Origin of the sequence: Sphingopyxis bauzanensis (assembly GCF_002205675.1) — a bacterium.
Lineage (GTDB): Bacteria > Pseudomonadota > Alphaproteobacteria > Sphingomonadales > Sphingomonadaceae > Sphingopyxis > Sphingopyxis bauzanensis.
On the sequence record NZ_NISK01000001.1, the window covers coordinates 904487 to 999053 of the forward strand.

A 94567-nucleotide genomic window follows, 5' to 3' on the forward strand; every position below is an offset into this window, starting at 1 on the left:
GGTTGGCGGCCGAGCCGTTGCGGACGATCCGCGCCCCCTTGATGATGCGCTCGACGCGCGTCTCGAAGCGTTCGGCGATCCGCCCATGCGCTTCACCGCGGCCCCAGGTCCAATGGACATGGGCGTCGATGTCGAATTGGTGCGGGGTCATGCGATCCCGGCGCGGAGCGGGGTCAGATGCCCAGCGCCGACTTGTTCTCGACGACTTCCAGCGGCGGCGGGGCTTTGGCCACGCCTGCACCGTGGCGACGGTGCGCCAGCTTGCCGTCGACCTTGCCGCCGTTTTCGATCGTGATATTTTCATACACGACATCGCCGGTGATCCGTGCAGTGGTGTGGACGATCAGTGTCTTGGCCTCGATCGAGCCATCGACCAGGCCCGCAATCTTCGCGGTCTCGGCGACGACTGCGCCCTTGATCTCGCTTGCTTCGCCCTGGACCAGGTTGGCGCATTTCAGGTCGCCGTCGATTTTGCCGTCGACGTGCAGGTCGACGCTGGCGGCAACATTGCCGGTGACAACGACATCCGATCCCAGGATCGAAAAGGTCGTGTGCCGCGCGCCGGTCGCCATCTTAGCGGGCACCCCGGGCAGTGATGGCACCGACTCGCTGTCGGGCGTCGTTTTTGACTTCGAGAACATCGGCTTTGGCCTCCAGGAAGCGGCGCGGGTTGACCGCGACGCCGTTCAGACGGACTTCGAAATGCAGGTGGCTTCCGGTCGAACGGCCGGTCGAGCCCATTTTCGCGATTTGCTGACCGGCGGCGACCTGCGCCCCGACCTTCGACGTAAAGCCCGACAAGTGAGCATAGCGGGTCATGATGCCCTGACCATGATCGACCTCGACGACATTACCATAGCCCGATTTGGCGCCGACAAAGCTGACGCGGCCGGGGGCGGCGGCGAGGATCGGGGTGCCGATCGGACCGCGGAAATCGAGCCCCGAATGCATCGCGGCGCCGCCGGTGAAGGGATCGCTGCGATAACCGAAGCCCGACGACATCATCAGCACGTCGGCGGGGTTACCCGACGGGACGGCGACGAGGGTGCGTTCGAGCACTTCCATGCGGAACAAGGCGCCTTCGAGCGCGGCGAACGACGCGCCGAGTGCCTTTGCTTTGCCCATGCGGCCCTTGTACGGGATGAGCGGGCCACCGCGGCCGGCTGCTGCGCTGCGGACGATCGCGGCGGGGTTGAGCCCGAGCTGGGCGACCGCATCCTCGGCATTGGCAGCGCGGATATTGACTGCGGCAAGCAGGCGGCTGGCAAAGCGTTCCTGCCGCGCTTCGAGCCGCGCGAGCGCCTGAGCTTCGGGGGGCAGATTCGGATCGATGGCGCTGGTCTGCAGCGGTTCGGCTTTCGCGGCGTCAGCTGCGGCGGCAGGCTGTGCGGCCATCGCCTCGGCATCGATCCCGAAATGCGTTTCTGCGACGCCTTCGAGCAGCGCCTGCCGTTCTTCGAGGTCGGCGGCGGTTTCGGCGACGCGGTCGCGATACTGCGCGATGCGCTTTTCGGACGCCGCGGCGGCGGCCTGTTGCTGCGCGACGGCGGCGCGTTCGTCGGCGGTCAGTAGCTGGTTGATCAGCACGGCGAGCGTCGCGCCGGCCCAGGCGAGCAGCACGACCCCGGCAATCAGCGCAACGCGCTTTTGCCACACGGCGCTGATACGCAGGAAACGAACATGACCATGCGTGCGAATGAAGATTTCATGGTCCTGAAACAGCGCATTAAAGCGCTGGCGCCAATGGCGCAGGCCCGTAGATTTCGATGACAAGTGGCGACCCCATCTTGTTGTTTTAAGGAGCCCTCCGCCCCGATTGATGGGCGCCTTAACAGGCCGATTGCGGCACGGCGAATCTTTGCAGGCCGAGTCGCGCCGAGTCGAACTCAACCTGCGGTGAACGGTGTCATATGGCGGGAACGCTGCCATTTTGGCGGGAAATCCGCTGCGAATCGCCAAATAACATTGACGGCTTGCTTACCAATTTTTGCTAGGGCCAAGTCAATGAATCCCATGGTCAAAACCGATCCGTCCGGCACTTTCGGCGCGTCTGCGTCGCAGACCGTCAGCACGGTGCGCCCGCGTTCGGCGGTTAGCGCTGGGGTCGGCTTTGTCGGCCTCGGGGGCTTGCTCGGCTACTTGCTGCTGGCGCGCTACGCCCCCGAAATCGCCGCTTGCCTTGGCATCGACTGGGGAGCGCGCGGTCCGATGAGCGGTCCCAATTCGGCGATCGCCAGCGTGCTGGCGTGCGGCATCCCGATGGTGCTGTGGTCGGTGTTCGTCGACAAGGTGCATCGCAATCCGTCGACCGGGATTGACTGGGCGCAGCGCCGTCCGTGGCGCGAGACGGTTGACATCAGCCTGACCAAGCTCGCCGGACTGTGGGCAACCTGGGGGCTGATCGCGCTGATCTATGCGACCATGCGCTATTATTGGACGGGCAATTACGCCTTTTCGATGGACCTGCTCGAACGGGTGGCTCCGTGGCTGCTGTTGGTATCGGTGCCGTACATGCTGTGGCTCGACCGCCGCATGATCGAGCCGCGCGACGGCTGCTATCAATTCGGTCGCTGGCTGATCGCAAGCCCAAAGAAGGGTGGGCGCCAGCCGGTCGACGGGCGTGCGATCGGCCATCATCTGCGCGCCTGGGCGGTGAAGGGGTTTTTCACCGCCTTCATGCTGTCGATCGTGCCGGGCAATTTTTCGGCGCTGGTCACCGTGCCGATGCGCGACGTGCTCGCCAACCCCTATATGACGGGGATCTGGACGCTGAATTTCCTCTATCTGATCGACGTCCATATCGCGACGGTCGGTTATATCCTGACCCTGAAGCCGCTCGATGCGCATATTCGCACCGCGAACCCCTATGGCATGGCGTGGGTCGCGGCGCTGGTCTGTTATCCGCCCTTCATCCTGATGAGCGGCGGCCCGCTCGATTATCAGGTGAACGGCGCCGACTGGGGGCATTGGCTGGCGGGACAGGAGAGGTTGCTGATCGTCTGGGCGGTCATGTTAGCGCTGCTCACCGCGATCTACAGCTGGGCGACGATGGCGTTCGGCATCCGCTTTTCGAACCTGACCCACCGCGGCATCATCACCCATGGTCCGTACCGCTTCACCCGGCACCCCGCCTATGTGTCGAAGAATCTGAGCTGGTGGGTCGCCGCGATGCCCTTCCTCGTCACCGCGGGCGGCTGGGTCGAGGGTGCGCGGAACGTCGTGCTGCTCGCGATGGTCAGCGGGGTTTATTACTGGCGCGCCAAGACCGAGGAAAAGCACCTCCTCGCCGATCCTGCCTATGTCGCTTACTGGAATTGGGCGCAGGCGAACGCCTTTGTCCCCCGCCTGTGCGCGCGGCTGACCGGGCGCCAACGCCCGCTCATCCGGCTCGAACCTGACGAGCGCGTCGGACCGGTCGCCTGAAATCTCATCCTCCCCATGGTTTCGCCACAGGGAGGATGGAGCGGGCTCAGAATTTCACGCTGGCTTCAACCCCATAGATTCGAGGTTCGTTGACGTAGCTGGTGATGTTGTTGAAATCGATGCCGCCGGTCGGCGATTCGTCGTTGGTGATGTTGCGGACGAACCCCGCGACATCGAAGCGGTCGGTGCGATATCCCACGCGCAGACCACCCTCGATCATCTTGTCGTCCGAGAACTCGACCGACTGATAGAGGAAGAACTGGATCTTCGAGCGGTAATACCAGTCTGTGAAGGCGTAAATCGCGCCGTTACCGACGGGGAATTCATAACCCGCGGTCCCGTTCAGCGTCCACTTCGGCGACTGCGGCAGCTGGTTACCGTCGATCGAGAAGATGCCTGGGCTACCCGGACGCGCCGGATCGAGCACGGTGCATGGCGTCGCCGAACCGCAGCCCGCGACGAAGGCGTTGGCGTCGTCGATCTCCGCGACATTCCACGCGCCGCCGATCGAGAAGGTCAGGCCTTTGGCGGGTGCCGCCTGCAATTCAGCCTCTATGCCATGGCCCTTTGCGTCGACGTTGAGCAGGCTCGCCACGTTCGACGTGCCGCCGACCGCGGTGAGTTGCAAATCCTTGGTGTCGAAATAATAGCCGGTGAGGTTGAAGCGGACGCGGTCATCGAAGAACGCGGTCTTGATCCCCGCTTCATAGGACATCGTCTCTTCCTGATCGGCGGTCGAGATCGTCCGCGAAAAGGTCAGGCGGCCCTGCACCGACGGCGCACGGTAGCCGCGTGCGACACGGGCGTAGAAGGTGAGGGCGTCCGACGCTTCATAGGTTGCGCTGGCGTCCCACGTCAGCAGCTTGCCCTTGACCGTGGCAGCCTGCGGCGGAACCGGTGTGTTCGGGCTGACCACGAAGGGCGGGCGCGTTTCGACCGGACGCGACGCGACGAAAGCGCGCGTGTCGTGATTGTAACGCGCGCCGGCCTGCAGCTTGAAGCCGTTGTCGAACGCATAGTTGACCGAACCGAAGATGCCATAGGCCTCGCTGTCCTGGCGCTGCACGGCGATCGCCGACGGGGTTGCGTCGGTCGGGCCGCCGAACTCGAAGCTCGAAATGTCGAGCTTCTCGTCGAAATAGAAAGCGCCGACCTGGTAGCCGAGCCCGCCGCTGTTGTTCGACGCGATACGGATCTCCTGCGTAAACTGGTCGAGGCTGGGAACATTGTCCTGGCTTTGCGCCTGGAACGGGATGAGCCCCGGACCCGATACGGGCAGGAAGACTGCGCCGAAGCCGCCGTCGATGTCGCCGCGGCTGCGGAAATTACCATTCCAATAGGAGGTGATCGAATAGGCGGTCACCGGCCCAAAATCATATTCGAGATTCAGTCCTGCGTTATAGGTGTTAAGCTTCTGGAAGTTCAGGCCGTCCTGATAGACCTTGTCGCGCTCGAATTCGGTGCCCGCGCCGCCGAGGCCGACGAGCTTGTTGCTGCCCGGTACCTGCGTGTTGGCGCGGAAGATGATCGCCGAACCGTCGTAGATGCGGACCTGACCGGTCACGCGACCGGTAAAGGGACCGTTTTCATACTGCAGCTGCAGGCGCGCGGCGATGTCGTCATAGCCGCCCAGATCCTTGGCTTTCGTCGTCGCAATATTGTCGACCCAATTGTCGCGATGCTGGAACAGGGTCGACAGGCGAACCGAGAAGCCATTGTCATCGGCGGCGCCCGCCGCGACCTCGACCTGGGTGGTGCCATAGCGGCCATAGCTGGCGCGGGCATAGCCGCCGGTCTTGCCGGGCTTGACGGTGTCGAATTTGACGATGCCCGCCGGCGTGTTGCGGCCAAACAACGTACCCTGCGGCCCGCGCAGCACTTCGACGCGATCGAGGTCGAAGATCGGAAAACCTTTGAGGATCGGGTTTTCGAGCACAACGTCATCATAGACGAGGCTGACCGGCTGCGAGGCGTTGAGATCGAAATCGGTGTTGCCAAGGCCGCGGATGTAGAAACGCGGGAAGGTGCGGCCGAACGAGCTTTCGATGTTGAGGCTGGGGACCCGCCCCGCAAGCACGCGCACGTCGGAGCCCGACGAAGTGATTGCATCCAACGTGTTGCCCGACAAGACGCTGACCGCAACCGGCACGTCCTGCAAGCTCTCTTCGCGGCGCTGCGCGGTGACGATGATATCGCCAAGGCCACTGTCGATTTCGGCGACGGGCGTATCCTGCGCGGCGGCGGGAGCGGCCCAGCTGCCGGCGGCGAGGATCGCGAGAACGGGGGCTATAGCAGTAGCGGAAGGAAAGTGGCGCATGGGCAAGCTTCCTGGAACAGAGTGACGATGGGAGAGGCGAAAAACCAACTTCTCTTTGGCTTTCGGCGCGCGCGCGATCAATCGCGGAAGCGGACACTGCTGACTTTCGTGTCAGCAGTGTTGCGCAATTGCTGCACTTTTGGGGCGAAAATACCCCTAGAAGCTGAGCTCGTCGTAGATTTTCGACAGATCGCCGCCCCACGGTCCTTCGTAGCGGTCGAGCAGGTCGTGCGCGGGCGACTTGCCGCTTTTGGCGATGCGGCGGAGCGGTTCGAGGAAGCCGACTTCATTGTCGCCCATCGAATTGACCTCGCCGCGTGCCGCCAGGCCTGCTGCGGCAATGTCGAGCACGCGGTGTGCAAGTTCGCCCACCGTTCCGCCGCCGGGAGCCGGGGCGTCGAGGCCTTCACTGGGGACCGCGTCGCGCAGCGCCTGCTGCTCCTCAATGCTCCAGTTTTTGACAAGGTCCCAGGCGGCATCGAGCGCGCCCTGGTCGTAGAGCAGGCCGACCCACAGCGCTGGGAGCGCGCAGATGCGGTTCCACGGGCCGCCGTCGGCGCCGCGCATTTCGAGGAAGCTCTTCAAACGCACTTCGGGGAAGGCGGTCGACAGATGATCGTTCCAGTCGGAGATGCGGGGCTTCTCGCCGGGCAGCGCGGGCAGCTCGCCCTTCAGGAAATCGCGGAAGCTCTGGCCCGCGGCGTCGATATATTTGCCGTCGCGGAAAACGAAATACATCGGCACGTCGAGCATATAATCGACATAGCGTTCATAACCGAAGCCGTCCTCGAACACGAAGGGCAGCATGCCGGTGCGCGCCGGGTCGGTGTCGGTCCAGATGTGGCTGCGGTACGACATGAAGCCGTTGGGCTTGCCCTCGGTGAAGGGCGAACTGGCGAAGAGCGCGGTGGCGAGCGGTTGCAGCGCGAGCGACACGCGGAATTTCTGCACCATGTCGGCTTCGGATGAATAATCGAGGTTGGTCTGGATCGTGCAGGTGCGCAACATCATGTCGAGCCCCATGCTGCCGACGCGCGGCATATGGTCGAGCATGATTTTGTAGCGGCCCTTGGGCATGATCGGCAGTTCGGCGCGGGTCTTGTCGGGCCACATGCCAAGCCCGAGGAAACCGAGCCCGAGTTCGGCGCCAACCTCTTTAACCTGTTTCAGGTGGCGGCCGGTTTCGGCGCAGGTCTGGTGGAGATTTTCGAGCGGCGCGCCCGACAGCTCGAGCTGCCCTGCGGGTTCGAGACTGACAGTCCCGTCGCTGCCCGCGAGTGCGATCACCTTGCCGCCTTCGATCACCGGTTCCCAGCCGAAGCGGGTGAGCGCCATCAGCAGGTCGTGGATGCCGCCGGGTTCGTCATAGCTCGGCGCGCGATAGTCGGCGGTGCGATAGACAAATTTCTCATGCTCGGTGCCGATCCGCCAGCGGTCCTTGGGCTTCTCGCCCTGGATCATCGGGGTGGCCAGTTCGTCGCGATGTTCGACGATGGGATCGTTGCTGTCCGAGGCGGTGCGCGTGCTCATATGGCGCATTTAGACTGTCCAGTACAGAATGCAATCGACTGTTGAGCAGGCGTGTGATTGGGCGCTATTTGACGAGCCCGCGCAGGTTGATCGTAAAGCTCGATCGCGGAACCATCGACCCCTTGGGACGAATGCGGAGGAGGGTGACATTGGCATCGACACCCTTGGCATCGATCGTCGGCACCTAAGTCCAGCTGGCGCCGCCATTGTTCGTAAACTCCAGATCGTCGGCCGCGTTTGCCAGGCTGGTGAAGCTGTAGGTCAGTCCGCTGCTGCCCGCCGTAAAGCGTACCGGGCCGGAACCGGGGGCATAGTGCCGACGAACAGGCTGAGGTTGGTCTGCAGCGCGTCGGTGACGATGACGCTGTTGTTCGTCGGGCTGGTGCTGGCGGGCGCGGTAATGGTCAGGCTGTAATTGGCAAAGGCGCCGGGGATCAGCTTTCAGTTGATCAGCCCGTTCACGGGGGTCGCTGTAGGCGAGTGAGGTCTTGGCGATCGACAGCGGCGCGACCTGCGCCAGAACGGGCGATTGGGCAGCATCAATTGATCGTCACGTTGAAAGTGATCGCGAGAGCGGTGCCGGGCGCTAGCGTCAGAGCGGTGGCGGCCACCGTCGTGCCGGTGATCGACGCCCCGAACGGATCGTTTTCGTCGGCGCCGCTGGCATTGTCGTCTTCGACTGTTGCCGCACCAGCACAGGTCGCGCCGCTGCGCAACGAACCGGGGACAAAGGTTGTCGGCGCGGGCAGCGCGTCGGCGACGTTCACTGCAGTGGCGGTGCCGCTGCCATTGTTGGTGACAAGCAGGCAGTAGCGCATCGTTGCGCCGGGGATCGCCTTGGGGTCAGTGGTGCCGTTGGTCGGGTCACTGACGACGCTGCTCGTTTTGGCGATCATCAGATTGGCGGTCGGGCGGCAGAAGGTGATATCGTGGATCGCGGCGCCCTGCTGCCCCGGATCGGCGGGGGCCAGGCTGTGGCTGCCATAGGTGATGCTGATCGTATCGACCGGCGCCGAAAAGGTAACGACAACATTCCCATTGGCGCTGCCGTCGGCCGACGTCACGTCGCCATAAGCGCTGTTGCCGATGACATAATTGCTGATTCCGTTGGTCAACGTCGGGGTGACGGGTGCGCCGTTGAAGCTGCCGGTCACGGTCAACCGATCGGCGAACTGGCCCGCGGCATAGTCGATGTCGATGACGCGGAACTGCGCTCCCGGTACCGCCGTCGGCAATGTCATCGTCGTCGTGATAGCGCCGGACTGGCTGGTGAAATCGGCAATCTGGAAGATCGAAAATTGTGCCGGAGTTAAGCCGCCGGTGACGACATTCTGCCGCGTCGGCGACTGGCCACCATAGGTGGCGTTGTTGAGGAAGGCGCCGCCGCTTAGCCCGATATTGAAATTCATCGTGCCGATCGCAGTCAACGCGTAGCTGCCGCTGGTCGATCCCGCACCCCAACTAACGCTGTCCCAGTCGTGGACCGTGCTGCCGACCGGGCAAACGAGCGTCGGCGCCGTGCCTGCGACGCGCGTTCCCGATACGGTGAAGCTGGCGGAGTCATAATCATCCTCGCCCGCGGCGCCGTTGCCGGGGGCCGAGTCAAAGTCGAACGCCGACGAGGCGCTGACTTCGGCGATATTGGTCACCGTCGCGCCCGCGGTCGCGGTAACGGTCCCGCTGATCGTCAGGGTGCGGGTGGTGCCGGGCGGGATACTGCCGACCGTCCAGACGCCGGTGCTGCTGTTGTAACTGCCGAAACCCGAGGCGCCGGTAAAGGCGAAGCCTGCGGGCAGCGTGTCCTGCACCGTCACCCCGGTGGCAGTCAGCGCCGACCCGCTCGCGTTGGTGACGCTCAGGACATAGTTGATGCTGGTGCCGAACGCTGGCGCGGCGTTGCTCACCGATTTTGTCAGGGACAGGTCCGCCGACGGTGCGATCGGCACCGTCGTCAGCGTCAGGTCGCTGCGCGTGAAAGTACCGCTGTCGCCGTTCAGCGAATCACAGATGGTGAGCTGCCACGTTCCGACCGACCCTTGGCCGTTGAAGCTCGCGAGCGAGCCCTCGGGGTTGAAGTTGCGTTGATAGGGCGGCGCGGCGCTGGTGTTGTCATTTGCCGTATGGGCCGTGATGCTGGTCGCGGCGCTGTCGTCGAACAGGACGTTCAAATTGTCGGCCGAGGTGCCGGCATTGGTGATCAGATTGACCACCGTGCCGGTTGGCGACACCAGGGTCGCGCGAATGTCACCGCGATACGTATGGGAAAACTGGACGCCGATATTGACATCGGAGATCTGCGCGTTGGCAGCGACGGTGAAATTGCGCACCATCGGGCTGGCACAGGTGGTCGCGGCTTCGCTGATCGTGCCGGGGGTCGAATTGCTGTAGGTGGTGGTCGTCTGCGCCGCTGCCGGATTGGCGGCAAGCGTCAGCGCCAGCCAGACGAGCGCCAAAAGGGCTCGTGCAAACTGTGCGTGCTGGCCCCCACGCCAGCAATATCGGCTCTGGTCCTGCCGTTGCATCGGGTCGCTTTGCCCGTGCATAGCTAATATGCGGTTAAAATCCGTTGCTTGGTGCAAATTCTGTCCGGGAACGGAACAGCTTCGCGCCTTCAGGCACCGTCGGCCCAGTCGCCATTCAGGGCCATCCACAGGCTGATTGCGGCAATCGCCGCGGTCTCGGCGCGCAGGATGCGCGGGCCAAGCGCGATGCGCCGTACCGCTGCGTTGGCGAGCAACAGGTCGCGCTCGCGCGTCGTGAAGCCGCCTTCGGGGCCGATCAGGATCGCGGCGGGGGCTGGGGCGGCCACGGAGGAGAGCGGCACGCCCCCCGCTTCGTCGGCGAACAGCAAGGCGCGAGCGGTGGGCCAGTCGGCCAGCAGCTGCGCCAGCTTGACGGGTTCGCCGAGCACCGGCAGCGCGGTGCGCCCGCACTGCTCGCACGCCTCGATAACCTGCGCCTCCAGCCGCCCGCGCTTGACGCGCTCGACAATCGTGCGTTCGGTAATGACGGGTTGCAACCGCGCGACCCCAAGCTCGGTCGCCTTTTCGATGATCCAGTCAAGCCGCGCCTTTTTGACCGGCGCGAAGCACAACCACAGATCGGGAACCTGCTCGATCGGACGCATCTGGCGTTCGACGCGGACGGTCAGCGACCGTTTGCCCGCATCGGCGACGCTGGCGAGCCATTCGCCGCTGCGGTTGTCGAACAACAGGATGGGCGCCCCGGCCTTCAGCCGCATGACGTTGAGCAGATAATGGGCGGCAGGGCCGTCGATCACTTGCGAGGCGTCGATTGACAGCGGCAGATCGACAAACAGGCGGGGCGTGCTGGCAGGCGGCCAGGCGGGCGTTGCGGGCATAGGACGTGCGATAGCAGACGCTGATAATTTGCGCACCCGCCGCGTGCCAAAGGCCTTATTGTCCCGTTGCGGGCCAAACCGGCCGTTTTGAGCGCATATCGCACATCCGGCGATTAGCAGTTTGGTAAGCAGTTCCGCCCTAGTGCGAGGTACCAGCCACGCATCTGTAGTGGGCCGCGTGTCTGGACCATGAGGGGTTAGACCATGCGCGGGACCATTTTCAGCCGGCTGCGGCTGGGCACCAACAAGCTGTTGCGCGACAAACGCGGCAACGCAATGTTCCTGACCGCGGCCGCCGCACTGCCGGTGATCGGGCTTATCGGATCGGGCGTCGATATCGGGCGCGCCTATATGGCGCAGCTGCGCTTGCAACAGGCGTGCGATGCCGGGGTTCTGGCCGGACGCCGCGCGATGGCGGGCAGCATCTACTCGACCGCGGCACAGGCCGAAGCCGACAAGATGTTCGACTATAATTATGCTGACGGAGCCTATGGCAGCACCGAAGTGACCTTCACGTCGGTGGCGCAAGGCGCGTCGAGCGTTTCGGGTACCGCAACCGCGACCCTGCCGACGGCCTTGATGCAGATTTTCGATTTCGATGAGTTCGATCTGGCGGTTAACTGCGCGGCGAAACTCGAAATTTCGAACGCCGACGTGATGATGGTGCTCGATGTCACAGGGTCGATGGCGCAGACTAATGTGGGCGACACAATCAACCGCATCACCGCGCTCAAAGACGCGACGATGGACTTTTTCGATACGCTGACGGGCGCCGAAATGGGCGATGGCCGGCTGCGCTTTGGCGTGGTGCCGTACAGTTCGTCGGCGAATGTCGGCAGCATATTGTACGCCAAAAACCCGTCCTGGCTGTCGGACAATGTGCTGCTGCCGTCGCGCACGCCCGTGTTCAAGGTTGTTTGGGGCAATGCGACCACCGAACAGTCGGAGGAATATACCGACGGCAACACGACCTATGGCAATTATTCGAACGTCAGTACGGTCAATGGCCAAACCAGCTCAACTTGCGGCAATCTTGAGCCGCCTTCCGATACGACGCCGACGCCCAGCGGTTCGCCCAATTCGAACCAGACAGCGCAATATGTCGATGGCAATGGCAATCGTATCACGACCTACGACACCAACCAGACCTATACCTATTATAACTACCGCTACACCTGGTCGAACAACCGCTGCCGCCTGCAGCGCCGCGTCGCGACCTTCGCCCGCACCTATACGACCACGGTGACCGAAACCCCGACGCAGTCGTTCGACAATAAATATACGTACCAGGATCGCGTGTTCGACGTCAGCCAGGCCAAAGCCGGATCGGCGATCGAGACCGACACGGGCGATTCGGGCGTGACCGTATCGAACACCTGGGGCGGCTGCGTCATGGAACGCGGTACCGAGCCTTTCGGCCCCACCGATGCGGCGCCGGCCGACGCCCATGATATGGACGTCGACACCGCGCCGACAAGCGACGATGATACCAAATGGAAAGTGCTGATCCCGCAGATCGCTTTCCCGCGTGCGAGCGGCCCGGGCTCGACGCCGTCGACAACGGGATCGATCACCGTCAACAGCAGCAGCGTTTCGAGTAGCACCAGTACCAACGGGAGCTGGCAGAATTATTCGCGTTACTGGACGAACGGCTGGGGCGTGTGCCCGGTGACAGCGATGAAGCTGACGACGCAAACCGCCAGCAATCGGTCGTCGTTCAACACATATATCCAGTCGCTGCAGCCGCTGGGCGGTACCTACCATGACGCGGGAATGGTATGGGGTGTCCGGCTGCTGTCGCCTGATGGCATGTTCGCCGACGAAAATTCGACCGCTCCGAACAACCGGCCGATAAGCCGCCACATCGTTTTCATGACCGACGGCGACATGGCCCCAAACATGGGCAACCTGTCGTTTCAGGGATATGAGTGGTTGATGAAACGTGTTGGCGGGACAAGCGACAGCAATTTGACCACCCGCCACAACAACCGCTTCGCGCAATTGTGCGAAAGGGCGAAGGCAAAGAATATTACCGTCTGGGTGGTTAGCTTTGGCGTGTCCCTGAACAGCTCGCTCACCAATTGTGCGACGCCGGGCAAGGCCTATCAGGCGAACAACGCGGCGCAGCTCAACGAGAATTTTCAGGCGATCGCCCGGCAAATCTCGAAACTGCGATTGTCGCAATGACGCGCCGGTCGTTCATCCATTGCCTGCGCCGCAACGAAAGCGGCAATGCAATCGTCGAGTTTGCGCTGACCGCGCCGCTGTTTTTGCTTATCCTGATGGGGATCTTTGACTTTTCCTGGCAGATATACGGCAAGCAGGTGTTGCAGGGGGCGGTGAGTAAGGCGGCGCGTGATGCGACGTTGGAGGGCAATGCGCTCAACCAGGCTGCGCTCGACGAAAAGGTCCGCCAAAAGGTGCTCAACGTGTTCAAGGACGGCGAAGTTACCTTCGTCCGCAAGGCGTATGACAGCTATAGCGAAGTGGGGCAGCCAGAAGCCTTTACCGATTCGAATAACAATGGGCAGTATGATGCCGGCGAATGTTTCGAGGACGTCAATGGCAATGCCAGCTGGGACGCCGACCGCGGCCAGACTGGCAATGGCGGCGCCGAAGATGTCGTCCTGTACACGGCGACGCTCGAAATCGACCGCGTCCTGCCGGTATGGAAAATGATGGGTCAGTCGCAGCAGAGCTCGATGACGGCGACCACTGTGCTGCGCAATCAGCCTTATAATGCTGCGACATCGACCAAGCAGGTGATTTGCACATGATCGCGCTTCTGCAAAGAGTCCGCCGACGGATGCGCGCTGAATTCCTTCGCCTGGCATACGACAGCGGTGCTGTGGTCATGATCGAAATGGCATTCTGCATTCCGCTTCTTGTCATCGTCGGTTTTGCCGGCATTGAGCTTGCCAATCTGACGATGTCGCATACGCGCGTCAGCCAGATTGGGCTGAGTGCGGCCGACAACGCCTCGCGCATTGCCTTTGGCAGCAACCTGTCGCTGCCGCGCGTGCGCGAGATCGATATCAACGAGGTTTTTACCGGGGTCGAAGAACAGGCGCGCGGGATGAATTTTCGCGCCAACGGGCGTGTGATTCTGTCGAGCCTTGAGCGCAATGCGGATGGCGGCCAGTGGATTCATTGGCAGCGCTGCTACGGCGATCTCGACATCGATTCGGCTTATGGTCCGCAAGGCACGGGCGCGACCGGAACCGGTTTCGCCGGTATGGGTGAGACGGGACGGGAAGTGACCGCTGCTGCTGGTACGGCGGTGATGTTTGTCGAAATCACCTATGACTATCAGCCGATGGTTGGCGCCACCTGGTTCGGGACTCCGCGCATCCGTTCGACCGCCGCGTTCAACATCCGCGAAGGCCGCGACCTGTCACAGTTATACAACCCTGCACCGGCAGCGGCGGTTTCCAGCTGCGATTGATCGCCCGGTCAAACAACCGATAAGCATTTATTGGTGGCGCGGCGGCTGCTACACGCGCCGCTGCCAATGACCGCCACCCACCCTCCCGACAGCCAGCTGCGTGGCTTTGTGGCGCTCCTGCCCGCCGCGTCGCAGCCTTATGCGCTGCTCGCCCGGTTCGACCGCCCGATCGGCTGGTGGCTGCTTTACTGGCCCTGCGCTTTCGGGCTGGCGCTCGGCGGCGGTGCGATCAACAACTGGCCGTTGTTTCTGTGGCTGCTGCTCGGTGCGATCGCGATGCGCGGGGCGGGCTGCGTCTATAACGACATCGTCGACCGCGACCTTGACGCGCAGGTCGCACGCACGGCGTTGCGCCCGATCGCGAGCGGGGCGGTGTCGGTGCGCAATGCTGCGTTATGGGCGGTGCTGCTGTCGTTCGTCGGCCTGTTGGTGCTGCTCCAGCTGCCATGGTCCGCGCAGATCGTTGCTCTCGCCAGCCTGATCCTTGTCGCGGGCTATCCCTTCATGAAGCGCATCACCTGGTGGCCGCAGGCGTGGCTGGGGCTGGTGTTCAGCTGGGGCGCACTCGTCGCCTGGGTTGCGGTCGGCGGCGGCGAGGGGATGGCGCTGCCGTTGCTCTATGCCGGCTGCATCGCGTGGGTGATCGGCTACGACACCATTTATGCGCTACAGGATATCGAGGACGACATGCTGATCGGGGTCAAATCGAGCGCCCGCGCAATGGGCCGCCATGTGAAGGGCGGCGTCGCGCTTTGTTACAGCTTTGCGCTCGCCTGCTGGGGCGGCGCATTGTGGGCGGTGCGTCCCGACCCGCTGGTGCTGATTGCGCTGCTCCCTGTGGCAGTACATTTCACGGGTCAGGTGGTGACACTCGATCCCGCCAACGGCGAGGATGCGCTGTCGAAGTTCCGCAGTAATCGATTTGCGGGGCTGCTGGCTTTTGCCGCGATGCTGGTTGTGGGGATGGCGCCCTAGCTCATTCCGCCGCGAGCAATTCCTCGGCCGCGCCCAGGTCGACCGACACCAGGCGGCTGACGCCCTTTTCGATCATCGTCACCCCGAACAGCCGGTGCATGCGCGCCATCGTCACCGCATTGTGGGTAACGATCAGATAGCGGGTGTTGGTTTCGCGCGTCATGCGGTCGAGCAGGTCGCAGAAGCGCTCGATATTGGCGTCGTCGAGCGGTGCGTCGACTTCGTCGAGGACGCAGATCGGCGCTGGGTTGGTCAGGAACAGGCCGAAGATCAGCGCGACCGCGGTCAGCGCCTGCTCGCCCCCCGATAACAGGGTGAGCGTGCCGAGGCGTTTGCCCGGTGGCTGCGCCATGATTTCGAGTCCGGCCTCCAGCGGGTCGTCTGAATCGACGAGTTCGAGATGCGCCTGTCCACCGTCGAACAGCGTCGTGAACAGCCGCTGGAAGTGGCCGTTAACGGTCTCGAACGCCGCGAGCAGGCGGACGCGGCCTTCGCGGTTGAGGTTGCCGATCGACCCGCGCAGCCGGTGGACGGCCTGCGTCAATTCCTCGATCTCGGCGGCGCTTTTTTCGCGCTCTGTGTCGAGTTCGATCAGCTCGTCGGCGGCGACCAGGTTGACCGGGCCGAGCCGCTCGCGGTCGGCGATCAGCCGGTCATGCTGCGCTGATTCCTGTCCCGCATCGGACACGCTCTCGCCGTCAAACCCGGCCTTTTGCGGTAGCAATGGCGGCGGACATTCGAAGCGTTCGCCCGACAGACGGCCCATCTCGATCCGGCGCAGCTCGGCATTTTCGGACCGCGCGATCGCCCCGGCGCGGGTTTCGCGCGCCGCGGCGACGCGCTCGCGGATCGCGCTGAGTGCGGTCTCGGCCTCGCGCAACGCGGCTTCAGCGGCGCGCTCCTGTGCTTCGGCAGCGGCGACCTTGTCGCGCAGCGCCGCCTGCTGCGCTTCGGCAGCGGCGCGCTGTTCGGCGAGCTTGGCCGGGACGTCAGCGAGTTTCGCGGCTTCGGCGGCCAGCGCGTCAGCGCGCTTGTCCATCTCGGTGACGCGGCGCGCGGCTTCGCCCGCGCGCGCTTTCCAGCTCCTGATTTCGGCGGTCACGACCGCCTGCCGTTCGCTCAGGCTCGCGAGGCTACGTTCGTGCGCGGTCAGCGCTTCGCGGGCGCTGTTGGCGTCGCCTCGCGCGCGTTCGGCGGTCTGCTCCTCAGCATCGAGCGCGGCGCGCGCGATGCTGTCGTCGGGCAGCGCCGCGATCGCCGCTTCCTGCGCCGCCTGCGCATCGGCGGCTTCCTTCGCCGCGGCAGCGATCTCGCCGAGCCGCCGGTCGAACAGCGCTGCGGCGTCGCGATGCCGGTCCAACGCCGCCTGCGCCTGGTCGGCGGCACGCAGCGCGGTGCGACGCGTTTCGTCCGCCTGCGCCAGTGCTTTCCGTGCAGCGGCGGCGGCTTCGGTCAGTTCGGCGGCTTTAGCAGCGGCGGCATCGCGGCGGTCGCGCATTTCCTGCGCGCCCAGCTCTACCTGCGGGCGCTGCGCCGCCAGCGCCTCGAGGCGGTTCTGGCGTTGCAGCCGTTCGGTCGCGGTGGCGCCGTCACCGCGCGCGACAAAACCGTCCCAGCGGCGCATCACGCCGCCCATCGTGACGAGCCGCTGGCCGACTGCAAGCGGCTGGCCGCCGTCGATGTCGGCGACCGCGACTTGCGCGAGACGGCGGGCGAGTGCGGCAGGCGCTGTCACGAAACGGGCGAGCGGCTGGGTGTCGGTCGGCAGCGCGGGGTCATCGGTTAGCGTCTCGGCGCCGCCCCAACTGCGCGCTGCGCCTCCGTCGGTCCCGGCATCGAGATCGTCGCCCAAGGCGGCGGCGAGCGCGGCCTCATAGCCCGGCGCGACGCGCAGCTGGTCAAGGATGCGGTCCTCGTCGCGGCGTCCGGCGGCCAGCGCGCGTTCGAGCGTCGCGGCCTCGCCGTCGAGCGCGGCCAGCGCGGTGCGCGCTTCGGCCAGTCCGGCTTCGACCCCGGCGAGATCGGCGGCGGTCGCTTCGCGGTCGGCTTCGGCATTTTGCAGCATGGTTTCGGCGGCGGCGATCGCGGCTTCGGCGGCTTCGGCGGCCTTCACGCTGTCAGCATGGGTCGCCGCTAGCGTGCTGCCGTTGCCCAGCGCGGCGATTTCGGCATCGATGCGCGCCTTGTCGGCAGCAATCCGGCGGACCGCGGCGTCGGCGCTGTCGCGGGCCGATACCGCGATGCGGCGATCGGCGGCCTCGCTCGCCGCTTTTGCGCGCGCCTGCGCCAGCGCTACCTCGGCATCGCGGAGCCGGACCTGCGCCGCGAGGTTGGCGTCGGCGAGCGCCGCCTTGCCCGCGTCGTGCGCGGCGATGGCCTGCGCCAGCGATTTGGTCTCGGTATCGAGCGCGGTCAGCGCGCCATGCGCTTCGCGGGCCAGTTCGCCTTCGCGGCCCCGGTCATCCGCGAGGCGCGTCTGCTGCGCCGCCAGATCGTCGAGGCGTTGGTGCGCGGCGCGCTCCTCGCCCTGCAGCCGGACCTGCGTCGCGGTCACTTCGGCGAGCGCGTCGCGCTGTGCCTGCGCGTCTTGTCGGGCAGCGGCGACGCGGGTCGCGACCTCGGTCTGCGCGGCGGAGACGGTTTCCAGTTCGTGTTGGGCGGTCTTGACCGCCGCCTCGGCCGCATCACTGTCGCGACGCGCCTGATCGGCGGCGGCTGCGGCGTCGCGCCAGCGCGCATAGATCAGCCGCCCTTCGGCAATGCGGATCTCGTCGCTCAGCTTCTTGTATTTCTCCGCCGCGCGCGCCTGCCGCCGCAGCGCATTGGCGCGCACTTCCATGTCGGCGGTGATTTCGGACAGGCGCGTCAGATTGGTTTCGGTTGCGCGTAATTTCTGTTCGGCGTCCTTGCGGCGGACATGTAGTCCGGCGATCCCGGCGGCTTCCTCCAGCATCGCGCGGCGGTCGGTCGGCTTGGCGGCGATGACGTTGGCGATCTTGCCCTGGCTGACTAGCGCCGGGCTGTGCGCGCCGGTCGCGGCATCGGCAAAGATCAATGCGACGTCCTTGGCGCGCACGTCGCGGCCATTGGCGCGATAGGCTGATCCGGTACCCCGTTCGATACGGCGGATAACTTCCAGATCGTCGCCGTCGCCGCCATCGGAGAGCCCCGCGACGAGTGCGCCTTCGGTGTCGCAATGGAGCGCGACCTCGGCAAAATCGCGCGCCGGTCGCGTTGCGGTGCCGGCGAAGATGACGTCTTCCATGCCGCCGCCGCGCATCGATTTGGGGCTGGATTCGCCCATCACCCAGCGAATCGCTTCGAGCAGGTTCGACTTGCCGCAGCCGTTCGGCCCGACGACGCCGGTCAGCCCGGGCTCGATACGCAGTTCGGTGGGTTCGACGAAGGATTTGAAACCGGTGAGGCGCAGGCGTTTTATCTGCACAAGGGTACCCCGTGCAGTTTGTCGAATCGCGGATGTTGCAACGCTGCTGTCACATATCCCCCCAAGCAGCCGTCATGCCGCGCGGGCGGGGGAGTCGCAAGGGGGTCAATATTCCTCCCTGTGCCGCAGGCATGGGGAGTTGGCAGCGCCCTTCGGCTGCCTTGCAGGCGCTTAGGATAAACTGCGCCGGAGGCGCAGCGCTGACGGAGGGGCTTGTGGCGCACGCTCGCAATGCCCCTCCGCCACTTGCTTCGCAAGCGGCCCCCTCCCCATCGCTTCGCGACGGAGAGGATTTCGATTGCGTCAGCGTGCGCCCATTGTGCGCAGGCGGTCGCGGAGCGGACCCCAGGTGTTGATGCCTTCGACGACCTGGCCGTTGAGCACGAACGTCGGGGTGCCGGTGATCTGATATTTCTCGACCCCCGCGTTGGTGCCCTTTTCGATCGCCGACACATTGTCGACTTTGCTCAGGCACGCCTGGATCGTCGCGGCGGGGACGCCGCGCTGCTGGTAGAATTGATCGATGCCCCAACCCTTGGCGAGCGCGGTAAAGCGCTGTTCGGGGGGCAACTGCATCGCCGCTTCAATCCCCGGCTGCGGCTTCTGCGCCCCGGCAATGAAGGCTTCATGTTCGAGGAAAGTCGCGTCGGCGAGCGGGAAAAAGCGGTCGGGGCCAGCGCATTTCGCGATCGCGCCCGCGATCGCGTCGACCGGATGTAGCATGAACGGGGTCAACTTGTACGACACGCGGCCGGTATCGACGAAGTCGCGCTTAAGCTCTTCGTGCGAATCCTTCGTAAACTGCGCACAATGGCCGCAGGTAAAGGCGCCGAATTCTTCGAGTTTGATCGGTGCTTCGGGGTTGCCCATCACCACGCCGTCGCCGTCGAAGCTGACGACCTGCGACCAGCTTTTGCCCGCAGGGGCCGTCACCTTGGCGACGACATCCTGTTCCTTGCTGGTGTCGCTGGCACCGCCGCCGCAACCGGCCAGGGCGAGCGCGCCAAGCGAAGAGAGAAGGGCGATACGAAGCGATGCGGTCATGATGTGCTGTTCTCCGGAAACAAGATAGACAGGCTTTTACGATCCCTTGATCGCGAGGTCGAGTTTCGATTTGAGTGCCGGCCAGGCGACGGCTTCGGCGTTGCGGCCGTTGATGAAAAATGTCGGGGTGCCGCCGACGCGATCGGCGCGGCGCCCGATATTGGTCATCCCGGTGAGTTCGGCCTGCGCAACCTCGCTGTCGAGCGCGGCGTCGAGTTGCGCCTGCGTATAACCGCGTGCGCGCATCAGCGCGGCGAGCCCGGTGTCAGCGGCGATCTTGCGCGCGCGTTGGGCGGTGGTGCCTTCAAACCAGCTTGTTTTCTGCGCGTCGGCGGCCTTTGTCACCTTGGCCATCCAGGTGTCGAAAGCGGTAAAGATCGCCTGATGGTTGCGCGCGAACGCGGCGGGTCCGCCACAGCGGGCGAGCAGCGCCGCGGTCATATCGACCGGGTCGCGCACCAGATTGCGATATTCGAACAGGACAAGGCCGCGGTCGATATACTGCGTCTTCAGCGGTGCCGAGCCCAAGTTCGCGAAGTCGGCGCAGACGTGGCACGTGTAGCTGAAATATTCGACCAGCCGAACCTTGGCTGCCGGGTTGCCGACGACATGGGCGCCGATCGGGCTGGTTGTCACCTTCGATGACCAGAGCGCAGCTTTGGCTGGCGTCGCGGCGATCAGCGTCAGCGCGGCGCCCGACAGCGCGAGGATGGCGGTGCGGCGATCGAGCGAGGAATCGTCAAATGCGGCCATCTGCAGCGGGTCTTTCTTCAACTGATCCGGGGCAATTTGGGCGCGGCGGCGAGTCCCGCCGCCATGCGTTCGAGCACGGTGCGCAGTTCCGGGTCGCCGATGTCGCGCAGGCTGTCCCCCAGCTCGGCGGGTACGGGTTTGAGCATGGCTGGTGGCTGAACGGGCGCCGCCGGTGTGACGTGACCGTGGGTCATCCGCACCTGCGCGACCGCGGCATAGCCAAAGAAGCGGTTGACCGCGGCGATGATGTCGGGCGCGACATGTTGCAGCATCGGGGCGTGCGCGCCGCTGATCGTCAGGTGCAGCGTCCCGCCCGCCTTGGCGCCGACCGGAAAGCGGATCATCGCGGGCTGGGTGACGTCGGCAAGCCGGTCGCCGACAATCTCGCGCCAGCGACTGACAACCGAGCTCTGGATAAATCCGAATTTACGAAAGGCGGCGCGGCCGATTTCGGGGACAAGGTCGGAGATCGCGCGCGCCTCGCCGCCGCGCGGGCGTTCATAGACGCGCACCGGCGCCTTGGGCTTTTTCGCCCCTGCCTTCGCCGCCGCCTTTTTGGCGGGCGGGCCGTCACCGCTGTCTTTCGTCATCGCGGGTGCCATGCCATAGACGGGGGGTGAGCGTCCAGACTTCCGACATCGATGAGCATATCGTTCGCGACTTCGCGCCGCGCGTCCTGGCGTGGTACGACGCCTCGGCGCGGGTGCTGCCGTGGCGGATTGCGCCGGGCAGCGACGCTGTGCCCGATCCCTATCGCATCTGGCTGGCCGAGGTCATGTTGCAGCAGACGACGGTCGCCGCGGTCGCGGGCTATTTTGCGCGCTTTACCGAATGCTGGCCGACGGTCGCCGATCTGGCGGCGGCCGAGGATGCCGATGTCATGGCCGCGTGGGCCGGGCTGGGCTATTATGCCCGCGCCCGCAATCTGCTCGCCTGCGCGCGCGCCGTGGTCGCGGAGCATGGCGGGCGCTTTCCCGAGAGCGAGGCGGCTTTGCGCGCGCTGCCGGGGATCGGCGACTATACTGCGGCGTCTGTCGCTGCGATCGCGTTTGGCCGACCGGCGGTCGTCGTCGATGCCAATATCGAAAGAGTCATGGCGCGCCACCGCCTGATCGCGACCCCGCTGCCACTCGCCAAGCGCGAAATTCGCGCAGCGCTGATGCCGCTGGTACCGCAGGATCGACCGGGCGATTTCGCACAGGCGCTGATGGACCTTGGCGCGACGATTTGCACCCCGCGCAGCCCCGTCTGCGCAATCTGTCCGCTGATGGCCGACTGCCGCGCGCGCGGGCGACCCGATATCGAGCGGCTGCCGGTCAAACCGCCGAAGAAAGCCAAGCCGCGCCGCCACGGGCTGGCGCACTGGATCGTCCGTGAGGAGCGGGTCTGGCTTGTCCGCCGCCCCGGCAAAGGCATGCTCGGCGGGATGCGCGCGCTGCCCGGCGGTGACTGGACCGATACCCGCCCGACCGAGTCGGGCGTCGCAGAGGTCAATCATGGCTTCACCCATTTCGATCTGACGCTGAAACTCGTGCATCGCGAATCCCACGATGCCGCAGCGGAAGGCGAATGGTGGCCGATCTCAGACCTTGACGCGGCGGGGCTGCCGACGCTCTATCGCAAATTGATCGACAAGATGCTGGAGAGAGACGGATGAACATGATGGTTTCGCGCCGCGCGCTGCTCGGTGGTCTGGCGCTGGGTGGCAGTGCCGCGCTCCTGCCGCGCGCTGCGTTCGCATTCAGGGAAAGCGGGGCGCAGCTTTACCCCGCGACCCACGCATTCATCAAAGGCTTCGTCGACCGCCGCGAACTCGCCGGTACCCTCGCCGCGATCGGCAAGGGGCAGGGAACGGCCGAATTTTTCGGCGCCGGGGTGCAATCGCTGAGCGACCCCGTGCCGGTCGGTCCCGACACACTGTGGCGGCTCTATTCGATGACCAAGCCAGTGACGGGCATCGCGGCGATGCTGCTGATCGAAGACGGCAAGATGAAGCTCGACCAGCCGATCGCCGATTTCCTGCCAGGCTTTGCCCGGATGCAGGTCCAGAACACCCCAGACGGGTCGATCACCGACCTGCGTCCGGCGAACACCCAGATTACCGTGCGACACCTGCTCACCCATACCGCAGGGCTCGGCTATAATATCATCCAGAAGGGGCCGATCAAAAAGGCCTATGACGATGCCGGTATCGTCGGCGGTTCGGCGAGCCGTTTGCCGATCCCCGGCATGGCGCCGGTGACGCCCGCGCCCAGTCTGGCGGCGATGGCCGACCGCCTCGCTGCGCTGCCGCTGATCTATGAACCCGGCACCCAGTGGAGCTATTCGATCAGCCTCGACCTGCTCGGCCGGGTGATCGAGGTTGCTGCCGGGCAGCCGTTCGACGCGTTCCTGAAAGCGCGGCTGTTCGATCCGCTCGGCATGACCAGCACGAGTTTCCAGGTCGGTGCCAAAGACGTGGGACGCTTTACCACCAACTATGCACCCTATGGCGGTGCGCTGATTCCGTTCGATCCGGCGACCAGCTCGATTTATCTCGATCCGCCGCCCTATCCGTTCGGCGGCGGCGGGCTGGTGTCGAGTGCGCGTGATTATGACCGTTTCCTCGCGATGCTGCTCGGCGAGGGTGCGACCGGCGGGAAACGCGTGATGAAAGTGGAAACGGCACGGCTCGCGATGTCAAACCTGATTGATGACAGCGTGAACCGCAAAGGGACCTTTATCGACGGTCAGGGCTTTGGTGCGGGCGGGCGCGTGTCGCTGCCGAGTTCGCCGGGCGGCGCCGGCATTTTTGGCTGGGCGGGCGCCGCCGGAACGATCGGCTTTGTCCACCGCGGGCTGGGTTATCGCGCCGCGGCCTATGCGCAATATATGCCGTCGGGCGCGCTGCCGTTTCAGGAGAAGTTCGGCGAGACCTTCTTCAAGGACGTGATGGCCTGATGCCGTTGCCGCTGGGCTTTACCGGCGCGCGGCTCGACCGCGCCGACCAACTGCGCAGCGATTCCGCCCGCTTTGGCGCGGCGCGGGCCGACCCGCGCGCGCGCTGCTTGCTGCTCGACGGGATCGATTGTGTGCCGGGCGAGGGCGGTGGGTTGTGCTGGGAACCGCTCGATCCTGCCGATGACCGCGCGCTGATGCTGCTCGGCCTCGACGATGCCGGTATCCCCCATTTTGTCCGCGAAGCCGCACCCGGGGCGCGCATCGACGCACGCTCGCGCACCGTCATGCGCCTGCTGCCGCTGCTGTCGGCCGAGGAAGTGGCGTTGTACGGCGGCGCGCGCAGTCTGGTCGACTGGCACGCGCGGCATCGTTTCTGCGCCGTATGCGGTACGCCGACCGAGGTGTTCCGCGCCGGTTGGGGGCGTCGCTGCGGCAGCTGCAATGCCGAACATTTCCCGCGCGTCGATCCGGTCGTCATCATGCTTGCCGAATGCGATGGGCGGGTGCTGATCGGACGGCAGGGCGGGTTTCCGCCCGGCTTCTTCTCGGCGCTGGCGGGGTTCGTCGAGCCCGGCGAATCGCTGGAGGAGGCGGTGGCGCGCGAATTGTTCGAAGAGGCAGGCATCCGCGTTTCCGACGTAACCTATGTGGCGAGCCAGCCCTGGCCCTTCCCGTCGTCCCTGATGATCGGCTGCCGCGCCGTCGCGACCGATCCGGCGCTGACCCTCGACACCACCGAGATCGAGGCGGCGATGTGGGTCGACAAGGCCGAGGTGCGCGCCGCGCTCGCGGGCGACATGGGCGCGCCGTTTCTGGCCCCGCCGCCACTGGCGATCGCGCGTTACTTGCTCGAGGATTGGGCGGGGTAGCTCCTCCCTTTCGCGCAGCGATGGGGAGGGACCGTTCGCGAAGCGAATGGTGGCGGGGCCGCAACCTTCGCGCCAAAGCCCCTCCGTCAGCGCTGCGCCTCCGGCGCAGTTTATCACGAGCGCCGGCAAGGCAGTCGAAGGGCGCTGCCACCTCCCCATGGCTTCGCCACCGGGAGGATTATGAGATCAAATCCGCCGCCCGGTAATCCGGCCGATTTCCTTCGCTACCATCGCTTCGACCAGCGACGGCAAATTGCTGTCGAGCCAGTCTTTCAGCATCGGGCGCAGCGCGTCGAGCACGACGTCCTCCATCGTGCGGCCCGCAGCGGCAGGCGCCGCAACCGTCGCGGCGGCAACTGCGGGTGCGATCGCGGCGGTTAACGCCTCGAGTGATTGGCGCGCCGCATCGGCGCTGGCTTCGGAAACCAGTTCGTCAGCCGCGGGCGCAGCTTCGGCGCCGTCATCTTCTTCGTCGTGCAGATCGAGAATATCTTCGGCGACCGCGGGCGTGATTTCGCGCGCCGCACCGGGGGCTTCATCGCGTGCGATCACGCGCCTGATCGACGACAATATATCTTCCATCGATGGTTCCCGCGACATATCGCCCATAACCAACCCCCTAAACCACCGCGATTACCGGATGGTTAACTATGCTCTTACCGATTTGGGGCGAGTTTTGCCAAGCTTTATTGTCGCGGCAGTGCGGGCGGTCCAACCGGAACGCTGGCGGTTGCCGCCGGGACGGCGCGGGTGTCGGTCGCCTGCTGCTGCGGCGCTGGGTCGTCGGCCCAGTCGAAGATCTGGCCTTGGACGCGCTGGTAATTGACCTCAGGGTCATAAAGCGCGCCGCCCTCGATCCCCAGATCGCGCGCTTCGGCCTTGCCCATCGCGGCGAGCACCGAGAAGGCGGCGACATAGCTGTTACGCTGCGCCGACACCAGCTGGACCTGGGTGTTCAGATATTCCTGTTCGGCATTCAAAATGTCGAGGATCGAACGCGTGCCGACGCTGTTTTCGGCGCGCACGCCCTCCAGCGACAGGCCGTTGGCGCTCACGGCCTGCTGCGTCGCGGCGATGATCTGCTCGTTTGCGCGCCAGGCGGCATAGGCGCCGCGGGTCTGGGCGATGACGCTGCGTTCAACCTCGACGTAATTTTCGATCGCCTGGCTGGTACGCGACTGCGCCTGGCGCACCTGCGCCGACGGACGTCCGCCCTGAAAGATCGGGATCGTCAGCGACAGCCCGGCCGCTGCGCTTTTCGTGGTATTTTCGGACGTCGGATCGTTCACCGAATTCAGGTTGTTGTTGTACCCGCCGCTGGTCGTCGCTGAGAGTTTGGGTAGCCGGGTCGCGCGCGCGACGCCGATGTCGGCGCGGCTGGCATTAACCGCCTGATTCGCCGCTTCGATGTCGGGATTGCTGGTCAGCGCGATCGCGACGGCTTCGTCGGGGGAGGCTGGCAGGTTCGGCAACTGCGGCGGCTGCTCAAGGTCAACCGGTGCTTCGCCGACCAGCCGGACATAGGATTCCCGGCTGGCAATCAGGTTCGCTTCGGCGGTCCGAAGATCACCCTCGGCCAGCGCGAGCCGCGCCTCCGATTGCGCAACGTCGGTGCGGGTCAGGTCGCCGATTTCGAAGCGGTCGCTTGTCGCCTGCAAATTGGTGCGCAGCACCGCTACATTCTTCTGGTTCAGCTGTACGATCGCCTGATCGCGGATGACGTCCATATAGGCGCCGACGGTCTGGGCAAAAATGCTCGCCTCGGTGGCGCGCAGGTCGGCCTGACCCGCCTCCACGCGAAATTTGGCGGCCTTGACCGCATTACGCACCGCGCCGCCCTGATAGATCGGCACCGACAGCTGCCCGCCGACACTGACAAAGCGCTTGGGCGAGAAAAAACTGTTGCCGGGCAGCACCAGATTTTCCTGATAGTCGACGCCGACGCCAACATTGGGCAGGCCGCCCGATTTCTGGATCGGGACATTTTCGTCGTTGGCGCGCTGTCCGGCGCGCGCCGCGGTCAGCGTCGGATTGTTTTCATAGGCTTTTGCCAGCGCCTCCTGCAAAGTTTCGGCGTGCGCCGCCGACGACAGCGCCAAGGCGCCGACGGCGAGACCGGCGAGCCATCGGGCGCGGGGGAGAGGCCGTTTCTTATCGGTATCGAGCATCGTCATGTCAGCCTGAAACAAGGAGGGATGTGGCTTTTAGAATGTGAAGCCCGCCGGGGCGGCAAAACCGGGTAGCGGCGCGACGTCCATGTCAGCAAAGCTGCGCAGCGCGATGGTGCCGCCCGCCTTCACCCCCTGGACCAGCCGCGTCACCGCGCCGTCGGGGCGCGCTGTGACCAGGCGACCGCCGTCGGCCAGCTGTCCGACCAGCGTGTCGGGCAGTGTTTCGATCGCGCCTTCCACGATGATGCGGTCGAACGGGGCAGCGTTTGGCGCACCTGCGCTCAGTGTTCCGGCGACCCAATGGATATTCGCTTCGCTGGTCGCCGCCTGCGCGATCGCCATCAGCTCGGCCCGTTCCTCGACCGCATGGACCTCGGCGCCGAGCCGCGCCAGCACCGCGGCCGTATAGCCCGTCGCACTGCCGATCAGCAGCACCCGCTGGCCGGGGCGGATCGCGGCGGCGACGAGCATGCGGCCGGTGACCAGCGGCGCGTTGAGTGCGCGCCCGTGGCCCAGCGCAATCGCGCGGTCGGTATAGGCAACACTCGCCAGATGGGCGGGCACATGCGCTTCGCGCGGCGCCGCCGCCATCGCGCCGACCACCGCCGCGTCGATGACGTCGTTGGTGCGCAACTGGCTGTCGATCATGGCAGCGCGCATGTCCGCCGCGGTGATTTCGCTAAACTTCGTCGCCATCAGCCTTTTCCGATTCCCTGGGGCCATGAACCTGTGCGGGCAGCTCTAGCCCAACCAATGCTGTATTGCAATAGTAATACAGCCTCTGTCCGCATAGACGCGCATAGCTCGCAACACGAGTGCCGCCAACCCCGCATCATGGGGTGCGCGGGTGTGCGGGCGAATCCTTGACAAGGCAGCGAAACCCCCTCACTAGCGGCGCCGTCCAACACCCGGCCCATCCCTCTGGGATGCGGTTACTTGGCATGAGGCCCGATGGCGGAGTGGTGACGCAGCGGATTGCAAATCCGTGCACGCCGGTTCGATTCCGGCTCGGGCCTCCACCGAGTTTTACCTTTAAAATCAAAACTTAGCTCTTGGGAATTGCTCCCCGCATTCCCGCGGGTTACGGCGATACAGTCGGCCCGATTCCAACCTAAGAGACTGGATTTCCAACTAAAATTGGTCCCATATCAGGGGCTTAAAGGGCGGAGTATCTGCCGCTGCAATGCATGTGGGGATTTGATTTTATGATAATCGCTCCGGCCGGCGGCCAACGGTAACGCTCACAAGCGATGCCATCGCCCTCGCCATCGCCGTCCATGCCTTCTCGATTGCTGGGCTCGCCGCGATGGATTGGAGCGGTGCCTGCGGCCCGAGCATCGTTGCATCCCGACCAATGGTCGCCCTCCCGCGGCGCGCGCTCCCCCACGGCGCCGGTCGCCACTGCAACCTGCTTTGCAGTCGATACAGCGGCGGCTCGCTGTTCGGGGCTTGCGAATGCCCAACCTCCGACGGCGGCAGCGCTGATCAGTCCCAACCCGACAAGCACGCTACCCGACGCCGACGCCTCGATCGTCGCCGGGCCGCCGATCGTTCACGACCGAAAGTTGCGCGCCTGAAGCCCGTATTTGGCAAGCTTATCGTACAAGGTTTTGCGAGGAATATTCAGATTTCGCTGAATTTCGGCGACGCTTCCGCCAGTACGTCGCATCGCATCTTCGAGAAGCGTTCGCTCGAAGTTTGCGACCAGAGCATGAAGACTTGCTCCCTCCGCACCCTGCGTAGCGGGTTGCGCCAGGCGCGTAAGTCCGAGCACGAAATTCTGCGCAAATGTTCGCAATTCGCGCAGATTGCCGGGCCAGTCGTGGCTGACGAGATGGTGCCACTCGACCTCGGTGAGATCAGCAGCTGATCGTTCGAGACTGCGTTCGAATTCTGCCACGAACATGCGGAAGAGTTCTGGTATGTCGTCACGCCTCTCGAAGAGCCGAGGCAATGTGACGGTTATGCCGCTCAGCCGGTCTTCCAGCCCGCGATCGCGAGCCGGAACGTCATCGTCTTCCGCACGGCGTGTTGTCGTGGTCCCGATTATCCGGATATCGACATTCCGGGGGCGGTCGGCACCAAGGGCGATGAAATTCCGGTGATCCACAAGACTAATCAGACGCGGCCGGTCGCGTGCGGGAATATTTTCCACGGCTTCGATGACCAGCGTCCCGCCACTTGCCCGCTCGATTATCCCCGATCGCGACAGCGCAACTGACGGATCGCGGCCATAGACCAGGACATTGGCTTCCTCGTTGGCGAATACGCCCGGATCGAGGACGACGAACGGACGATTCCGGCGCGGGCTGAGATCATGCACCAGGCGTGCGACATGGCTCTTGCCGGTGCCCGGCGCACCGCTGACCAGCAGGTCGGCATCGGTCTGCGCCACTTCGCGCACGATCCGCTCAGTGCGGCTTGCGACGGCGGACGATCCCATCCAGCCCGCGCGTGTGCTGCCTTCGAGTTGCGAGCGCAGTCGGCGGTTCTCCAGCAACAGCTTGCGCCGGTCAGCTGCCTGGCGCACCGACCGGGCGAGCCGCTCGATCGCATAGGGTTTGGTGAAGAAGTCCGCCGCGCCTTCCTTCATGGAATTGACGGCCATCGACACGTCGCCGTGCGCGGTGGTGAAGATCACCGGGATATCGGGGTCGATTTGGCGAATCCGGGCAAAGAACTCGATCCCGTCGAGGACAGGCAGGCGAACATCGCTGACCACCACGCCATCAAAGTCGGAATTGATCTCGCGCAAGGCGGCCGTCGCGGCCGGAAACGCCGCCACGGCAAACCCCTCCAGCTGTAGTGCCTGGACCGTGCCCGCCCGCAGCCTGTCGTCATCCTCGACGAAGACGACCGATATGCTACCCTCGATCATTTTGTCCGGGGAATGATCATGGTGAAACAGGTCTGCTTGGCGTCGGGTTCGAAAACGAGGTCACCGCCCAGATCGCGCATGATGTCGCGCGAAATGACCAGGCCGAGCCCGAGACCGTCCGGCTTTGTGGTGGCAAAGGGCTGAAATAGCTGGGCGACCTCGTGGGCGCCGATGCCGGGGCCGCTATCGCACAGGCGCACGCGGATATCGTTTTCGTTGCGGATCACCTCGATAGTAACCGCGCCAGCTTCGCCGACGGCGTCCAGTGCGTTCTGGAGCAGATTGACCAGCACCTGTTCCAGACGCACGTGCTCGGCGGCAACGGCTATATCGAGATCATCCGCCGACGGCATCTGCAGCGCCACATCCATCGACACGATCCGATCGCGGAGCAGAAGGAGTGCCCCATCGACGATCTCGCCGATTCTCACCAGGCGCCGGGGGCCGGGCTGGCGGCGGCTGAATCGCCTTAGCTCCCCCGTGATCAAGCCGAGCCGATCCGCCAGGCCGACAATCTCGCGGAAATTTGCCGACGCCTCTTCGGCGCGTCCGCGCGCAATGAGCTTCTCGCCATTCTCTGCAAACACCCGCATGGCCGCAACGGGTTGCCCGATCTCGTGGCCGACTCCTGCCGAGATCTGACCCAGCGTTGCGAGGCGGTTTGCCTGGGACAGTTGATCGCGCAGGGTGCGCGTGCGCTGGGCGACCATCTCCTCCTGCAAGGCCTGACGTCGCCGCCGCACGAAGAACAAGGCGAACGCGAGCGCGATCGTGCTGGCCAGTGCCAGCGCCACGGCCAGCCTACCGCTAGCGACCGCGGCTGCTGCGCGCGGCCCCGGGTCGACCAGCAAGTGCAATATCCATCCATCGGGCGAGATCGGCTGCAAGGTGTCGAACAGCGGCGCTTCGACGGTCGCACGCTCACCCGCGCCTCGAACCCGCATGATCGCCAGCGGCTCGAGTCTGGCCAAGCCGAAGCGTTGTTCGTCCTGCACGGCGCCGCGCGCGCGGGCGACGCCTTCTCCGGTCAGCCGGAACCGCCACCCTGCGTCGGTTGCCAAAAGCACGACACCGGTCCCGTCGGTGACATAAACGCCGTCAGTTGTCTTGCGCCAGCTTGCCTCGAGCGCGTCGAACTCGATCTTGACGGCGACGACGCCTTGCGGGCTGGCCGCCGAACCTGCCCTGTGCGCGATATACAGCCCCGGCCTGCGGCTGACTGTGCCAAGCGCAAACTCGGTCGAGGTTCCTGCGTTCAGGGCTTGCCGGAAATAGCGGCGGAAGGCGTAGTTCGACCCCACAAAACTGGCAGGCTGTTTCCAGTTGCTCGCCGCAAGGGTGAGGCCGTTCTTGTCCATGACATAGATGGCCGCGGCACCCGATTGGCGGGCGAGGTTCTCCAACCGGGTATCCAGCTGCCTGGTCTGGCTGGTATCGCCCTCGAGCAGCTCGCGCACTTGCAGGTCTCCGGCCAGCGTGATCGGCAGCAGGCTGACCTTGTCGAGTTCGCTTCGGAGACCGGCGGCGAGGATCGCTGCATCGTCGCGCGCAACCTCCTTTTCCTGGGCAAGGGCGCGCGCGTACATCACGCGGTCGACGGACAGAACTAATCCGACCAGCAGGACGATGACGACCACCGCTGGCAGAATCAGGCGACGGCGATCACGAACCATAATGTCTGTCCAACCAGCCATCCAAGCATTGTGCGGTTTTCCGCATAATGTGCAACCTGAATGTGTGAAAAGCCGCACAAATCTGACCGGGAATTTGAATTAAAGCATTGAATATAAATCACAATTGAAAATAGACCTCCAACGTTTCACACGGTTCGATCGCGATTTATAGTGCCCGTAAGGCAAAGCTGCCGTGGGAGAGGATTGGCGATGGGATTGGCAGCGGCCACTGGCGATACGAGCGTGTCCGCTCGCAAATTGCCATTCTATCGGCATCTCTATGTCCAGGTGTTGAGCGCGATCGCGCTCGGGGCGCTGGTGGGACATCTTTATCCCGCTTTCGGCGCCTCGTTAAAGCCCCTCGGCGACGGCTTCATCGCGCTGGTCAAGATGATCATCGCCCCGGTGATTTTCCTGACCGTTGCGACCGGCATCGCCGGAATGAAGGACATGACGGCCGTCGGCAGTGTCGCCGGCAAGGCGTTCGTCTATTTCCTGTTCTTCTCCACCCTCGCACTCGTCATCGGGCTGGTCGTCGCCAACGTGGTGCAGCCGGGTGCGGGCCTGAACATCGATCCAGCCTCGCTCGATACTACGGCCGTTGCGGCATATGCGGAGACTGCCGAAAAACAGACCATTTCGGCCTTCCTGCTGGGCATGATTCCCACGACGCTGTTCAGCGCTTTGACCAGCGGATCGATTCTTCAGGTGCTGCTGGTCGCGATCTTGACCGGTGTCGCGATTGCCACGACGAGACCGCACAGCGACCTCGTGCTCGACGTGATGGGGTCCTTCAATCAGGTCATCTTCAAGCTCGTTCACATGCTGATGAGGTTCGCCCCGATCGGCGCATTCGGGGCGATAGCCTTCACCATCGGCGAATTCGGAATCGGGTCGCTGGCCAGCCTCGCTGCGCTGATCGCGACATTCTACCTCACCTCGCTGCTGTTCGTGCTCGTGGTGCTCGGTCTCGTGGCAAGGCTGGCAGGTTTCACCATCCTCGGCCTCATCAAATATCTGCGCGAGGAGCTGCTGCTCGTTCTCGGCACCTCCTCGTCCGAGGCCGCGCTGCCCAGCCTGATGGAGAAAATGGAGATTGCCGGCTGTCGCAAGACGGTGGTCGGACTGGTGGTGCCGACCGGTTATTCCTTCAATCTGGATGGCACCAACATCTACATGACGCTCGCCGCACTGTTCATTGCGCAGGCCGTGGGCATCGATCTGTCCTTGGGCGAGCAATTGACCCTGGTGCTGGTTGCGATGGTCAGCTCAAAGGGTGCGGCAGGCGTCACCGGGGCGGGCTTCGTCATCCTCGCTGCAACGCTGTCGGTCGTCCCCTCGGTTCCGGTGGCCGGCATGGCCCTGATCCTGGGCATCGACCGGTTCATGAGCGAGTGCCGCGCACTCACCAATTTTATCGGCAATGCGGTCGCCACGATCGTGGTCGCCAAGTGGGAGAACGCGCTCGACACCCAGCGCCTCGCCGCGGCGATGGCGGGCAGCCCGATGCCGCTTCCGGAAGCCGACATCGAACATCACGAACGCACCGGGCCCTATAGCGAAGGCGTGGCGGCGGCGATCGGAGAGACGCCATGATCGCCCGCCGCACACTGATCTCGGGCGCTGCTACCCTGCTCGCCGCATCGACCTTGCTGGGCAGCGCTGCGCTGAACGCGCAGGATTTCGAGGAAATCCCCCTGTGGCCGGGCAAGCCGCCGGGCAAGGGCGACGTCAGTGGACCGGAGCTGATCGGAAGCAAGGGAGCGGGCTTTGGCGCGGTGTCCAATGTTTCTAACCCGCGCTTGCGGGTCTATCGCCCCAACCACCCCAATGGCCGGGCGGTGCTGGTCATCGGCGGGGGCGGGTATTTTCGCATCCAGCTTTGGAAGGAAAGCACACCCGCGGCGCGATGGCTGCAGCGCAACGGCTACACCGTCTTCGAGCTCATCCACCGCCTGCCGGGCGATGGGTGGGAAGCTGCAGCCCCGTTCATGGATGCGCAGCGCGCGATGAAGATCGTTCGCCATCGTGCCGACGAGTTCGGCATCCGCCCCGACCGCATCGGTATCCTGGGATTTTCGGCCGGCGGGCATCTGGCTGGCTATACTGCGCTGAAGCCCGACCAGGCGTTCTACGCGGGGACCGACAAGTTCGAAACGGCGTCCGCGCGGCCAGACTTCGCCGTGCTGCTTTTCCCGGTGGTCACGCTGCGCAAGCCATACGACACGACCCGCACCAGGCGCGAGATCGTCGGCCGCGAGCCGAGCCTCGCCGCACAGGAACTGTGGTCGCTCGACACGCACGCGTCGAAGAATGCGCCGCCGATGATCCTGTTTTCCTCGGCCGACGACCAGACGACGCCCCCCGGCCACAACATCGCGCTGTTCGAGGCGCTCAACCGGGTGGGCGCGAGTGTCGAGATGCACATCTTTTCAGCCGGGGGCCACGGATGGGGTCTCGGCACGCCTGACCAGACCCTGAGCCAATGGCCGACGCTGTTCACCGCCTGGCTCGATACGCAAATTACCCAGCCAATTACCCAAAAGAAATGATCGGGAGGATCACCAACATGCGCATCACCGCAACCATTGTCAGACTGGCGCTTCTGGGCGGCACGAGCCTGCTCGCTACCTCCATCGCCTCGGCTCAGGATCAGGCCGCGGCCGGGTCTCAGCCGGGTGCTGCGGACGTGACCGCTTCAGCCCCCGTTGCCGAACCAGAGATCGTCGTGACCGGAACGCAAATCCAGGGCGCGCAGATCAACGACGTTTTGCCCGTGACCGTGATCGACGAACAGTCGATCGAGAACAGCGGCGCATCGTCGGGCGACGAGATGTTCCGCGCCATCCCGCAGGCGGGGACCGTCGCCTTCAACGAGCAGAACGCGACGACCCAGAACAATGTGCGCGGCGATGTCGGCTCGATCAATCTGCGCGACCTGGGCACCGGCAACACGCTCTTGCTGATCAACGGCCGCCGCATGAACCTGCACCCCGGCTTCCAGACCGAACTGCTGGTGCCGGTCGTCTCTCCCGACACCAACGAGATCGCGCCCGGGAGCGTCAGGCGGATCGAGGTCCTGCGTGATGGCGCGTCGGCCCTTTATGGCGCCGATGCCGTGGCGGGCGTGGTCAATACGGTCCTCAGGGGTGGTATGAAAGGCGGCTTCATCGAAGGCGACTACCGTATGTCCGACGGGACGAGCCTGTACAGCTATACATTGACCGGCGGCTACGGGTTCGACTTTGGCGGCGGCCGCGGCAATCTTACCGTGTACGGCAGCTACTTCCACGAAAACGGCCTTCCCGTCACCGCGCGCGATTACGCGCGGGACGACAATCGCCTGCCATTGGTCGAGGGGACCGATTTCGAGGGCGATGCTTCGTTCAACAACCGCAATACATTTGGCCCGTTCGGTCAGTTCGATATCCAGGCGCCTTCCAACCGCACCCCGATCGCCGACGACGACTTCTACCTTCAGCCGAGCACGTTCGCCGGCTGCCGTCTCCAATTCGGCGGCGGCATCTGTGCCCGAAACGGCGAGACGCCGGTCGCTGCCGTTCGTTACAACACGATATTCGGCAACAGCCTGATCAGCAAAAAGGATCGCTACAATGCGATGGCGCTGCTCAGCTACGAACTGACCGACAATATCGAGGCTTATTTCGAGGGGAGCTATTATCGGTCGGAAAGTGTACGGAATTTCGATCCGTCGGCAATCCTCAGCGCGGTCCCCGTCGGTATCTCGCGCAACGCCTATTACAACCCGTTCGGCCCCATCACGCGAAACGGCCAGCCAAACCCCCAGCGTTTGCCGGGCACCACGATTGCGGCTGATGGCGCCGACCTGATCATGGAACGGTACCGCTTCGTCGATGTCGGCAACCGGATCATCGATGTCGAGAAAGAAAGCTACCGGCTCGTCGCAGGATTGCGCGGCAACTTCGGCGCGTGGGACTTCGACTCGGGCTTCGTCTATTCAGAAGCCGACACGGTCGACCTTGAACGCAACCGGGTTTCGCTCACGGCCATGCAGCGTCAGATCAACCTGACCACGCCCGATGCATATAATCCGTTCAACGGCGGCTGTCTCGACGATCCGGGCCTCGGCGATTGCACGCCCAACCCGGCCGCCTCGATCGAGCCGTTCCGGATCGACGTGTTCCGCAAGGGCGGCACGAGCCTGGCGCTCGCCGACTTCAAGATCAGCCGCGATGACCTGTTCACCCTTCCGGGCGGTAATGTCGGCATTGCCGCCGGCGTGGAGTGGCGGCGTGAGACCTTCTACGACGACCGCGATCCGCGGATCGACGGGACCATCACCTTCACCGACAGCGTTACCGGCGTGTTTAACGGCAGCGACGTCGCTGGCACCAGCGAATCTCCAGATTCGGACGGCGTCCGCAACGTCTATTCGGCATTCACCGAGCTGTTCGTTCCCCTGGTCAGCCCGGAGATGGACATTCCGCTGGTCGAGGCGTTCAATGTCCAGCTTGCGGGCCGGATCGAGCGCTTCGCCGACATCAGCGCAACCGCCAAGGTGCCGCGGATCGCGGCATCGTGGACGACCATCCCGGGCGTCACGTTCCGCGGCGCCTGGTCGCAGGGTTTCCGCGCACCCAACCTGGTGCAGGTGAACGACGACGGCACCACGCGGTCGAACACCCGGGACGACTTCGTGGTCTGCCAGGCACAGGTCGAGAAGGGCATCATCGCCAGCCTCGCCGCCTGCCCCGGCGCGGGCGTGATCAGCTTCCGCTCGGGCGCACGCAACCTGCGGCCGGAAGACAGCGAAAGCATCAATCTTGGCATCGTGCTGGAGCCGGGGTTCCTGCCCGGCCTGACGGTCACGGCAGACTATTGGCGGGTCAAGCAGACCGGCCTCGTCGGCACGTTCGGCGATGACAACGCCATCGCGCTCGACCTGCTGCGCCGCCTGGCCGGAAGCACCAACCCCAACGTCATCCGCCAGGCGCCGACAGCCGACGATATTGCCCTGTTCGCGGGAACCGGCCTGGCCCCGGCGGGCCGGATCGAACGCGTAATCGACCCCTACGTGAACCTCGACAGTCGCGTTTCGAAAGGGTGGGATTTCGGGCTTGTCTATCGCGTACCCGACTTCGGAGCCGGGGACTTTCGGATCCGGCTGAACGCCGCACGGCTCGACAGCTTCGTCCAGAGCGCCGGTTCCGATGGACAGGAAATCGTCGATGCGATCGCGGCAGGAACGCTGCCGCTCGACGTTACCGTCGGCGGGCTTGGCGAACTCCTTGAGGTGGACGGCCGGCCCAAATGGCGCGCCAGCGGTTCGATCAACTGGGAAAAGGGACCGGTCTCGGTCGGCCTGTTCGGCAGCTATGTCGGCAAGTTCTACGACACCAGCGTGGTTCGCGACATCCTGATCGTATCGGACGATCCCAACGCCAACTTCTTCCCCGTCGATGACGTCTTCACGATGAACGTGTCGGTTGCCTATACGATCAATAACGACACCGCGCTCGACGGAACCCGTCTGCGGTTCGCGATCAACAACCTGTTCGACACCGACCCGCCGCTCGCCGACGAGACCTATGGCTTCTACAGCGACCTGCACAGTGCGCGCGGCCGCCAGTTCGCCATTGAAATCAGGAAGAAGTTCTGACCCTGTGAGATTGCACCGGGTCCCGGCTGTCGTTTGGGGGCGCGCTCCTTGCCCTCGGGGCGTGCGCGCAGGTACCGCCCCTCGACCCCGGGACCGGTGCAGCTTTGTCCAGCTGCTCCAGCGCATGAGATCTTCTACTCGCTCCCCGAGGCCCGGATCCTGATCGAAGCCTGGCGGCGGCATTCCAACACCGTTCGGCCGCACAGCTCGCTGGGACGTCGGCCACCGGCGCCGGACGCCGTTCCCTCGCCAGTTTTGTCCTCGGGTTCCGCCCCTGCGGCCAACACGGGCAGGGGGGCTTCAATGCACTAGCAATCCACCGGGACCACTCGGTAGGGGCCGGTCAACCGAGCTTAACGAACTGATGACCGTATCGCGGCGCCCACGCGTTGCGCCCCTCGCGACGGGCGACGAGATTGCAAACTCCGGTCGCGCAACTCGCGAAGCGGGGCGGGGTCAACCAGAGGACCGTGATCAAATGGCGAGGTAGGCAGTCGGTCGAGGGCATGCCCACAAGGCATAGTCTTCGCCGACAAGACATTGGACGGGCATTTTGATTTTACGCTAATGGTTACGCGCTCGGGCATGAGCGCGGCACGGGGGAAACGATGATATTGAGCAAGGCGATTGCCGCACTAGGCCTGCTGGCGGCGGCATCCGCCACACCCCCGGCCGAGCGCGCCCGCGAAGCCGGCGTGGTTATCGGCGTCCTTCCTCCCGGCCCGCTCAATGCCATCACCGATGTTGACGGGGTCGAAATTGGCCACGTCACGATCGACGAAGGCAAAAACGTCCATACCGGCGTCACCGCAATCCTGCCGCACGGCGGCAACGTCTTTCGCTCGCGCGTTCCCGCCGGTTTTGTCGCCTTTAATGCGTTCGGGAAGTTTGCCGGTTCGACGCAGGTCGTCGAACTCGGTGAGATCGAGACGCCTATCCTGCTGACCAACACGCTCAACGTCCCCGAAGCCGCGGCTGGCGCGGTCGAATGGACGCTGACCCAGCCGGGCAATGAGACGGTCCGATCGGTCAACGCCGTCGTCGGCGAAACGAACGACGGTGTCCTCAACGACATCCGTCGCCGCCGCGTCACCGTCGCCGATGCCCGGCGCGCGATCGAAGTGGCGAAAGGCGGCGCGGTCGAGGAAGGCTCGGTCGGCGCGGGTACCGGAACGGTGGCCTTCGGTTTTAAAGGCGGGATCGGCACGGCATCGCGCAGGCTGCCCAGTTCGCAGGGAGGATGGACCCTGGGGGTGCTGGTCCAGAGCAACTACGGCGGCGTCCTCAACATTGCCGGGGTGCCGGTCGGTATCAAACTGGGCCGCCACGCCTTCGCCGAGCGCGGCGATCGTGACACCGCGGATGGCTCGGTCGTCGTGGTGATCGCCACCGACGCGCCGCTGTCCGATCGCAACCTGCGCCGCATTGCCGAGCGGGCGTTCATCGGCATCGGCCGGACCGGATCGTCCTTTTCCAACGGATCGGGCGACTATGCGATTGCTTTTTCGACCAGCCCCGCGGTGCGCCGCGAAGAGGGCAGCGTGGCGATGGTGCAAATCGCCGATCTGCGCAACGAGGCGGTGTCGCTACTGTTTCAGGCGGTTGCCGAAGCAACCGAGGAAGCGGTCGTCAACTCGCTGTTCGCCGGAAAGACCGTCGAGGGGCATCGCGGCACCATCGAGCGGTTGCCGGTCGAAACGATATTGCCCTGGCTGGTTGCTGGCGAAAAAAAATAACGGCCCAGCCGACCTGACAGTTACAATTCTCCCGAATCTGGTCAGGACACCTTGGCCGCGCGCAGCAGGCGACCGGGAGCGCCCACACGCTCACCGCCTTCAAAGGCTACCCGTCCGTTCACCATGACCATGTCAAATCCTTGTGCCTGGGCAAAGGGGTCGAGGTAGGTCGAGCGCGCTTTCACGCGGTCGGGAGCGAACAGGATGAGGTCCGCCTTCATGCCCGGTCTCACCGTTCCGCGATCGGGGAGGCGCAGGATTTGCGCCGGGAGCGCAGTCGCCTTGCGGACGGCCTGCTCGATCGGGAGCCGACCGCCGTTCACGACATATTGTTCGATCAGTTTAGCATAGGTTCCGGTGGCCCGCGGGTGGCGCATCCCCGGACCCCCGTCGGTCGAGATCGCAACATCGGCATCGAGTACGAGCATATCTTGCAGCGCGTCGTCCATGGTGAAATGCGCGCCCGAGGCGCCGCCCGGACCGATCTTGATCAGGAAATCGGCATAGTGGAGCCCTGCTTCGTCCGCGGCTTGGGCCAATGTTTTTCCGGCATAAGGCGCGGTGCCGATCAGGAGCGCCGCTGGCCCGCCGCGCCGGTTCATGCGCGCGATCAGATGATCGCGCAGTTCCTGCCGTCGGCCTGCGACGATGGCGCCGTAGTTGCTGGGCGGCAAAGCCCATTCGGGGAAGAGCAGCGCAATCCCGGTATAGCCAGCGCTGTACGGATAAGCGTCCGCGGTCAGATCGATACCGGCACGGCGTTTGGCGGCAATATAGTCGAGCAGCTGGCGGGCGCGGGCTTCGCCTTTGCCAAACACTATTTTCAGGTGCGAGATGTGGGGCCGACCGGGGCGCGCAGACGCAATCAGTTCCTCGATCGAGGCCTCGATCTCGTCGTCATTTTCGGACCGCATGTGGCTCATGACCACGCCGTCGTGGCGAGCGACGGTTTGGGCGAGGCTGGCGAGTTCGGCGCTTTCGGCATAAATGCCCGGAACATATTCCAGCCCGTAAGAGATCCCGAAGGCGCCAGCGGTCAGCTCCCAGTCAAGCTGCGCCGCCATCCGGGCGAGCGCGGCATCGTCAGGCTGGCGCACCGCGTCCGGGATGCCAGCGGCGCGGCGCAGCGTGCCGTGGCTTGCGAGCGCGGCGACATTCAGCGGCAGCGCGGCGCGATCGGCGGCCGAGAGCCACGTTCGCAGATCCCGATCGTCCCCGATGCGGGGGCCACTGCCGTCTACCCCCAGCAAAATGGTGGTCACCCCCATGGCGAGGAAGGCATCATAGGATTGTTCCAGCGGATCGCCATGCGTGTGGGTATCGATAAATCCGGGCGCAAGGACGCGCCCTTCTCCCGGTACAAGGCGCGCGCCATCGGGGACCGACCCGCCCGGCGGCAAAATGGCAGCAACATGTTCACCGACAACGGTGACGTCGGCGCGGCAAGGCAGACTCCCGGTCCCATCGACCAACAGGACATCGCGAAAATAGGTTGGTGCGTCGGCCTGGGCAGCGGCCAGCATCGGCAGGGTTGCCAGCGTGGTAAAGGCAACAGCGCCGCCAGCGAGCTGGCGACGCGTCAAGTCACGCGGCATACAAACCTCTCTTGTCCATAACGGCGGAACGATGCCCAAATGGACAAGTGAATGCAATTGGACGTGGGTCCAAATTCCTGCAGAGAATGTCGAAAAGGCACGAGCGGATCCAAGCCTGTCACCGGTGTCGACCTTGGCGCACGGTTGACCTTTTTGTGGGGTCCGGTGCGGTCGCCAGGCTGGCCCGGATGGCTAGAGCCGAACGGTCGGACGTGGTGGAAAGACGTCAACCGTGCAGGCTCATCAGCGAATCCATCAGTCCGTCGTCGGCGCTCGAACAGACTCCCAGCACGAGCGCTTCTTCGAACCCCTCGGCGACCACATAGGCGTGGCCCATCGACGAATCGAGATAGATGCCCTGACCGGTCTTCAGCGCTACGGGGTCGTAAAATTCGGTGTGAATCTCGATCTCGCCTTCCAGCACGTAGATGAATTCCTCGCCCTGATGGCGGACGAGCTCGCCGAACTCGCTCGCGCTGTGGGCGCGGATCCGGGTGATGATCGGGATCATCCGTTTCTGGCGCAGGTCTGTACATAGATAGTGATAGTCGTAGTTGTCGGTGGTGACGCGCACCGCCTGGTCGATCGTCCCGACGCTGCGGCGGCCGGTGACACGCGGCGCGCTGTCGCTCTCATCTTCGGCGAAGAGGTCCGCCATGCGGATGCTGAGTCGCTGGCTGAGCTGCTGCAGCTTGTCATAACTCAGCGTCAGCCGGTCATGCTCGACCTTGGACAAGGTCGAAACCGGGATGCCCGATTTCGCGCTCATCTCCTTGAGCGTCCAGCCGTTTCGCGAGCGAATGCTCTTCATCACGGTGCCGAGTGTGGGCGGGGCTGCGCGAGCCGCCATCAATTTTTCCATTCCATGTTTGACAATTTTCTAATCAGGATCATTATGTCCCTATTGGGTTAACGATTGTTGACCCTTGGTAAGGCGTCGCGCGGCTTGCTGCAAGGTCAGACAGGGCGGGCCAGACAAAAGGGGAAAGTGATGCGTTTCATCCGCAAGGCGATGATCGGACTGGCGGCGCTCGCCGCGCTGCCACTCGCGGCGCAGGGGCCGCTGCCCGCGCCGACGGCGAAGGAAGTGGAAACTGCTGCGGCGACCGCACCCGCGGCGCCGACTAGCCCGGTGACGCTCGACGCCGCCGACCTTGAGGCGTGGATGGACGGCTATCTGCCCTACGCGCTCGAGCGCGCGCGCATCCCCGGTGCGGTTGTTGTGGTCGTGCGCGGCAATGAGGTCGTGCTGCAAAAGGGCTATGGCTTTGCCGATGTTGCCAAGCGTGCGCCGGTGCTGCCCGAAACGACGATGTTCCGACCCGGTTCGGTGTCGAAACTGCTGACCTGGACCGCGGTGATGCAGCAGGTCGAGGCGGGCAAGATCGATCTCGACAAGGATGTGAACGCCTATCTCGATTTCAAGATTCCGGCCTATCAGGGCAAGCCGGTCACGATGCGTAACATCATGACGCATACTGCGGGGTTCGAGGAATCGGTGCGTCACCTGATCAGCAGCGACCCCAAGGCGGTGTTGACGTTGAAGCAGCAGATGCCGATGGCGTTGCCGCAGCGTGTTTTTGTGCCGGGGACGACCCCCGCTTACTCCAATTACGCCACCGCGCTCGCGGGCTATATCGTCGAGCGCGTCAGCGGCGAGCCGTTCGACAATTATATTGAAAATCATATTTTTACACCGCTTGGTATGACGCATTCGACCTTCCGCCAGCCGCTGCCTGCACGCCTCGCGCCGCATATGGCCAAGGGCTATCCCGACGTGACGCAAAAGGCGAAACCGTTCGAGATCGTCATCCCGGGACCGGCGGGAAGCCTGTCGGCGAGTGGCGCCGACATGGGTAAATTCATGATCGCGCATCTGAACGAGGGGGCCGGGCTTTTGAAGCCCGAGACCGCAAAACAGATGCACGATTTCAAGGCGCCCGGCGTTGGCCCGCTCAACAGCATGGCGCTTGGTTTCTACGAACAATGGGTCAACGGTCGGCGCGCGATCGCGCATGGCGGCGATACCGTCTGGTTCCACTCCTATCTGTGGCTGTTCCCCGAGGATGACATCGGCGTTTATGTGTCGATGAACAGCGCCGGGACGCAGGGCGATGCGGGGGCGGTGCGTAGTGCGCTGTTCCATAAATTTGCCGATCGTTACCTCCCCGGCGAAGACAAGACAGGAACCGTAGACGCCAAGACCGCCGCTCAACATGCGCAGATGATGGTCGGCAATTATGTCAGCAGCCGGGGGTCGTTCACCAACTTCATGAGCCTGCTCGGGCTGTTGGGGCAGGCGACCATCTCGCTGACCGAAGACGGCAAGATCAGCTTCCCGGCGCTCGACGGCTTGGGTGCCGGGGCGCGCGACTGGGTCGAAGTCGAGCCGTTCGTGTGGCGCGACCGCGGCACGGGCGAGCGCCTCGCGGCCGAGGTCAAGGACGGCCGCGTCGTGCGCTTCAGCGTCGATGCCGGTTCGCCGTTCATGGTGTTCGAACCCGCGCCTGCCAGCGTCAATGCGGCATGGCTTAATCCGGCGCTGATTGCGGCGCTCGGCATCGTTCTGCTCGCCGCGCTGGCGTGGCCGGTACGCGCGCTGGTACGGCGCAGCTTCAAGGCCGATTTCGCGCTCGAAGGTAAATCGCGCCGCGTCTATCGGCTTTCGCGGATGTTCGCCTGGCTGGTGCTGGCGGCGCTGGCGGGCTGGCTCGGCCTGATCGCCGCTTTCTCGGCCGATATAGGTAGCTTGGGCGGCCCGCTCGACTGGCTGATCCATCTGTTGCGTGTCCTGACCCCGGTGGCGTCCTTCGGCTTGCTGGCGACGGCGGGCTGGCACTTGTGGCTGACGATCAAGGACAAGCGCCGCTGGACGATGAAGCTCGGCGCGGTGCTGCTGGTGCTCGCGGCGCTGGTGCTGGTGTGGGTGACACTCGCCTTCAACCTCTATGGCTTTGGAATGGTTTATTGATGGCGGCGCAAATGACGCAAGAACTGACGCTCGACCTGCGGGTCGAGCGTTTTCCCTACCACCAGCCGTTCCGTATTTCGGGGCATGTCTTCACCGAAACCGCGCTGCTCGTCGCCGAACTGTCCGACGGCACCCATGTCGGGCGCGGCGAGGGGGCGGGGGTCTATTATCTGGGTGATGACATCGGCCATATGCTGGCCGAAGCGACGCGCGTCCGTAACGCAATCGAGCGCGGCGCAGCGCGCGCGGATTTGCAGCAATTGCTGCCGCCGGGCGGCGCACGCAATGCGCTCGACTGTGCCTATTGGGATCTGGAGGCGAAGCAGGCGGGACGGCCGGTGTGGGAGCTGGCGGGATTAAAGCCGCCGCGCGCGCTGCGTTCAACCTTGACGCTTGGCGCCGATAGTGCGGGCAATATGGCGAAGGCGGCGCTGGCGATCGATCCCGAGGCACCGATCAAGGTCAAGCTGACCGGTGATCTGAGTGACGACATCGCCCGTGTCGTCGCGATCCGCACTGCACGGCCGCATGCGTGGATCGGGGTCGATGCCAATCAGGGCTATGACATTGCCACGCTGGCGAAGTTGCTGCCGGTGCTGGTCGATACCAAGGTTGCGCAGCTTGAACAGCCGCTCAAGCGCGGGCGCGAAGCCGATCTCGACGGACTGAAACGTCCGCTGCCCTTTGTCGCCGACGAAAGCGCGGTGACGCTCGCCGACACCGCGACGCTCGTCGGGCGCTTCGATGTGGTCAACATCAAGCTCGATAAATGCGGCGGGCTGACCGAGGGGCTGGCGATCGCGCGGCAGGCTCGGAAACTCGGGCTCGAGGTGATGGTCGGCAACATGATGGGGACGAGCCTGTCGATGGCGCCGTCGTTCGTGTTGGGCCAGCTGTGCGACATCGTTGATCTCGATGGACCGACCTTCCTGGCGCGCGATCGGGTGCCGGCCGTCGAATATCGGGGCGGGATGATACATTGCCCCGCAGAAATTTGGGGATAGATGACAATTATATGTCCTATATGGGTTGACAATTTTCTGATTAGGACAATAGTCGTCATATTGTAACTTGGTTGAGAGGGAGGCTGGGATGACCGGGTCATTCGCAGTAACGCGCCGTGCGATCATCGCGGGCGCGGTCGGCGCCGCCTTGTCTGCGCCAATGGTGAACAAGGGAAGCTATGCGTTTGCCGCGGCGCCAGGGCGCGCCTATTCGCGCCGCGCAGTCGATCTGGTTGCCTCGTCGCTCGTCATCGACATGCTGGCGCCGCTCAAGATCACGCTGTCGGCCGACTATATCACCCACCGTTTGACCGATGCCGAGGCGGCCGAGTTCAAGGCCAGCGGCATCACCGGCTTTCACAACGCCTATGGTCTCGGCGGTCCCGGTGCAAAAGAGCAGGCGCTGACCTTTCTCGCGGGTTGGCAGGGCTTTGCCGGGCGCAATAGCCATGTGTTCACGCTGGTCGATGGCGTTGCCGATCTCGACCGCGCCAAGGCTGATAAGAAATGCGCGGTCATCATGGGCATCCAGAATGCTGAGCATTTCGAGAAGGTCGAGGATGTCGCGCTGTTCCGCCGCCTCGGCCTGCGCTGCGCGCAACTAACGTACAACAGCCAGAATTTAATCGGTTCGGGCAGCACCGAACGGATCGACGGCGGCGTGAGCGACTATGGCGCGGCGATCATCGCCGAGATGGAAAAGCAGCACATGCTCGTTGACGTCTCGCATTGCGGCGACCAGACAACGCTCGATGCCATCGCGATCGCCAAGGGGCCGATCGCGATCACCCACAGCAACGTGCGCGCACTGGTCGATCATCCGCGGGTCAAGACCGACGCAGCGATCAAGGCGCTTGCGGCCAAGGGCGGGGTGATGGGGATAACCGGCGTCCGCATGTTCGTAAGCACCACCGATCCGACCAATGTCGGGCATATGGCCGACCATATCGACCATGTCGCCAAGCTCGTCGGGATCGATCATGTCGGGATCGGATCGGACGCCGATTTGCATGGCTACGATGACATGAAGCCCGACGAATATGCGCTGCTCAAGGGCGCCTACAAGGGCAGCTACGCCTTTCGCGACAAGATCGACATCGACGGTTTCGACCATCCTTTGAAGGTCTTTGACCTGACCGAGGAACTGATCCGCCGAGGATATTCAAACGACAACATCACGGCCGTGTTAGGGGGCAATTTCCGCCGCCTGCTGGCGCAAGTCTGGGGGTAAGACAATGAACAAGGGACTTTATTTCGCGGCAAGCATGGCCGCATTGATCGCCGCAATGCCGGCGCAGGCGCAGGAACCGGGTGCGGTTGAGGCGGCGGGCGAAATCGTCGTCACCGCGCAAAAGCGCGTCCAGAATGTCCAGGACGTGCCGATCTCGATCGCCGTTGTGAATGGTGAAGAGCTGCAACAACAGGGGTCGGCATCGCTGGTCGACTATGCGGGTTACGTCCCCGGCATGAATGTCAGCAATAGCGGCACGCCCGGTCAGACGACGATCACGCTGCGCGGTGTCGCACCGCTGAACTCCAGCCAGACCGTCGGCATCTATCTCGACGACGCGCCAGTGGGCTCCAGCGCGATCTACAACCGCGCTGGGGCGTTCACGATCGACCTGATGCCCTATGACCTGGAACGGATCGAAGTGCTCAAGGGGCCGCAGGGCACGCTCTATGGCGCCAGCTCGATCGGCGGGCTGGTGAAATATGTCACCGTTCAGCCGAACACCAATGCGTTCAGCGTCAAGGCGGGGGTCGAAGGCTTCGCGATCAAAGGCGGTGACGGGCTTGGCTGGGGCGCGCAGGTGATGGTCAATGTGCCGATCGTGCAGGACAAGCTGGCGGTCAGCGGCAGCTTTGCCTGGCGCAGCACCCCGGGCTGGGTCGACAGCATCAACAATGCCGCGCTGAAGGATCAGAATGATTATGAACAGCGCGGCGGCCGTGCGGCGCTGCTGTGGACACCGACGCCCGAATTCAGCGTGAAGCTCGCCGGGATTTGGCAGTCGCTCGATTCCGACGGCAATGGTCTTTACGCCGCCGATCTGACCGGCGCGCGGCTCGGCGACGGACGTTCGTTCAACAATTTTGTCCCCGAATCTTACGACGTCGATCTCGACTATTATTCGGCAACGCTCGATTATGATTTCGGCGCGGCGACGCTGACCTCGGCGACGACTTACAGCAAGACGCAGAGCGCACAGGTGCAGGATGCGAGCTACGCCTTTGGCGTGCTCTTCCCATTCCTTACCAACCCCCCGATCGCGCCGGGCATCACGCCTTTCTTGCTTGATCTGGGCTTGAAAAAATGGACGCAGGAAGTGCGGCTTGCGTCGCCGAGTGGCGGACGGTTCGAATGGTTGATCGGCGGTTTCTTCACCGATGAAACGACCAGCAACGCGCAGTTGGTCCGCTCGTTCGACATGGCGGGCAATCCGATCCCCGGTCTTGATCCGCTGGCGATCGTCGGCCTGCCCGCGACTTACAAGGAATATGCGATTTTTGGCAACGGCACCTTCAAGCTCAGCGAGCACTTCGAAATCACCGGCGGCCTGCGCTGGGCCCGCAACAAGCAGTCCTTCCGCCAGATCAGCTCGGGCGCGATCGTGCCGCAGGCCGACGATCCCGGCAAATCGGCCGAAAGCGTGTTCACTTACTCGATCAGCCCGCAATTCCACATCAATGATGACGCGATGCTCTATGCGCGCCTCGCAACCGGTTATCGCCCCGGCGGACCGAACGTCATTGTTCCCAACGTCCCGCCGACGGTCGATGCCGACCGGATGAAGAACTATGAAATCGGGCTGAAGGCCGACTTTGCCGATCGTTTGGTTTCGGTCGATGTCGCGCTCTTCCTGATGGACTGGACCGACATCCAGGTTGTGCGTTCGTTCGGCGGCGTATCGGGCGGGGCGAACGGCGGCAAGGCGCGGAGCAAAGGGATCGAGGGCAGCTTTGCGCTACGTCCGACCCCCGGCCTGACGATCAGCGCCACCGGCAGCTACACCGACGCCACGCTCAGCGAGGATGTGCCCGACATCAGCGGCGCCGATGGCGACCGCCTGCCCGCCGTACCGAAGTTCAGCGGCGCGCTGCGCGCCGATTATGAATTCGAACTGGGCGGGGGCAACAAGGGCAGTTTTGGCGCCGGTGTCCGCCACGCCAGCAACCGCCTGTCGCTGGTCGAAAGCGATCCGCTAGTCGCTACGGCCAAGCCTTACACATCGGTCGATCTCAACGCCTCGATCACCTTCAACGATCATTGGACATTGCGCGCCTATGCTCGCAACCTGCTCGACAATCAGGGTGAGATGGCGCGCTCGACCTTCGCCAACGGGCTCAATCAGCCGAGCTTCCTTGGCATTTCGCCGCTCCAGCCGCGCACGGTGGGTGTCGCACTCGACCTGGCCTTTTGAGCGGATTGGAGTTGGAAACGATGAACGCGCCCACCGGCAGGCTGGAGAGCAGCCTGACCCTGCCGCAGCCCTATCTACTGTTCCTCGGCGACACGACCGAGGCGGGTTATGCCAAGACCGCCTTCGGTCTGGCCGACTGGGCGGCGGATCGCTGCGTTGGCGAGCTGGCGATCGGCGGCTGCACCGTCACCACCGGCCTGCCGCCGATGTCGCCCGCGCAGGCGCGGGCGGCGGGGGCGCGGTCGCTGGTGATCGGAGTGGCCAACCAGGGCGGGGTGATTGGCGACAGCTGGATCGCCGCGCTGGTCGAGGCGATGGAGGCGGGTCTCGACATCGTCAGCGGGCTGCACGTCCGGCTGGCGAGCCTGCCTGCGCTGGCCGAGGCGGCAAAGCGCACCGGGCAGCGGCTCATCGACGTGCGGACGCCGCCGCCGTCGATTCCGATCGGCAACGGCCGCAAGCGCAGCGGCAAACGGTTGCTGACCGTCGGCACCGACTGCGCGCTCGGCAAGAAATATACCGCGCTGGCGCTGCATCGCGCGTTCGTCGAACGCGGCATCGATGCCGACTTTCGCGCCACCGGACAGACGGGCATCATGATTGCAGGCGGCGGGATGCCGATGGACGCGGTCGTTTCGGATTTCGAGGCAGGAGCGGCGGAAATCCTCAGTCCCGATGCGCCTGCTGACCATTGGGATTTGATCGAGGGGCAGGGGTCGATCTTCAACCCGGCTTATGCCGCGGTATCGCTCGGTTTGCTGCACGGCAGCCAGCCCGATGTGTTTGTCGTGTGCCACGACCCGACGCGCAAGGTGATCCTGGGCATGGAGAGCTTTGCGCTGCCGTCGATCGAGGAGGTTATCGACCTGACGATCCGCCTCGGCAGCCGGACCAATCCGGCGATCCGCTGCGGCGGGGTCAGCCTCAACACGTCGAGCTATGACGCCGAAGCTGCCGAAGCGCTGATGGCGGGGGAGCGCCGGCGGCTCGGCCTGCCGGTCACCGATCCGATCCGCGGCGGCGCATCATTCGACGCGCTTGTCGAAAATATTCTCGCGTGAGTGTGGGCGAGACGGGGAGGAGGTCGAGCTGGTTCCAGCGCTTCCTGCTGCCCGGACTGGCGCTGAAAGCGGTGATCATCGGCGGCGGCTATGCCACTGGCCGCGAACTCGCCGAATATTTTGTGCCATCGGGTCCGTGGGGCGGGCTGTCAGCGATGCTGATGGCGACCTTGATCTGGAGCGTCGTCGCCGCGGTCACCTTCGCTCTGGCGCGCAAGATGAGCGCCTATGACTATCGTGCCTTTTTTCAGGGGCTGCTTGGCCCGGGATGGGTCGCGTTCGAGCTGGCCTATCTGATCTTCGTCATCCTGATCCTTGCCGTGTTCGGCGCCGCGGCCGGCGCGATCGGCGCCGCGACCTTTGGCTGGCCCGAACTTGCCGGTTCCATAGTGCTTGCGATCAGCATCATCGCTTTCACGGCGTTCGGCACCGACACCGTCGAGACATTGTTCAAATATGCCTCGATGCTGATCTATGCGGTTTATGCGCTGTTCTTGGTCTTCGCACTGAGCAGTTTCGGCGGTCTGATTGCTGTGGGGTTTGCCAATGCGCCGCCGCCGTCGGGCAATTGGGTTGCGGGCGGATTGACCTATGCCAGTTATAACATCGTCGGCGCGGTGATCATTCTGCCGGTGCTGCGCCACCTGACCAGCCAGCGCGATGCGGTGGTTGCGGGGATCATCGCCGGACCGCTGACGATGCTGCCCGCGATCCTGTTCTTTGTCGCGATGATGGCCTTTTATCCAGCGATCGGTGCCGAGACGCTGCCGTCCGATTTCCTGCTCCGCCAGATGGCAGTGCCGGGGTTCCACATCCTGTTCCAGCTGATGATTTTTGCCGCGTTGCTTGAAAGCGGGGTCGGCGCGATCCATGCGATCAACGAGCGGGTGTCGGGGGTCGTCGAAGCACGTGGTCGCCCGCCGCTCGGCACCAGCGCGCGCGCCGCGATCGGCGGCGTCATTTTAATCGGCTGCATGTACGTCGCGGCGCGCATTGGCCTCGTCGATCTGATCGCCAGCGGGTACCGTTTCCTCGCTTGGCTGTTCCTGATCGTCTTTGTCGCGCCCTTGCTGACCATCGGCGTCTGGCGCCTGTTGCGCCCTGCTCCCGTTCGAATGGAGACCGTCCCATGAAAGCCGTCCGCCTGCTTGCTCTCTCATTGATGCTGTCGGTTGCCGCACCCGCCTGGGCTGACCCGCCCACGGACATCGTCGAAACGGTCGAAACCTTGCGCCAGAAGATCGGCGCGCCCGGCGTATCGATCGCGATCGTCGAGGATGGCGAGACGACGCTCTCGCGCGGCTGGGGCGTCCGCAAGATTGGCGAGCGTGCGCCGGTCGACAAACAAACATTGTTCCAGACCGGATCGACCGGAAAGGCGATGACAGCGGCGGCGCTGGCGATCCTCGTCGACGAAGGCAAGATCGCATGGGACGATCCGGTCATCAAACATATGCCGTGGTTTCGCATGCATGACGCGTGGGTGACGCGCGAGATCACGATCCGCGACCTGCTCGTTCACCGCAGCGGGCTGGGGCTGGGGCAGGGCGATCTGATGTTCGTGCCGCGCACCAACCTCACGCGCAAGCAGACCGTGGAACGTGTCGCTTACCTCAAGCCGCAAACCAGTTTTCGCTCGGCTTATGCCTATGACAACATCCTCTATGCGGTCGCGGGGCAGTTGATCGAGGAGGTCACCGGCAAGACATGGGAAGTGTTCATGCGCGAACGCCTCCTGCGCCCCGGCGGGATGAAGGACGGGACGACCGACAGCGAGGACCGTTTCCGCATTCCCAACCGGTCATGGCCGCACGCGCGACTGTCGGGGCCGCTGCGCGGTCTCGGCCCGCAGCAGGCGCTGAACGAACGCGACGAGCTGGGCCGGAATGGTGCGCCCGCGGGCGGGCTCGCGCTGAGCGCCGACGACATGGCGGCGTGGCTCAAGATCCAGCTTGCGCACGGCGCGCTACCCAATAGCAAACGGCTCTTCAGCGAAGCGCAAGCCAAGCAAATGTGGGCACCCGTCACGCCGATGCCCATCTCTTCGCTCCCCGACAGTCTGAAACCTGCGCAGCCGAACCAGCAGGCCTATGCGCTGGGTTGGAACGTCCAGGATTATCGCGGCCACCGCATCATTCAACACGGCGGCGGGGTGTTCGGATCGATCACCCGCGTCGTGATGATCCCCGACAAAAATGTCGGCTTTGCGATCATGATGAACAGCGAGGACAGCGGCATGCTGCTTGGGCTGACCTATGAGCTCCTCGATCATTATCTCGATCAGCCGGATTTTGGCTGGATCGCCAAATGGGAGGATTGGTACCAATCGCGGCTCGCGGGCGGGGTCGAATATCTAAAACAGACGCAGGCCGCGCCGGTGAAGTCAGGACCGTCGCTGGCGCTGTCGGGCTATGCCGGGCGCTACCGCGATCCCTGGTATGGCGATGTCGTGATCGGGTCGGCGACAACCGGCCTGACGATCGACTTTACCTCGACACCGCGGATGGCGGGGCGGCTCAAACATTGGCAATATGACAGCTTCGTCACCGATTTCGACGATCCTGCCATCGAACCCGCTTATGTAACGTTCGCGCTCGATGCGGAGGGCAAGATCATCGGGGTGACAATGAAGGCGGTCAGCAAGATTGCCGATTTCAGCTGGGATTATCACGATCTCGACCTGAAGCCGGTGAAGGACAAGAAGTGAAGCACCTCGCAATCCTGCTGGCTGCCACCGCGCTATCCGCCTGTTCGACCGGCGAACAAGCGGCGAAAGCTCCCGAGGCACCGCTGCACAGCCGGATGCTCGTGCTCGACACGCACCTCGACACCCCGCTGCATTTCGAGCGGCAGGGGTGGAGCTTTGCCGACCGCCACGGCCTGATCGACGACATGGTCCAACTCGATATCCCGCGGATGAAGGACGGCAATCTCGATGGCGGTTTCTTTGTCATCTACACCGAGCAGGGCGCGCTCGACGCAAAAGGATATGCCGATGCCCTGGCGTTCGCCCGCGCGCGGTCGGACCTGATCGACGCGACGATCACCAAGCATGGCGATGCCATCGGTGCTGCGCGGACCGTCGCCGACGCCCGGACGCTGAGCAAGGCTGGTAAGCTCATCGCGTATAAGTCGATGGAAAACAGCTATCCGCTTGGCGAGGATGTCACGCTGCTCGCCGAGTTCCACCAAAAAGGCGTCCGCATGGCGGGGCCGGTGCATTCAAAGACCAACCAGTTCGCCGACAGCGCGACCGGAGAGGCGCGGTGGAAAGGCCTCAGCCCGCTCGGCAAGCAGTGGGTGGCCGAAATGAACCGGCTGGGCATCGTCATCGACGCCAGCCATGCGTCCGATGCCGCGTTCGATCAGCTGCTGGCGTTGTCGAAATATCCGATCATCCTGTCGCATTCGAGCCTGCGCTCAGCCAACGATCATCCGCGCAACCTGGATGAGGGGCGGCTGAAAGCACTGGCGGCGAAGGGCGGCGCGATGTGCATTTCGACGATCTTCATGTCGGATATGAACATGACCCCGGCGCGCGGCGAATTGTTCGGCCAATATGAGCGTATTGGCACCTTGTCGCCCGCGCAGCAGGCCGAGCTCAATCGCAAGTGGCGCGAACTCGACAAGACCGAGCCGCTGTGGGCGGCTGATTTCGAGCAATATATGGCAATGGTGCTGCGCGCGATCGAAGTCGGCGGCGTCGATCATATCTGCTTTGGCGCCGACTGGGACGGCGGCGGCGGGCTGGCCGGGATCGAGGATATTTCGGCGCTGCCCAAGGTTACCGAGCGCTTGAAGTCTGCGGGTTACTCCGACGCCGATATCGAAAAGATGTGGAGCGGCAATATCCTGAGGGTGCTGGCGGCGCAGCGCGGATAGCATTGCGATCCTGGGTTTGCGGCACTGCGGTTGAGGCTTTCGCACCCGCTTCCCGGGGAGACTGGACATTTGCCGCATCGCAATTTATATACCACCCGTTATGGAAATCGAAGCCGCCACCGTTTCAAAAGGTCGCCCGCGCGAGTTTTGCGTCGATGCCGCGCTGGCGGCGGCGCTGCGGGTCTTTTGGTCCAAGGGCTATGAGGGCGCGTCGATGGCTGACCTCACCGAAGCGATGGGGATCACCAAGCCCAGCCTTTACGCTGCGTTCGGCAACAAGGAGGCGCTGTTTAACAAGGCGCTCGACCTCTATGAGCGCGAAAAGACCGATTATATGCGCGCCGCGCTCGACGCGCCGACCGCGCGCGGGGTCGCCGAACGGCTGATGTACGGCGCGCTCGATATGTACAGCTGTCCCGAAAATCCCAATGGCTGTCTCGGCGTGATCAGCTCGGTCGCTTGCGGGGCCGAGGCCGAATGTATTCGCGAGGCCGTTGTGGCGCGCAGCGCGACGGCGAAGCAGGCGATGCTTGAGCGTTTTACGCGGGCGAAAGACGAGGGTGATTTTCCGGATGATGTCGATCCGGCCGGCCTCGCGGCTTTCTTGACTGCAATGAACCAGGGCATGGCGGTGCAGGCGGGGGCGGGTGCGACGCGCGCCGAGCTCGAGCGGCTCGTCGAAACCGGACTGAAGCTCTGGCCCGGGCGCTAGAAGATTAAGTTTACTGAACGGTACAGAATGCGCTTGACCCAGCGCACACACTTTGTATACTTACCGGTACATAAACTGGCTCTCCCCCCGGACCGGCCGCCGCGTGACGAAGATCGCGCGGCGGCCGGAACCCTTTGCATGCGCCAAGCGACACCCGTTGTGGCACCGCCGATGCCGCGCCTATCTTTGCCATCGTTTACGCGGCTTTTACCACTTCTGGTGCATGACATCCCCCGATGTGTTTGGCTGGGGATAAATGATGGACAGCATGCGCGGACTGCTTTCGGGCAGCCACGACCAGGACGACGGGGCAATCGATCCGCCCGCGTCGGTCGGTGCCGACGAGCGGCGGATGCAGGTGCGCGCCTATAATTACTGGGCGTCGCTGCTTTCCGATCGCGCTTATCCGTCGGTCGAAGACCTCGATCTGGAGCGCGCGGATTTCGGGTCTCATTCGGTGCTGCTCGACTTCACTGCCGGAGTCGAGAATCCCGGTATCGCCTTTGTCGGCGACCGGCTGCGCGAAGAATCGCAGATCGACGAGGATGTCCATTACATCAGCCAGATTCCCGGCCGCTCGCTGCTGTCGCGGCTGACCGACCATTATCTTCAGATCATCGCCAACCGCGCCCCGATCGGCTTTGAGGCCGAATTCGTCAACGATCGCGGCGTCACCATCATGTATCGTGGCATCTTGCTGCCCTTTTCGTCCGACGACGACACGATCGATTTCATCATGGGCGTGATCAACTGGAAAGAAGCGGCGCCTGCCGATCAGGCCGCCGAATTGTTGCTGTCGGTTGAACAGGCGCTGCGCAGCGCCGCGCCGCTGACCGCGCCGGTGCCGGTGTGGGCCGACGGTCCCGACAGCGAACATCTTGACGATGACGGCGATGGGGATGCGACCCCCGGCTTTGGCGCTTTGATCGACAATAGCGACGTGCCGATCGTCGCCGCGCCCAATGCCGACGAGGTGTTTGAGAACGACCGCGACCCCGGCGCCGACGCCGAACTCGCCGACTGGCTCGCGCTCGCGCGCGAAACCGCCGAGCGCGCGATTGCCGCCGACAGTCGCAGCCGCGGCGCGCTGTATCAGGCGGTCGCTAAAGCATGGGATTTCGCGCTGGTCGCAGAGCAGCAGCCCGGCGCCTTTGCCGCCCTGCTCGACGATGCCGGACTTGCGGTGCAGGACCGCGCCCCGATGACGCCGGTCGTAAAGCTGGTGTTCGGCGCGACTTATGACAAAACCCGCCTTGCCGAATATGCCTGTGTACTGGGCCATGCCAAGGATGAAGGCATCGGCCGCGGCGAACTCGCCGCTTATCTCGACTGCTATCCGGGCGGCCTCAAAGGCTTGGTCAAGGACGCGCGCGCGCGTCGTAAACCCGAGCGTGATACCGAGCCGAAAGCCGACGAAAACCTCGCCGCTTTGCGCACCGCGCATCCGGCGATCATCCTCGAGCATGACGCAGGTGACGCCGAATTTGTCGTGCTGATCGCGCGCGCGATGCCGGGCGGGCATATCGGCATCGTCGCCAAAGCGGCGGATGATCCGGCGCTGATCGCCAAGCTGGCGCGCAAGGCGGTGCCGATTACAGGCGGCTAACGGCGCTTGCGCAACAGTCGATCCGAAACGTGAAATATTTTAACGTGGGCGCGCGAACGAGGTCTTGAGCCGCGCGCGCCACAGGCGCATAGGGTGGGGAGCGAACGGGCCCCCGCCGATCGTCGGCAGGGATCCCCATCTTTTGGTTCGGGATGCTGCACTTTATGCCTCAAAATTCGTCCGACATGCCGGAAACGGACACGCCCACCGCCACCACCGCCAAAGTCCCCGCCAAAATTGCCGCCGCCTATCTGGCGGCGCTGCATGGCAGCGCGCTGCCGGGCGAGGGTGACGATATGGACAAGGCGGCGCTGGCCGACGCCAGCCAGTTCGCCGGGCGCGCTTCGCTCGACCGCACTGCCGACACCCCGTCGCTGCTGCTCGAACCAATGGCCGCCGACGGCACCGACCGCCGCATGCGGCTCGTCATCGTCAACGACGACATGCCCTTCCTCGTCGATTCGACCTCGCAGATGGTCGCGGCGCAGGGGCTTGCCGTTCACCGCATCCTCCACCCTGTCGTCGCCGTGAAGCGCGATGCCAAGGGACAACTGCTCGAAGCGGGTGAAGGACCGGCGCGCGAGTCGGTGATCTATATGGAGCTGGAGCGCGGCGACGCCCGCGCCCGCCGCCGCCTGCTCGACGCACTCGAAGCGGCGCTACGCGATGTCCGCGCCGCGGTGCGCGACTGGCGTGCGATGCGCGCCGCGATGCTCGCCGATGCCGCGATGCGCGTCGACGGCGAGGCGGCCGAACTGCTCCGGTGGTTCGAAGGCGGGGCGATGACCCAGCTCGGCCATGAATGGCGCACCCGCGACGGCAAGGTGCAGGATCCGCTCGGGGTCAGCGAAAGCAGCGAGAGCCAGCTCTTGTCCCCCGCCGCACTAGATGCGGCGTTCGCCTGGTTCGATGGCGGTGGCCAGGCGCCGCTTCTCATCAAGTCGAACCGACTGTCGGCGGTCCATCGCCGCGTCCTGCTCGACCTTGTCATTGTTCCCGAAATGAAGGGCAAAAAGGTCGACCGCCTGTCGATCCACGCCGGTCTGTGGACCAGCGCGGCGCTGTCGGCGCGCCCCGACAAGGTGCCCGTGCTGCGCGCGCAGCTCGACGCGCTGATGACCAAATTCGGCTTTGATCCCGCGGGTCATGCCGGCAAGGCGCTCGCGCACGCGCTTACCGCGCTGCCGCACGACCTGTTGATCGCCTTCGACGCGGCGTCGCTCGAAGCGCTGGTGCTGACGTCGATGTCGATCACCGACCGCCCGCGCCCGAAACTGGTGACGGTGCGCAGCGCCCTTGGCCGCCATCTGTTCGTGTTCGTCTGGCTGCCGCGTGACGAGGTGTCGACCGGTCGCCGCATCGCGGTCGAAGCGATGCTGGTGCGCGAGGCGAAAGCCGGTGTGATCGGCTGGACGATGGTACTCGAAGACGGCGGCGCGGCTCTGCTGCGCTACACGCTCGACCTGCGCAGCGGCGGGGTCGTTCCCGACACCGACGCGCTCAATACCCAGCTCGAACAGATGGTGCGCGGCTGGCAGCCCGAGGTCGAAGCGGCGCTGGCGAAGCGCGGCGATCCCGGACGCGCCGCGGCGCTCGCGGCACGCTTTGCCCCGACGTTCCCGCCCAATTACCGCAACCTCTATAATCCCGAGGAAGCCGCGCGCGATATCCTGCGCCTGCGCGATCTCGACGCCGAAAATCCGCGCAGCGTGCGGCTGGCGAAGAAGAGCCTCGATGGCGACGACCGGCTGCGGCTGAAAGTGTACAGCGCCGTGGGGCCGCTCGCCTTGTCCGACGTTGTTCCTGCGCTTGAACATTTCGGTTTCGAAGTGCTCGAAGAAATCCCGACCGCGCTCGGCCAGAGCCGTGCGCCGGGGATGGAGGCCGACGACGAACAGCCGATCGTCATCCACGATTTCACGCTGCGCCTGCCCGCCAATGTCGATGAACTTGCGCTGCTGCCCTACGCCGAAGTGATCGAAGGCGCGATCGCCGCGGTGCTCGGCGGAAAGGCCGAGAATGACGCGTTCAACGAACTGGTGCTGACCAACCAGACCGATCCGCGCGCCATCGTGTGGCTGCGCGCCTGGTTCCGTTACCTGCGTCAGGGCGGCTCGGCCTATGGCATGGACACGGTTGTCAGCGCGCTCCGCCATGCGCCCGCGCTCACCGGGGCGCTGATCGAGCGCTTCCGCGCCCTCCACGATCCCAAGGCACGCGATGCGAAGCGCGCCGAAGCGCTGGAAGCCGACATTCTTGCGGGCTTTGCCGACATCAAATCAATCGACGAGGATCGCATCCTCCGCCTGTTCCATGCCGTGATCGGCGCGACGCTGCGCACCAATGCCTTTGCTCCCGCGGCAGCGGAAGCGCTGGCGTTCAAGATCGATAGCAGCAAAGTCCCGGGCCTGCCCAAACCGCTACCGTGGCGCGAAGTGTGGGTCTACTCGCCGCGCGTCGAGGGCATTCACCTGCGCGCTGGTCCGGTCGCGCGCGGCGGCCTCCGCTGGTCCGATCGCCGCGACGACTTCCGTACCGAGATCCTCGGGCTGATGAAGGCGCAGCGCGTCAAGAATGCCGTCATCGTGCCGACCGGCGCGAAAGGCGGTTTCTATCCCAAGGCGCTGCCCGACGTGTCGCTCGACCGCGATGCGTGGTTTGCCGAGGGCACCGAATGCTACCGCATCTTCATCCGCTCCTTGCTGTCGATCACCGACAATCTGGTCGCGGGCAAAGTCGTGCATCCCAAGGGCGTCGTGATCCACGACGGCGACGATGCCTATTTCGTCGTCGCCGCCGACAAGGGCACCGCGACCTTCTCCGACGTCGCCAATGCGCTCGCGATGGAACGCGATTTCTGGCTCGGCGATGCGTTCGCGAGCGGTGGGTCGAACGGCTATGACCACAAGGCGATGGGCATCACCGCCAAGGGCGCGTGGCTGTCGGTTCAGCGCCACTTCGCCGAAATGAGCATCGATGTGCAGAGCGACACGATCCGCGTCGTCGGCTGCGGCGATATGTCGGGTGACGTGTTCGGCAATGGCATGCTGCTGTCGAAAGCAATCCAGTTGGTCGCGGCATTCGACCATCGCCACATCTTCCTCGACCCCAATCCCGATCCGGCGAAAAGCTGGAGAGAACGCGAGCGGATGTTCAACCTGCCGCGCTCATCCTGGGCAGATTATAACGCCAAGCTGATCTCGAAGGGCGGCGGCATCTTTCCGCGCAGCCAGAAAAGCATCCCCTTGAGCTCCGAAGTCCAGGCGCTGCTCGGGCTGTCGGTAGCCGAAATCGACCCCGGTTCGCTGATCTCGGCGATCCTGAAGGCGCCCGCCGATCTGCTGTGGTTCGGCGGCATCGGTACCTATGTGAAGGCGGCGAGCCAGAATAATGCCGAGGTCGGCGATCCAGCCAACGACGCGCTGCGCGTCGATGCGGAGGATCTGCGCGTGAAAGCGGTGGGCGAGGGCGCGAACCTGGGCACCACGCAGGCCGCACGCATCGCTTTTTCGGCGAAGGGCGGACGGATCAACACCGACTTCATCGACAACAGCGCCGGCGTCGATTGTTCGGATAATGAGGTCAATATCAAGATCGCACTGAACCGCGAGATGGCCGAAGGACGGCTGGCGCAAGAGACGCGCGACGCGCTGCTCGTGCGGATGACCGACGATGTCGCCGAACTGGTGCTCGAGGATAACCGCCTTCAGGCGCTGGCGCTGTCGATCGCTGAAAAAGGCGGCTCTGCGGCGGTGGCTTCCTATGTCCGGCTGATGGAGACGTTCGAGGCGTCGGGCCGGCTCGATCGCAAGGTCGAAGGTCTGGCGGCGAACGACGAGCTGCTCCGCCGCGCCGCCGAAGGGCGTGGGCTGACGCGTCCCGAACTCGCGGTACTGTTGTCGACCGCCAAGCTCGCGTTGCAGGAAGCGATCGAGAAGAGCAGCCTGCCCGACGATCCGGCGCTGGCAAGCGACCTTGCGGCGGCGTTTCCGGCCGAAATGCAGCGCAATTTTGCGGCGGCGATCGCCGATCACCAGCTGCGCCGCGAAATCATTGCGACGAAGATCGCCAACCGGATCATCAACCGCATGGGCATCGTCCATCCGTTCGAACTGGTCGAGGAAGAGGGCTGCGCGCTCGGTGATATCGCTGCAGCATTTGTCGCGGTCGAGCGCCTGCTCGGCATGCCCGCGATCTGGACCGCGCTGGACGATGCCAAGATTGCTGAGAGCGTGCGCTTGTCGCTATTTGCCCAAGCGGCGTCGGCGATGACCTCCCAGATGGCCGATCTGCTGCGCGTGACGCAGACCTTGTCGCAGGCCGGGCCGGTCGTCGCGCGGCTCGAACCCGGGGTCGATCGCCTCAATGCCAGCGTCGACGGACTGCTCAGCCCCTCGGTCAAGCGACAGTGGGACATGCTGACCCAGCAATTGCTCGACGCCGGCGCGCCCGAGGCGCTGACCGAGGCGGTCGTCCGTCTGTTCAAGACCGACGGCGCGATCGGCATCGTCGACCTGGCCGAACGGCGCGGCGACGACGAGGTCGCGGTAACCAGCGCCTTCACCCATTTGGGCGAAGCGCTCGGGCTCGACTGGGCGCAGACGCTGGCGGCGCATATGAGCCCCGGCGATCCGTGGGAACGCCTGCTGGTCAACAGCCTGGCGCGCGATTTCCAGCAGATGCGGCTGGGCTTCCTCGCGGGGCTTCCCAAGGGCGACCTCGACGCGGCGGTGACCAAATGGCTCGCCGACCATGCCCCGCGCGTCGAACAGTTCCGCACGACGGTTGAGCGTGCGCGGACGATCCCGAACCCCAACGGCGCGATGCTGTCGCACATTGCGGGGCAGGCGCGCGGGCTTTTGGGGAGGTAATGCCTTTCCAGCCCCGCGTCGTGATGCTCGTGCCGGCGCCCAACTATACCGAAAACTGGCAGCCTGCCTTAGCCCGCAAGGTGGCGGCGCTGACCGGCGCCGGGCTGATCGTCGAACAGCGCGTGTGGACCGACCCGGGCGACCTGTCGGGCTATGACCTGATCCTGCCGCTCTTTGCCTGGGGGTATCAGCGCGATGTCGAAGCTTGGTACGCGCTGCTTGACCGGCTGGAGACCGAGGAATTGCCGGTCGCCAATCCGGTGCCGGTACTGCGCTGGAACAGCGACAAAGCGTACCTATCCGACCTCGGCACCAAGGGTGTCGCGGTGGTGCCGACGGTCGAGGTTGCGGCGCTGGACGATGCCAGCCTCAGCAATGCCCGCGCCAAACTTGGCGTCGAGGAAGTCGTGATCAAACCCGCGATTTCGGGCGGCGCCGACGGCACTCACCGCATCGCGGCGCTCGGCGCGATTTCGCTCGACGCACTCGGCCAGCGCCGCCTCGTCCAGCCGCTGATGCCCGGCATCCTGACCGATGGCGAATATTCGCTGTTCTTCTTCGCGGGCAATTTCAGCCACGCCATCGTCAAACGGCCCGCGGCGGGCGACTTTCGTGTCCAGGAACAATTTGGCGGGCGCGAGTCGGGGTGGGATGCGAGTGCCGATGCGCAAGCGCTGGCAGAAGCGGCACTGGCTGCGGCTCCCGCACCGCCAGTTTACGCGCGCGTTGATATGGTCGGCGACGCAGCAGGCAAGCTCCACATCATGGAACTCGAACTGATCGAACCCTCGCTGTTCCTGCATCATGCCCCCGACAAGGGGGCGGCGTTCGGGCATGCGGTGTACGCCGCGATCTAATCGGCGATCCGCCGCCGCCACAACCATTGCCGGATCGCCGAGGTCAGGTTCGGCGGATCGTCGGCCTCCATCCGCGCGACGTCGATCCGCGCGACGAGCGCGTTGACGGGCAGCGCCTGCCGCGCCGCCTCGGCCTCCAGCGCGTCCCAGAACAGCGGCTCGAGGCTGATCGAGGTCGGGTGACCGGCGATGGTGACCGAGCGTTTGACGGGAGGGTGCAAGGGCGGGGTCATCGATCGGGGCTCCAGTGGCGACGGCAAAGCCGTCGCCTGCCGTCAGACGAGTTCGGCGATCTTTTGGGATCGCCGCCCCGCTGGCCGTGCCGGGCCGTGGCTGCGTCACCGGTTGCAAGCTCGCCGTTTGCTGACGCGAACGCCATCGCTAGCGCCCTCGGCCCGTCAATACATATGTTGCCCGCCATTGATCGACATCGTCGACCCGGTCACAAATCCGGCATCCTCGCTGCACAGGAACGCGACGCCGCGCGCGATTTCATCGGCCTGGCCCAGCCGCCCTACCGGGATCTTGGCGACAATTTTTTCCAACACCTGCGGCGGCACCGCGGCGACCATGTCGGTGTCGATATAGCCTGGCGCGATCGCGTTGACGGTCACGCCCTTCTTGGCGCCTTCCTGCGCCAGCGCTTTCGTAAAGCCGTGGATGCCCGATTTCGCCGCGGCATAATTGACCTGGCCGTACTGGCCTGCCTGTCCGTTGATCGACCCGATGTTGACGATCCGGCCCCAGCCGCGCTCGACCATGCCGCCAAACGTCGCCTTCGCCATGTTGAAACAGCCGCCCAGATTGACGCGCATCACATCGTCCCAATCGTCGTAGCTCATTCGAGCGAGCGTGCCGTCGCGGGTGATCCCGGCGTTGTTGACGACGATGTCGACCGGGCCAAATTCCTCGGCAATCCGCGCGCAGCTATCGAGGCACGCCTGATGGTCGCCGACGTCCCATTTCCTCGCGGCGATGCCGGTGCGGTCGGTGAACGCCTTCGCCTTTTCGTCATTGCCGCCATAGTTGGCGACGACGGTGACGCCCTGTTCCTGCAATTTAAGGCTGATCGCCTCCCCGATACCCCGGCTGCCGCCGGTGACGATTGCTACGCGTGCCATGAATCAAGCTCTCCCACACAGTTATGGTGCCAGACTAGGGCGCGGGGCGAGGCGTCGCAAGTTTACCGGAACGTCAATCGCAAAGCTATTCAGGGGGCTGGGGTCAGGACCCTAGTTGCTCACCTGGACGCGCAGCCGGGAAAAGTCGCCGATAGCGAGGTCGGCCTTGTCGATCGTCACCACCAGATTGTCGCAGTCGCCGAACATCCGGCTCATCAACCCACTGGTCGGCAGTTCGAGCAAGACGGCGTCGCGATCCTCGTCATAATCATGGACATGGCGGAAGGGTTCATGCCCGATCGCCGCCATTTCGCACGCGGCAAGGTCGCGCCAATAGGGCTCGTAAAACGCGCGCATCGGCACCGACAGGCTGTCCGGGTCGGCGCACCACGCATGTTTGGCGCGGTCGAACAGGATCGTCTGATAGTCATGGACCCACAGATTGGCGTCGGCGCGGTGCGTGGTCAGCGGCAGGGTGAGGGTGTCGCGCACCTCTGCGCCGGTTTCGGGGTCGATGCGGTGAACCGCTTTTGCCCAATGGATCGCGTGCAGCGCGGACATGACGGCCGTTGCGTCGCTCGCCGAAAAGGCTTCCTTGGCTGGGCTTTCGTGGACGATGGCGACGATCTCGTCGGCGCGGATGCGCGCCTCGCGGTTGATCGCGGCGCACTGCTCCAATGCGACAATGTCCTCGGCGCTCGCGCCCGGGGCTGGTGTCGCGTCGGTCGTCAACCGGTCGAGCCGCATTTCCAGAATGGCGATCATCGCCGTCATGCTGCCCCAGTCGAAAGGGTGGAGGGCGGGGTCGGCAATATCGTAGCTGCGGCTATACAGCATCGCGCCAATGTCGTTCGGATCGCCCTCGACCCGCGGATCGGCGTCGCCCGGCCCTACCGCGACCAGATCGACCGGCCATTCCGGAAACGCGCGTACCGCAAAGGGCTCGAGGTCGCCAAAGCGCAGCCCGCCATGCGGGCCGAACCATCCGCCTTGATCGTCGAGCGCCAGCGGCGGCGACACCGCCACATCGGTATCGCGCAGATGCAGCACCTGCATATGATAGCCGCGGCGATGGATGAAAAAGGCAAGCGCGCCGTCGCGCGGCCCCAGCCCGTTCCACAGCGCGGGGGGCAGACTGGCGCAATCGATCTGGGCCAGGAAGTCGGCGGGTTCGCCGTCGATTTGCGGCCATTCGGTGCCGACGGGCAGGCGCGGGCAACCGCCGAGCCAGCTGTTGGTTGAAATGGCATCGCGCAGCGGGATTTGCGGCACGAGGCGTAGCGTAACGGCTTCGGTTTCGATCTCGGCGCTTGCGATTCGATGCGCTTCGTCTTCGACCTCGGACGCCAGCGCTTCGAGCGTCGCATCGACCGCAGCGGCCTCGCCATCGGGGGCGGGGACTTGCCGATAATCATAGTCGGTCTCAGCCTGCGGCTGGAGCGGCGCCTTGCCGCTGACGCGCGCGAGTCGCGATGCGGAGATTTCGACGACTTCGGCCTCGGGCTTCGCCTTGCGCGACAGTTTGGGCATTCGGCTTTCACCTGGCGCGCGCGGAGCCCGCGGCGGGGCGGGGGCGGTGCGCGGACGGCGCAGCCACCAGATGGCAAAGATGAGCCCCACAAAGGCCAGCGTGATCCCGGCGAGCATGAGCGCTGCCGATTGGATCTGGTTCATTGCGAATCTCCAAATTGCCGCGACCGGACCGTTTCGGTGCCGCGTCGGAGCAATCTAGTGCATGGACCTAAATAGTTGGTAAGCGCCGGAGATTAAAGCCAGCCCGCCAGCTCGCGGCGCATCAGCGTCTCGAGCATCGCCATCCCGGGGGTGTCGGCATTCAGGCACGGCAGATAGGCAAAGCGACCACCGCCCGCAGCCTCAAACTGCTCCTTGCCACGGATCGCCAGCTCTTCGAGCGTTTCCAGGCAATCGGCCGAAAAGCCGGGGGCAAAAATCGCGACGCTCTGGCCCGCCCTGCCGAACGTTTCGAGCTGGGTGTCGGTCGCGGGTTCGAGCCATTTGGCGCGGCCAAAGCGCGACTGGAACGCGACCTCGATCGGGCGGCCCATCGCTTCGGACAGCAGCCGCGCGGTCTTGCGGCACTGGCAATGATAGGGATCGCCCAGATGGAGCGTGCGTTCGGGCATGCCGTGGAAGCTCGCGAGCAAGACATCAGGGGTGAAATCGAGCGCCGCCAGTCCCGCATCGACTGACGCCTTCAGCGCGCCGATATAGGCGGCATCGTCATGATAAGGCGGCAGATAGCGCAGCGCCGGTTGCCAGCGCAGCGTCTTCAGATGCTCACCCACCGCGTCGACCACGGTCGCGGTCGTTGCTGCGCAATATTGCGGATACATCGGCGCGATCAGGATGCGTTGGCACCCGGCGGCCATCAGCGCGTCGATTGCCGGGCCGATCGCGGGCTTGCCGTAGCGCATTGCATAAGCAACCTGCACCGCATCGCCGAACAACGGTGGCAATGCCTCACTTTGCGCGTGGGTGATCGCGGCGAGCGGCGATCCGTTCTCGGTCCACACCTGCGCATAGGCATGGGCCGATTTTTTGGGCCGGGTGGTCAGGATAATCCCGCGCAGGATCGGCTGCCACAATATCTGCGGGATTTCGACGACGCGGCGGTCGGACAGGAACTCGGCCAGATAGCGCCGGACCGACGGCGCATCGGGCGCGTCGGGCGTGCCAAGGTTGACGAGCAGCACGCCGATGCGGGGCGCGGCGACGGGCGGATGATTGGGGGGCAGGGTCATAAGCGGTGCGCCGACGTCCGTCACAGCGGCTGCGCCGACAGGGGCAGGCGGCGGATGCGGCGGCCGGTCGCGGCGAACATCGCATTGGCAATCGCGGGCGCGACGACGGGGACGGCGATTTCGCCCAGCCCGCCGGGTTCGCGGTCGCTGTCGACAAATTCGACCAATATCTGTGGGGTCTGCGACAGGCGCGGCAGGCCAAGCTGGCCCAGCTTGCGCGCGGTTGCGACGCCGCCTTCATAATCCGTGGTCGCACCGACCGCGGCGGCGAGGCCAAAGATCAGCCCACCCTCGATCTGTTGCCGCGCGACCCCCGGATTGACGAGGCGCCCGGCATCGACGACCGCGACCAGTTGTTCGACCTGCAACCCCTTGTCGCTTTGCCGCGCCGTCGCCATCAGCGCGATATGGCTGCCGCGCATGCTGTGGCATGCCAGTCCCTGCGCCGCCCCTGACAGACCGCCCTCCCAGCCGCCAAGGCTGGTCGCGGTGAGCAGGCAGCGCGCGAGCAGCGGCGCGTCGCCCAGCATCGCGATCCGGTAGGACAAGCCATCGGTCCCGGCGCGCGCCGCCATTTCATCGACGAAGCACTCGGTGAAAAAGGCGGTGTAGCTGTCGGCATTGCCGCGCCAGCGCCCGGTGGGCAGCCCGATGTCAGCGGGGCAATGGTCGACCGCGTGGTGCGGAATCGTATAGCTGCTCGCGGCGCCCTCGACCGCGGCGGCGTCGGCGCTACCGGCCGCGTCGCGCTGCGCGACATCGGCGGGGGTGTTGTCGAACAGCCGCGCGCGCACCTCGTGACTGGTCGGCGGCACCGCGATCCGCGTCACCAGCGCGTCGATCCCGCCCGCAACATTCAATGTCGCGCTCAGCCGCGCCCGCGCCGGCGGGCGCGGCGGCAGGCGCATGATTTCTTCGGCGCGCGACCAGGCGAGCTGGATCGGGCGTTTGATCTGCAACGCGATGATCGCGGCCTGCACCGCGGCGCTATGATCCAGGCATGCGTCGAACGATCCGCCCGCCATCATCGGGAACAGGATGACGTCGCTTGCCGCCAGCCCGGTCGCTTGAGCGATCGCATCGCGGCATTGCGCGGGCGCCTGCGTCGCGACCCAAACCCGCAGCCGCCCGCCGTCGGGGGCCGCGGTAGCGCTGCGCGTTTCGATCGGTGCATGCAGCGCGGGCGCGACGGCATATTCGACCGCGATTCTGGTCCGCCCGGTCATCGCCTCGGCAACGTCGCCCTTGTGCGATATGCGATAGCCGCCGTCCTTCAGCGCCTGTTTCAGCGCCGCGTCGATCCGTTCGGTCGAAATCTGCGTCCCGGTGCTTTCGAACACCGGGGCAAAGCGGTCGAGCGCGCGGTTCGCCGCCCACCAGTTGCGCGCCACGGTGGCAACCCAGCGCTCGTGCGTGACGACATGGAGCAAGCCGGGCGTCGCCATGCCCGCCTTGCGATCGATGCTTTTCAGCCGCGTCGCGCCGAGCGGTCCTTGCCGGATTGCCGCGAAAACCATGTCGGGCAGGCGGATGTCGCCGGCATAGTTGGCCGACCCGTCAATCTTGGCGGGCAGGTCGAGCCGCGTCAGTTCCTTGCCGAAAAGCGGGTCGCCGCTGCTGGCGCGATAGACGGGATCAGCGGGCGGTTCGAGCAATGCCGCGGCGGCGGCAACTTCACCGAAGCGCAGCTTTTTCTTGCCGAGGATGACGAAACCGTCCTGCGTGTCGCAGTCTTCCCAATCGGCGTCCCAGCGCGCTGCCGCGGCCATCATTAAAAGCGCGCGCGCCTGCGCCGCTGCCGCGCGGCACGGTCCCTCGAACATTCGCACCGACGAGCTGTTCGCGGTCAGCATCACCGCGTGGCGTACCGCCCACTCGCGCCGCGCCCAACTGCGCACGTCGGACACGAAATCGGGGACACCGGCGCGCGGCATGAACACCGCGCTATTCTCGTCAATCAGCAGCGTGTTGGTATAGAGCGGGCTGATCGGCGCGGTTTCGACCGCGATTGTGCGCCAGTCGGCGCCCAGCTCGTCGGCCATAATCTGCGGGAGCAGGGTGGTGACGCCCTGGCCCATCTCGCATTGCGGGACGATGGCGCTGATATGCCCGTCGTCGCCGATCTTCAGAAAGGCATTGAAGACATGCTCGTCGGGCGCCGCGGTGACGTTCGGTTGATAATCGCGCGGCCACAGGTTCCACGCGATCGCCAGCCCGCCCGCGGCGGTAGCGCCGACCAGCATCTGGCGGCGGCTGACATGGGGCAGCCGCGATCTATTTTTCCCAACCGTGTCGCGAATGCCCACCATCGCCGACGCTGATAAGCGGGGCGAGTCGCGAGGGCAAAGGCTTTTGGTGGATATCGAAGCCCAACCCCCTTTCGTCATTGCGAGCGTAGCGAAGCAATCCAGGGCGGTTTACGCAGGCTCTCGATTGTCGCGTTGCCTTCGGCTCCTCGCAATGACGTGGTTAAGGCCTACCACCCCCAGGGCGCCGGTGGCGGGGCAACCGGCTGGCGGTAATCGAAGGTCACGCGAAAATCGCGGCCGTCGCGGCTCAGGCCGTAGGTAAAACCGTCGGGCGTTGTTTGGACCGACCAAATGTTGGTGTTCGACACGCTGCGTCCGGTGCGGGTGAACAGCGCGATCGATTCGGCGTCGACGGGGAAGGTCTGGCGCGCCGCCGTCCCCGCGTCGGCGGTATCGCCGCCGTACATCGTCAGCTCGTCCTTGCTGCCGTCGGTGTGGCGATGGTCGTGCTTGAGGCGCAGGCCGGTGGCGGTGCGGGTGATGATCCAGGTTCGCGAGCGGTCCCAGCTGCCATCGGGGCCGAGGCCGTCGATGTGAAAGGGAATTTCGATGCGGTCGGGCGTACAGCTGCGGACGTGCATAACCATCGCTTTGCCGCGCATATCGGCATCGGCCTCCTGCGAACTGGCCAGTTTACCCGCGTAAGCCTTGCCGCAGTGGGCGGTCAGCGCGGCAAAAAACGCATCCTGCGGGCCGCTGGCGGCGGGGGTCGTCGCGCAGCCCGTCAGGGTGATCGCAGCGACAAAGGTCAGCGCGGTCTTCATTTCAGTAGCCCCAGGCGCGGAATTTCGATCTTCGGACAGCGGTCCATGACCACCACCAGCCCCGCTGAATCGGCGCGCTTCGCGGCGGCGTGGTTGATCACGCCCAGCTGCATCCACACGGCCTTGGCACCATGGACGATCGCTTCGTCGACCGCCGTCCCGGCATCCTCGCTGTTGCGGAAGATATCGATGAGTTCGGCGGGCGGTTCGACATCGGCGAGGGTCGCGACGACTGGGGCGCCATGGATCGTCGCGCCGGCATGGCCCGGATTGACCGCGATCACATTATGACCCTGCGCGACCAGAAAGGCGAGGACGCCGTTCGATGCGCGCGCCGGGTTGGGCGAGGCGCCGACCACCGCGATGCGCCGTTTTTCCCCCAGCAGCTCGCGAATTTCGCCTTCGTTGTTGATCGCCATATCCTGTTACCCCTGTTTGCGCGCGTGCAGCCAATCGCCGACTTTTGCCGCTATCGCATGGAACGGCTCGCCCGCCGGGTCGGTTCCGGCGGCGGGCGGCACCCCGCCGTCGCTCGCCAGCCGGATGCCCATCGATAGTGGGACGCGGCCGAGGAAGTCGAGGCCCATCGTCTGGGCCGCCGCCTCGGCGCCGCCGCTGCCGAACGGATCGCTGACTTCACCGCAATGCGGGCAGGCATAGCCCGCCATATTCTCGACCAGCCCGATGATCGGCACGTCGGCCTGTTCGAACAGGCTGATCGCGCGCGTCGCGTCCATCAACGCCAGATCCTGCGGCGTCGATACGATCACCGCGCCCGCGGGCTTGTGCTTCTGGATCATGGTCAGCTGGACGTCGCCGGTGCCCGGCGGCAGGTCAACGATCAGCGTGTCGATCTCGCCCCAGCTGGCATCGACCAATTGCTCCAGCGCCTTGCCCGCCATCGGCCCGCGCCAGGCGATCGCCTGCCCGGGCGCCGCGATCTGCCCGGTCGACAGCATCGGCACGCCATAAGCATTGGGAACGGGGATCAGTTTCGATCCGCGCGATTCGGGTTTGACGCCTTCGCTGTCCATCAGGCGGGGCTGCGACGGGCCATAGATATCGGCGTCGACCAGCCCGACCTTGACCCCGCGCCGCTGCAGCGCGACCGCGAGGTTGGCGGCGAGGGTCGATTTGCCGACCCCGCCCTTGCCGCTGCCGACCGCGATGATCGTCATCGTCTTTTTCTCGGCGGTCATCGCGATGCGAACCTCGCTGACCCCCGCTACGGCGAGCAGGCCGGCGCGCAATTTGTCCCCGAGCGGTTGGCGATCCTCGACCGCCAGCCCCGACACGTCGAGCACCACCGCCAACAGTCCGTTATCGTCGAGCAATCGCAACCCCGATGTCCGGCCATCGCTCAGCGTGGCGGCGGCGGCGGTCAGGCGGGCGATGTCGGTGCTTTGGTCGGTCATGTCCGCGGCAGATAGGCATGCGCGGATCAATTGCCACCCATTTTCGCGCGCACCCCCTGTTAATCGCGCGCGCCGCCCCTATAAAAGCCTTATGAACGATAATATCGACGGCAACATCGGACGCCGCAGCCCGAGAGGATTGCGGCAATTTTTCGAGGCGATCAGCCTGATGGCGAACAGCCCGTGGGGCAATGGCCCCAAGGGCGGTGACGGTGACGGTTCGGGGGATGGCAAAAAGCCTGGCCCGCGCAACCCGTGGGTCACCCCCGACCCGATCGACATCAACCGCGGGCGCAAGCCGCGCGGTCCTTCGGCGCTCGACGAGCTGCTGCGCAAGGGTCGGGGCGGCTTCGGCGGCGGCGGATCCGGCGGCGGCAGCCAGTTCGATCTGGGCGATTCGGCGAAATTCTGGAAATGGGGCGTGCTCGCGGCGGCCGTGCTGTGGGTGATCTTTTCCTCCTTCCACATCGTGCCGCCGGAAAAGGAAGGCGTGATTACCCGCCTCGGCAGCTATTCGCGCACCGCCGGTCCGGGCGTAAAGCTGACCTGGCCGGCGCCGATCGAGCGCATCCGGCTGGAAGACGTTCGCGCCATCCGCACCATGGCGGTCGGTTCGCCCAATGCGACCGACGAGAATTTCGTGCTGACCCGCGATCAGAGCCTGATCGATCTTGCTTATGAAGTGCGCTGGTCGGTGCGCGATCCCGAGCTATTCTTTTTCCAGCTGTCCGATCCCGAAGGCACGATCCGCGAAGTCGCCGAAAGTTCGATGCGCGCGACCGTTGCCAACTTCAACCTGACCGACGCGATTGGTCCGGGCCGTGTCGAGATCGAGGCGCAGGTGCAGCAACGTATGCAGGATCTGCTCAACCAGTATCGCGCCGGCGTGTCGATTCAGGGCATCGCGATCCGCCAAGCCGATCCGCCGAGCCAGGTCGACGAAGCGTTCAAGGAAGTCACCGCCGCGCTGCAGGAACGCGAATCGGCGATCAACCTGTCGCGCGCTTATCAGCAGCAGGTGCTGGAACGCGCCCGCGGCGATACCGCGGCGTTCGACCAGATTTACGAACAATATCGGCTGGCGCCGGGGGTGACCCGCAAGCGGCTTTATTATGAAACGATGGAGAATGTGTTGTCGAATGTCGACAAGACCGTCGTCGAAGCGCGCGGGGTAACTCCCTATCTGCCGCTCAACGAGGTCCAGAAACGGATTCCCGCCACCCCGCCCGCTGCGGCGACGAAGGGAGGCGAATGATGTTTAGTTCGCTTACGCAGAACCCGGTGCGCCTGCTCGTTGGGGCCGTCGCGCTGCTCGTCATTCTGTCGCAGTCGCTGGCGATCGTCCCCGAGGACCGGCAGGCGCTGATCCTGCGCTTCGGTGAAATCGAGCGCACCGTGAACCGTTACAAGCCGAACGAAGAGTTCGGCAGCTCGGGCGCCGGCCTCGTGCTGCGCGTGCCGTTCACCGACGGCATCCAATATATCGACAAGCGGATCATGGGCGTGAACATGGAACGCCAGCAGGTGCTGTCGACCGACCAGCAGCGCTTGCAGGTCGACGCCTTTGCGCGCTTCCGCATCACCAACCCGGTGCGTATGTACACCGCGATCCGCACCGAGGAGCGGTTGCAGCAACAGCTCGCGACGATCCTGGGTTCGTCGCTGCGCAACGAGCTCGGCAAGCGCACCTTTGCCACCCTGCTCTCGCCCGAGCGCGGCGCGGTGATGGATAATATCCAGGTCGCGCTCAACCGTGAGGCGAATAAATATGGCGCCGAGGTCATCGACGTGCGGATCAAGCGCGCCGACCTGCCCGAAGGCGCGACGCTTGAGGCCGCGTACAACCGCATGCGCACGGCGCGTCAGCAGGAAGCGACCGCGATCCGTGCCGAAGGGCAAAAGGAAGCGCAGATCATCCGCGGTAACGCCGATGGTGAAGCCGCGCGAATCTATGCCGCCAGCTTTGGCAAGGATCCCGAATTCTACGACTTCTATCGCGCCATGCAAAGCTATCGCCAGACCTTCCTGGGCGAAAACAACCAGGGCGGGACGTCGATTATCATGTCGCCCGACAATGAATATCTGAAGCGTTTCAGCGGCGGTTGATACGATCCGGCGCGCCGGTGAATGGAACCGAAAGCGCCCGTTCATGTTCAATTGGCGTTCAGCCGCCTCGCCGCAGACAATCGCGGCCGGGGTAGTGAGTTTTTCGAAGAGAAGAGGATTTTCGATCGTGCGTTATGTTTATGGCATCACTTCGGCCTTGCTGGCGGGTGGCACCGCGCTGGCGCTGGTCACCCAATCCCCTGTTGGCGCACAGGTCGCGCAGAACGAGCAGAGCGAAATTGCCAAGGTTGTGCCGCGTTCGGGGGCGCCCGAAAGCTTTGCCGATCTGGTCGAACAGCTGCAGCCCGCGGTGGTCAATATCTCGACCAAGCAGAATGTCACGCTGGGTGTCCGACTCAACCCCTTTGCCGGGACGCGCGAACCGATCACGCAGGAACAGCAGGGCGGCGGCTCGGGCTTCCTGATCTCGGCCGACGGCTATATCGTCACCAACAACCATGTGATTTCGGGCGGCCCGCGCGGCGAGGCCGTCAACGAAGTCACGGTGATCCTGACCAATCAGAAGGAATATCGCGCGACGATCGTTGGCCGCGACGCCGCGTCCGATCTCGCGTTGCTCAAGATCGACGCGACCCGTTTGCCGTTCGTTAAGTTCGCCGACGGTGGCACCGCGCGCGTCGGCGATTGGGTGGTGGCGATCGGTAACCCGCTGGGCCTCGGCTCGACCGTGACCGCGGGCATCATCTCGGCTTTGCAGCGCAACATCGGCCAAGGCGGCGCTTATGACCGTTATATCCAGACCGATACGGCGATCAATCGTGGTAACTCGGGCGGGCCATTGTTCGATTTGCAGGGCAATGTCGTCGGCATCAACAATATGCTGATCTCGCCTGTCGGCGCCAATATCGGCGTCAACTTCGCGATCCCCGCCGACGCGGCGATTCCGGTGATCAACGCGTTGCGTGCGGGCGAAAAGGTTCAGCGCGGCTATCTCGGCATCGGCATCGCGCCGGTCGACGAGGATCTGGCGGCTGCGCTCGGCCTCCCCAAGGATCGCGGCGAGTTCATCCAGCGCGTCGAACCCGGTCAGGCGGGCGAAAAGGCGGGCCTCAAGCGCGGCGACGTCGTGACCAAGGTCAATGGCCGCGAAGTCACGCCGCAGCAGACTTTGTCCTATATCGTGTCGAACACCAAGCCGGGGACGCGCATCCCGCTCGAGATCATTCGCGACGGCAAGCCGATGACGCTCAACGTCCTGGTTGGCACCCGTCCGCCCGAGGAAGAACTGGCCGGCAGTACCTTTGACCCTGAAGCGGAGCAGACCGAGCCCGAGGATCCGACTGGCGCCGCCGACAAGGCGATCCAGGAATCGCTCGGCCTCGCGGTGCAGGTCGTCACCCCCGACATCGCGCGCGCGGTCGGGGTCGATGCCGGAACCAAAGGACTGGTGATCGGCGCTGCGTCGGCGAACAGCGACGCGGGCCGCAAAGGCCTGCGCCGCGGCGACGTCATCCTCAGCGCCAACCGCACGCCGGTGGCGACCAGCGAAGCGCTAGCCAAGGCCGTTGCCGATGCGAAGCGGGCAGGCCGCGACGCGGTGCTGCTTGAAATTTTGCGTCGTGGTAATCCGTCGGCGTTTATCGCGGTCCGGTTGAAATAAGCCTCGGCATCTTTGCTTCTCGAAAGGGCGCCGCGACCACCCGGTCCGGCGCGCTTTTTATTTGCGCGCTGCCGCATATGTTCCTATTTTGTTCTTACCTTAATGAGTCGGGAGGATGAATGATGATCGGTTATGTGACCCTGGGCACCAACGATCTGGCGAAAGCCGCGGTGTTCTACGACGCGATCGCTGCGGAACTCGACACCCCGCGGATGATGGAATTCGACGGCTTTATCGCTTGGGGAAAGCCGGATGGCGCGGCCGGCATCGGGCTGACCAAGCCGTTCGACGGCAATGCTGCCAGCGTCGGCAATGGTGTGATGGTGGCGTTGGCAGCCAAGGACAAGGACCAGGTCCAGCGCCTCTACGACATCGCGCTCGCCAACGGCGGCACCTGCGAAGGCCCCCCGGGACCGCGCGGAGAGGGCTTCTACGCCGGCTATTTCCGTGATCCGGATGGCAACAAGCTCAACGCATTCATCATGGGGTGATGGGTTGGCGCTGACGTCGGATGATTAGAAAATCCTCCCTGTCGCGCAGCGATGGGGAGGGGTATCGTCCGTGCAGATGCCCGATGACGCAGCCGCTTCCCCCATACGCTTCTCCCGGAACCCCGGCACGCGCCACTATTTTATAGCGACAAGGGAGACAGTTCGGCGGCCACATCCGTATCTTTTGTCTCCTTTGGGCATCGGCACAGCTATCGCTCGTCGCGATTTGCGAGTGAGGTTGCGCAGGTTTCTGCCGTTCCTTCCTCAACCGGCCACCGCCGCCACTTCCGGGTTTGCCGATTGCCTGACTCGCCACGCCGCTCTAGATCGATGGAGAGGTGCCCAAGTGGAGGAAAAGCACAGTGAGTGACGGCAGCACGGCGAGCGAAATCTATATCGGCCTGGGTGGCGGTGGCGCCGCCGATGGCCCGCGTCAGTCGCTGGTGCTCAAGCGCGCCAACCGCCACGGGCTGATCGCTGGCGCGACCGGCACCGGCAAGACGGTAACCTTGCAGGGGCTCGCCGAAGGCTTTTCGGCGGTCGGCGTCCCGGTGTTCGTCGCCGACGTCAAGGGCGACCTTGCCGGCATGGCGATGGCGGGCAGCGCGATGGCCAAGGTCCACGAACCCTTTTCGAAACGCGCCGCTGAAATCGGCGACACCGAATGGACGTATCGCGACAATCCGGTCATTTTCTGGGATTTGTTCGGCGAACAGGGCCACCCGATCCGCACGACGATTTCCGAAATGGGGCCGCTGCTACTGGCGCGGCTGATGGGGCTCAACGAGGTGCAGGAGGGTGTGCTCGCCATTGCCTTCCGCGTCGCCGACGAACAGAATCTGCTGCTGCTCGACCTCGGCGATTTGCAGGCGATGCTGGTGTGGTGCGCCCAAAACGCCGACGAACTGACGACCAAATATGGCAATGTGTCCAAAGCGACCGTCGGCACGATCCAGCGCCAGTTGCTGACCCTCGAAAGCCAGGGCGGCGCGCATTTCTTTGGCGAACCCGCGCTCGACATCCACGACATGATCCGCTGCGACGACAATGGCCGCGGCTATGTCAACATCCTCGCCGCCGACAAGCTGATGGCAAGCCCCAAGCTCTATGCGACCTTCCTGCTCTGGCTGCTCAGCGAGTTGTTCGAAACGCTGCCCGAGATCGGCGATCCCGACAAACCCAAGCTCGTCTTCTTCTTTGACGAGGCGCACCTGCTGTTCGACGACGCCCCGCCCGCACTGACCGAAAAGATCGAGCAAGTCGTGCGCCTGATCCGATCCAAAGGCGTCGGGGTGTATTTCGTGACGCAAAATCCGATCGACATTCCCGAGGACGTCGCAGGCCAGCTCGGCAACCGCGTCCAGCATGCGCTGCGCGCCTTCACCCCGCGCGACCAGAAGGCGGTCAAGGCTGCGGCCGACACGTTCCGCCCTAATCCCGAGATCGATGTCGCGCGCGAGATTACCGAGCTCAAGGTCGGCGAGGCACTGGTGTCGCTGCTGATGCCCGACGGCGCACCGTCGCCGGTCGAACGCACGCTGATCAAGCCGCCCTGCTCGCGCGCCGGTCCGCTCGACGCCAAGGAGCGCGCCATCATCAAATCGATTTCGCCGGTCGACGGCAAATATGACACCGCGGTCGACCGCGAGAGCGCCGAGGAACTGCTCGCGATGAAGGCCGACCAGGCGCAGGCCGCGGCGATCGAAGCCAAGGCGCAGGCCGAAGCCGACAAGCAGGCGGCGATCGCCGCCAAAGAAGCGGCGAAGGTGAAGGCTGCCGAGGAGCGTGAGCGCTTGCGGCTCGAAAAAGCGGCGGCGCGCGAGGCGGCGAAGCCGTCGATGACGGAGAAGATGGTGCAATCGGCCGCACGCTCGGCAGCGACGAGCATCGGGCGGCAGGTCGCGGGCAAGTTTGGTGGCCAGCTGATGCGCGGGATATTGGGCAGCCTGTTCAAATGAGCGACGCCGATGCCGCGCTGATGGAGGCGAGCCTCACCGCCGTCGCCGACGCGGGCATCGACATCCGCCACACGCTGTTCGAGCGCTTCTTCACCGCCTATCCCGAGCGGCGCGCCAGCTTCATTTCTGTCGATGCCGCGTCGCGGCGGATGACCGACGAAACGCTCCAGATGATGTTCGGACTGGCCGGCGCTGAGGAGTGGGTGTGGCCGCTCGTCGCCGAACTGGTGTTCACGCATCGCAGCTATGGCGCACTGCCGATCGCCGAATATGACGCTTTCATCGATATGACGGTCGCGGAATTGGGCTTGGCGGCGGGACCGGCGTGGAGCGTACCGGTCGCGGCAGCTTGGCAGCGACAAGCTGACGCGCTGAAGGCGATGATCCGCAAGGCGCGCGTCGAATGGGCAAGCGCGATGCCCGCAGGGGCGTCGTAAGTCGCTTGGCGATTGGCCGGCGTCTAAACCCTCGACTCCCACCGCGAATCGCGGCAGCATAGGTTGCATGACAAAACCGATATTGCCTCAAGAGGTGGCTTCCGCCGTTGTCGACCCCGTCGCATACGGCCAATGGGAAACGCTGCACGAGCAGCTGAGTTGGGCGCGCGCCAATGCGCCGCTGGCGGTGGCCGAGAACCACGATCACGACCCGTTCTGGCTCGTCACCCGCCACGCCGACATCATGGCGATCAGCCGCGATCCGCAACGCTTTGCCAACGGCATCCGCCCGACGGTGCTGACCAACCGCGACGGCGAGGCACTGGCGCGCGCCGCCACCCCGAACAATGACGGCCACCTGATCCGCTCGCTGGTCCAGATGGACGCCCCCGACCATATGAAATACCGGCTGCTGACCCAGAGCTGGTTCATGCCGAAGAACCTGAAGATCGTTGAAGAGCGCATCCGGCAGATCGCCCGCGAAACCGTCGATCAGATGCTGGCGCAGGGCGGAGCGTGCGACTTCGCGCGCGACGTGGCGGCGCATTATCCGCTGCGCGTTATCATGGACATTTTGGGGGTGCCTCCTGAGGATGAGTCGCGGATGCTGATGCTGACCCAGCAATTGTTCGGGCCGACCGACCCCGAACTGAACCGCAGCCGCGAGGCGATTACCAGTGCCGAGCAGGCGATCGCGATGCTCAACTATGTCATCGCCGATTTCGAAAATTACTTCGGCGCTCTCACCGCAGAACGCCGCGCCAACCCGCGCGAGGACATCGCGACGGTGATCGCCAGCGCGACGATCAACGGCGAACAAATCCCCGACCGCGAAATGTCGGGCTATTATATGATCGTCGCGACCGCGGGGCACGACACGACGAGCGCCTCGACCGCCGGGGCGATCATGGAACTGGCCAAGAATCCGGCGCTGTTCGAACGCTTTCGCGACGCGGCGACTGACAAGGCTGGACTGATCGAGGAAGCGATCCGCTGGACCACCCCGGTGCAGCACTTCATGCGCAGTGCGAAAGAAGATGTCGCAATCGGCGGCCAGAAGATCCGCGAAGGCGACTGGTTGATGCTCAACTATGTCTCGGCCAACCGCGACGAGGACGTGTTCGGTGATCCGTTCGCGTTCAACCCCGATCGCGAAAAGAACCAGCAGATCGCCTTCGGCTTCGGCGCGCATGTGTGCCTTGGCCAGCATCTGGCGCGGATGGAAATGCGGATTTTGATGGAGGAACTGCTGCCCAGGGTCAAAAGCCTCGCACTGGCTGGCGAGCCCGCGCGCGTCGAATCGGTGTTCGTCGGCGGGCTGAAACGCCTGCCGATCCGATTCGAGGCGGCATGACCGAAAGCTACGAGCCGCCGTCCGATTTTCTCAAGGGCGTCATAAATGAGTGCGTGCCATTAGGTGGCAGTTCATTCGGGCAGGCCAATCGGGTTCGACTGATCGAAATGACGAGCGATGCCAATGTTGCCAACCGCGATTGGGCGACTTTTTTGCTGGCGCAGGCCGATTTTGACGATGATGTGGTTCGGGGAGCCCTGCGAACGGCGGCTGACGACAGTGATTCTGTCGTGCGGGCAGAGGCCATATTGGGACTCACCAACCGATCGGCGCCTGAGGCCCTTTCGCTTGTGCAGCGCGAACTGGCAGGTGAGGTGGCGAGCATACCGATTATGGAGGCGGCTGAAGAACTCGCAGATCCCCGATTGATCGAGGCTGTTCGTGTCTTTGCGGAAGGTGACGACTGAATCGCAGAAGCCGCACGCCGCGCAATGGAAGCGTGCTCGCGCGGCGCAGCCGCAGCTGTCTAGACCTTCTCACCCGGAAAGAAGCGCGCGATCACATCGCTTGCCAGCCGGGCGGGGCGCAGCGTTTCTGCGTCGACGCAGCACCAGCTCGACTTTACTTCCGCCAGCACATCCTCGCCGCGCTTGATGATCGTTTCATAGAAAGCGCGGGCGCCCTGCACCTTTTCCAGGATGACAGTCGCGATGACCTGGTCGTCGAGGAAGGCGGGGCGGCGGTAGGTGATTTCGTGCTTCAGGGCGACCCACAGATGCGCCGCCACTGCGTCGGGCGGCGCGATATGGCGCCAGTGCGACAGCACCGCTTCCTGCACCCAGCTCAGATAGTGGGCGTTATTGACGTGCCCCATGAAATCGATCTGGTCGGAACGGACGGCGATAGGGTGGTCGTGCGGGAGTGAGGCTGCGGTCATGTCGTTTACACTAGTGTCAACAAATTGTGACGGAAAGATGAAATATCAACCGCGCCCGCGATAAGGGGCGACGCCCTGATCGGGCAGCCACAGGTCGGCGGGCGGCGCGCCCGACTGCCAGAAGACATCGATTGGAATGCCGCCGCGCGGATACCAGTAGCCGCCGATCCGCAGCCATTGGGGCTGCATCTCGTCGAACAGGCGGCGCCCGATGCCGACGGTGCAATCTTCGTGAAAGCCCGCATGGTTGCGGAACGAACCTAGGAACAGCTTCAAGCTTTTCGATTCGACGATTGTCTCGCCCGGCGCATAGTCGATGACAAGATGCGCGAAATCGGGCTGGCCGGTCACCGGACAGAGCGAGGTAAATTCGGGCGCGGCAAAGCGCACCAGATATAATTCGCCTGCGCGCGGATTGGGGACGTAATCGAGGACCGCAGCCTCGGGCGCGGCAGGAAGGTCGCTCGACTGGCCAAGATGTTTCGGCGCGAGCGGGGGATGGCTGGAATCACTCATGGAAACCGTCTAGGGCGCAGCGCGGCCTTTGTCACCGACGGGATGGGACATGGGCCGGGTTCAGCGCCAATTCAGCGGCGCCGACCATGATTGAACAATTCGGGATCGCAGATCATAATGACGGACAGGATTTTCGGCCAAAGCAGCAGTGCGGCGCGATTGCCGCTGTTTGCGCTGGTGCTCGCGCTGATGGGAACCGCGACCGTGCGCGCGCAGGACGCGGAAACGCCGACCCCGGCGCCGTCGTCGATCTTCCGCCTCCCGCCCGCCGACGATGGTCGCGCCCCCGGGGTGCAGGGACCGTCCGACAACGGCCTGCCGCCGGTCGCGCCGAACGAACGGCGCGGTTCGCCGCAACCCGCGCCGAATCCGGTGCCCCCGCCGACCCCTGCGCCGCCGCGCGTGGCGCCGACCCAACCGCCAACGACCACCATCCCATCACCCGCACCGGCCCGCCGCGAAACCGCGGCCCCGGACACGCCGCGTGCGGCGCCCGCGACCTCGGCCGCCGCGCCCGATTCGGCGGGGCAGACCGGTACCGATCTGCCGCCGCTGCAAACGGACACGCCCGAGGTTGCGGCGCCGACGGTGGCCGCCGCGCCCGCATCCGACGCCACGCCGATCGCGGCAACGCCGGGTGAGACGCCCTCGGGCACGCCGCTCTGGGCCTGGATTCTCGCGGTGCTCGCCGCGCTCGGCGCCGGGCTGTGGTATTGGCGCCGCCGTCCGGCGCTGGCGGGTCCGGCCGACGACCCAGTGGCCGGCGCACCGCGTCCCGCGGTCCCGCCACCCGCTCCGCGCGCAGCGACGTCACCTGCGCCGCGCCCTGCACCTGCGCCGGAGCCTGCTCGGCCGACGCTGCCCGCCGGACCGCGCGCCGCATCCCCGCTGGTCAACCGCGCGGCGGGCGAGCGCCGCGCGGTGGTTGGTATGGCGCTCGACATTCGCGGCATCCGCTTTGCACCCGATCATGTCGTGGTCGCATTCTCGCTCCACCTCATCAATCAGGGCATTTTGCCCGCGACCGGACTGATGGTCCGCATCGCGCTCAATCAGGGATCGGCGATGCCCGAAGCCGTGCTCGGCCGCTTCTTCGACGGGGCAGGGGGCAGCGTGCTGCGCGACGATATGAGGCTCGATGCAGGCGCGGGTGAGGAATTGACGACCGAAGTCATGCTGCCGCGCGCCGCGATCGAGCCGCTGATGATCGGCGGCAAGCCGATGCTGGTGCCGGTGATTGCGCTCGACGTCACCTATCATTGGGACGGCGAAGGTGAGGCTTTTGGCCAGAATGCCGGCAGTTTTGTGCTCGGCCGCGAGCAGGGCGCAAGCGGCAGCGACAAGCTGGCGCCGCTGGCGCTCGATCGCGCCGCCTATCTGGTCGACCGCCCCGGCGCGCGCGCCACGGCGATCAAGCGCGCGCAATAGCTTCGGCGCGTCCCGCGCGAAAAACGAGAGGTTTTTGTTGCGGCGCAGCATTGGCTGAGGCACAGCGCCACCGTGCTTGAAAAAGAGCACGGCGGGGCATAGGCTTGCTTTCCCCGGAAAGAACAGCGCAGGATGACCGGCGAAGGGACAACAAGGTTCCGATCGGTCGCAACAGGAGCATGACATGGACGCCTTGGTCTCAACCGACTGGCTGGAACGCGAACTGGGGGCGTCGGACCTGCGGGTCGTTGACGCGACGAAATTCTTGGGCGACTCCGGGCGCGACGCACGCGCCGAATATGAAGCGGGGCATATCCCCGGCGCGGTGTTCATGGACCTGGCCGAACTGACCGACCCGTCGAGCGACATTGACAATATGGCACCGCAGGCCGAAAAATTCGCCAGCCGCATGCAATCGTTGGGCCTTGGCGACGGCAGCCGCATCGTGCTCTACGACGACAGCCCGCTGAAAAGCGCGGCGCGCGCCTGGTGGCTCCTGAAACTGTTCGGCGCACACGATGTGGCGCTGCTCGACGGCGGCCTCGCCAAATGGAAAGCCGAAGGCCGGGCGCTCGAAATGGGTAAGCAGACGCTGCGCCACCGCCACTTCACCGTGTGGCGCGATGCCAAGGCGGTGCGGACCAAGGACCAGATGCTCGCCAATGTCGACAGCGCCGCCGAACAGGTCGTCGATGCGCGTCCCGCGGCGCGCTTTACTGGCGAAGAACGCGACCCGCGCCCGGGCCTCGCCCCCGGCCACATCCCGAATTCGCGCAGTTTGCCGCATAGCGCGCTGTTCAACGCCGACGGCACCTGGAAACAGGGCGACGATCTGAAGGCCGCGTTCGATGCCGCCGGGATCGACCTCGACAGGCCGCTGGTGACCACCTGCGGCAGCGGCATGACCGCGACCGTCGTGGCCTTTGGCGCGCATTTGCTCGGGAAAGAGGATGTCGCGGTTTATGACGGCAGCTGGACCGAATGGGGCGCCGACCCGGCGACGCCGAAGGCAACCGGCGCGGCTTGAAACTTATGGCGTGTCGCGCGGGGTAGTCCATCTCCCTGCGCGTAGCGCTGTTTTGACTCACAACGGCCCGCTGCGCGGGCGTAGGTCCCAGCCACTGGATTTTGCTCCCTGCTCCGCTAACAAGGGTCGATGAGCAAAAGCGACGACGAGAACCTCCGCCCTGCCACCAAGCTGGTGCAAGGCGGGCGGCGGCCCGAGTGGACCGGCGATCCGCGGCTGGGCGGCAGCGTCGTCAATCCGCCGGTGTGGCGCGCCTCGACGATCCTTTACGACAATATCGCCGACCTCGAGGCGCGCGGACACGCAACGCACGACAAGCTGTATTACGGTCGCCGCGGTACCCCGACGGTATGGGCGCTCGCCGATGCGCTGACCGGCATGGAAGCGGGCGCGGCGGGGACGTTGCTCTATCCGTCGGGGGTTGCGGCCAATTCGGCGGGGCTGCTCGCGCTGCTCGCGCCCGGTGACCATCTGTTGATGGTCGACAGTGCTTATGAACCGACGCGTGCCTTTTGCGATGGTTTGCTTGCGCGCTATGGCGTGACGACGTCCTATTATGATCCGCTGATCGGGGCGGCCATCGCCGACCTGATCACCCCGCAAACCAAGTTGATCTTCCTCGAATCGCCGGGCAGCCTGACCTTCGAGGTGCAGGATATTCCCGCAATCACCCGGGTCGCGCGCGACCGCGGCGTGCTGACGATGCTCGACAACACCTGGGCGACACCGCTGTTGTTCCCCGCGTTGGCGCACGGCGTCGATGTGACGATGATGAGCCTCACCAAATATGTTGGCGGCCACAGCGACGCGATGATGGGGTCGCTCACCGCCACGAAAGCGATGTGGCCGCGGCTGCGCAGCGCGGCGTATCAGCTGGGGCAGGCGGTATCGCCCGACGATTGCGCGCTGATGCTGCGCGGGCTCAGGACGCTTGATGTTCGCATGCAGCGGCACGGCGAAAACGGCATGGCAGTCGCCAACTGGCTCGCAGCGCGGCCGGAAGTCGGGCGTGTTCTCCATCCCGGGCGCGAGGGCGACCCCGGCCATGCAATCTGGTCGCGCGACTTTGGCGGCACCAGCGGGCTGTTCGGCTTCACCCTGAGCGGCGCCGCCGCCGCCGCGCGCACGCGCTTCATCGACGCACTGTCGCTGTTCGGCATCGGGTTCAGCTGGGGCGGTTATGAAAGTCTGGTCGTACCCAGCAATCCCATCCGCACTGCGACGCCGCGCAACGATCCAGACCCGCTCGTCCGCCTGTCGATCGGGCTCGAAGATCCCGTCGACTTGATCGCCGATCTCGAAAAGGGCTTCGGCGCAATGACCGCGCCATGATGAGCATCGACGAACTTGCCGCCCGGATGGGCTTTCCTTCGCTCGCCGACGCGCGGCTGGCCGAACTCGCGATCGCTGCGGCGCTCGGCGCACTGGCGCTCGGCATCGGCTGGCTGGTCAAGCGGCGCCTCGGCACGCGGCTCGCTGACTGGCTGCACGGGCAGGAATTTGGTGCGCCCGGGCCGCTGACTGCACGCGCCGCAGCGATGGTTGGCTGGCTGGCCGCGCTGTTGTTTGTCGGCATCGTCATCGCTGCGTGGCCATGGGACCCATTTGCGCTGCTGCTGCTCGATATTGTGCTCGCGATCAGCATTGCGGTGCTGATCCGCAACATTCTGGTCGGGGTCGGGCTGGGCGACGGGATCGCGCTCGCGGGTGCCTTTGTCGCGCTCGTCGTGATGCTGTCGCGCGCGGTCGGCGGGCTTGAAATGCTGCAGGCACGCCTGGACAGCGTCGGCTTCTCGGTCGGCGCGCGCCATTTCTCCTTGCTGTCGGCGATCAACATCCTGCTGACCGTCGTCATCCTGTTTACGATCGTCCGCGTCGCCAACCGCGTGCTGCGCCGGATGATCAAGGGCAGCGACAAATTCGATCCGACGCAGCGGCTGCTGATCGAAAAGATTTCAGGCGTGGTGATCATCGTCGCGGCGTTTTTCGTCGGCATCGACATGCTCGGCATCGACCTCACCGCATTCGCGGTGTTCTCGGGCGCGCTGGGACTGGCGATCGGCTTCGGGCTCCAGAAAACCGTCGGCAATCTGATCGCCGGCATCATCCTGCTGATGGACCGGTCGATCAAACCGGGCGACGTGATTGTTGTTGGCGACAGTTTCGGTTGGGTCAACAAGATCGGGGTGCGCGCCGTGTCGGTGATCACGCGCGAGGGCAAGGAGCATCTGATTCCCAATGAGAATCTGATGACCCAGGAGGTCGAAAACTGGAGCTATTCCAGCCGCGCGGTGCGCGTGAAGATCGAAGTCGGGGTCGCCTATGACACCGACCTCCGCCTCGCGCAGCGCCTGATGATCGAGGCCGCGAAGGAATCGAAGCGTGTGCTGGAAGAACCGGCGCCCGTCTGCTGGATCACGGGTTTTGGCGACAGCAGCGTCGACCATCAACTGCGCTTCTGGATTACCGATCCCGAGGGCGGGGTCGGCAATATCAAGGGCGGCGTGTTCTTGAGCATCTGGGACAAATTTCAGGAAGCCGGGATCGAAATCCCGTTCCCGCAGCGCGACCTTCATGTCCGCGACCGGCCCGAAGCGGCGACCAAGCCGGTGGCTGCCTCCAAGCCCAAGTCAGCAACTGAGCCGCAAAAGGCGGCCCGCGGCCCCCGCCGTCGCGGGGGCGACGATCCTCAGTAACCGGCCTGCTTGGCGCGTTCGACGCATTCGACGATGATGCGCTTGGCTTCGTCAACGTCGCCCCAGCCGTTGAGCTTCGCCCATTTGCCGGGTTCAAGGTCTTTGTAGTGGGTGAAGAAATGCTCGATCTGTTGCAGAACGATCGGCGGCATATCGGTGTAGCTTGCGACATCGGCATAGTAGGGGAAAGTCTTGTTGACCGGGACGCAGAGCAGTTTCTCGTCGCCGCCAGCGTCATCTTCCATGAGCAGCACGCCGATCGGACGGCACTTTACGACGGCGCCAGCGACGATCGGCGAGCGCGCGACGACGAGCGCGTCAAGCGGATCGCCGTCTTCGCCCAGCGTGTGCGGCACAAATCCGTAATTGGCGGGATAGCGCATCGGGGTGTGGAGGAAACGATCGACGAACAGGGCGCCCGACGCCTTGTCGAATTCATACTTCACCGGCTCGCCGCCGATCGGCACTTCGATCAGGACGTTCAGGCTATCGGGTGGGCTGTCGCCGGCGGGGATCAGGTCGATGCGCATGGGAGAGTGGAGTCCTTTTGTTTTTTGAGTCGGGCGCCCCTTAGCGCCGGAAAGCGCGAAAAGTCGAGGGTGAAGGGAGTCTCTCCCTGTGGCCGCAGGTCATGGCGAGGTGGCAGCGCAACCGCTGACAGAGGGGCTATGGCGCGACGCCGCGGCCCCTCCACCAACGCGCTACGGGCGCGGTCCCCTTCCCCATCGCTTCGCGACAGGGAGGACTTATAGCGCCCGTTTCGGCGCGAACAGCCGGTCGAACCAGTCCGGCCCGCTGCCGACCTTTTCGATATGCGGCCAGCGCAGCCCGCCGTGATAGGCGAGGTCGATCTGACGATAACGCCCGCCGCGCTCGACGAGCAGCCGCACCGGGGTCTTGCCGTCGGTTGCGGCGCGGATCGCGGTCTCCAGCCGGTCTTTACTGTAACTCATGCCGTCAACGGCGACGATCTTGGTGCCGTTGACGATGTCCGCCTTGAACGCCGGACCGTCCCACAGGACCGCGCTCGCGTCACCGTCTTTGTTAAGCGTCATCCCGAGCGAGTGGGTCAGGTCGTAATTTTTTGCCTGCGCCATGCGGTCGCGGTCGAAGACGTTGGGCGCATCGCGCCACACCAGCCGGTATCCCGCGCGCTCGATGCCACGAACCGGCGCGCCTTGCCCCGGCGCCTGCAACCGGTCGCGCAGGAAACGCGCCCAGTCATTGGGATGTACCGCATTCAGCGCCGCGACGACATCGTCGAAATTATAGCTGTCCTGCCCCCAATCCCCCTCACGCCCGCCGAAAAAAGCGCGCGCGAAATCGTCTAGGCTTTTGGCGTCGTTCGTCGCCTGGCGGATCAGCAGGTCGGCCTCGAGCCAAGTCAGCGATCCCTCATTGTAATAATCCTCGCCGCGCGACCAGCTGGCAAAGGGCTTGGGTTTGCGCGCGCCGATGACCGGGTCCAGCGTCGTATCCTCGACCGATCGCCATTCACGCCCCGGCTGCACGCTATAAAAGCCCGCGTGGGTCGCCCATTCGGCCAGGATCATCTCTTTCGACTGCATCCCCGACCGGCCGGCGAGCACCAGGTCCCAATAGCTGGTCTGGCCTTCGTAAACCCACAGCAGATTGCCCTGCATCGGGGTGCGGTAGTCGGGGGTCCATAATTTGTCGGGGCGGCGATATTTGCCATTCCAGCTATGCACCAACTCGTGCGGCAGCAGCCCGCGTTCATGGTCATTCTCGTCCCATGCCGTGAAATAGTCGCGATTGCGGCTGTTTTCGCTGCTGCGATGATGCTCCAGCCCGATCCCGCCCAGCTCGTCGGTCAGCGCGAGCAGGAATTCATAGCGGTCGAACGGGCGCGATCCGAACAGCGCCACCGTCTCCGACACCAGCGCCGCGTGGCGCGCGATATGGTCGGGGCGGGCGTCGAGGTATTTGGCTTCGTCGGCAACGACGTTCAGCGTCACATTCTGGCCCAAATCCCACTTGCGGAAATGGCGGCCCGCGAACATCGGGCTGTCGACCAGCACCTCATAATTGGTCGGCGCATAGCTGTAGCGATTACCCGCGACCTTCAGCCCGTCGAGCGCCGCGACGCCGGTCCACCCGTCGGGCAGCGTCACTTCCAGCTGAACCGGGATCTGCCGCGTGAAATAGCCTGCGGGATAGAGGCTGACCTGTTCCCATTGCAGGTTCATCATCGCCGGGGTGACGACGACGCGGCCCTCGCTGGTGCGGGTGGGCGACAGGAAATCGAACGCGACGTCAATGCTTTTGACCCCGGCGGGAACATCGATGTCGAACGCATGAACGTCGGCCGGCTGGCGCGTCCAGCTCAGCGGCTTGCCGCCCGCGGTGGGTTTGAACCCCGCCATTTCGGCGATCGCGCCGCGCGGGGCGTGCTTGCCGGGCAGCCATTCGGGATAGAGCAGGGTCAGCTTGCCGGGCTTGGCGACCGGGATTGTCTGGCGGACATGAAAGATGCCGCGCGCAACGTCGGTGGCATCGACTTTCAGCTGTATGGTGCCTGGATAGGGTTTGTCGGCGGGCAGCGGGATGGTCAGTGGCTGCACGACCGGCTGCGGGCGGCTGTTGCCGTTTTGGGCAGAAGCGGCGGGGATGATTGCGATCAGGGCGACAGCGACTAGCAGTTGTTTTTTCATTGCGGGATTGTGCCGGGAAATGGGCGTGAGGTCCAGACTTAGCCCCGCTCCTTCAGGGGAGGGTGGGGGCCAGCGAGGTGGCGCCATGGCCGATGGCGCCCAGCCCGCTCGACAAAAGGCCCGGCTGTCGCCGGACCATGTCTCGCTGCCCATCCCCTGAAGGGGTGGGGTTTGTTGGACTTTGCGCCTCCGCGAAAATCGATTAGACGCCGCGCCCATGAGCAAGGACAAATCCGCCAAAATCCCGACCCCGCAGGCCGTGCGCGGCACGCAGGACATGCTGGGCGATTTCGCCGACCGTTTCGCGCATGTCGTCGATACCTTCGAACGGGTGCGCCGCCTCTACGGCTACAAGCGTATCGAGGTGCCGGTGATCGAGCCGACTGCGGTGTTCGCGCGCTCGCTGGGTGAGACGACCGACGTGGTGTCGAAGGAAATGTATTCGTTCGACGACCGCGGCGGCGAATCGATCACCTTGCGCCCCGAATTCACCGCGGGCATCGCGCGCGCCTACATCACCAACGGCTGGCAGCAATTCGCGCCGCTGAAGGTTGCCACCCACGGCCCGCTGTTCCGCTATGAGCGCCCGCAAAAGGGGCGCTATCGCCAGTTTCACCAGCTTGACGCCGAAGTGCTGGGCAGCGACAGCCCGCTCGCCGATGCAGAACTGCTGGTGTTCGCTGACCAGCTACTCAAGGAATTGGGGATCGCCGAAGGCGTGACGCTGACGCTCAACACGCTCGGCGATGCGGCGAGCCGCGATGCTTGGCGCGCGGCGCTGGTCGAACATTTCGAAGCGCACCGCGGCGAGCTGTCCGAAGACAGCCTCGCGCGGCTTGACAAGAATCCGCTCCGCATTCTGGACAGCAAAGATCCCCAAGACCGCCCGATCGCTGACAGCGCGCCCGACATCGATGCGTTTCTGACCGCCGAAGCGCAGGATTTCTTCGGTGCAGTTACGTCGGGCTTGGACGCCGCGGACGTCGCGTGGGAACGCAACGCCCGGCTAGTGCGCGGGCTCGACTATTATCGGCACACGGCGTTTGAATTCGTCACCGATCGGCTGGGCGCGCAGGGCACTGTGCTAGGCGGCGGCCGCTACGACGGGCTGATCGAGGCGCTTGGCGGGCCGCCGACGGCCGCGGTCGGCTGGGCGGCGGGGATCGAGCGGTTGGCGATGTTGGTTGCCGACGACGTCATCGATTGCCGACTAGACTTCGTGATTGCCGTTGAAGACGATGGCCAGCTGACACTAGCGATGAAGACGCTCGCGGCATTGCGCAATCGTGGCTTTGCGACCGAAATCGTCGCGAGCGGCTCGCCGCGCAAGCGTTTCGACAAAGCGGCAAAGATTCCTGCTCGCGCGCTGATTGCAATCGGTACGCGCGATGGCGTCTCGTACACCAATATGCGTGGCGACAGCGAGCTGACGATTGTGGCCGACCAGACTATTCGCGCACTCTGATGACCCAAGTTTCCGAACGCCAGATCGACGCCATCATCGAGCGCCACGCCGCCCTTCAAGCGCGCATGGCGACCGGCGACATGGCGCCCGCGGACTTCGTTGCGGCGTCGAAGGAGTTTGCCGAGCTTGAACCCGTCGCCACCGCGGCGCGCGAAGTGGTGCGGCTGCGCGGCGAATTGACGTCGCTCACCGAAATGCTCGCCGACCCCGAGATGAAGGCGATGGCGGCCGAGGAAATCGTGGCGCTCGAAGCCGCACTCCCCGCTGCCGAGCACGACCTTGCGCTCCAGCTGCTGCCCAAGGATGTCGCTGACGCGCGCGCGGCGATGCTCGAAATCCGCGCCGGGACCGGGGGCGACGAGGCGGCGCTGTTCGCGGGTGACCTGCTGCGCATGTACAGCCGTTTTGCCGACGGGCAGGGGTGGAGGGTCGAAATCATCTCCGCCAACGAGGCCGAAATGGGCGGTTACAAGGAAGTCGTCGCCTCGGTGACAGGCCAAGGCGTTTTTGCGAAGCTCAAATTCGAAAGCGGCGTCCACCGCGTCCAGCGCGTCCCCGCCACCGAAAGCCAGGGGCGCATCCACACCAGCGCTGCGACCGTCGCGGTGCTGCCCGAGGCCGAGGAGGTCGACGTCGCGATCAACGACAGCGACCTCAAGATCGACATCTACCGCGCGTCCGGCGCGGGCGGTCAGCACGTCAACACCACCGACAGCGCGATCCGCATCACCCATATTCCCAGCGGCCTTGTCGTCATCCAGCAGGACCAGCGCAGCCAGCACAAGAACCGCGCCAAGGCGATGCAGGTGCTGCGCGCGCGGCTCTATGATCTGGAGCGCGCGAAGATCCACGACGCCGAAGCGTCGGCGCGCAAGTCGATGGTCGGGTCGGGCGACCGCTCCGAACGCATCCGCACCTATAATTTCCCGCAGGGGCGGGTGACCGACCACCGCATCAACCTGACCCTCCACCGCCTGCCCGAAATCATCGAAGGCGCGATGGATGAGCTGATCGACGCGCTGATCGCCGAAGATCAGGCGCAGCGGCTGGCGGGGTTGGGTGACTAGTCCCCCTCCCGCAAGCGGGAGGGGTTAGGGGTGGGCGTTGCATCCCCCCAACCCGTTCGCATCGAGCGAAGTCGGGATGCCCATCGGAATAGCGCTATGCGGCGGGGTGTCTCGACTTCGCTCGACGCGAACGGAACGGGGCGTGGTTGACTGGACATGAGCGAGGTCGCCGACAATATCCGCACCGCTGCCAATCTGCTCACCGGGATCAGCGATACGCCGCGGCTCGATGCCGAACTGCTGATGGCGCATGCGCTGGGGGTCGAGCGGCAGGATGTTTTGCTCGATCCGGCGCGGTTTGACGTGCCTGAACTATACGCCCAACTGATCGCCCGTCGCATGGCGCACGAGCCGATCGCCTATATCGTTGGCTATCGCGATTTCTGGACGCTGCGGATCGCGGTCGGGCCGGGGGTGCTGATCCCCCGTCCCGACAGTGAAACGCTGGTCGAGGCGTGCCTCGACTTGGCGCGTGAGCGGGGCGCTGGCTGGCCGCCGCGGGTACTCGATCTCGGTACCGGGCCGGGAACCTTGCTGCTCGCGGTGCTCAGCGAGTTTCCGGCGGCGACGGGGCTGGGTGTCGATATGTCCGAACAGGCGCTGGCCTATGCGCGCGACAATGCCGCGGACCTTGGGATGGCGGGTCGCACCATCTTCCAGTCGGGCGACTGGGGTGAAGGCATCGAAGGTCCGTTCGACATCATCCTCTGCAACCCGCCCTATATCGGCGCCGACGAGCCGTTGATGCCCGATGTCGCCGACCATGAACCGGCGGGCGCGTTGTTTGCCGGCGCTTACGGGCTCGACGATTACCGGCGCATCATCCCCGATCTGCTGCGCCTGCTGGCCCCCGGGGGCGCCGCGATCCTTGAAATCGGCGCGACGCAGCACATCTTGGTCAGCGATCTTGCTGAAACCGCAGGATTCACCGTCGCCTGCCGCCAGGATCTGGCTGGCCGCGACCGGGCGCTTTTGCTGACCCGCCCCTGACCGCCCGCGCAAATATTGCTTGGTTTTCGCCGCAAAGCGGGTTAGGGGCAAGTTACAGACCCGGCTGGGGTACCTTTGGCGATGCATAAGCATCGATACTGGTCCGGCGGATCTGCTTCCCACTTACGATGTTCGTACCGGGCTTCGGTCCAGACGAGCGGTAAAGGGCAAGAACCGCGCAAGGCGCGCGGGCACGACGCGTAAACAGCGCGATCGGCCAAAAGGGGTTGGCTTAGCTTATTTAGCTTTTCGACAGGATGTCTCAGTTGAACATGAACAACCGCCAAAGCGGTCGCCGTCGCGGCCGCAACAATAACAACAGCAACAACAATAACCGCCCGCAATCGGGTGGCCGCGGTGGGGTCGATCAGGCCAATCGCATCGACAGCCGCGCCCGCGGCAACGGTGCCCAGATGATCGAGAAATACCGCAACCTGGCGCGCGATGCGCAGCTGGCCGGGGACCGGGTCCAGACCGAATATTACCTTCAGTTCGCCGATCATTATTTCCGCGTCGTGAGCGATTTCCGCCTCCGCCAGGAAGAAAAGAACGCGCAGAACGGCCAGGATCGCGGCCAGGATCGCCAGCGCGAGATTCGCGGCGTCGAAGATTTCGACGGCCATGACGACAGCGATCTGGATATGGACACCGACCGCGACGACAATGGCGAGAGCGACCGCGGCGAACGGAATGATCGCGGCGACCGGAACGACCGGAATGAACGCAGCGACCGTCCCGAGCGCAGCCAGCGCGAAGCGCGTGGCAACCGCGACACGCGCAGCGACCGCGATGACGATAATCGCGGCAACCGCCAGTCGCAGGACCGCCCGCGCCGCGATCGCGACGAGGGACGCAATGACGTTCGGAGCAGCGATGGCGACGACGCCGGAGCCAGCAGCGTCGAAACCGTTGCCGAGGAAGCGCCCGCGCCGCGCACCAAACGTCGCAGCCCGCGCCCGCGCGCGGCTGAGGTCGACAGCAACGATGATGGCGGCAACGCCGGCATCGACACAGCGGTGCTGCCCCCGGCCATCGGTCGCCCCGAGCGCATCGTCGAAGCCGACGCTGAGACCGACGGCGGCGACGAAGCGCCCGCCGCCAAGCCGCGCCGCACCCGCCGCACGCTGGCGACGCGCAGCCCCGGCGTGGAAGCCGCCGAGTGAAGGTACATCTTCGCGCTGGTCATTGACCGGCGCATGACATAGCCTCCCCGCGGAACGATCTGCGGGGAGGCTTTTTTATGCGCGCTTTGGCAAGGACTTGCGGGGCGATTGTCGTCGCTGGTGCGTTGGCAGGCGTCCCTGTGGCGGCGCAGGACGGCATGCCGGGCAATGCGCAGGGCGATGTCGCGGTCACCATCTATAACAACGGTCAGTCGCTGGTGCAGGACGAGCGCCAGCTCAGCGTTGCCGCAGGGCGCAATCGCATCGAATTTCCCGACGTGTCGGCGCGCATCCGCCCCGAAACGGTGACGCTGTCGGGTCCGGGTATCGCCATTGTCGAACAAAATTTCGATTTCGATCTGCTTACTCCCGACAAATTGATGGACAAGGCGGTCGGCCAGTCGATCACGCTGGTCCGCACCAACCCCGCGACCGGCGCCGAGCGTACCGAGCGCGCCAAGGTGCTCGCGGCAAATGGCGGCATCGTGCTCCAGATCGGCGAACGGATCGAGGTGCTGCGCGACGACGGCCTGCCTGTGCGCGCGGTGTTCGACCGCCTGCCGCCCAATTTGCGCGCCCGCCCGACGCTGTCGGTAACGGTCGATGCGGTCAATGCCGGGACGATCCCGACGCGGCTGTCATACCTTACCCCCAATCTGGGCTGGACCGCCGACTATGTCGCGCTGTTCGACGCGGCGAAGGGCGCGATGGACATTCAGGGCTGGGTGACGCTGACCAATAGCACCGGAACCACCTTTACCAATGCGCGGACCTTGCTCGTTGCGGGCAATCCAGGCGGGGGCGGGGGGTTTCGCCAGATGACGGGCGCGATGGACAGCGCCGGGACGGGAAGCAACGACCGCGAACGGCTCGGCGACTATTATCTCTATCCGCTCGCTGCACGGACGACGATCGCCAACGCGCAGCAAAAACAGGTGAGCTTTCTCGATGTGAAGGGTGCGCCCGCGCAATCGACCTATGAATATGTCAACCGGTGGCTGGGGAGCAGCAACGAAGCAGTGAGTACCGCTAGCGTGCTGCGCTTTTCGACCTCGCGCCAGGGCGGGCTGGGCGACCAACTGCCTGCGGGGACGATCCGCGTCTACATGCGCGACGCGCGCGGCGACCCGCAGTTCATCGGCGAAAATAATATTGGGCACACCCCGATGGGATCGGCGATGTCGCTGCGCACCGGCGACGCCTTCGACGTCAAGCTGCAGCCGACCGTCGTGTCGCGCACCCGCAAGGGCGATTCGCGCTGGGTGACCAAGATGAAATATACGGTCACCAATGCCCGTCCGGCGCCGGTGACGGTGCTGCTAGCGCAGGATGGGCTCCATGGCGACGTGCGGATCACCGACGAAAGCCTGAAGGGCGAACGCATCTCCGCCGACCGCGTCGAATGGCAGGTGCCCGTGCCCGCAAATGGAAAGACCGACGTCACCGTCACATTCGATACGCGCTACTAAGGCGCGTATGATGCGGGGTGCGCTCCTGCTGGCATGGATCGCGGCGCTGCTGGCGCCGGGGTTGGCGCTTGCGCAGGCCGAACCGGCGATCGTCGTGTCGGCAAAAATTGATGACGCGGCGGTCACCGTCTATCGCGCCCCGAACCGCGGTCGCGGCGCGATCAACCCGAACTGGCCGCAGGGTTTCGCCTTCATCACCGAAACGCGAACGGTTACCTTGCCCGCCGGGACATCGGTGCTGCGATTCGAGGGCGTCGCGGAGGGGCTGCTGCCCGAAACCGCGGTGGTCAGCGGTCTGCCCGACGGGTTGATCGAAAAAAATCGCGACGCGCGGCTGCTGTCTCCCGCGGGGCTGGTCGACGCGTATTTGAAACGCAGCGTCACTTTGCGCCGCACCAACCGCGCCACTGGCAAGGTCGTGGAGCAGGAGGCGGTGATCCAGGCCGGCCCGAACGGTGGCGTGATCCTGCAAAATGCCGCAGGAGGCTTCGAGGCGCTTGCCTGTTCGGGGCTTCCCGAACGAATGCTCTATTCGCGTGTGCCGAAGGATTTGTCGGCCAAGCCGACGCTGTCGGTGTTGGTCGAAAGCCGGACCGCCCGCACGGTGACCGTACAGCTGCTCTATCTCGCCGAAGGCTTCGACTGGGCGGCCAATTATGTCGCCGACCGCGGATCGGACGGCAAGACGCTGGGGCTGACCGGTTGGATCACGGTCGCCAATGGCGGCGTCACCAGCTTTCCCGGTGCGCAGCTCAACGTGATCGCTGGGCGGCTGAACAAGGTGTACAGCCCGCCATTGCCGCGCAGCACCCCGGGACGGCTGATGCTGAAATGCTGGCCGATGGACATCACTAGCACCCATCCGCTGTGGGAATTGCCGCCGATCATCGCGTTCGAGCAAGAGTTTGCAATGGACGCCGCCGAGGAGGTGATGGTCACTGCCAGTCGTATCGATCGGCGCGAGATGTTGATGTACGCCCCGGTCGCCGCTCCTGCACCACCACCGCCACCGCCACCAGCCGAAGATCTGGGGGATCTCAAATTCTACCGCGTCCCCTTCCGTGTCGATGTGTCGGCGAAGGGTCAAAAACAGGTCGCCTTGCTCGCCAAGGACAAAGTCGCGGTCGAGCAGCTTTATGCGGCGACCCTATACCAGAACAACCAGCCGCAACCGCTGATGATGCGCCTGCGCGTTCAGAACCGCGAAGCCGACGGGCTGGGGCTCGCGCTGCCCGCCGGGACTGCGGCGGTGTTCGAGAACGTTGGCGGCCAGCGCTTGCTCGTCGGCGAGGCAGTGATCGGCGACAAGGCAAAGGACGAGCGGGTCGATTACGATATCGGCCAAAGCCCGGCGGTGCAGTTTCGCGCCGTAGTCCAGGAGCGCGATGCCAAGAGTGCTTATCAAATTTGGCAGGTCACCCTGACCAACGCGCGGCCGTTCGACGCCGAGGTCGAGATGTTGATCCCGTTCGCGATCGATCCGCCGCCCGAGGGTTGGGAGCGGCGCGGCAGCAGCTGGGTCTGGCGCGTGCGCGTGCCTGCCAATGACAGCGTGACGCATAGCTTTCGCCAGAAACTGAAAGACGGCTGATTCGCCGCCTCCACCCGGGTCACACCGGCGGCAATGCCCGCGGCCGGTGATTTTCATCGAGCGCGACAAAGGTAAACAGCCCGCCGGTGACCTTGACCTCTTCCTGTCCGCGCCCGCGCGTCGCGATCACTTCGATGCGGATGCCCATCGACGTGCGTCCGCGGCGTTCGAGATGCGCATAGACCGAGATGATGTCGCGCAGCAGGATCGGCGCGATAAACTCCATCGCTTCAATCGCTACCGTCGCGGTTGGGCCTTGCGCGATGCGCGCCGCGACGATGCCGCCGGCGATGTCCATCTGGCTCAAGACCCAGCCGCCAAAGATATGGCCATTGCTATTGATATCGGCGGGAGCGGGAACCACCCGCAGAATCGGGTCGCGCCAGGCTTCGGAGGAAGCACTATCGGTCATGGTTCATGTCCGGATCGTTTTCGAACGGGTCTTCGATCGCCTCGTCATGGCCACTGCCGCTCGACAGGAACACCAGCCCCATCAGCGCGGCACCGAGCATGACCGACAGGCCGACTCCGGCAGCGGTCGCGATAATCATATGGACGGTCAGCGCCTCGCCCATGCTGAAACGCAGCCAGCCGAGCGCGCCGACGACGGCGAGCAGCGACACCAGCACCATGCCGCGCATCAGGCGGCGATAGCGCGCCCACGCGATTTTCGCGGTGGAGTCTTTGTCGAGCGGGGAGGGTTTGACCATGGCGCTTCCATGAACCAAGCCGGGACCAAGGCCAAGCGCGAATGGAAAGCGGCCAGATGTTTCGGCTTTGCCGCGAATCATGATAGACTTGTACTCCAATGAATCGACATGGGGAGCGGCAAGGCATGACGATCGGAGCGATCCTTCACGGGCGCACAGGCCCAGTAATATCGGCGCGCAAGGAAGACACGGTGCGCGCAGTGCTTGACCTGCTCGCCCAGCACCGTATCGGCGCGGTGCCGGTGATGGAGGGCGACGCGATCGTCGGCATTTTTTCCGAACGCGACCTTGTCCGGCTGATGTCGTCCTATGGTCCCGCAGCGCTCGACCGCCAGCTCGACGAGGTGATGACCAAATCGCCCGTCACCTGCGAACC

General features: G+C 64.7%; 76 protein-coding genes, 1 tRNA gene and 1 pseudogene (2 of these 78 cut by a window edge). 45 read left to right on the top strand and 33 right to left on the bottom strand.

Features of this window, described 5'->3' with window-relative positions:
• The 3 genes in view from CDQ92_RS04470 to CDQ92_RS04480 are tightly spaced (at most 22 nt apart) and all read right to left on the bottom strand, a layout consistent with a single transcriptional unit that may run on beyond the window.
• A protein-coding gene (locus CDQ92_RS04470; protein ID WP_088440142.1) for a hypervirulence associated TUDOR domain-containing protein crosses the window boundary here: on the bottom strand, positions 1-151 show its 5' portion. It extends 71 nt beyond the left edge of the window; only the first 151 of its 222 coding nucleotides appear in the window; the start codon lies at positions 149-151; its stop codon lies beyond the left edge, outside the window.
• Positions 152-173: 22 nt separating this feature from the next.
• Complete coding sequence (locus CDQ92_RS04475; RefSeq protein ID WP_088440143.1) at positions 174-572, bottom strand: bactofilin family protein; 399 nt, start codon at positions 570-572, stop codon at positions 174-176.
• A gap of 1 nt (position 573) precedes the next feature.
• The gene (locus CDQ92_RS04480) at positions 574-1773 is read right to left on the bottom strand and encodes a M23 family metallopeptidase (protein ID WP_088440144.1); all 1200 of its coding nucleotides are present in this window, start codon (positions 1771-1773) and stop codon (positions 574-576) included.
• A 240-nt stretch (positions 1774-2013) separates the two neighbouring features.
• On the opposite strand from CDQ92_RS04480, the gene CDQ92_RS04485 reads away from it, so the two are divergent.
• Positions 2014-3423, top strand: a complete 1410-nt coding sequence (locus CDQ92_RS04485; protein ID WP_229666994.1) for a methyltransferase family protein — start codon at positions 2014-2016, stop codon at positions 3421-3423.
• A 46-nt stretch (positions 3424-3469) separates the two neighbouring features.
• Here CDQ92_RS04485 and CDQ92_RS04490 read toward each other — a convergent pair whose 3' ends face one another.
• The 4 genes from CDQ92_RS04490 to CDQ92_RS04505 all read right to left on the bottom strand — a co-directional run bounded on the left by CDQ92_RS04490 (position 3470) and on the right by CDQ92_RS04505 (position 10631).
• The gene (locus tag CDQ92_RS04490) at positions 3470-5740 is read right to left on the bottom strand and encodes a TonB-dependent receptor (RefSeq protein ID WP_088440146.1); all 2271 of its coding nucleotides are present in this window, start codon (positions 5738-5740) and stop codon (positions 3470-3472) included.
• A 156-nt stretch (positions 5741-5896) separates the two neighbouring features.
• A complete protein-coding gene (locus tag CDQ92_RS04495) occupies positions 5897-7270 on the bottom strand; it encodes a glutamate--cysteine ligase (protein WP_088440571.1) in 1374 nt (457 codons plus the stop codon).
• A 539-nt stretch (positions 7271-7809) separates the two neighbouring features.
• Positions 7810-9723 carry a proprotein convertase P-domain-containing protein gene (locus tag CDQ92_RS04500; RefSeq protein ID WP_229666995.1) on the bottom strand — a complete coding sequence of 638 codons (1914 nt, stop codon included), beginning with the start codon at positions 9721-9723 and terminating at the stop codon, positions 7810-7812.
• A 158-nt stretch (positions 9724-9881) separates the two neighbouring features.
• Entirely contained in the window at positions 9882-10631 is a 750-nt protein-coding gene (locus CDQ92_RS04505) for a 16S rRNA (uracil(1498)-N(3))-methyltransferase (RefSeq protein ID WP_088440147.1), read from the bottom strand.
• A 204-nt stretch (positions 10632-10835) separates the two neighbouring features.
• Between CDQ92_RS04505 and CDQ92_RS04510 the strand changes: the two genes are divergently transcribed.
• The 4 genes from CDQ92_RS04510 (at position 10836) to ubiA (ending at position 15051) form a co-directional block, all read left to right on the top strand.
• Positions 10836-12818, top strand: coding sequence for a TadE/TadG family type IV pilus assembly protein (locus tag CDQ92_RS04510; protein ID WP_088440148.1), 1983 nt, complete (start codon positions 10836-10838; stop codon positions 12816-12818).
• On the top strand, positions 12815-13408 hold the full coding sequence (locus CDQ92_RS04515; protein ID WP_088440149.1) for a TadE/TadG family type IV pilus assembly protein: 594 nt from the start codon (positions 12815-12817) through the stop codon (positions 13406-13408). The genes CDQ92_RS04510 and CDQ92_RS04515 overlap by 4 nt, the downstream gene beginning before the upstream one ends.
• Positions 13409-13437: 29 nt before the next feature.
• Positions 13438-14076, top strand: a complete 639-nt coding sequence (locus CDQ92_RS04520) for a TadE/TadG family type IV pilus assembly protein (protein WP_188682202.1) — start codon at positions 13438-13440, stop codon at positions 14074-14076.
• 66 nt (positions 14077-14142) lie between these two features.
• Entirely contained in the window at positions 14143-15051 is a 909-nt protein-coding gene (ubiA, locus tag CDQ92_RS04525; RefSeq protein WP_088440573.1) for a 4-hydroxybenzoate octaprenyltransferase, read from the top strand.
• A gap of 1 nt (position 15052) precedes the next feature.
• Here the strand turns inward: ubiA and smc are convergent, their stop codons facing one another.
• The 4 genes from smc to CDQ92_RS04545 form a co-directional block, all read right to left on the bottom strand.
• Complete coding sequence (gene smc, locus CDQ92_RS04530) at positions 15053-18496, bottom strand: chromosome segregation protein SMC (protein ID WP_088440150.1); 3444 nt, start codon at positions 18494-18496, stop codon at positions 15053-15055.
• Positions 18497-18799: 303 nt separating this feature from the next.
• On the bottom strand, positions 18800-19540 hold the full coding sequence (locus tag CDQ92_RS04535) for a thioredoxin domain-containing protein (RefSeq protein ID WP_088440151.1): 741 nt from the start codon (positions 19538-19540) through the stop codon (positions 18800-18802).
• A gap of 36 nt (positions 19541-19576) precedes the next feature.
• Positions 19577-20293, bottom strand: coding sequence for a thioredoxin domain-containing protein (locus CDQ92_RS04540; RefSeq protein ID WP_088440574.1), 717 nt, complete (start codon positions 20291-20293; stop codon positions 19577-19579).
• 17 nt (positions 20294-20310) lie between these two features.
• Complete coding sequence (locus CDQ92_RS04545) at positions 20311-20883, bottom strand: DUF721 domain-containing protein (protein ID WP_373289571.1); 573 nt, start codon at positions 20881-20883, stop codon at positions 20311-20313.
• A 26-nt stretch (positions 20884-20909) separates the two neighbouring features.
• On the opposite strand from CDQ92_RS04545, the gene CDQ92_RS04550 reads away from it, so the two are divergent.
• The 3 genes from CDQ92_RS04550 to nudC are packed head-to-tail and all read left to right on the top strand — an operon-like array spanning position 20910 to position 24102.
• Positions 20910-21950 (top strand): A/G-specific adenine glycosylase, encoded by a 1041-nt coding sequence (locus tag CDQ92_RS04550; protein WP_229666996.1) that lies wholly within the window; start codon positions 20910-20912, stop codon positions 21948-21950.
• The gene (locus CDQ92_RS04555) at positions 21947-23233 is read left to right on the top strand and encodes a serine hydrolase domain-containing protein (RefSeq protein WP_088440153.1); all 1287 of its coding nucleotides are present in this window, start codon (positions 21947-21949) and stop codon (positions 23231-23233) included. Before CDQ92_RS04550 ends, CDQ92_RS04555 begins: the two co-directional genes overlap by 4 nt.
• Positions 23233-24102: an NAD(+) diphosphatase gene (gene nudC, locus CDQ92_RS04560; RefSeq protein ID WP_088440154.1), complete on the top strand. Its 870-nt coding sequence runs from the start codon at positions 23233-23235 to the stop codon at positions 24100-24102. Before CDQ92_RS04555 ends, nudC begins: the two co-directional genes overlap by 1 nt.
• A 186-nt stretch (positions 24103-24288) precedes the next feature.
• Here the strand turns inward: nudC and CDQ92_RS04565 are convergent, their stop codons facing one another.
• From CDQ92_RS04565 to CDQ92_RS04575, 3 genes are all read right to left on the bottom strand, one after another.
• The gene (locus tag CDQ92_RS04565) at positions 24289-24684 is read right to left on the bottom strand and encodes a DUF2497 domain-containing protein (protein WP_373289572.1); all 396 of its coding nucleotides are present in this window, start codon (positions 24682-24684) and stop codon (positions 24289-24291) included.
• Positions 24685-24788: 104 nt separating this feature from the next.
• Positions 24789-26270, bottom strand: coding sequence for a TolC family outer membrane protein (locus CDQ92_RS04570; protein ID WP_088440576.1), 1482 nt, complete (start codon positions 26268-26270; stop codon positions 24789-24791).
• 36 nt (positions 26271-26306) lie between these two features.
• Positions 26307-26969 (bottom strand): protein-L-isoaspartate O-methyltransferase family protein, encoded by a 663-nt coding sequence (locus CDQ92_RS04575; RefSeq protein WP_088440156.1) that lies wholly within the window; start codon positions 26967-26969, stop codon positions 26307-26309.
• Positions 26970-27218: 249 nt separating this feature from the next.
• Between CDQ92_RS04575 and CDQ92_RS04580 the strand changes: the two genes are divergently transcribed.
• Positions 27219-27292 (top strand) — tRNA-Cys (locus CDQ92_RS04580).
• A gap of 137 nt (positions 27293-27429) precedes the next feature.
• Here CDQ92_RS04580 and CDQ92_RS21795 read toward each other — a convergent pair.
• The 3 genes from CDQ92_RS21795 to CDQ92_RS04595 are packed head-to-tail and all read right to left on the bottom strand — an operon-like array spanning position 27430 to position 30824.
• The gene (locus CDQ92_RS21795) at positions 27430-27780 is read right to left on the bottom strand and encodes an excalibur calcium-binding domain-containing protein (protein WP_308423571.1); all 351 of its coding nucleotides are present in this window, start codon (positions 27778-27780) and stop codon (positions 27430-27432) included.
• A 45-nt stretch (positions 27781-27825) separates the two neighbouring features.
• On the bottom strand, positions 27826-29151 hold the full coding sequence (locus CDQ92_RS04590; RefSeq protein ID WP_088440158.1) for a sigma-54-dependent transcriptional regulator: 1326 nt from the start codon (positions 29149-29151) through the stop codon (positions 27826-27828).
• Positions 29148-30824: a sensor histidine kinase gene (locus CDQ92_RS04595; RefSeq protein WP_158213762.1), complete on the bottom strand. Its 1677-nt coding sequence runs from the start codon at positions 30822-30824 to the stop codon at positions 29148-29150. Before CDQ92_RS04595 ends, CDQ92_RS04590 begins: the two co-directional genes overlap by 4 nt.
• Before the next feature lie 210 nt (positions 30825-31034).
• On the opposite strand from CDQ92_RS04595, the gene CDQ92_RS04600 reads away from it, so the two are divergent.
• The 5 genes and pseudogenes from CDQ92_RS04600 (at position 31035) to CDQ92_RS04620 (ending at position 38201) form a co-directional block, all read left to right on the top strand.
• Positions 31035-32420, top strand: a complete 1386-nt coding sequence (locus CDQ92_RS04600; protein ID WP_088440160.1) for a dicarboxylate/amino acid:cation symporter — start codon at positions 31035-31037, stop codon at positions 32418-32420.
• A 53-nt stretch (positions 32421-32473) separates the two neighbouring features.
• Positions 32474-33376, top strand: a complete 903-nt coding sequence (locus CDQ92_RS04605; RefSeq protein WP_229666997.1) for an alpha/beta hydrolase — start codon at positions 32474-32476, stop codon at positions 33374-33376.
• A gap of 17 nt (positions 33377-33393) precedes the next feature.
• Positions 33394-36465, top strand: a complete 3072-nt coding sequence (locus tag CDQ92_RS04610; RefSeq protein ID WP_088440577.1) for a TonB-dependent receptor domain-containing protein — start codon at positions 33394-33396, stop codon at positions 36463-36465.
• 126 nt (positions 36466-36591) lie between these two features.
• Positions 36592-36777, top strand: a pseudogene (locus CDQ92_RS04615) (integrase core domain-containing protein); the annotation flags it as partial.
• A 296-nt stretch (positions 36778-37073) separates the two neighbouring features.
• Positions 37074-38201, top strand: coding sequence for a DmpA family aminopeptidase (locus tag CDQ92_RS04620; protein WP_088440162.1), 1128 nt, complete (start codon positions 37074-37076; stop codon positions 38199-38201).
• A gap of 41 nt (positions 38202-38242) precedes the next feature.
• Here CDQ92_RS04620 and CDQ92_RS04625 read toward each other — a convergent pair whose 3' ends face one another.
• Both CDQ92_RS04625 and CDQ92_RS04630 read right to left on the bottom strand, forming a co-directional pair.
• A complete protein-coding gene (locus CDQ92_RS04625; RefSeq protein WP_088440163.1) occupies positions 38243-39796 on the bottom strand; it encodes an N-acyl-D-amino-acid deacylase family protein in 1554 nt (517 codons plus the stop codon).
• 226 nt (positions 39797-40022) lie between these two features.
• Positions 40023-40646, bottom strand: coding sequence for a helix-turn-helix domain-containing protein (locus CDQ92_RS04630; RefSeq protein WP_088440578.1), 624 nt, complete (start codon positions 40644-40646; stop codon positions 40023-40025).
• 141 nt (positions 40647-40787) lie between these two features.
• Here CDQ92_RS04630 and CDQ92_RS04635 point away from each other — a divergent pair, with 141 nt between their 5' ends.
• The 12 genes from CDQ92_RS04635 (at position 40788) to CDQ92_RS04690 (ending at position 60182) form a co-directional block, all read left to right on the top strand.
• Entirely contained in the window at positions 40788-42767 is a 1980-nt protein-coding gene (locus CDQ92_RS04635; protein ID WP_088440164.1) for a serine hydrolase domain-containing protein, read from the top strand.
• A gap of 11 nt (positions 42768-42778) precedes the next feature.
• Positions 42779-43771 carry a dipeptide epimerase gene (locus CDQ92_RS04640; RefSeq protein WP_229666998.1) on the top strand — a complete coding sequence of 331 codons (993 nt, stop codon included), beginning with the start codon at positions 42779-42781 and terminating at the stop codon, positions 43769-43771.
• Between the two features lie 88 nt (positions 43772-43859).
• Complete coding sequence (locus tag CDQ92_RS04645; protein ID WP_088440166.1) at positions 43860-45002, top strand: dipeptidase; 1143 nt, start codon at positions 43860-43862, stop codon at positions 45000-45002.
• A gap of 4 nt (positions 45003-45006) precedes the next feature.
• Positions 45007-47193 carry a TonB-dependent receptor gene (locus CDQ92_RS04650; protein ID WP_088440167.1) on the top strand — a complete coding sequence of 729 codons (2187 nt, stop codon included), beginning with the start codon at positions 45007-45009 and terminating at the stop codon, positions 47191-47193.
• Between the two features lie 20 nt (positions 47194-47213).
• Entirely contained in the window at positions 47214-48254 is a 1041-nt protein-coding gene (locus CDQ92_RS04655) for an N-acetyltransferase DgcN family protein (RefSeq protein WP_088440579.1), read from the top strand.
• Positions 48251-49387 (top strand): YkvI family membrane protein, encoded by a 1137-nt coding sequence (locus CDQ92_RS04660; RefSeq protein ID WP_088440168.1) that lies wholly within the window; start codon positions 48251-48253, stop codon positions 49385-49387. The genes CDQ92_RS04655 and CDQ92_RS04660 overlap by 4 nt, the downstream gene beginning before the upstream one ends.
• On the top strand, positions 49384-50961 hold the full coding sequence (locus CDQ92_RS04665; protein ID WP_088440169.1) for a serine hydrolase: 1578 nt from the start codon (positions 49384-49386) through the stop codon (positions 50959-50961). The genes CDQ92_RS04660 and CDQ92_RS04665 overlap by 4 nt, the downstream gene beginning before the upstream one ends.
• Positions 50958-52136 carry a dipeptidase gene (locus tag CDQ92_RS04670; RefSeq protein WP_088440170.1) on the top strand — a complete coding sequence of 393 codons (1179 nt, stop codon included), beginning with the start codon at positions 50958-50960 and terminating at the stop codon, positions 52134-52136. Before CDQ92_RS04665 ends, CDQ92_RS04670 begins: the two co-directional genes overlap by 4 nt.
• 100 nt (positions 52137-52236) lie before the next feature.
• A complete protein-coding gene (locus tag CDQ92_RS04675) occupies positions 52237-52848 on the top strand; it encodes a TetR/AcrR family transcriptional regulator (protein ID WP_088440171.1) in 612 nt (203 codons plus the stop codon).
• Positions 52849-53107: 259 nt separating this feature from the next.
• Positions 53108-54454 carry a PAS domain-containing protein gene (locus CDQ92_RS04680; protein ID WP_088440172.1) on the top strand — a complete coding sequence of 449 codons (1347 nt, stop codon included), beginning with the start codon at positions 53108-53110 and terminating at the stop codon, positions 54452-54454.
• Positions 54455-54639: 185 nt separating this feature from the next.
• Positions 54640-59325, top strand: a complete 4686-nt coding sequence (locus tag CDQ92_RS04685) for an NAD-glutamate dehydrogenase (protein WP_237246109.1) — start codon at positions 54640-54642, stop codon at positions 59323-59325.
• On the top strand, positions 59325-60182 hold the full coding sequence (locus CDQ92_RS04690; protein ID WP_088440173.1) for an ATP-grasp domain-containing protein: 858 nt from the start codon (positions 59325-59327) through the stop codon (positions 60180-60182). The genes CDQ92_RS04685 and CDQ92_RS04690 overlap by 1 nt, the downstream gene beginning before the upstream one ends.
• On the opposite strand, the gene CDQ92_RS04695 is transcribed toward CDQ92_RS04690, so the two are convergent.
• From CDQ92_RS04695 to CDQ92_RS04730, 8 genes are all read right to left on the bottom strand, one after another.
• Entirely contained in the window at positions 60179-60415 is a 237-nt protein-coding gene (locus CDQ92_RS04695) for a ribbon-helix-helix domain-containing protein (protein ID WP_088440174.1), read from the bottom strand. The two genes, CDQ92_RS04690 and CDQ92_RS04695, sit on opposite strands and share 4 nt — an antisense overlap.
• Positions 60416-60580: 165 nt before the next feature.
• Positions 60581-61303 (bottom strand): acetoacetyl-CoA reductase, encoded by a 723-nt coding sequence (phbB, locus tag CDQ92_RS04700; protein WP_088440175.1) that lies wholly within the window; start codon positions 61301-61303, stop codon positions 60581-60583.
• Between the two features lie 111 nt (positions 61304-61414).
• Entirely contained in the window at positions 61415-62977 is a 1563-nt protein-coding gene (locus tag CDQ92_RS04705) for a DUF1963 domain-containing protein (RefSeq protein ID WP_201792027.1), read from the bottom strand.
• A 92-nt stretch (positions 62978-63069) separates the two neighbouring features.
• Complete coding sequence (hemH, locus tag CDQ92_RS04710) at positions 63070-64065, bottom strand: ferrochelatase (protein ID WP_088440582.1); 996 nt, start codon at positions 64063-64065, stop codon at positions 63070-63072.
• Positions 64066-64085: 20 nt separating this feature from the next.
• The gene (locus CDQ92_RS04715; RefSeq protein WP_088440176.1) at positions 64086-66374 is read right to left on the bottom strand and encodes a xanthine dehydrogenase family protein molybdopterin-binding subunit; all 2289 of its coding nucleotides are present in this window, start codon (positions 66372-66374) and stop codon (positions 64086-64088) included.
• A gap of 167 nt (positions 66375-66541) precedes the next feature.
• Positions 66542-67138 (bottom strand): hypothetical protein, encoded by a 597-nt coding sequence (locus CDQ92_RS04720; protein WP_088440177.1) that lies wholly within the window; start codon positions 67136-67138, stop codon positions 66542-66544.
• Positions 67135-67557 carry a CoA-binding protein gene (locus CDQ92_RS04725; RefSeq protein WP_088440178.1) on the bottom strand — a complete coding sequence of 141 codons (423 nt, stop codon included), beginning with the start codon at positions 67555-67557 and terminating at the stop codon, positions 67135-67137. Before CDQ92_RS04725 ends, CDQ92_RS04720 begins: the two co-directional genes overlap by 4 nt.
• A gap of 6 nt (positions 67558-67563) precedes the next feature.
• Entirely contained in the window at positions 67564-68553 is a 990-nt protein-coding gene (locus CDQ92_RS04730; protein ID WP_088440179.1) for an Mrp/NBP35 family ATP-binding protein, read from the bottom strand.
• A gap of 91 nt (positions 68554-68644) precedes the next feature.
• On the opposite strand from CDQ92_RS04730, the gene hflK reads away from it, so the two are divergent.
• The 8 genes from hflK to CDQ92_RS04770 all read left to right on the top strand — a co-directional run bounded on the left by hflK (position 68645) and on the right by CDQ92_RS04770 (position 76927).
• Positions 68645-69808: a protease modulator HflK gene (gene hflK, locus CDQ92_RS04735; protein WP_088440180.1), complete on the top strand. Its 1164-nt coding sequence runs from the start codon at positions 68645-68647 to the stop codon at positions 69806-69808.
• A complete protein-coding gene (gene hflC / locus CDQ92_RS04740) occupies positions 69808-70659 on the top strand; it encodes a protease modulator HflC (RefSeq protein WP_088440181.1) in 852 nt (283 codons plus the stop codon). Before hflK ends, hflC begins: the two co-directional genes overlap by 1 nt.
• 127 nt (positions 70660-70786) lie before the next feature.
• Positions 70787-72280, top strand: coding sequence for a trypsin-like peptidase domain-containing protein (locus CDQ92_RS04745; protein ID WP_088440182.1), 1494 nt, complete (start codon positions 70787-70789; stop codon positions 72278-72280).
• A 122-nt stretch (positions 72281-72402) separates the two neighbouring features.
• Entirely contained in the window at positions 72403-72771 is a 369-nt protein-coding gene (locus tag CDQ92_RS04750) for a VOC family protein (protein WP_088440583.1), read from the top strand.
• A 362-nt stretch (positions 72772-73133) separates the two neighbouring features.
• Positions 73134-74729: a helicase HerA-like domain-containing protein gene (locus CDQ92_RS04755; protein WP_373289573.1), complete on the top strand. Its 1596-nt coding sequence runs from the start codon at positions 73134-73136 to the stop codon at positions 74727-74729.
• On the top strand, positions 74726-75166 hold the full coding sequence (locus CDQ92_RS04760; RefSeq protein ID WP_088440183.1) for a globin family protein: 441 nt from the start codon (positions 74726-74728) through the stop codon (positions 75164-75166). Before CDQ92_RS04755 ends, CDQ92_RS04760 begins: the two co-directional genes overlap by 4 nt.
• Positions 75167-75233: 67 nt before the next feature.
• Positions 75234-76520: a cytochrome P450 gene (locus tag CDQ92_RS04765; protein ID WP_088440184.1), complete on the top strand. Its 1287-nt coding sequence runs from the start codon at positions 75234-75236 to the stop codon at positions 76518-76520.
• A complete protein-coding gene (locus CDQ92_RS04770; protein ID WP_088440185.1) occupies positions 76517-76927 on the top strand; it encodes a lyase in 411 nt (136 codons plus the stop codon). Before CDQ92_RS04765 ends, CDQ92_RS04770 begins: the two co-directional genes overlap by 4 nt.
• Before the next feature lie 59 nt (positions 76928-76986).
• On the opposite strand, the gene CDQ92_RS04775 is transcribed toward CDQ92_RS04770, so the two are convergent.
• Together CDQ92_RS04775 and queF are read right to left on the bottom strand one after the other, a co-directional pair.
• On the bottom strand, positions 76987-77397 hold the full coding sequence (locus CDQ92_RS04775) for an acyl-CoA thioesterase (RefSeq protein WP_088440186.1): 411 nt from the start codon (positions 77395-77397) through the stop codon (positions 76987-76989).
• Positions 77398-77442: 45 nt separating this feature from the next.
• Complete coding sequence (gene queF, locus CDQ92_RS04780) at positions 77443-77913, bottom strand: preQ(1) synthase (protein ID WP_088440187.1); 471 nt, start codon at positions 77911-77913, stop codon at positions 77443-77445.
• A gap of 117 nt (positions 77914-78030) precedes the next feature.
• On the opposite strand from queF, the gene CDQ92_RS04785 reads away from it, so the two are divergent.
• The 4 genes from CDQ92_RS04785 (at position 78031) to CDQ92_RS04800 (ending at position 83064) form a co-directional block, all read left to right on the top strand.
• Positions 78031-79341 carry a hypothetical protein gene (locus CDQ92_RS04785; RefSeq protein WP_088440585.1) on the top strand — a complete coding sequence of 437 codons (1311 nt, stop codon included), beginning with the start codon at positions 78031-78033 and terminating at the stop codon, positions 79339-79341.
• 184 nt (positions 79342-79525) lie between these two features.
• Complete coding sequence (sseA, locus tag CDQ92_RS04790) at positions 79526-80368, top strand: 3-mercaptopyruvate sulfurtransferase (protein ID WP_088440188.1); 843 nt, start codon at positions 79526-79528, stop codon at positions 80366-80368.
• Positions 80369-80497: 129 nt separating this feature from the next.
• Positions 80498-81700: a cystathionine beta-lyase gene (metC, locus tag CDQ92_RS04795; protein WP_088440189.1), complete on the top strand. Its 1203-nt coding sequence runs from the start codon at positions 80498-80500 to the stop codon at positions 81698-81700.
• Positions 81697-83064, top strand: a complete 1368-nt coding sequence (locus CDQ92_RS04800; RefSeq protein WP_088440190.1) for a mechanosensitive ion channel family protein — start codon at positions 81697-81699, stop codon at positions 83062-83064. Before metC ends, CDQ92_RS04800 begins: the two co-directional genes overlap by 4 nt.
• On the opposite strand, the gene ppa is transcribed toward CDQ92_RS04800, so the two are convergent.
• Both ppa and CDQ92_RS04810 read right to left on the bottom strand, forming a co-directional pair.
• Positions 83058-83594: an inorganic diphosphatase gene (ppa, locus tag CDQ92_RS04805; RefSeq protein WP_088440191.1), complete on the bottom strand. Its 537-nt coding sequence runs from the start codon at positions 83592-83594 to the stop codon at positions 83058-83060. The genes CDQ92_RS04800 and ppa overlap by 7 nt on opposite strands.
• Before the next feature lie 216 nt (positions 83595-83810).
• The gene (locus tag CDQ92_RS04810) at positions 83811-85736 is read right to left on the bottom strand and encodes a M61 family metallopeptidase (protein ID WP_088440192.1); all 1926 of its coding nucleotides are present in this window, start codon (positions 85734-85736) and stop codon (positions 83811-83813) included.
• A 217-nt stretch (positions 85737-85953) separates the two neighbouring features.
• On the opposite strand from CDQ92_RS04810, the gene hisS reads away from it, so the two are divergent.
• The 6 genes from hisS to CDQ92_RS04840 all read left to right on the top strand — a co-directional run bounded on the left by hisS (position 85954) and on the right by CDQ92_RS04840 (position 93481).
• Entirely contained in the window at positions 85954-87201 is a 1248-nt protein-coding gene (gene hisS / locus CDQ92_RS04815; RefSeq protein ID WP_088440193.1) for a histidine--tRNA ligase, read from the top strand.
• Positions 87201-88268 carry a peptide chain release factor 1 gene (gene prfA, locus CDQ92_RS04820; protein WP_088440194.1) on the top strand — a complete coding sequence of 356 codons (1068 nt, stop codon included), beginning with the start codon at positions 87201-87203 and terminating at the stop codon, positions 88266-88268. The genes hisS and prfA overlap by 1 nt, the downstream gene beginning before the upstream one ends.
• A 156-nt stretch (positions 88269-88424) precedes the next feature.
• Positions 88425-89258, top strand: a complete 834-nt coding sequence (gene prmC / locus CDQ92_RS04825) for a peptide chain release factor N(5)-glutamine methyltransferase (protein WP_088440195.1) — start codon at positions 88425-88427, stop codon at positions 89256-89258.
• Between the two features lie 272 nt (positions 89259-89530).
• Positions 89531-90421 carry a DUF4167 domain-containing protein gene (locus CDQ92_RS04830; RefSeq protein ID WP_229667000.1) on the top strand — a complete coding sequence of 297 codons (891 nt, stop codon included), beginning with the start codon at positions 89531-89533 and terminating at the stop codon, positions 90419-90421.
• A gap of 158 nt (positions 90422-90579) precedes the next feature.
• Positions 90580-91890, top strand: coding sequence for a DUF4139 domain-containing protein (locus CDQ92_RS04835; RefSeq protein WP_229667058.1), 1311 nt, complete (start codon positions 90580-90582; stop codon positions 91888-91890).
• A 7-nt stretch (positions 91891-91897) separates the two neighbouring features.
• Complete coding sequence (locus CDQ92_RS04840; RefSeq protein WP_188682205.1) at positions 91898-93481, top strand: DUF4139 domain-containing protein; 1584 nt, start codon at positions 91898-91900, stop codon at positions 93479-93481.
• Between the two features lie 19 nt (positions 93482-93500).
• On the opposite strand, the gene CDQ92_RS04845 is transcribed toward CDQ92_RS04840, so the two are convergent.
• Together CDQ92_RS04845 and CDQ92_RS04850 are read right to left on the bottom strand one after the other, a co-directional pair.
• Positions 93501-93893 (bottom strand): acyl-CoA thioesterase, encoded by a 393-nt coding sequence (locus CDQ92_RS04845; protein WP_088440198.1) that lies wholly within the window; start codon positions 93891-93893, stop codon positions 93501-93503.
• Positions 93883-94191, bottom strand: a complete 309-nt coding sequence (locus tag CDQ92_RS04850; RefSeq protein WP_088440587.1) for a hypothetical protein — start codon at positions 94189-94191, stop codon at positions 93883-93885. The genes CDQ92_RS04845 and CDQ92_RS04850 overlap by 11 nt, the downstream gene beginning before the upstream one ends.
• 125 nt (positions 94192-94316) lie before the next feature.
• Here CDQ92_RS04850 and CDQ92_RS04855 point away from each other — a divergent pair, with 125 nt between their 5' ends.
• A protein-coding gene (locus tag CDQ92_RS04855) for a CBS domain-containing protein (RefSeq protein WP_088440199.1) crosses the window boundary here: on the top strand, positions 94317-94567 show its 5' portion. The gene runs 175 nt beyond the window's last position; 251 of the gene's 426 nt are visible here — the first part of the coding sequence; its start codon is at positions 94317-94319; its stop codon lies beyond the right edge, outside the window.

Excerpts from the sequence above, each read along its gene's own strand:
- CDQ92_RS04610 (WP_088440577.1), top strand. The coding sequence starts at position 33,394 with ATGCGCATCACCGCAACCATTGTCAGACTGGCGCTTCTGGGCGGCACG.
- CDQ92_RS04800 (WP_088440190.1), top strand. The coding sequence starts at position 81,697 with ATGATGAGCATCGACGAACTTGCCGCCCGGATGGGCTTTCCTTCGCTC.
- CDQ92_RS04750 (WP_088440583.1), top strand. The coding sequence starts at position 72,403 with ATGATCGGTTATGTGACCCTGGGCACCAACGATCTGGCGAAAGCCGCG.
- CDQ92_RS04570 (WP_088440576.1), bottom strand. The coding sequence starts at position 26,270 with ATGCTCGATACCGATAAGAAACGGCCTCTCCCCCGCGCCCGATGGCTC.
- hisS (WP_088440193.1), top strand. The coding sequence starts at position 85,954 with ATGAGCAAGGACAAATCCGCCAAAATCCCGACCCCGCAGGCCGTGCGC.
- nudC (WP_088440154.1), top strand. The coding sequence starts at position 23,233 with ATGCCGTTGCCGCTGGGCTTTACCGGCGCGCGGCTCGACCGCGCCGAC.
- CDQ92_RS04685 (WP_237246109.1), top strand. The coding sequence starts at position 54,640 with ATGCCGGAAACGGACACGCCCACCGCCACCACCGCCAAAGTCCCCGCC.
- CDQ92_RS04640 (WP_229666998.1), top strand. The coding sequence starts at position 42,779 with ATGACGCAAGAACTGACGCTCGACCTGCGGGTCGAGCGTTTTCCCTAC.
- hflC (WP_088440181.1), top strand. The coding sequence starts at position 69,808 with ATGTTTAGTTCGCTTACGCAGAACCCGGTGCGCCTGCTCGTTGGGGCC.
- phbB (WP_088440175.1), bottom strand. The coding sequence starts at position 61,303 with ATGGCACGCGTAGCAATCGTCACCGGCGGCAGCCGGGGTATCGGGGAG.
- CDQ92_RS04595 (WP_158213762.1), bottom strand. The coding sequence starts at position 30,824 with ATGGTTCGTGATCGCCGTCGCCTGATTCTGCCAGCGGTGGTCGTCATC.
- queF (WP_088440187.1), bottom strand. The coding sequence starts at position 77,913 with ATGAGTGATTCCAGCCATCCCCCGCTCGCGCCGAAACATCTTGGCCAG.
- ppa (WP_088440191.1), bottom strand. The coding sequence starts at position 83,594 with ATGCGCATCGACCTGATCCCCGCCGGCGACAGCCCACCCGATAGCCTG.
- CDQ92_RS04485 (WP_229666994.1), top strand. The coding sequence starts at position 2,014 with ATGGTCAAAACCGATCCGTCCGGCACTTTCGGCGCGTCTGCGTCGCAG.
- metC (WP_088440189.1), top strand. The coding sequence starts at position 80,498 with ATGAGCAAAAGCGACGACGAGAACCTCCGCCCTGCCACCAAGCTGGTG.
- CDQ92_RS04775 (WP_088440186.1), bottom strand. The coding sequence starts at position 77,397 with ATGACCGCAGCCTCACTCCCGCACGACCACCCTATCGCCGTCCGTTCC.
- CDQ92_RS04635 (WP_088440164.1), top strand. The coding sequence starts at position 40,788 with ATGCGTTTCATCCGCAAGGCGATGATCGGACTGGCGGCGCTCGCCGCG.
- CDQ92_RS04730 (WP_088440179.1), bottom strand. The coding sequence starts at position 68,553 with ATGACCGACCAAAGCACCGACATCGCCCGCCTGACCGCCGCCGCCGCC.
- CDQ92_RS04630 (WP_088440578.1), bottom strand. The coding sequence starts at position 40,646 with ATGGCGGCTCGCGCAGCCCCGCCCACACTCGGCACCGTGATGAAGAGC.
- CDQ92_RS04830 (WP_229667000.1), top strand. The coding sequence starts at position 89,531 with ATGAACAACCGCCAAAGCGGTCGCCGTCGCGGCCGCAACAATAACAAC.
- CDQ92_RS04675 (WP_088440171.1), top strand. The coding sequence starts at position 52,237 with ATGGAAATCGAAGCCGCCACCGTTTCAAAAGGTCGCCCGCGCGAGTTT.
- CDQ92_RS04650 (WP_088440167.1), top strand. The coding sequence starts at position 45,007 with ATGAACAAGGGACTTTATTTCGCGGCAAGCATGGCCGCATTGATCGCC.
- CDQ92_RS04655 (WP_088440579.1), top strand. The coding sequence starts at position 47,214 with ATGAACGCGCCCACCGGCAGGCTGGAGAGCAGCCTGACCCTGCCGCAG.
- CDQ92_RS04545 (WP_373289571.1), bottom strand. The coding sequence starts at position 20,883 with ATGACGAAAGACAGCGGTGACGGCCCGCCCGCCAAAAAGGCGGCGGCG.
- CDQ92_RS04535 (WP_088440151.1), bottom strand. The coding sequence starts at position 19,540 with ATGACCGCATCGCTTCGTATCGCCCTTCTCTCTTCGCTTGGCGCGCTC.
- CDQ92_RS04575 (WP_088440156.1), bottom strand. The coding sequence starts at position 26,969 with ATGGCGACGAAGTTTAGCGAAATCACCGCGGCGGACATGCGCGCTGCC.
- CDQ92_RS04690 (WP_088440173.1), top strand. The coding sequence starts at position 59,325 with ATGCCTTTCCAGCCCCGCGTCGTGATGCTCGTGCCGGCGCCCAACTAT.
- CDQ92_RS04695 (WP_088440174.1), bottom strand. The coding sequence starts at position 60,415 with ATGACCCCGCCCTTGCACCCTCCCGTCAAACGCTCGGTCACCATCGCC.
- hflK (WP_088440180.1), top strand. The coding sequence starts at position 68,645 with ATGAACGATAATATCGACGGCAACATCGGACGCCGCAGCCCGAGAGGA.
- CDQ92_RS04625 (WP_088440163.1), bottom strand. The coding sequence starts at position 39,796 with ATGCCGCGTGACTTGACGCGTCGCCAGCTCGCTGGCGGCGCTGTTGCC.
- CDQ92_RS04565 (WP_373289572.1), bottom strand. The coding sequence starts at position 24,684 with ATGGAAGATATATTGTCGTCGATCAGGCGCGTGATCGCACGCGATGAA.
- CDQ92_RS04600 (WP_088440160.1), top strand. The coding sequence starts at position 31,035 with ATGGGATTGGCAGCGGCCACTGGCGATACGAGCGTGTCCGCTCGCAAA.
- CDQ92_RS04725 (WP_088440178.1), bottom strand. The coding sequence starts at position 67,557 with ATGGCGATCAACAACGAAGGCGAAATTCGCGAGCTGCTGGGGGAAAAA.
- CDQ92_RS04850 (WP_088440587.1), bottom strand. The coding sequence starts at position 94,191 with ATGGTCAAACCCTCCCCGCTCGACAAAGACTCCACCGCGAAAATCGCG.
- CDQ92_RS04495 (WP_088440571.1), bottom strand. The coding sequence starts at position 7,270 with ATGAGCACGCGCACCGCCTCGGACAGCAACGATCCCATCGTCGAACAT.
- CDQ92_RS04665 (WP_088440169.1), top strand. The coding sequence starts at position 49,384 with ATGAAAGCCGTCCGCCTGCTTGCTCTCTCATTGATGCTGTCGGTTGCC.
- prfA (WP_088440194.1), top strand. The coding sequence starts at position 87,201 with ATGACCCAAGTTTCCGAACGCCAGATCGACGCCATCATCGAGCGCCAC.
- CDQ92_RS04835 (WP_229667058.1), top strand. The coding sequence starts at position 90,580 with ATGCCGGGCAATGCGCAGGGCGATGTCGCGGTCACCATCTATAACAAC.
- CDQ92_RS04845 (WP_088440198.1), bottom strand. The coding sequence starts at position 93,893 with ATGACCGATAGTGCTTCCTCCGAAGCCTGGCGCGACCCGATTCTGCGG.
- CDQ92_RS04490 (WP_088440146.1), bottom strand. The coding sequence starts at position 5,740 with ATGCGCCACTTTCCTTCCGCTACTGCTATAGCCCCCGTTCTCGCGATC.
- CDQ92_RS04720 (WP_088440177.1), bottom strand. The coding sequence starts at position 67,138 with ATGAAGACCGCGCTGACCTTTGTCGCTGCGATCACCCTGACGGGCTGC.
- CDQ92_RS04540 (WP_088440574.1), bottom strand. The coding sequence starts at position 20,293 with ATGGCCGCATTTGACGATTCCTCGCTCGATCGCCGCACCGCCATCCTC.
- CDQ92_RS04555 (WP_088440153.1), top strand. The coding sequence starts at position 21,947 with ATGAACATGATGGTTTCGCGCCGCGCGCTGCTCGGTGGTCTGGCGCTG.
- CDQ92_RS04510 (WP_088440148.1), top strand. The coding sequence starts at position 10,836 with ATGCGCGGGACCATTTTCAGCCGGCTGCGGCTGGGCACCAACAAGCTG.
- CDQ92_RS04475 (WP_088440143.1), bottom strand. The coding sequence starts at position 572 with ATGGCGACCGGCGCGCGGCACACGACCTTTTCGATCCTGGGATCGGAT.
- CDQ92_RS04770 (WP_088440185.1), top strand. The coding sequence starts at position 76,517 with ATGACCGAAAGCTACGAGCCGCCGTCCGATTTTCTCAAGGGCGTCATA.
- CDQ92_RS04765 (WP_088440184.1), top strand. The coding sequence starts at position 75,234 with ATGACAAAACCGATATTGCCTCAAGAGGTGGCTTCCGCCGTTGTCGAC.
- CDQ92_RS04620 (WP_088440162.1), top strand. The coding sequence starts at position 37,074 with ATGATATTGAGCAAGGCGATTGCCGCACTAGGCCTGCTGGCGGCGGCA.
- CDQ92_RS04590 (WP_088440158.1), bottom strand. The coding sequence starts at position 29,151 with ATGATCGAGGGTAGCATATCGGTCGTCTTCGTCGAGGATGACGACAGG.
- CDQ92_RS04505 (WP_088440147.1), bottom strand. The coding sequence starts at position 10,631 with ATGCCCGCAACGCCCGCCTGGCCGCCTGCCAGCACGCCCCGCCTGTTT.
- CDQ92_RS04515 (WP_088440149.1), top strand. The coding sequence starts at position 12,815 with ATGACGCGCCGGTCGTTCATCCATTGCCTGCGCCGCAACGAAAGCGGC.
- CDQ92_RS04760 (WP_088440183.1), top strand. The coding sequence starts at position 74,726 with ATGAGCGACGCCGATGCCGCGCTGATGGAGGCGAGCCTCACCGCCGTC.
- CDQ92_RS04520 (WP_188682202.1), top strand. The coding sequence starts at position 13,438 with ATGCGCGCTGAATTCCTTCGCCTGGCATACGACAGCGGTGCTGTGGTC.
- prmC (WP_088440195.1), top strand. The coding sequence starts at position 88,425 with ATGAGCGAGGTCGCCGACAATATCCGCACCGCTGCCAATCTGCTCACC.
- CDQ92_RS04680 (WP_088440172.1), top strand. The coding sequence starts at position 53,108 with ATGGACAGCATGCGCGGACTGCTTTCGGGCAGCCACGACCAGGACGAC.
- CDQ92_RS04645 (WP_088440166.1), top strand. The coding sequence starts at position 43,860 with ATGACCGGGTCATTCGCAGTAACGCGCCGTGCGATCATCGCGGGCGCG.
- CDQ92_RS04705 (WP_201792027.1), bottom strand. The coding sequence starts at position 62,977 with ATGAACCAGATCCAATCGGCAGCGCTCATGCTCGCCGGGATCACGCTG.
- CDQ92_RS04785 (WP_088440585.1), top strand. The coding sequence starts at position 78,031 with ATGACGGACAGGATTTTCGGCCAAAGCAGCAGTGCGGCGCGATTGCCG.
- CDQ92_RS04840 (WP_188682205.1), top strand. The coding sequence starts at position 91,898 with ATGATGCGGGGTGCGCTCCTGCTGGCATGGATCGCGGCGCTGCTGGCG.
- hemH (WP_088440582.1), bottom strand. The coding sequence starts at position 64,065 with ATGACCCTGCCCCCCAATCATCCGCCCGTCGCCGCGCCCCGCATCGGC.
- CDQ92_RS04715 (WP_088440176.1), bottom strand. The coding sequence starts at position 66,374 with ATGGTGGGCATTCGCGACACGGTTGGGAAAAATAGATCGCGGCTGCCC.
- ubiA (WP_088440573.1), top strand. The coding sequence starts at position 14,143 with ATGACCGCCACCCACCCTCCCGACAGCCAGCTGCGTGGCTTTGTGGCG.
- CDQ92_RS04810 (WP_088440192.1), bottom strand. The coding sequence starts at position 85,736 with ATGAAAAAACAACTGCTAGTCGCTGTCGCCCTGATCGCAATCATCCCC.
- sseA (WP_088440188.1), top strand. The coding sequence starts at position 79,526 with ATGGACGCCTTGGTCTCAACCGACTGGCTGGAACGCGAACTGGGGGCG.